The organism is Pseudomonas sp. BC42 (assembly GCF_021560055.1).
Taxonomy (GTDB): domain Bacteria; phylum Pseudomonadota; class Gammaproteobacteria; order Pseudomonadales; family Pseudomonadaceae; genus Aquipseudomonas.
Map to the genome: position 1 here is coordinate 1,016,665 of NZ_CP091067.1, position 112,757 is coordinate 1,129,421.

Annotated in this window: 102 protein-coding genes, 3 tRNA genes and 3 rRNA genes (2 of these 108 only partly in view); 51 read left to right on the plus strand and 57 right to left on the minus strand. The window is 63.3% G+C overall.

What is annotated here, in order from left to right; all coding sequences use genetic code 11:
* The 4 genes from L1O02_RS04755 to dksA all read right to left on the minus strand — a co-directional run.
* Positions 1-136, minus strand: the beginning of a protein-coding gene (locus L1O02_RS04755) for a sensor histidine kinase (protein ID WP_161799193.1). The gene continues 2,819 nt to the left of window position 1, outside the view; the window shows 136 of its 2,955 coding nt (coding positions 1-136); the start codon lies at positions 134-136; its stop codon lies off the left edge, out of view.
* On the minus strand, positions 120-296 hold the full coding sequence (locus L1O02_RS04760; RefSeq protein ID WP_003176118.1) for a hypothetical protein: 177 nt from the start codon (positions 294-296) through the stop codon (positions 120-122). Before L1O02_RS04760 ends, L1O02_RS04755 begins: the two co-directional genes overlap by 17 nt.
* A gap of 77 nt (positions 297-373) precedes the next feature.
* On the minus strand, positions 374-1,270 hold the full coding sequence (gene gluQRS / locus L1O02_RS04765; protein WP_108546545.1) for a tRNA glutamyl-Q(34) synthetase GluQRS: 897 nt from the start codon (positions 1,268-1,270) through the stop codon (positions 374-376).
* Between the two features lie 139 nt (positions 1,271-1,409).
* Positions 1,410-1,850 carry an RNA polymerase-binding protein DksA gene (dksA, locus tag L1O02_RS04770; protein ID WP_011063504.1) on the minus strand — a complete coding sequence of 147 codons (441 nt, stop codon included), beginning with the start codon at positions 1,848-1,850 and terminating at the stop codon, positions 1,410-1,412.
* 342 nt (positions 1,851-2,192) lie between these two features.
* Here dksA and L1O02_RS04775 point away from each other — a divergent pair, with 342 nt between their 5' ends.
* Together L1O02_RS04775 and sfsA are read left to right on the plus strand one after the other, a co-directional pair.
* The gene (locus L1O02_RS04775; protein WP_108546544.1) at positions 2,193-3,365 is read left to right on the plus strand and encodes a pyridoxal phosphate-dependent aminotransferase; all 1,173 of its coding nucleotides are present in this window, start codon (positions 2,193-2,195) and stop codon (positions 3,363-3,365) included.
* A complete protein-coding gene (sfsA, locus tag L1O02_RS04780; protein ID WP_108546543.1) occupies positions 3,365-4,078 on the plus strand; it encodes a DNA/RNA nuclease SfsA in 714 nt (237 codons plus the stop codon). The genes L1O02_RS04775 and sfsA overlap by 1 nt, the downstream gene beginning before the upstream one ends.
* On the opposite strand, the gene L1O02_RS04785 is transcribed toward sfsA, so the two are convergent.
* On the minus strand, positions 4,075-4,392 hold the full coding sequence (locus tag L1O02_RS04785) for a Rieske 2Fe-2S domain-containing protein (RefSeq protein WP_060841122.1): 318 nt from the start codon (positions 4,390-4,392) through the stop codon (positions 4,075-4,077). The genes sfsA and L1O02_RS04785 overlap by 4 nt on opposite strands.
* Before the next feature lie 219 nt (positions 4,393-4,611).
* Here L1O02_RS04785 and L1O02_RS04790 point away from each other — a divergent pair, with 219 nt between their 5' ends.
* Genes L1O02_RS04790 through L1O02_RS04805 form a run of 4 tightly spaced genes read left to right on the plus strand, consistent with a single transcriptional unit; the run spans position 4,612 to position 8,176 of the window.
* Positions 4,612-5,487, plus strand: coding sequence for an ABC transporter substrate-binding protein (locus L1O02_RS04790; protein WP_108546542.1), 876 nt, complete (start codon positions 4,612-4,614; stop codon positions 5,485-5,487).
* 50 nt (positions 5,488-5,537) lie between these two features.
* Positions 5,538-6,521, plus strand: coding sequence for an iron ABC transporter permease (locus L1O02_RS04795; RefSeq protein ID WP_181321660.1), 984 nt, complete (start codon positions 5,538-5,540; stop codon positions 6,519-6,521).
* Complete coding sequence (locus L1O02_RS04800) at positions 6,521-7,288, plus strand: heme ABC transporter ATP-binding protein (protein WP_060841119.1); 768 nt, start codon at positions 6,521-6,523, stop codon at positions 7,286-7,288. Before L1O02_RS04795 ends, L1O02_RS04800 begins: the two co-directional genes overlap by 1 nt.
* A 21-nt stretch (positions 7,289-7,309) precedes the next feature.
* A complete protein-coding gene (locus L1O02_RS04805) occupies positions 7,310-8,176 on the plus strand; it encodes a ChaN family lipoprotein (protein ID WP_108546540.1) in 867 nt (288 codons plus the stop codon).
* Positions 8,177-8,405: 229 nt separating this feature from the next.
* Here L1O02_RS04805 and L1O02_RS04810 read toward each other — a convergent pair whose 3' ends face one another.
* The 4 genes from L1O02_RS04810 to L1O02_RS04825 form a co-directional block, all read right to left on the minus strand.
* A complete protein-coding gene (locus L1O02_RS04810; RefSeq protein WP_060841117.1) occupies positions 8,406-9,212 on the minus strand; it encodes a cyclic nucleotide-binding domain-containing protein in 807 nt (268 codons plus the stop codon).
* Between the two features lie 13 nt (positions 9,213-9,225).
* Entirely contained in the window at positions 9,226-9,498 is a 273-nt protein-coding gene (locus tag L1O02_RS04815) for a TfoX/Sxy family protein (protein WP_016964849.1), read from the minus strand.
* Between the two features lie 230 nt (positions 9,499-9,728).
* A complete protein-coding gene (locus L1O02_RS04820) occupies positions 9,729-10,073 on the minus strand; it encodes a pentapeptide repeat-containing protein (protein WP_060841116.1) in 345 nt (114 codons plus the stop codon).
* 92 nt (positions 10,074-10,165) lie between these two features.
* Complete coding sequence (locus tag L1O02_RS04825) at positions 10,166-11,722, minus strand: bifunctional aminoglycoside phosphotransferase/ATP-binding protein (RefSeq protein WP_108546539.1); 1,557 nt, start codon at positions 11,720-11,722, stop codon at positions 10,166-10,168.
* A gap of 115 nt (positions 11,723-11,837) precedes the next feature.
* Here L1O02_RS04825 and mrcB point away from each other — a divergent pair, with 115 nt between their 5' ends.
* The 17 genes from mrcB (at position 11,838) to L1O02_RS04910 (ending at position 31,250) form a co-directional block, all read left to right on the plus strand.
* On the plus strand, positions 11,838-14,162 hold the full coding sequence (mrcB, locus tag L1O02_RS04830) for a penicillin-binding protein 1B (RefSeq protein WP_060841114.1): 2,325 nt from the start codon (positions 11,838-11,840) through the stop codon (positions 14,160-14,162).
* Positions 14,163-14,178: 16 nt separating this feature from the next.
* Positions 14,179-14,925, plus strand: a complete 747-nt coding sequence (locus L1O02_RS04835) for a tetratricopeptide repeat protein (protein WP_047289227.1) — start codon at positions 14,179-14,181, stop codon at positions 14,923-14,925.
* Positions 14,925-15,260, plus strand: a complete 336-nt coding sequence (locus L1O02_RS04840; RefSeq protein WP_060841113.1) for a YqcC family protein — start codon at positions 14,925-14,927, stop codon at positions 15,258-15,260. The genes L1O02_RS04835 and L1O02_RS04840 overlap by 1 nt, the downstream gene beginning before the upstream one ends.
* A 548-nt stretch (positions 15,261-15,808) precedes the next feature.
* Positions 15,809-17,533 carry an acetolactate synthase 3 large subunit gene (locus tag L1O02_RS04845; RefSeq protein ID WP_060842015.1) on the plus strand — a complete coding sequence of 575 codons (1,725 nt, stop codon included), beginning with the start codon at positions 15,809-15,811 and terminating at the stop codon, positions 17,531-17,533.
* A gap of 2 nt (positions 17,534-17,535) precedes the next feature.
* Complete coding sequence (gene ilvN, locus L1O02_RS04850; RefSeq protein WP_016964842.1) at positions 17,536-18,027, plus strand: acetolactate synthase small subunit; 492 nt, start codon at positions 17,536-17,538, stop codon at positions 18,025-18,027.
* A 45-nt stretch (positions 18,028-18,072) separates the two neighbouring features.
* Positions 18,073-19,089, plus strand: coding sequence for a ketol-acid reductoisomerase (gene ilvC / locus L1O02_RS04855; RefSeq protein ID WP_007959661.1), 1,017 nt, complete (start codon positions 18,073-18,075; stop codon positions 19,087-19,089).
* Positions 19,090-19,235: 146 nt separating this feature from the next.
* Complete coding sequence (gene pssA / locus L1O02_RS04860; RefSeq protein ID WP_047306129.1) at positions 19,236-20,093, plus strand: CDP-diacylglycerol--serine O-phosphatidyltransferase; 858 nt, start codon at positions 19,236-19,238, stop codon at positions 20,091-20,093.
* Between the two features lie 63 nt (positions 20,094-20,156).
* Complete coding sequence (msrP, locus tag L1O02_RS04865; protein ID WP_235759629.1) at positions 20,157-21,170, plus strand: protein-methionine-sulfoxide reductase catalytic subunit MsrP; 1,014 nt, start codon at positions 20,157-20,159, stop codon at positions 21,168-21,170.
* Complete coding sequence (gene msrQ / locus L1O02_RS04870) at positions 21,170-21,790, plus strand: protein-methionine-sulfoxide reductase heme-binding subunit MsrQ (protein WP_060841110.1); 621 nt, start codon at positions 21,170-21,172, stop codon at positions 21,788-21,790. The genes msrP and msrQ overlap by 1 nt, the downstream gene beginning before the upstream one ends.
* A gap of 544 nt (positions 21,791-22,334) precedes the next feature.
* Positions 22,335-23,873 (plus strand): 16S ribosomal RNA (locus L1O02_RS04875).
* 123 nt (positions 23,874-23,996) lie between these two features.
* Positions 23,997-24,073 (plus strand) — tRNA-Ile (locus L1O02_RS04880).
* Between the two features lie 10 nt (positions 24,074-24,083).
* Positions 24,084-24,159, plus strand: a tRNA-Ala gene (locus tag L1O02_RS04885).
* A 221-nt stretch (positions 24,160-24,380) separates the two neighbouring features.
* A 23S ribosomal RNA gene (locus L1O02_RS04890) occupies positions 24,381-27,272 on the plus strand.
* A gap of 148 nt (positions 27,273-27,420) precedes the next feature.
* Positions 27,421-27,536, plus strand: a 5S ribosomal RNA gene (rrf, locus tag L1O02_RS04895).
* The 16S, 23S and 5S rRNA genes sit together here with 2 tRNA genes alongside, the layout of an rRNA operon.
* Before the next feature lie 148 nt (positions 27,537-27,684).
* A complete protein-coding gene (locus tag L1O02_RS04900; protein ID WP_235759631.1) occupies positions 27,685-28,344 on the plus strand; it encodes a paraquat-inducible protein A in 660 nt (219 codons plus the stop codon).
* Complete coding sequence (locus L1O02_RS04905; protein WP_060841108.1) at positions 28,331-28,954, plus strand: paraquat-inducible protein A; 624 nt, start codon at positions 28,331-28,333, stop codon at positions 28,952-28,954. Before L1O02_RS04900 ends, L1O02_RS04905 begins: the two co-directional genes overlap by 14 nt.
* On the plus strand, positions 28,947-31,250 hold the full coding sequence (locus L1O02_RS04910) for an MlaD family protein (protein WP_060841107.1): 2,304 nt from the start codon (positions 28,947-28,949) through the stop codon (positions 31,248-31,250). The genes L1O02_RS04905 and L1O02_RS04910 overlap by 8 nt, the downstream gene beginning before the upstream one ends.
* Before the next feature lie 156 nt (positions 31,251-31,406).
* Here the strand turns inward: L1O02_RS04910 and mksF are convergent, their stop codons facing one another.
* The 3 genes from mksF to mksB are packed head-to-tail and all read right to left on the minus strand — an operon-like array spanning position 31,407 to position 36,227.
* Positions 31,407-34,256, minus strand: a complete 2,850-nt coding sequence (gene mksF / locus L1O02_RS04915; RefSeq protein ID WP_235759633.1) for an Mks condensin complex protein MksF — start codon at positions 34,254-34,256, stop codon at positions 31,407-31,409.
* Entirely contained in the window at positions 34,253-34,960 is a 708-nt protein-coding gene (mksE, locus tag L1O02_RS04920) for an Mks condensin complex protein MksE (RefSeq protein ID WP_047285462.1), read from the minus strand. Before mksE ends, mksF begins: the two co-directional genes overlap by 4 nt.
* Positions 34,950-36,227 (minus strand): Mks condensin complex protein MksB, encoded by a 1,278-nt coding sequence (gene mksB, locus L1O02_RS04925; RefSeq protein ID WP_060841105.1) that lies wholly within the window; start codon positions 36,225-36,227, stop codon positions 34,950-34,952. The genes mksE and mksB overlap by 11 nt, the downstream gene beginning before the upstream one ends.
* 179 nt (positions 36,228-36,406) lie before the next feature.
* On the opposite strand from mksB, the gene L1O02_RS04930 reads away from it, so the two are divergent.
* Entirely contained in the window at positions 36,407-37,204 is a 798-nt protein-coding gene (locus tag L1O02_RS04930) for an energy transducer TonB (RefSeq protein WP_235759635.1), read from the plus strand.
* A complete protein-coding gene (rimI, locus tag L1O02_RS04935; protein ID WP_235759637.1) occupies positions 37,201-37,653 on the plus strand; it encodes a ribosomal protein S18-alanine N-acetyltransferase in 453 nt (150 codons plus the stop codon). Before L1O02_RS04930 ends, rimI begins: the two co-directional genes overlap by 4 nt.
* A 139-nt stretch (positions 37,654-37,792) precedes the next feature.
* On the opposite strand, the gene L1O02_RS04940 is transcribed toward rimI, so the two are convergent.
* Entirely contained in the window at positions 37,793-38,125 is a 333-nt protein-coding gene (locus tag L1O02_RS04940; RefSeq protein ID WP_235759639.1) for a serine kinase/phosphatase, read from the minus strand.
* A gap of 152 nt (positions 38,126-38,277) precedes the next feature.
* Here L1O02_RS04940 and can point away from each other — a divergent pair, with 152 nt between their 5' ends.
* Positions 38,278-38,922, plus strand: a complete 645-nt coding sequence (can, locus tag L1O02_RS04945; protein WP_060841102.1) for a carbonate dehydratase — start codon at positions 38,278-38,280, stop codon at positions 38,920-38,922.
* 46 nt (positions 38,923-38,968) lie between these two features.
* Here can and L1O02_RS04950 read toward each other — a convergent pair whose 3' ends face one another.
* The 5 genes from L1O02_RS04950 to L1O02_RS04970 form a co-directional block, all read right to left on the minus strand.
* On the minus strand, positions 38,969-40,141 hold the full coding sequence (locus tag L1O02_RS04950) for a hypothetical protein (protein ID WP_235759640.1): 1,173 nt from the start codon (positions 40,139-40,141) through the stop codon (positions 38,969-38,971).
* Between the two features lie 109 nt (positions 40,142-40,250).
* Entirely contained in the window at positions 40,251-41,861 is a 1,611-nt protein-coding gene (locus tag L1O02_RS04955) for a J domain-containing protein (protein ID WP_060844645.1), read from the minus strand.
* 11 nt (positions 41,862-41,872) lie between these two features.
* The gene (locus L1O02_RS04960; protein WP_108545173.1) at positions 41,873-43,570 is read right to left on the minus strand and encodes a molecular chaperone HscC; all 1,698 of its coding nucleotides are present in this window, start codon (positions 43,568-43,570) and stop codon (positions 41,873-41,875) included.
* 192 nt (positions 43,571-43,762) lie between these two features.
* Positions 43,763-45,463: an acid phosphatase gene (locus tag L1O02_RS04965; protein WP_060844644.1), complete on the minus strand. Its 1,701-nt coding sequence runs from the start codon at positions 45,461-45,463 to the stop codon at positions 43,763-43,765.
* Between the two features lie 195 nt (positions 45,464-45,658).
* Positions 45,659-47,077 (minus strand): TIGR00366 family protein, encoded by a 1,419-nt coding sequence (locus L1O02_RS04970; RefSeq protein WP_060844643.1) that lies wholly within the window; start codon positions 47,075-47,077, stop codon positions 45,659-45,661.
* Positions 47,078-47,191: 114 nt separating this feature from the next.
* Between L1O02_RS04970 and L1O02_RS04975 the strand changes: the two genes are divergently transcribed.
* The 3 genes from L1O02_RS04975 to L1O02_RS04985 all read left to right on the plus strand — a co-directional run bounded on the left by L1O02_RS04975 (position 47,192) and on the right by L1O02_RS04985 (position 49,532).
* Positions 47,192-47,449 (plus strand): Pathogenicity locus, encoded by a 258-nt coding sequence (locus L1O02_RS04975; protein WP_060841096.1) that lies wholly within the window; start codon positions 47,192-47,194, stop codon positions 47,447-47,449.
* Positions 47,450-47,519: 70 nt separating this feature from the next.
* Positions 47,520-48,845 (plus strand): MFS transporter, encoded by a 1,326-nt coding sequence (locus L1O02_RS04980; RefSeq protein WP_235759641.1) that lies wholly within the window; start codon positions 47,520-47,522, stop codon positions 48,843-48,845.
* 168 nt (positions 48,846-49,013) lie between these two features.
* On the plus strand, positions 49,014-49,532 hold the full coding sequence (locus L1O02_RS04985) for a hypothetical protein (RefSeq protein WP_235759642.1): 519 nt from the start codon (positions 49,014-49,016) through the stop codon (positions 49,530-49,532).
* Between the two features lie 48 nt (positions 49,533-49,580).
* On the opposite strand, the gene L1O02_RS04990 is transcribed toward L1O02_RS04985, so the two are convergent.
* On the minus strand, positions 49,581-50,000 hold the full coding sequence (locus L1O02_RS04990) for a lysozyme inhibitor LprI family protein (RefSeq protein WP_060841093.1): 420 nt from the start codon (positions 49,998-50,000) through the stop codon (positions 49,581-49,583).
* A 253-nt stretch (positions 50,001-50,253) separates the two neighbouring features.
* On the opposite strand from L1O02_RS04990, the gene L1O02_RS04995 reads away from it, so the two are divergent.
* The gene (locus tag L1O02_RS04995; protein WP_060844640.1) at positions 50,254-51,150 is read left to right on the plus strand and encodes a cation diffusion facilitator family transporter; all 897 of its coding nucleotides are present in this window, start codon (positions 50,254-50,256) and stop codon (positions 51,148-51,150) included.
* Positions 51,151-51,202: 52 nt separating this feature from the next.
* Here L1O02_RS04995 and L1O02_RS05000 read toward each other — a convergent pair whose 3' ends face one another.
* Positions 51,203-51,877, minus strand: coding sequence for a heavy metal response regulator transcription factor (locus tag L1O02_RS05000; protein ID WP_060841091.1), 675 nt, complete (start codon positions 51,875-51,877; stop codon positions 51,203-51,205).
* A 436-nt stretch (positions 51,878-52,313) separates the two neighbouring features.
* On the opposite strand from L1O02_RS05000, the gene L1O02_RS05005 reads away from it, so the two are divergent.
* The 3 genes from L1O02_RS05005 to L1O02_RS05015 all read left to right on the plus strand — a co-directional run bounded on the left by L1O02_RS05005 (position 52,314) and on the right by L1O02_RS05015 (position 58,059).
* Complete coding sequence (locus tag L1O02_RS05005; RefSeq protein WP_231979063.1) at positions 52,314-53,513, plus strand: TolC family protein; 1,200 nt, start codon at positions 52,314-52,316, stop codon at positions 53,511-53,513.
* Between the two features lie 197 nt (positions 53,514-53,710).
* Entirely contained in the window at positions 53,711-54,895 is a 1,185-nt protein-coding gene (locus L1O02_RS05010; RefSeq protein WP_235759643.1) for an efflux RND transporter periplasmic adaptor subunit, read from the plus strand.
* Between the two features lie 26 nt (positions 54,896-54,921).
* A complete protein-coding gene (locus tag L1O02_RS05015) occupies positions 54,922-58,059 on the plus strand; it encodes a CusA/CzcA family heavy metal efflux RND transporter (RefSeq protein ID WP_235759644.1) in 3,138 nt (1,045 codons plus the stop codon).
* Positions 58,060-58,409: 350 nt separating this feature from the next.
* Here L1O02_RS05015 and L1O02_RS05020 read toward each other — a convergent pair whose 3' ends face one another.
* From L1O02_RS05020 to L1O02_RS05030, 3 genes are all read right to left on the minus strand, one after another.
* A complete protein-coding gene (locus L1O02_RS05020) occupies positions 58,410-58,868 on the minus strand; it encodes a transposase (RefSeq protein ID WP_235759645.1) in 459 nt (152 codons plus the stop codon).
* Positions 58,869-59,210: 342 nt separating this feature from the next.
* On the minus strand, positions 59,211-59,432 hold the full coding sequence (locus tag L1O02_RS05025; protein ID WP_235759646.1) for a hypothetical protein: 222 nt from the start codon (positions 59,430-59,432) through the stop codon (positions 59,211-59,213).
* Between the two features lie 176 nt (positions 59,433-59,608).
* Positions 59,609-60,937, minus strand: coding sequence for an OprD family porin (locus L1O02_RS05030; protein ID WP_235759647.1), 1,329 nt, complete (start codon positions 60,935-60,937; stop codon positions 59,609-59,611).
* A gap of 331 nt (positions 60,938-61,268) precedes the next feature.
* On the opposite strand from L1O02_RS05030, the gene L1O02_RS05035 reads away from it, so the two are divergent.
* The gene (locus L1O02_RS05035) at positions 61,269-61,601 is read left to right on the plus strand and encodes a DUF2790 domain-containing protein (protein WP_060841085.1); all 333 of its coding nucleotides are present in this window, start codon (positions 61,269-61,271) and stop codon (positions 61,599-61,601) included.
* Positions 61,602-61,625: 24 nt separating this feature from the next.
* Here the strand turns inward: L1O02_RS05035 and L1O02_RS05040 are convergent, their stop codons facing one another.
* Positions 61,626-62,120, minus strand: coding sequence for a RidA family protein (locus tag L1O02_RS05040; RefSeq protein ID WP_060841084.1), 495 nt, complete (start codon positions 62,118-62,120; stop codon positions 61,626-61,628).
* 214 nt (positions 62,121-62,334) lie between these two features.
* Here L1O02_RS05040 and L1O02_RS05045 point away from each other — a divergent pair, with 214 nt between their 5' ends.
* Together L1O02_RS05045 and L1O02_RS05050 are read left to right on the plus strand one after the other, a co-directional pair.
* Positions 62,335-63,651 (plus strand): PAS domain-containing methyl-accepting chemotaxis protein, encoded by a 1,317-nt coding sequence (locus L1O02_RS05045; RefSeq protein WP_060844635.1) that lies wholly within the window; start codon positions 62,335-62,337, stop codon positions 63,649-63,651.
* Positions 63,652-63,835: 184 nt separating this feature from the next.
* The gene (locus L1O02_RS05050; protein ID WP_108545180.1) at positions 63,836-65,152 is read left to right on the plus strand and encodes a PAS domain-containing methyl-accepting chemotaxis protein; all 1,317 of its coding nucleotides are present in this window, start codon (positions 63,836-63,838) and stop codon (positions 65,150-65,152) included.
* Positions 65,153-65,199: 47 nt separating this feature from the next.
* On the opposite strand, the gene L1O02_RS05055 is transcribed toward L1O02_RS05050, so the two are convergent.
* The 3 genes from L1O02_RS05055 to L1O02_RS05065 all read right to left on the minus strand — a co-directional run bounded on the left by L1O02_RS05055 (position 65,200) and on the right by L1O02_RS05065 (position 67,574).
* Positions 65,200-65,727: a GNAT family N-acetyltransferase gene (locus tag L1O02_RS05055; RefSeq protein ID WP_129406442.1), complete on the minus strand. Its 528-nt coding sequence runs from the start codon at positions 65,725-65,727 to the stop codon at positions 65,200-65,202.
* Positions 65,728-65,784: 57 nt separating this feature from the next.
* Complete coding sequence (locus L1O02_RS05060; RefSeq protein ID WP_047306094.1) at positions 65,785-66,690, minus strand: LysR family transcriptional regulator; 906 nt, start codon at positions 66,688-66,690, stop codon at positions 65,785-65,787.
* A 110-nt stretch (positions 66,691-66,800) separates the two neighbouring features.
* Complete coding sequence (locus tag L1O02_RS05065) at positions 66,801-67,574, minus strand: SDR family oxidoreductase (protein WP_060841080.1); 774 nt, start codon at positions 67,572-67,574, stop codon at positions 66,801-66,803.
* 163 nt (positions 67,575-67,737) lie between these two features.
* Here L1O02_RS05065 and L1O02_RS05070 point away from each other — a divergent pair, with 163 nt between their 5' ends.
* Complete coding sequence (locus tag L1O02_RS05070; protein ID WP_060841079.1) at positions 67,738-68,343, plus strand: flavin reductase family protein; 606 nt, start codon at positions 67,738-67,740, stop codon at positions 68,341-68,343.
* 33 nt (positions 68,344-68,376) lie between these two features.
* Positions 68,377-68,883, plus strand: a complete 507-nt coding sequence (locus L1O02_RS05075; protein ID WP_060841078.1) for a YbaK/prolyl-tRNA synthetase associated domain-containing protein — start codon at positions 68,377-68,379, stop codon at positions 68,881-68,883.
* On the opposite strand, the gene L1O02_RS05080 is transcribed toward L1O02_RS05075, so the two are convergent.
* The gene (locus L1O02_RS05080; RefSeq protein ID WP_060841077.1) at positions 68,873-69,757 is read right to left on the minus strand and encodes a LysR family transcriptional regulator; all 885 of its coding nucleotides are present in this window, start codon (positions 69,755-69,757) and stop codon (positions 68,873-68,875) included. The genes L1O02_RS05075 and L1O02_RS05080 overlap by 11 nt on opposite strands.
* Before the next feature lie 97 nt (positions 69,758-69,854).
* On the opposite strand from L1O02_RS05080, the gene L1O02_RS05085 reads away from it, so the two are divergent.
* Positions 69,855-71,258 (plus strand): MFS transporter, encoded by a 1,404-nt coding sequence (locus L1O02_RS05085; RefSeq protein ID WP_235759648.1) that lies wholly within the window; start codon positions 69,855-69,857, stop codon positions 71,256-71,258.
* Between the two features lie 7 nt (positions 71,259-71,265).
* Here the strand turns inward: L1O02_RS05085 and L1O02_RS05090 are convergent, their stop codons facing one another.
* Complete coding sequence (locus L1O02_RS05090; RefSeq protein ID WP_235759649.1) at positions 71,266-72,195, minus strand: DMT family transporter; 930 nt, start codon at positions 72,193-72,195, stop codon at positions 71,266-71,268.
* A 102-nt stretch (positions 72,196-72,297) separates the two neighbouring features.
* Here L1O02_RS05090 and L1O02_RS05095 point away from each other — a divergent pair, with 102 nt between their 5' ends.
* The gene (locus L1O02_RS05095) at positions 72,298-73,197 is read left to right on the plus strand and encodes a LysR substrate-binding domain-containing protein (RefSeq protein ID WP_235759650.1); all 900 of its coding nucleotides are present in this window, start codon (positions 72,298-72,300) and stop codon (positions 73,195-73,197) included.
* Between the two features lie 36 nt (positions 73,198-73,233).
* Here L1O02_RS05095 and L1O02_RS05100 read toward each other — a convergent pair whose 3' ends face one another.
* The 4 genes from L1O02_RS05100 to L1O02_RS05115 form a co-directional block, all read right to left on the minus strand.
* Positions 73,234-75,468 carry an ATP-binding protein gene (locus L1O02_RS05100; RefSeq protein WP_060844628.1) on the minus strand — a complete coding sequence of 745 codons (2,235 nt, stop codon included), beginning with the start codon at positions 75,466-75,468 and terminating at the stop codon, positions 73,234-73,236.
* Positions 75,465-76,079: a biliverdin-producing heme oxygenase gene (locus L1O02_RS05105; protein WP_235759651.1), complete on the minus strand. Its 615-nt coding sequence runs from the start codon at positions 76,077-76,079 to the stop codon at positions 75,465-75,467. The genes L1O02_RS05100 and L1O02_RS05105 overlap by 4 nt, the downstream gene beginning before the upstream one ends.
* Positions 76,080-76,336: 257 nt before the next feature.
* A complete protein-coding gene (locus L1O02_RS05110) occupies positions 76,337-76,723 on the minus strand; it encodes a cupin domain-containing protein (protein ID WP_060841071.1) in 387 nt (128 codons plus the stop codon).
* Between the two features lie 80 nt (positions 76,724-76,803).
* Positions 76,804-77,613 (minus strand): AraC family transcriptional regulator, encoded by an 810-nt coding sequence (locus L1O02_RS05115; protein ID WP_235759652.1) that lies wholly within the window; start codon positions 77,611-77,613, stop codon positions 76,804-76,806.
* A gap of 242 nt (positions 77,614-77,855) precedes the next feature.
* Here L1O02_RS05115 and L1O02_RS05120 point away from each other — a divergent pair, with 242 nt between their 5' ends.
* The 4 genes from L1O02_RS05120 to L1O02_RS05135 all read left to right on the plus strand — a co-directional run bounded on the left by L1O02_RS05120 (position 77,856) and on the right by L1O02_RS05135 (position 80,575).
* Positions 77,856-78,497, plus strand: coding sequence for a LysE family transporter (locus tag L1O02_RS05120; protein WP_235759653.1), 642 nt, complete (start codon positions 77,856-77,858; stop codon positions 78,495-78,497).
* Positions 78,498-78,571: 74 nt separating this feature from the next.
* Positions 78,572-79,051 carry a GNAT family N-acetyltransferase gene (locus tag L1O02_RS05125; RefSeq protein ID WP_060841067.1) on the plus strand — a complete coding sequence of 160 codons (480 nt, stop codon included), beginning with the start codon at positions 78,572-78,574 and terminating at the stop codon, positions 79,049-79,051.
* Between the two features lie 45 nt (positions 79,052-79,096).
* Complete coding sequence (gene ddlA / locus L1O02_RS05130) at positions 79,097-80,191, plus strand: D-alanine--D-alanine ligase (RefSeq protein ID WP_060844624.1); 1,095 nt, start codon at positions 79,097-79,099, stop codon at positions 80,189-80,191.
* A 30-nt stretch (positions 80,192-80,221) separates the two neighbouring features.
* Positions 80,222-80,575 (plus strand): gamma-glutamylcyclotransferase family protein, encoded by a 354-nt coding sequence (locus L1O02_RS05135; protein WP_060844623.1) that lies wholly within the window; start codon positions 80,222-80,224, stop codon positions 80,573-80,575.
* A 9-nt stretch (positions 80,576-80,584) separates the two neighbouring features.
* Here L1O02_RS05135 and L1O02_RS05140 read toward each other — a convergent pair whose 3' ends face one another.
* The 10 genes from L1O02_RS05140 to ggt form a co-directional block, all read right to left on the minus strand.
* Entirely contained in the window at positions 80,585-81,166 is a 582-nt protein-coding gene (locus L1O02_RS05140) for a DUF4234 domain-containing protein (protein WP_060841064.1), read from the minus strand.
* A gap of 96 nt (positions 81,167-81,262) precedes the next feature.
* Positions 81,263-81,718 carry a GNAT family N-acetyltransferase gene (locus tag L1O02_RS05145; RefSeq protein WP_207166547.1) on the minus strand — a complete coding sequence of 152 codons (456 nt, stop codon included), beginning with the start codon at positions 81,716-81,718 and terminating at the stop codon, positions 81,263-81,265.
* Positions 81,715-82,431 carry a polyphenol oxidase family protein gene (locus tag L1O02_RS05150; RefSeq protein WP_235759654.1) on the minus strand — a complete coding sequence of 239 codons (717 nt, stop codon included), beginning with the start codon at positions 82,429-82,431 and terminating at the stop codon, positions 81,715-81,717. The genes L1O02_RS05145 and L1O02_RS05150 overlap by 4 nt, the downstream gene beginning before the upstream one ends.
* Before the next feature lie 133 nt (positions 82,432-82,564).
* Positions 82,565-83,377, minus strand: a complete 813-nt coding sequence (locus L1O02_RS05155; protein ID WP_235759655.1) for a GyrI-like domain-containing protein — start codon at positions 83,375-83,377, stop codon at positions 82,565-82,567.
* A gap of 78 nt (positions 83,378-83,455) precedes the next feature.
* The gene (locus L1O02_RS05160; protein WP_235759656.1) at positions 83,456-83,827 is read right to left on the minus strand and encodes a helix-turn-helix domain-containing protein; all 372 of its coding nucleotides are present in this window, start codon (positions 83,825-83,827) and stop codon (positions 83,456-83,458) included.
* Positions 83,828-83,832: 5 nt separating this feature from the next.
* Positions 83,833-84,135, minus strand: coding sequence for a type II toxin-antitoxin system HigB family toxin (locus L1O02_RS05165; protein ID WP_060841059.1), 303 nt, complete (start codon positions 84,133-84,135; stop codon positions 83,833-83,835).
* A gap of 115 nt (positions 84,136-84,250) precedes the next feature.
* Complete coding sequence (locus L1O02_RS05170) at positions 84,251-84,517, minus strand: DUF3077 domain-containing protein (RefSeq protein ID WP_207166544.1); 267 nt, start codon at positions 84,515-84,517, stop codon at positions 84,251-84,253.
* 465 nt (positions 84,518-84,982) lie between these two features.
* A complete protein-coding gene (locus tag L1O02_RS05175; protein WP_053153790.1) occupies positions 84,983-85,300 on the minus strand; it encodes a helix-turn-helix domain-containing protein in 318 nt (105 codons plus the stop codon).
* Between the two features lie 534 nt (positions 85,301-85,834).
* On the minus strand, positions 85,835-86,329 hold the full coding sequence (locus tag L1O02_RS05180; protein ID WP_235759657.1) for a GNAT family N-acetyltransferase: 495 nt from the start codon (positions 86,327-86,329) through the stop codon (positions 85,835-85,837).
* A 154-nt stretch (positions 86,330-86,483) separates the two neighbouring features.
* Complete coding sequence (gene ggt / locus L1O02_RS05185; RefSeq protein WP_235759658.1) at positions 86,484-88,319, minus strand: gamma-glutamyltransferase; 1,836 nt, start codon at positions 88,317-88,319, stop codon at positions 86,484-86,486.
* A 247-nt stretch (positions 88,320-88,566) separates the two neighbouring features.
* Here ggt and L1O02_RS05190 point away from each other — a divergent pair, with 247 nt between their 5' ends.
* The 4 genes from L1O02_RS05190 to L1O02_RS05205 all read left to right on the plus strand — a co-directional run bounded on the left by L1O02_RS05190 (position 88,567) and on the right by L1O02_RS05205 (position 93,760).
* A complete protein-coding gene (locus L1O02_RS05190) occupies positions 88,567-89,559 on the plus strand; it encodes a cytochrome-c peroxidase (RefSeq protein ID WP_235759659.1) in 993 nt (330 codons plus the stop codon).
* Between the two features lie 144 nt (positions 89,560-89,703).
* On the plus strand, positions 89,704-90,216 hold the full coding sequence (locus L1O02_RS05195) for a sigma-70 family RNA polymerase sigma factor (RefSeq protein ID WP_060841054.1): 513 nt from the start codon (positions 89,704-89,706) through the stop codon (positions 90,214-90,216).
* Positions 90,217-90,218: 2 nt separating this feature from the next.
* Complete coding sequence (locus tag L1O02_RS05200) at positions 90,219-91,160, plus strand: FecR domain-containing protein (RefSeq protein WP_235759660.1); 942 nt, start codon at positions 90,219-90,221, stop codon at positions 91,158-91,160.
* Positions 91,161-91,279: 119 nt separating this feature from the next.
* Positions 91,280-93,760, plus strand: a complete 2,481-nt coding sequence (locus L1O02_RS05205) for a TonB-dependent receptor (RefSeq protein ID WP_235759661.1) — start codon at positions 91,280-91,282, stop codon at positions 93,758-93,760.
* Between the two features lie 60 nt (positions 93,761-93,820).
* Here the strand turns inward: L1O02_RS05205 and L1O02_RS05210 are convergent, their stop codons facing one another.
* From L1O02_RS05210 to L1O02_RS05240, 7 genes are all read right to left on the minus strand, one after another.
* Complete coding sequence (locus L1O02_RS05210; protein WP_235759662.1) at positions 93,821-94,660, minus strand: 5'-nucleotidase, lipoprotein e(P4) family; 840 nt, start codon at positions 94,658-94,660, stop codon at positions 93,821-93,823.
* A gap of 180 nt (positions 94,661-94,840) precedes the next feature.
* A tRNA-Met gene (locus L1O02_RS05215) sits at positions 94,841-94,917 on the minus strand.
* A 77-nt stretch (positions 94,918-94,994) separates the two neighbouring features.
* Positions 94,995-96,458, minus strand: a complete 1,464-nt coding sequence (locus L1O02_RS05220) for an amidase (protein WP_235759663.1) — start codon at positions 96,456-96,458, stop codon at positions 94,995-94,997.
* Positions 96,459-96,528: 70 nt separating this feature from the next.
* Positions 96,529-97,563 carry an extracellular solute-binding protein gene (locus L1O02_RS05225; RefSeq protein ID WP_129406459.1) on the minus strand — a complete coding sequence of 345 codons (1,035 nt, stop codon included), beginning with the start codon at positions 97,561-97,563 and terminating at the stop codon, positions 96,529-96,531.
* A gap of 27 nt (positions 97,564-97,590) precedes the next feature.
* Complete coding sequence (locus tag L1O02_RS05230; RefSeq protein WP_110596322.1) at positions 97,591-98,400, minus strand: ABC transporter permease; 810 nt, start codon at positions 98,398-98,400, stop codon at positions 97,591-97,593.
* A complete protein-coding gene (locus L1O02_RS05235) occupies positions 98,397-99,317 on the minus strand; it encodes an ABC transporter permease (RefSeq protein ID WP_235759664.1) in 921 nt (306 codons plus the stop codon). Before L1O02_RS05235 ends, L1O02_RS05230 begins: the two co-directional genes overlap by 4 nt.
* 15 nt (positions 99,318-99,332) lie before the next feature.
* Positions 99,333-100,451 (minus strand): ABC transporter ATP-binding protein, encoded by a 1,119-nt coding sequence (locus L1O02_RS05240; RefSeq protein ID WP_108545204.1) that lies wholly within the window; start codon positions 100,449-100,451, stop codon positions 99,333-99,335.
* A 227-nt stretch (positions 100,452-100,678) separates the two neighbouring features.
* Between L1O02_RS05240 and L1O02_RS05245 the strand changes: the two genes are divergently transcribed.
* Positions 100,679-101,584: a LysR substrate-binding domain-containing protein gene (locus L1O02_RS05245; protein WP_060844610.1), complete on the plus strand. Its 906-nt coding sequence runs from the start codon at positions 100,679-100,681 to the stop codon at positions 101,582-101,584.
* 12 nt (positions 101,585-101,596) lie between these two features.
* Here L1O02_RS05245 and L1O02_RS05250 read toward each other — a convergent pair whose 3' ends face one another.
* Positions 101,597-103,654: a methyl-accepting chemotaxis protein gene (locus L1O02_RS05250; protein ID WP_060841044.1), complete on the minus strand. Its 2,058-nt coding sequence runs from the start codon at positions 103,652-103,654 to the stop codon at positions 101,597-101,599.
* A 326-nt stretch (positions 103,655-103,980) separates the two neighbouring features.
* Between L1O02_RS05250 and L1O02_RS05255 the strand changes: the two genes are divergently transcribed.
* Positions 103,981-105,198, plus strand: a complete 1,218-nt coding sequence (locus tag L1O02_RS05255; RefSeq protein ID WP_235759665.1) for an MFS transporter — start codon at positions 103,981-103,983, stop codon at positions 105,196-105,198.
* 96 nt (positions 105,199-105,294) lie between these two features.
* Here L1O02_RS05255 and L1O02_RS05260 read toward each other — a convergent pair whose 3' ends face one another.
* From L1O02_RS05260 to L1O02_RS05280, 5 genes are read right to left on the minus strand one after another with little or no spacing between them, the layout of a single operon-like run.
* Complete coding sequence (locus L1O02_RS05260) at positions 105,295-105,666, minus strand: c-type cytochrome (protein WP_235759666.1); 372 nt, start codon at positions 105,664-105,666, stop codon at positions 105,295-105,297.
* 59 nt (positions 105,667-105,725) lie between these two features.
* On the minus strand, positions 105,726-107,294 hold the full coding sequence (locus tag L1O02_RS05265; RefSeq protein WP_108545208.1) for an FAD-binding oxidoreductase: 1,569 nt from the start codon (positions 107,292-107,294) through the stop codon (positions 105,726-105,728).
* Positions 107,295-107,307: 13 nt separating this feature from the next.
* Positions 107,308-107,997, minus strand: coding sequence for a hypothetical protein (locus tag L1O02_RS05270; protein ID WP_235759667.1), 690 nt, complete (start codon positions 107,995-107,997; stop codon positions 107,308-107,310).
* Positions 107,998-108,007: 10 nt separating this feature from the next.
* Positions 108,008-108,343: a cytochrome c gene (locus L1O02_RS05275; protein WP_060841039.1), complete on the minus strand. Its 336-nt coding sequence runs from the start codon at positions 108,341-108,343 to the stop codon at positions 108,008-108,010.
* A gap of 48 nt (positions 108,344-108,391) precedes the next feature.
* Entirely contained in the window at positions 108,392-109,867 is a 1,476-nt protein-coding gene (locus L1O02_RS05280) for an aldehyde dehydrogenase family protein (protein ID WP_235759668.1), read from the minus strand.
* 512 nt (positions 109,868-110,379) lie between these two features.
* On the opposite strand from L1O02_RS05280, the gene L1O02_RS05285 reads away from it, so the two are divergent.
* Complete coding sequence (locus tag L1O02_RS05285) at positions 110,380-112,215, plus strand: sigma-54-dependent Fis family transcriptional regulator (RefSeq protein WP_235759669.1); 1,836 nt, start codon at positions 110,380-110,382, stop codon at positions 112,213-112,215.
* 94 nt (positions 112,216-112,309) lie between these two features.
* Here L1O02_RS05285 and L1O02_RS05290 read toward each other — a convergent pair whose 3' ends face one another.
* On the minus strand, positions 112,310-112,757 hold the 3' end of the coding sequence (locus tag L1O02_RS05290; RefSeq protein ID WP_235759670.1) for a transporter. 488 nt of this gene lie beyond the right edge of the window; the window shows 448 of its 936 coding nt (coding positions 489-936); its start codon lies off the right edge, out of view; it ends in the stop codon at positions 112,310-112,312.

Sequence of the window (112,757 nt, forward strand, 5' to 3'; positions counted from 1 at the left end):
GGGTGTAGGTCAACGGGTGGCGAATGATCGAGCGCGGAATCATGCCGCGCTCACTGATCCAGGCCACCCCGAACAGCACCAGCAAGTAGGCGGCGCTGATCAGGATCATCTGGGTCAGGCTAAAGCTCATCGGCATCTTTTTGGCTCTGCAGGATGAAGGTCACGACGATCAGAATCAGCCAGAGCAGATACGGGCGATACCAGGCGCCAGTAGCATCGATCCACCAATCCATGATGGCGGGGGAAAACAGATAGATCCCCACTACCAGGAGCAGGACCAAGCGATAGATGTACATCTCGGCCTCTCTTTATTGTGTGCGTGCCCGAAAACGTGCGGCGATGGTAACGGATGGGCGCCAGGCTGCAAGGGGCGTCAGCTCAATTGCGCTTCCGGCAGGCTCGGCGTGCGGGGAATCAAGCTGGCATCCCAGTGCGCGATGCCCCAGCGCATGATCTCGGCCACGCTGGCATCGGCCAGTTCGCTTGGCGGTTTCTGCCCCAGGGCCCGCAGCGCCCGCAACAGTAAGGGCGGCGCCTGATCTTCGGTCAGTGGCGGCGAGCGGTAGGACTTGCCCAGTTTGTGGCCGTCCGGCTGAGTGATCAGTGGCACATGCAGGTAGCGCGGCTGGGACAGCCCCAGCAACTCCTGCAGGTACAACTGACGCGGTGTGGAGTCCAGCAGGTCCGAACCGCGGACGATGTCGGTGACGCCTTGCCACGCATCATCCAGCACCACGGCCAATTGATAAGCATAGAGGCCATCCCGGCGCTGGATCACGAAGTCCCCCACATCCCGGCCCAGGTGCTGGTGGTACTCGCCCTGGACCCGGTCGGTGAAGCGGTACTCCAGCTCCGGCACGCGCAGGCGGATCGCTGCATGCTCCCGGGCATGGCCGAGGTTGCGACACAGGCCCGGGTAGATGCCGTGGTAGGGCTCCAGCTGTTTGCGTGAGCAGGTGCAGGCATAGGCCAGCCCCTGGTTGAACAAGCGATTGAGAACCTCGGCATAGGCCGCGTGGCGCTCGCTCTGACGGACCATGTCGCCGTCCCATTCGAAGCCGTAGCTTTCCAGGGCCTTGAGGATCGCCGCCTGGGCGCCGGGTTCTTCCCGGGGCGGGTCGAGGTCTTCCATGCGCACCAGCCAGCGGCCGCCGACGGCGCGGGCATCCAGGTAGGACGCCAGGGCCGCCACCAGCGAACCGAAGTGCAGGTAGCCACTGGGGGTGGGGGCGAAGCGCCCGATGTACGAGGAGGATGTGCAGGCAGTCATGGAGCGGATGTTACTTCGTCTGGCCCCCGGGCGACGATGTCTTCGGGGGGAGCGCTTTCGCGAGCGGGCTCGCTCCTGCAGGGAGCGGCGGAAACGAAAACGGAGCGTGGGTACGCTCCGTTTCAGGTTCAGTCGGCGATTATTTGCCGACCTGTTTTTCCTTGATTTCCGCCAGGGTCTTGCAGTCGACGCACATGTCGGCGGTTGGGCGGGCTTCCAGACGGCGAATGCCAATCTCGACGCCGCAGGATTCGCACCAGCCGTATTCTTCGTCTTCGATCAGTTGCAGGGTCTTGTCGATCTTCTTGATCAACTTGCGCTCGCGATCACGGGCGCGCAGTTCAAGGCTGAACTCTTCTTCCTGGCTGGCACGGTCAGCCGGATCGGGGAAGTTGGCCGCTTCGTCTTTCATGTGATCAACAGTGCGGTCGACTTCCTGCATCAAGTCCTGTTTCCACTTGTTCAGGATCTTGGTGAAGTGTTCGCGCATGGGCTTGCCCATGTACTCTTCGCCCGCAGTTTCAACATAAGGTTCAAAACCGCTGATCGATTGAATCTGTTGCTTTGCTTGGGTGGGCATGAATGGACCGCCTCTACTCTTGTAATCCATTGCGCAGGATTGCTCCATCTCCGACACTTGCCGGCCCTGCGGCTGCAAGCGGGCGAACTTACCAGATCAAACCAGAGCGCGCTACTCCCGGTTGTCGAGCCTATGTCGTGTATCGCTCATGGATACGGGAAAAGTCTGACACGGCCTGTTGAACGGTTCGTTCAATCATTGATTTTAGTCAAATCTGCGGGTTCTGTTGGCGCCGGTTGGCTAAGGTAGCAGACCGCGTGAACGGCTCCGGGTTCTCCCTGGCTTCTCTGGATGGGTAGAATCGGACTTTTTGCTTCCCCACCTTGTAATGAAGGAAGGCTAATGGCTCTGCCCTACAGTGCGCGCAGTCGCGCTATCGAACCTTTCCATGTCATGGCCCTGCTGGCTCGCGCCAATGAGCTGCAAGCGGCGGGACACGATGTGATTCACCTGGAGATCGGCGAGCCGGACTTCACCACCGCCGAACCGATCATCAAGGCCGGGCAGGCCGCGCTGAGTGCTGGCAAGACCCGCTACACCGCGGCCCGGGGCATTCCCGAGCTACGCGGGGCCATCTCCGGGTTCTACCAGCAGCGTTATGGCCTGGATATCGATCCCGAGCGGATCATGATCACCCCCGGAGGCTCCGGCGCCCTGTTGCTGGCCAGCAGCCTGTTGGTCGACCCGGGCAAGCACTGGCTGCTGGCAGACCCGGGTTATCCGTGCAACCGGCATTTTTTGCGCCTGGTGGAAGGCGCCGCGCAACTGGTGCCGGTAGGTCCGGACGTGCGTTATCAACTGACGCCGGATCTGGTGGAGCGCTATTGGGACCACGACAGTGTCGGAGCCCTGGTGGCGTCTCCGGCGAACCCCACCGGGACCATTCTCAGTCGCGATGAGCTGGCGGGCCTGTCCGCGGCGATCAAGGCGCGCAATGGGCATCTGGTGGTGGATGAGATCTATCACGGCCTGACCTACGGCACGGACGCTGCCAGTGTTCTGGAAGTCGATGACAGTGCGTTTGTGCTGAACAGTTTTTCCAAGTATTTCGGCATGACCGGCTGGCGCCTGGGGTGGCTGGTGGCACCACCGGCGGCGGTGGGCGAGTTGGAGAAGCTGGCGCAGAACCTCTACATCAGTGCACCCAGCATGGCCCAGTACGCGGCCCTGGCCTGTTTCGAGCCGGAAACCATCAGCCTGCTGGAGGAGCGTCGCGCCGAGTTCGGGCGCCGTCGGGACTTTCTGCTCCCGGCCTTGCGCGAGCTGGGCTTCGGTATTGCCGTGGAGCCGGAAGGAGCGTTCTACCTGTACGCCGACATCAGCGCCTTTGGTGGGGATGCCTTTGCCTTCTGTCGGCACTTCCTGGAAACCGAGCACCTGGCCTTCACTCCGGGTCTGGATTTTGGACGTCATCAGGCCGGTCACCATGTGCGCTTTGCCTACACCCAGAACCTGGCGCGCCTGCAAGAAGCCGTGGCGCGCATCGCCCGTGGCCTGCAGAGCTGGCAAGGCTGATGCGCTTCGATCCGGCCCTGGAGGAAGGGCGTCTGTTGCGGCGCTACAAGCGTTTCCTGGCGGACATCGAAACCGCAACCGGCGAGTTGCTGACCATCCACTGTCCCAATACCGGCTCGATGTTCAATTGCATGGTCGAGGGCGGGCAGGTGTGGTTCAGCCGCTCCAATGATCCCAAGCGCAAGCTGCCGGGAACCTGGGAAATCAGTGAAACCCCGCAGGGGCGACTGGCCTGCGTCAATACCGGACGGGCCAATGGCCTGGTCGAGGAGGCGCTGCGCGCCGGGCTGATCAGCGAGTTGCAGGGCTTTACCGGCCTTAAGCGCGAGGTGCCCTATGGGCAGGAGAACAGCCGCATCGATTTTCGCCTGGATTACCCTCATGGCCCGGCCTATGTCGAGGTCAAGAGCGTCACCCTGGGATTCGACGGTTCGCCAGTGGCGGCGTTTCCCGATGCGGTGACCCAGCGCGGTGCCAAGCACTTGCGTGAGCTGGCGAGCCTGGCCCGGGAGGGGGTACGGGCGGTGTTGCTGTACTGCGTCAATCTGTCGGGCATCGAAGCCGTGCGTCCGGCCGAGGAGATTGATCCGGGTTATGCCGCCGCATTGCGTGAAGCGGTGGCGGCCGGTGTCGAGGTACTGGCGTACGGCGTGCGCCTGACCGCGCAGGAAGTCTGTATCGACCGGCGCCTGGACGTGCGGTTGCAGGGCTAGATATCGACCCAGATACCCTGGCTGTCTTCCCGGCAGCCGATGGCCTGCAGAAACTGGCCGGCGCAAGGGCCGGCCACGCACTCGCCGCTTTCAATCAGAAACAGTGCGCCATGGGTGGCGCACTGGATCAGGCTGGCGCTGGGGTCGAGAAACTGCTCGGGCTGCCACTCTAGGGGAACGCCGCGGTGCGGGCAGCGGTTGGCATAAACGTAAGCCTGGCCTGCTCGACGCACGGCAAACAACTTCAAGCCCTCTAACTGGAAACCGCGGCTGCCGGCCTCGGCCAGCTCAGTCCCGGCGCAAAGAAATTTCATGGCTATCCTCTTGGTCCTAAGGCTCTGGGCCCGGGCTGTCACAGTTCTTGGCCGACGCCAGGATGAAACATGTCGGCGCTTGACGGCTAAATGAAAACAATTATCAAATGGCCGCCTCGCCCGGCACGGCGTGCTTGCTCCTTTCGATGCCAGCTCTGTCTGGCATGTCACATGGACAGTCGCTTCGCGGGCCTCACTGCTATCAAAGGAAATCTACTTATGCGCCTGAGTGCCAGCGTCCTCGCGTTCTGGGTCGCACTGCTGGTGAGCCCGTGGGCCGCCGCCGAGGAGTTGCCGCAGCGTTGGGTCAGTGCCGGGGGCGCCTTGTCCGAGTGGGTGGCGGCCCTGGGGGCGGAGCCGAAGCTGGTCGGGGTCGATACCACCAGCCAGCACCCGGAGTCGCTCAAGGCCTTGCCGAGCATCGGCTATCAACGGCAGTTGTCGGCGGAAGGCATTCTCAGTCTGCGCCCGGATATTCTGGTGGGTACTGAAGAGATGGGCCCGCCGCCGGTGCTGGCGCAGATTCGCAGTGCCGGGGTCAAGGTCGAGCTGTTTTCTGCTCAGGCCGACCTGCCGACCCTGCAGCGCACCCTGCGTCAGTTGGGGCAACTCCTGGGGCGCGAGGATCAGGCCGGGCAATTGTTCAGCACCTATCAGCAGCGTCTTGAACAGCAGCGGGCCTGGATCGCACGAGTGCAGGAGCAGCAGGCGGCGCCTGGAGTGCTGTTGCTACTGGGGCACGCGGGAGGCAAACCGCTGATCGCCGGCAAGGACACGGCCGCGGACTGGCTGTTGCAACAGGCCGGCGCGCGCAACCTGGCGACCCATAGCGGTTACAAGCCGTTTTCGGCGGAATCCCTGGCGGGACTGAATCCTCAGGTGCTGGTGTTCTCCGACCGCAGCCTGAGTGGCGATGCGGCCCGCGTTGCGTTGTTCAAGGAAAGTCCGGTGTTGGCCTCCACTGCCGCGGCCAAGGCGGGGCGGGTGGTGGAGTTGGATCCGACCTTGCTGGTGGGCGGCCTGGGGCCGCGTCTGCCGGATAGTCTGAAACGCCTGGCAGCGGCCTTCTATCCTCAGGCCAAGCTGGCCCCATGAACCGCCTGGTCAAACCTAGAACGCTGTTTCTCGGGCTTGGCGCCCTGTGTGTGTTGGCTATCTGGCTGTCCCTGGCGCTGGGGCCGGTCAGCCTGCCCTTGATCGATACCTTGCGTGCTGCCTTGCGCCTGCTCGGGGTACCCATCGATGGGCAGGGGCTGGAGCAGGCAGAGTTGATCCTTGGACAGATCCGCTTGCCACGGACCCTGCTCGGTCTGGCGGTAGGCGGGGTGCTGGCGCTGTCCGGCGTGGCCATGCAGGGGCTGTTTCGCAACCCCTTGGCCGATCCCGGATTGGTGGGTGTATCCAGTGGGGCGGCGTTGGGGGCGGCGATCGCCATTGTCGGCGGCTCGATGTTCGGCGGCGTGCCGGAATCTGTTGCGCCCTACCTGCTCTCGCTCTGTGCCTTTCTCGGCGGGCTCGGGGTAACGGCACTGGTCTATCGCCTGGGCCGGCGCAATGGCCAGACTCACGTGGCGACCATGCTGCTGGCGGGGATCGCCCTGACTGCCCTGGCCAGTTCGGCGGTGGGCTTGTTCACCTACCTGGCCGATGACGCGACCTTGCGTACCTTGACCTTCTGGAACCTCGGCAGTCTCAACGGTGCCAGTTATCAGCGCCTGTGGCCGTTGCTGCTGGTGACGGTGCTGGTGGCCCTGTGGTTGCCCCGCAGGGCCAAGGCGTTGAATGCGCTGCTGCTGGGCGAATCGGAAGCCAGGCACCTGGGCATTGATGTCGAAGGGCTCAAGCGGGAGCTGGTGTTCTGCACCGCCTTGGGCGTGGGTGCCGCGGTGGCTGCGGCAGGCATGATCGGTTTCGTTGGCCTGGTGGTGCCCCATCTGGTGCGTCTGTTGTCGGGACCGGATCACCGAACCCTGCTTCCGGCATCGATCCTGGCGGGGGCCAGTCTGTTGCTGCTGGCCGATCTGGTGGCGCGCCTGGCGCTGGCGCCGGCCGAGTTGCCCATTGGCATCGTCACCGCCTTTATCGGCGCACCGTTCTTTCTCTACCTCTTGCTGCGAGGGCGTGCCTGATGTTGCGAGTCGAGAATCTGCATGTGCGGCGCGGGGGCAAAGAGGTGCTGGTGGGGATCGATCTGCAGCTGCTGCCCGGGCAAGTGCTGGGGGTGCTGGGCCCCAATGGTGCCGGTAAAAGCAGCCTGCTTGGGGCCTTGAGCGGCGAGCTGACGGCGCATCAGGGACGGGTGCTGCTGGATGAGCGGGAGATGGCGCAATGGCAGGGGGCGGCACGGGCGCAACGTCTGGCGGTATTGCCCCAGGCGTCGAGTCTGGATTTTGCCTTTCGGGTCGAGGAAGTGGTGGCGCTGGGGCGCCTGCCCCATCACAGCGGCCGTGCGCAGGATGCACAGATCGTCGACGCTGCCCTGGAGGCAGCCGATGTGGCTCATCTGCGAGGGCGCAGCTACCTGGCGTTGTCGGGGGGCGAACGCCAGCGGGTGCACCTGGCGCGGGTCCTGGCGCAATTGTGGCCAGGACAGGCCGGGCATCATTTGCTGCTGGACGAACCGACTTCGGCCCTCGACCCGTTGCACCAGCACGTCACCTTGCAGGCCATCCGGGCATTTGCCGATCGGGGCGTCGCGGTGCTGATCATTCTCCATGACCTGAATCTGGCGGCGCGTTACTGTGATCGGGTGTTGCTGCTGGAGGGCGGGCACCCCCATTCCCTGGGCGTGCCGGCCGAAGTGCTGCGCCCCGAGCCGCTGAAGGCGGTCTTTGGCCTGGAGGTTCTGGTACAGAAACACCCTGAGCGTGGGCACCCGCTGATCATTGCCCGTTGACCCGTCACCCGGAGAACCTTGATGCGTAGACTGCCGCTTGTGCTGTCAGCCCTGTTGCTCGCGGCCTGTCACGGTAGCCCGGAGCCAGTGCCGCCGCCCGTGGTGCCGGACCCGGGCAGCATCCTTGATCTGCGCACGGGGCAGGCGCTGAGTCCGGAGGAATTGGTCGAGCGCCTGGCGCGAGCGCCCCGGCTGATCGTCGGCGAGCAGCACGACAATGCCGATCATCACGTTTTGCAACTCTGGCTGTTGCGCTCGCTGGCCATGGAACGCCCTCAGGGCAGCCTGTTGCTGGAAATGCTCAATCCCGATCAGCAGCTCCGCGTCGATGAGGTCAAGCGTGAGGCGGCCGGGCAGCGCTTGCCTGATGACCTGATCAAGGCGTTGGCCTGGCAACCGGGTTGGGATTGGGGGCTCTATGGGCCGGTGGTGGGCTATGCCCTGAGACAGCCTTATCCCTTGTTGGCAGCCAATCTGGATCGTCAGGAAATACGCCGGGTCTATACCCAGGCGCCGGTTCTCGGTGGCATGCAGAGCAATGCCTTGTCCGTGACCCAGGCGTTATCGGAGCAGATTCGTCAGTCCCACTGTGGCTTGCTGCCGGAGACCCAGGTGCCGGCAATGTTGGCGGTGCAGCAGCAACGGGATCGGCGCATGGCCGAGCGATTGCTGGCGGCGCCGGTGCCGGCCATGTTGCTGGCGGGGGCCTTTCATGGGCGCCGTGACCTTGGGGTGCCCCTGCACATGGCTGATCTAGACCAGCGTCGGCCAGTCGTGGTGTTGCTCCTGGCGGAGCGGGGGAGCAGGGTGCCCGCTGCCGCGGCGGACTATGTCTGGTACACACCGCCTCAGCCAGCCAAGGATTATTGCGCGCAACTGAAGCCCTGATCGGCGGTACTGTTTCACGGGCAAAAAAAGACCCGGCAAGAGCCGGGTCAAATAACCGTGATTAGCCTGATGAGGAGATAATCTGAGAGTCCGAACCACTGGTCTTCCAGGTTATCGACTGATCTCGCGACCAGTTGTGATAATCATAACGATTCTCATTTCGAAGTCAACCAGGCTTTTTCAGTTCCTGCGCATTTTTGTCAAACGCTCGTTTGGATTCTCGGTGAGGCTATCCCTGGACCTGGCTGTTCAAGGCCATGAGGCGGGTCACTTCCTTGTTCAGCAGGTCAATGCGGCGGGCCATGCTTTCGATCAGGCTGTGGGCAATGCGCGGATTGCTCTGGGTCAGGCTGAGAAAGTGCTCCTTGGGGATCAGCATGATCGTGCTCGGTTCATTTGCAATGACGCTGGCACTGCGCTTTTCTCCGGTGAAGACCGCCATGGCGCCGAAGATTTCATCCTTGGGCACGTCGCCCACTTTGTGCCCGTCGACAAAGGCTTCGGCATGGCCTTCGAGAATCACGAACACGTGATCGGCGTCATCCCCTTGGGTAATCAGTACTTCTCCCGGCTCCACCCGCTTGAAGCCGTTGTTGCTGCGCAACTCCGGCGGCTTCAGGCGGGCTATGGCATCGCAGAGCAGGGCAGTCTGGCCGATCAGGTACTGCAGCAGCCATTCCGAGCGCTGTTCGTCAGCGTAGATATGACGGAACACCTCGGTCCGCAGATAGGGCGTCAGGCTCAGTGGCACATCGCAGCTCAGTTGGCACTGCGGGTGCTCGATGCCTCGACGTAGCCCTACCAGGTCACCTTCATGCAGGTAGAACAGCGGACGCTGTTCAACGCTGGCCTGGATCACGCCCCTGTCCAGCAGGAACAACTGATGTTCGGGCAAGAGTCCCGACAGATCCGCCGCAGGTTCAATTTCCAGCGTTGCGCCGCAGGGAGAAAGGCCCTCCAGCAACTGGGCCGGGATACTTTGCAGTCGGTTGATCAAGGCATCGGCGTAGGCCGGTTGTTCCCCCATCAGATACATAAGGTTCTGCCAGTCAGTTCTTGTGACGCGAGGATATGGCGTCCAATTGCTTGTTCAGCGCCTCCTTGCGTTCGGCCGGAAGCTCGTTCCAGTGCATGTCCATCAACGCGCCTTCGATGGCGTACAGCAGCACTTTCGAGGCCCGAAAACCCCGGGTGCGCACAGCCCTGTATGCGTCCACCGCGCCCAGGCGGCGCAGGTCCGATGCGCTGTGGATGCCCACTGCATGCAGCCACTGTGCCGATGTCTTGCCAAGGTTCTTCAGGTGTTGCAGTTCATCATTCATTAAGCCTCCTGGCGATGGCCGAATGGTGAGTGGGCAGCCTCACAGGAGTGTAGCGCTCAGCAGAAAATGCGCTGTTCGTTGGTCGGGTTTGGCGCAAATGCTTCTAAGGCAGGGCGGTCAAGGCGCGACGGGCAGGTGCATGCGGACCTTGCGCGGGGGGAGGGAAACAGAGGGGATGATCCACAGCCCGGCGCACAGCAGGGCGCCGGACAGAACGATCGCAGGAGACGTTAGCGGGTGTTGTAGCGCAGTCGGGTGCCGAAGTTGACCGACATGAGGATTTCATCGGCTGTCAGTTCGACCGGGAAGTAGGCGCCGGAGATCTGTGCGTGGGCCAGGCTGGCGCCTTCCATGGTGGCATTGCGCAGGTCCAGGCCGCGCAGATCGGCGGAACGGAAGTAGGCGTCAGTGAAGTCGATGCCCTGGGCGTTCAGCTGTCGCAGGTCGAGGCCGCGGAAGTCGCCGCCGCGCATGTCGATGGGGTGATCCTTTGGACGCTCGCGGTTGAAGCCGACGATGTCGTCTTTATGCAGCAGGGCGTAAAGCGGAGTATCCAGAAGTTTCGGTTGGCTCATGGCGACGTCACCAGTGTTGGATTTATGACGCCAGTATAGTGCCACTGTTTTTCAGCCGTGAAGTCTTTGCACTTCACGGCTGAAATTAGTGCTTACAGGCCAGGCAGACGCTGGCGGATGTTGGCAACCAGGGCATCCAGGCTGCCGCTTTCGTTGGTTTCAATGCGCTTGCTGCGCAGCAGTTCTTCGTCGGTCAGGGCCTCGCGAGTGGCTTGCTGGGTCGCAATCACCTCAAGGGTCGCATCGGACGGATCGTTCCGATCGGCCTGGCGTTGCGCCAGCCAGCTCGCAATCACGGCATCTGGCGCATTGCAGTCGATGATCAGGCAAGGCGTGCCGGTGGCTTCGGCGACCTTGGCCGCGGCGTCCCGCTGGGCGCGCTTGAGGTAGGTGGCATCGATCACCACCGGGAAGCCGGCGCGCAGGATGGTTTCGGCGATTTCATGCAGGCGCGCGTAGGTGGCGCTGCTGGCCTCAGCGCTGTAGATGCCGGCGTGGGGATCGTTGGGTACCTGCTGCTCGCCGAACAGACGCTTGCGCTCGACGTCGGAGCGCAGGCGGACGGCGCCCAGGGCTTCCACCAGACGCATGGCCACACGGCTTTTGCCCACCGCCGAGACGCCCGAGGTGATGGCCAGGAAACGCGATGGAATGGTGCTGTAGCTTTCCGCCAGATTGGCGTAGTTGCGGTATTGACGCAGGGTGGTGGCGCGCTGCACGGGAGTGGCCTCGGCAGGCAGGCTGAACAGGCTGACCTTGGCCCGCACCAGGGCGCGATAGGCTTTGTAGAAATTGAGCAGTTCCAGGCCTTGGTAGTCGCCGGTCAGTTCCAGGTACTGGCTGATGAAGCGCCGTGCCAGGCTTTTCAGGCCGCGGTCTTCCAGGTCCATGGCGAGGAAGCCGGTGTCGGCATAGACATCGGTGAAGCGGAAGGGCTCGTTGAATTCGATGCAGTCGAAGATCACCACCTTGCCATCGATCAGGGTGGCGTTGCCCAGGTGGATATCACCGTGGCACTCACGGATGAAGCCTTCGCTCTTGCGTTGCGCCAGCAGCGGCTTGAGGCGCTCGAAGCTGGTTTCCGCCCAGGCTTCCAGGGCTTCCAGTTGCAGCAGGTCGGCCTTGTCGCTGAGAAACGGACGGATCTGTTCGAAATTCTGGCGCACGGGGGCCATCACGCTTTCTGGTGTGCCGGCTTCGTGTGCTGCCGGGACTTTCGGGGCGCTGAGATGGAATTGGGCGATCTGTTGCGCCATTTCGTCAATGTGCGCTGTGGTCAGTTCGCTGTTGGCCTGCAAGGTGCTGAGCAGCTGGCTTTGTGGGAACTGGCGCATTTTCAGGGCGTATTCGATGACCGGACCGCTGCCGCCCAGCTCCGGGGCTTCGGCGCTGCCGGTGATCGGCAGGACTTCCAGGTACAGGTCCTGGGTCAGACGCTGGTTCAGGCGCAGCTCTTCGCCACAGAAGTGCTCGCGGGACTCGAGGCTGGTGAAGTCGAGGAAGCCGAAATTGACCGGCTTCTTCACTTTATAAGCAAAGGGGCCGGTGAGCAGTACCCAGGAGATGTGGGTTTCGATGACCTGAAACCCTTCAACGGGATGAGGATACAGAGCGGGGTTTTGCAGGGCGGCGATCAGTGACTGGCTCACAGGCGATCCTTCAGAGTCGGGAAAATCGAGGGCGTCATTATGGCGGTTGGCAGGGGTAACGCAAACCTCGGGTGGCGCATGTTGAGGATGAATAAAGTGCGTATAATCCGCCGCCATGACTCGTACCCGATCCCCCCGTTCCGCTAAAAAAACTCCCTCTGGTGGCCTGCGCCCCTGGCTGGGCTGGGCGCTCAAGCTCAGCCTGGTTGGTCTGGTGGTGCTCGCCGGCTTTGCGGTTTACCTCGATGCCGTGGTGCAGGAAAAGTTCTCCGGCAAGCGCTGGACCATTCCGGCCAAGGTGTATGCCCGGCCGCTTGAGCTGTTCGTCGGACAAAAGCTCAGCAAGGAAGACTTCCTGACGGAACTCGATGCCTTGGGCTACCGCCGCGAAAGTGTGGCCAACGGTCCCGGCGCGGCGGCGGTCAGTGGCAATACCGTCGACTTGAACACCCGTGGCTTCCAGTTCTACGAGGGGCTGGAGCAGGCGCAACCGGTCCGTGTGCGTTTCTCTGGCGACTATGTGGCGGAGCTTTCCGGCAGCAAGGGGGCCAAGCTGGCGGTGGTCCGGCTGGAGCCGTTGCTGATCGGTGGCCTGTACCCGAAAAACCTTGAAGATCGAATCCTGATCAAGATCGACCAGGTACCGCCCTATCTGCTGGAAACCCTGGTTGCGGTGGAAGACCGTGATTTCTACTCGCACTTTGGCGTGTCGCCGAAGTCGATTGCCCGCGCGATCTGGGTCAATACCTCGTCGGGTCAGATGCGTCAGGGCGGTAGTACCCTGACTCAGCAGTTGGTGAAAAATTTCTTCCTGACCAACGAACGCAGCCTGTCGCGCAAGCTCAACGAAGCGATGATGGCGCTGTTGCTGGAGCTGCATTACGACAAGCGGGAGATTCTCGAGGCCTATCTCAACGAGGTGTTTGTCGGTCAGGACGGTCAGCGTGCGGTGCACGGTTTCGGTCTGGCCAGTCAATTCTTCTTCAGCCAGCCGCTGTCCGAGCTCAAGTTGCATCAGGTGGCGCTGCTGGTGGGCATGGTCAAGGGGCCTTCCTACTACAACCCGCGTCGTTACCCGGAGCGTGCCCTGGAGCGGCGCAATCTGGTGCTCGATTTGCTGGCGCAGCAGGGCGTGGCGACACCCGAGCAGGTGGAAGCGGCGAAGAAGATGCCGCTTGGCGTGACCAAGCGCGGCAGCCTGGCGGACAGTTCGTTCCCCGGTTTCCTGGATCTGGTCAAGCGCCAGTTGCGTGAAGACTACCGCGACGAAGACTTGACCGAGGAAGGCCTGCGAATCTTCACCAGTTTCGATCCAATCCTGCAGATGAAGGCGGAAGCCTCGGTCAACGACACCTTCAAGCGCCTGGCCGGGCGCAAGGGCGCGGAAGACGTTGAGGCGGCGATGGTGGTGACCAATCCGGAAACCGGCGAGGTTCAGGCCATGATCGGCAGTCGACAAGCCAGTTTCGCCGGCTTCAACCGGGCATTGGACGCGGTGCGTCCGATCGGCTCCTTGATCAAGCCGGCGGTTTACCTGACGGCCCTGGAGAAACCCAGCCAGTACACCCTGACCAGTTGGCTCTCCGATGAGGCGTTTTCGGTGAAAGGCGCCGATGGCCAGGTATGGAAGCCGCAGAACTACGATCGACGTTCGCATGGCACGGTTTTCCTGTACCAGGGGCTGGCTCATTCCTACAACTTGTCCACTGCCCGGCTCGGTCTGGAAGTGGGGGTGCCCAACGTTCTGAAAACCCTTGGGCGCTTGGGCGTGACCCGCGAGTTCCCGGCGTTTCCGTCGATGCTGCTCGGTGCCGGTGGCCTGAGCCCGATGGAAGTGGCGACCATGTACCAGACCCTGGCCAACGGCGGCTTCAATACGCCGATGCGCGGGATCCGCAGTGTGTTGACGGCCGAGGGCGAGCCGCTCAAGCGTTATCCGTTCCAGATCCAGCAGCGCTTCGATGCCGGTTCGATCTACCTGATTCAGAGCGCGATGCAGCGCGTGATGCGCGAAGGCACGGGCAGCTCGGTGTACAACGTGTTGCCCAAGACCCTGGCGCTGGCGGGCAAGACCGGTACCAGTAATGACTCTCGCGACAGCTGGTTCGCCGGCTTCAGCCAGGATTTGTTGGCGGTCGTCTGGCTGGGGCGTGACGATAACGGCAAGACGCCGTTCACCGGTGCCACGGGCGCCCTGCAGGTCTGGACCAGTTTCATGCGCAAGGCCGATCCGCTGCCGCTGGATATGCCGCAGCCGGACAACGTGGTTCAGGCCTGGGTCGATTCACGTACCGGGCAGGGCTCCGATGCCAACTGTCCGGGGGCTGTGCAGATGCCGTATATTCGCGGCAGCGAACCGCCTCCCGGTGCTTCTTGCGGTGGTGAAACCCCGGCAGGTAGCGATTCGGTGATGGATTGGGTCAAGGGCTGGATGAACTAAGCGATGAGGGTTTGACGTGAACAAGTGGTGGGTTCCAGCTATTACAGCTCTGGCGTTGCTCAATGGTTGCGCCAGCGTGCAGCGCGGCTCCATTCCCGTCGTGGACTCCGGAACTGCCGTGTCCAACAGCGAGCGGATTTCCGCTTCCGGCGGCTTTCGCCAGACGACCATCAAGCGTCCGGCGCAAGCTCAGGCTCAGGCCATCCCGGAAGATTCCGGGGTGGTGGTGATGGTCCCAGGTGGTGGCGCGACCGCGTCGGCACCGATCAGCAGCTCGCCGATAACGCCGGGACCTGTGACGTCCGGGCCTATCACGCCGGGGCCGGTGGAGGGTGGCGCTTATCAGTCGGCACCGATCAATCAGGGCACCTACAACATGCCTTCGACGCCGAGCGGGATTCCGTCGGCTCGGGCCGGTGGTCTGTCGGCCGATGAACAGTTGGACGGGCCTGTGCTGGCGCTGTTGACCACGGCTCAGCAGCAGCAATCCAGTGGCGATTTGAATGGTGCTTCCTCCAGCCTGGAGCGTGCACAGCGTGTCGCGCCGCGCGAGCCCCAGGTGCTCTACCGGCTGGCGCAGGTGCGCATGGCTCAGGGCGATGCCCCGCAAGCCGAGCAGTTTGCCCGTCGCGGTCTGAGCTTTGCCAACGGTCGTCCCGACCTTCAGGCAAGTTTGTGGGAGTTGATCGCCCAGGCTCGGGAGAAGCAGGGTGATGCAGCGGGCGCCGCTCAGGCGCGGCAGAAAGCCCGGGTCTCGCTGTGATGGATGTGCGTTTTCCCAGAATCGCCGAGCAGTTGCTGCTGATCGAGCGTGAGTTGCGCGTGCAGGGATTGTGGGATGAGGTGGCACCCAGTGCCGAGGCTCTGGCCAGTACTCAGCCTTTTGCCGTGGATACGCTGGATTTCGAGCAGTGGCTGCAGTGGATCTTCCTGCCGCGCATGAAGGTGATCCTGGAGCAGGATCTGCCGCTGCCCAATGCCTCCGGTATCCAGGAGATGGCCGAAATGGTGTTCTCCACTCGCCCGATGCAGGGGCGCGATCTGCAGTTGCGAATGCTGCTCAAGGAATTCGATCAGCTCATCGCGGCCACCCGTTGAGTCCACGACTGCCAGGTACGCCTGGCAGTCGCCTCCCGCTGCCTGGCAGCGTCCTCCCTCCTTCTTCCTGGCGCCTTCTTGCCGTTCTGCCGGCAGCCTTGACCTGTGCCTGTCTATAGGTCGAACACCAAAGTCAAGGTTCGCATTTCTGAGTTGCTTGTCGAAGATTGCGCAATTGAAGTGCAGGCTGTGGTCGTTTTTGGGTTTTTTCTTGCGTTCTCATGCGCTTAGTTCGAATTAACTACATAGACGACTTGACTTGAAGAGGACGAAACAGAAGAATCCAAAGTCCGCTGTAGAGGGACTGCCAGAAGCAGACCCACTCAGCAGATCATGAGGCGCACATCCGCGCCGAAGTGCTACACCCGCAACGCGTTACCTCGCGCTGGGTGGGAAAACCCCGCAACACTTTGGGGCGCTCCCAATACTTGCTCAGTCAGTGCTGACGTAGTCGGCGACCACCGTCGCTCATGCTCTGCTGAGAAGTAAACCTATTAAGACCCGCTCCCTTTTGAGGGCGGTATTCTGGCGTTTTAGAGGTGAACAACGTGGAGCTTTTATCTGGCGGTGAGATGCTCGTCCGCTTTTTGCGTGACGAAGGCGTCAAATATATCTACGGGTACCCGGGTGGTGCTCTCCTTCATGTTTACGATGCCCTGTTCAAAGAACCGGAAGTGACCCACATCCTGGTTCGTCACGAACAAGCGGCAACCCATATGGCTGACGGTTATGCCCGTGCCACCGGTAAAGCCGGCGTGGTACTGGTGACTTCCGGCCCGGGCGCGACCAATGCCATTACCGGTATTGCCACCGCCTATATGGACTCGATTCCAATGGTGATCATTTCCGGTCAGGTGCCTAGCACCATGGTCGGCACCGACGCGTTCCAGGAAACCGACATGATCGGTATCTCCCGGCCGATCGTGAAGCACAGCTTCATGATCAAGCACGCTTCGGAAATCCCGGAAGTCATGAAGAAAGCCTTCTACCTGGCGCAATCCGGTCGTCCTGGTCCGGTGGTGGTCGATATCCCCAAGGACATGACCAACCCGGCTGAAAAGTTCGAATACGTTTTTCCCAAGAAAGCCAAGCTGCGCTCCTACAGCCCAGCTGTTCGCGGTCACTCCGGGCAAATCCGCAAGGCGGCAGAAATGCTCCTGGCGGCCAAGCGTCCTGTGCTCTATGCAGGCGGCGGCGTGATCCTGGGCGGCGGTTCCGCACCGCTGACCGAACTGGCCAAGATGCTCAATCTGCCAGTGACCAATACCCTGATGGGCCTGGGTGCATACCCTGGTACCGATCGGCAGTTCGTCGGCATGCTTGGCATGCACGGCAGCTACACCGCCAACCTGACCATGCACCACGCTGACGTGATCCTGGCCGTTGGTGCGCGCTTCGACGACCGGGTTATCAACGGTGCACCGAAGTTCTGTCCGAACGCCAAGATCATCCATGTGGACATCGACCCGGCTTCCATCTCCAAGACCATCAAGGCCGATGTGCCTATCGTGGGTCCAGTGGAGAGCGTGCTGACCGAAATGGTTGCGGCACTCAAGGAAATCGGCGACACCCCGAACAAGGACACGGTCGCCAGCTGGTGGAAGCAGATCGACGAGTGGCGTGGTGATCGCGGCCTGTTCCCTTACGACAAGGGCGACGGCAGCATCATCAAGCCGCAAACGGTGATCGAGACCCTGTGTGAAGTGACCAAGGGCGATGCCTTTGTCACCTCTGACGTGGGCCAGCACCAGATGTTCGCGGCGCAGTATTACAAGTTCAACAAGCCCAATCGCTGGATCAACTCCGGCGGCCTGGGCACCATGGGCTTCGGTTTCCCGGCGGCCATGGGGGTCAAGTTGAGCTTCCCTGATAATGATGTCGCCTGTGTCACCGGCGAAGGCAGTATCCAGATGAATATCCAGGAACTGTCCACCTGCCTGCAGTACGGTCTGCCGGTCAAGATCGTCAACCTGAACAATGGTGTGCTGGGTATGGTGCGCCAATGGCAGGACATGAGCTACGGCAGCCGCCACTCGCACTCCTACATGGAATCGCTGCCTGACTTCGTCAAGCTGGTCGAGGCCTACGGCCACGTGGGCATGCGTATCACGGACCTGAAGGATTTGAAGCCGAAGATGGAAGAAGCGTTCGCCATGAAGGATCGCCTGGTATTCCTCGATATCCAGGTCGATACCAGCGAGCACGTCTATCCGATGCAGATCAAAGACGGCTCTATGCGCGATATGTGGCTGAGCAAGACGGAGCGTACTTAATCATGCGGCACATCATTTCCTTGCTTCTGGAAAACGAACCGGGCGCTTTGTCTCGTGTAGTCGGTCTGTTCTCGCAGCGGAACTACAACATTGAAAGCTTGACCGTGGCACCGACCGAAGACCCGACCCTGTCGCGTCTGACCCTCACCACGGTTGGTCATGATGAGATCATCGAGCAGATCACCAAGAACCTGAACAAGTTGATCGAGGTGGTGAAGCTGGTGGACCTTTCGGAAAGTGCTCACATCGAGCGCGAACTGATGTTGGTCAAGATCAAGGCCACCGGCGCCCAGCGCGCCGAGGTCAAGCGCACTACCGATATTTACCGTGGGCAGATCGTTGATGTCAGCGCCAGCGTGTATACCGTTCAACTGACCGGTACCAGCGACAAGCTCGACAGCTTCATTCAATCGATCGGCACCGCGTCGATTCTGGAAACCGTACGCAGTGGTGTCACCGGGATTGCCCGTGGCGACAAAGTACTGAGCATCTAACTCAAATTAGCGAATGGCCGGAACGGCCTGATATAGGGGAAATTCATGAAAGTTTTCTACGATAAAGACTGCGACCTGTCGATCATCCAGGGCAAGAAGGTTGCCATCATCGGTTACGGTTCCCAGGGCCACGCTCAAGCTTGCAACCTGAAAGACTCCGGCGTTGACGTAACTGTCGGCCTGCGCAAAGGTTCCGCTACCGTTGCCAAGGCTGAGGCTCACGGCCTGAAAGTGACCGACGTTGCTGCAGCCGTTGCCGGCGCCGACCTGGTCATGATCCTGACCCCGGACGAGTTCCAGTCCCAGCTGTACAAGAACGAGATCGAGCCGAATATCAAGAAAGGCGCCACCCTGGCCTTCTCCCACGGCTTCGCGATCCACTACAACCAGGTTGTTCCACGTGCCGACCTCGACGTGATCATGATCGCGCCGAAGGCTCCGGGTCACACCGTACGTTCCGAGTTCGTCAAGGGCGGCGGTATTCCTGACCTGATCGCTATCTACCAGGACGCGTCCGGCAACGCCAAGAACGTAGCCCTGTCCTACGCGGCTGGCGTGGGTGGCGGTCGTACCGGCATCATCGAAACCACCTTCAAGGACGAGACTGAAACCGACCTGTTCGGCGAGCAGGCTGTTCTGTGCGGCGGTACCGTTGAACTGGTCAAGGCCGGTTTCGAAACTCTGGTTGAAGCTGGCTACGCGCCGGAAATGGCCTATTTCGAGTGCCTGCACGAACTGAAACTGATCGTTGACCTCATGTACGAAGGCGGTATCGCCAACATGAACTACTCGATCTCCAACAACGCCGAGTACGGCGAGTACGTGACCGGCCCTGAAGTCATCAACGCCGAATCCCGTCAGGCCATGCGCAATGCTCTGAAGCGCATCCAGGACGGCGAATACGCGAAGATGTTCATCAGCGAAGGTGCCACCGGCTACCCATCGATGACCGCCAAGCGTCGTAACAATGCCGCTCACGGTATCGAGATCATCGGTGAGCAACTGCGTTCGATGATGCCGTGGATCGGTGCCAACAAGATCGTCGACAAAGCCAAGAACTAAGTTCAAGTCTTGTCAGGAAAAACGCGGCCTAGGCCGCGTTTTTTCGTTTGGACGGGTAGGTTCTGGTATAAAGCTGGATCCTTTGTGGCCCAATCGCGGCCCAGGGTATCTGTCGAAACTTTTCACACCGTTGCAAGGTATTGTCCATGAGCGAACGTCCCGAAGAGCCAAACCAGGCCTCTGACGCCGAAAGCCTGCTACCGATCGATGAGCATGTCGAAGAAGGGCATGACGCTGAAGGCCGTAAAGTCCGGCATCGTGGTATCTATCTTCTGCCGAATCTGTTCACCACTGCGAACCTGTTCGCGGGGTTCTATTCCATCATCAGCTCCATGAGTGCCCAGAGCGCCTTGAGTGCCGGGGACACGGCGGGGGCGAGCAAGTACTTTGCCTTTGCCGCCATTGCGATCTTTGTCGCCATGGTCCTTGACGGCCTGGACGGGCGCGTAGCCCGTATGACCAATACCCAGAGTGCCTTTGGCGCCGAGTACGATTCGCTGTCGGATATGGTGGCGTTTGGCGTTGCCCCGGCATTGCTGGCCTTTGGCTGGGCCTTGGGCGACATGGGCAAGGTTGGCTGGATGGTCGCCTTCATCTATGTGGCGGGCGCGGCATTGCGTCTGGCGCGTTTCAACACTCAGGTGGGAACCGCCGACAAGCGATATTTCATCGGTCTGGCCAGTCCTGCGGCGGCGGGGGTGGTGGCGGGCATTGTCTGGGCTTTCAGCGATTACGGCATTCAGGGATCGAAGATGTCGTTCCTGGTGGCGTTGATGGTCGCGGCTGCGGGCATGCTGATGGTCAGCAACATCAAGTACAACAGCTTCAAGGACCTGGACCTGAAGGGCCGGGTGCCTTTTGTGGCGATTCTGGCCGTAGTGCTGGTGTTTGCCGTGGTGTTCAGCGATCCACCACGTATCCTGCTGTTGGTGTTCCTCGCCTATGCGGCTTCTGGCCCGATCCAGTACCTGTTGCACCTGCGGCGTCGCAAAAGCGTCGAGTGATGTAATTTCCTCCATACTCCGCAGTCTATTGGTACATCTGTCCTCCAATGCTGCGGAGTTGCCATGTTATTCAAATTCCCCAAAGCGTCTGACTGCCATGAGTCGGATGTCACGCCAGAATCTCTTTATCTCTCTCGACGCAGTTTGCTGGGCGGTGCGGTAGCAGGCCTGGCCTTCGCCGGTTTGCCCCGTTGGGCGGCTGCGCAGGATGCGACGCGTTATGCCGATGTGGAGCCGGGCCGTGCGCCAGCGTGGTTCTCCGACAAATTGGCGAGCGCTCATTGGCAAGCCGTAACCGTCAAGGATGAGGCGATCACACCGTTCAAGGACGCGACTCACTACAACAACTTCTATGAGTTCGGTACTGACAAGGGGGATCCGGCGGCGAACGCGGGGGCGCTCAAGACCGAGCCATGGAGTGTGGTCGTGGACGGTGAGGTCGCCAAGCCTGGGCGCTATGCCCTTGAAGACTTCATGAAGCCTTACTCGTTGGAGGAGCGTATTTATCGACTGCGCTGCGTCGAGGCGTGGTCGATGGTGATTCCCTGGATAGGCTTCCCTATCTCCGCGCTGCTCAAGCAAGTGGAGCCAACCAGCAAGGCCAAGTTCATTCGTTTTGAAACGCTGCAGGATCCTAAGAGCATGCCGGGACAGCGTTCCGGTTTTGCCTTGATCGACTGGCCCTATGTTGAAGGCTTGCGTCTTGATGAGGCGATGAATCCGTTGGCGATTCTGGCGGTAGGGATGTATGGGCGTGAGCTGCCCAATCAGAATGGTGCGCCATTGCGCCTGGTGGTTCCCTGGAAATATGGCTTCAAAAGTGTGAAGTCCATTGTGCGTATCAGCTTGGTGGACGAGCAGCCAAAGACTACCTGGCAGAGTATTGCTGCCAATGAATATGGTTTTTACGCAAATGTGAATCCGACAGTTGATCATCCTCGATGGACTCAAGCGCGAGAGCGGCGTTTACCCAGCAGCCTGTTCAGTCCAAATGTGCGGGAAACACAGATGTTCAATGGCTACTCGGAAGAGGTCGCTTCCTTATATAGCGGCATGGATCTGCGGAAGAACTACTGATGCGTTATTCGTTCTGGCGTATTGGAGTCTTTATTGCTGCGGCTATCTGGCCACTGTATTGGCTGTATGAGGCTTGGGGCTCGGTTCTCGGGCCTGATCCAGGCAAGGTGCTGGTTGATCGTCTGGGATTGGGCACGTTGGTGCTGCTGTTGATTACCTTGGCCATGACTCCCATGCAGAAGCTCACTGGCTGGCCGGGCTGGATAGCCGTGCGCCGACAACTGGGGTTGTGGTGCTTTGCTTATGTAGTGCTGCACTTGAGTGCCTATGGGGTATTCATTCTGGGGTTGGACTGGTCCCAGTTGGGAGTGGAGTTGCGCAAGCGGCCCTATATCTTTGTTGGAAGCCTGGGGTTTGTGCTTCTTTTGGTATTGGCGCTGACATCCAATCGCTACAGTCAGCGTCGCCTGGGAGCGCGTTGGAAAAAGCTGCATCGCCTGGTTTATCTCATCCTGGGGCTTGGGCTTCTGCATATGCTCTGGATCGTTCGGGCAGATCTGAAGGAATGGGCGGTTTACGCTTCTATAGGTGCGCTGCTGTTGGTGCTGCGAGTGCCGGCAGTGATGCGCCGTATTCCCCGCCTAATGGCTAAAAAACAACCGTCTGCAACAAAAACGTAATTAAAGGTTGACGGCAGATTCTACAGGTCTATAATTCGCCCCACTTCCGGCGCAGTCGAAACGGAAAACTCCTTGATATTCAACGAGTTACGCAGTTTTCGGCGGCGGCTACGCTTCAGTTCATCGAAGCCAGAAGCAGTTAGTAAGGCAGTGTGTTTTCGCCTTGTTAGCGATTCGATCGTCTCGGTCGAAAGCGGTTAAAAAGAGGTGTTGACAGCAGCGTGTAACGCTGTAGAATTCGCATCCCGCTAACGAGAGATCGAAAGCGCAAGTGGTTGAAGTTGTTGAGGAAATCTTCAAAAACTTCTTAAAAAATCGCTTGACAGCAAATGAGGCTGCTGTAGAATGCGCGCCTCGGTTGAGACGAAAGATCTTAACCAACCGCTCTTTAACAACTGAATCAAGCAATTCGTGTGGGTGCTTGTGGAGTCAGACTGATAGTCAAAAAGATTATCAGCATCACAAGTTACTCCGCGAGAAATCAAAGATGTAACCAACGATTGCTGAGCCAAGTTTAGGGTTTTCTCAAAACCCAAAGATGTTTGAACTGAAGAGTTTGATCATGGCTCAGATTGAACGCTGGCGGCAGGCCTAACACATGCAAGTCGAGCGGCAGCACGGGTACTTGTACCTGGTGGCGAGCGGCGGACGGGTGAGTAATGCCTAGGAATCTGCCTGGTAGTGGGGGATAACGTCCGGAAACGGGCGCTAATACCGCATACGTCCTACGGGAGAAAGTGGGGGATCTTCGGACCTCACGCTATCAGATGAGCCTAGGTCGGATTAGCTAGTTGGTGAGGTAATGGCTCACCAAGGCTACGATCCGTAACTGGTCTGAGAGGATGATCAGTCACACTGGAACTGAGACACGGTCCAGACTCCTACGGGAGGCAGCAGTGGGGAATATTGGACAATGGGCGAAAGCCTGATCCAGCCATGCCGCGTGTGTGAAGAAGGTCTTCGGATTGTAAAGCACTTTAAGTTGGGAGGAAGGGTACTTACCTAATACGTGAGTATTTTGACGTTACCGACAGAATAAGCACCGGCTAACTCTGTGCCAGCAGCCGCGGTAATACAGAGGGTGCAAGCGTTAATCGGAATTACTGGGCGTAAAGCGCGCGTAGGTGGTTTGTTAAGTTGGATGTGAAAGCCCCGGGCTCAACCTGGGAACTGCATCCAAAACTGGCAAGCTAGAGTATGGTAGAGGGTGGTGGAATTTCCTGTGTAGCGGTGAAATGCGTAGATATAGGAAGGAACACCAGTGGCGAAGGCGACCACCTGGACTGATACTGACACTGAGGTGCGAAAGCGTGGGGAGCAAACAGGATTAGATACCCTGGTAGTCCACGCCGTAAACGATGTCAACTAGCCGTTGGGAGCCTTGAGCTCTTAGTGGCGCAGCTAACGCATTAAGTTGACCGCCTGGGGAGTACGGCCGCAAGGTTAAAACTCAAATGAATTGACGGGGGCCCGCACAAGCGGTGGAGCATGTGGTTTAATTCGAAGCAACGCGAAGAACCTTACCAGGCCTTGACATCCAATGAACTTTCCAGAGATGGATTGGTGCCTTCGGGAACATTGAGACAGGTGCTGCATGGCTGTCGTCAGCTCGTGTCGTGAGATGTTGGGTTAAGTCCCGTAACGAGCGCAACCCTTGTCCTTAGTTACCAGCACGTTATGGTGGGCACTCTAAGGAGACTGCCGGTGACAAACCGGAGGAAGGTGGGGATGACGTCAAGTCATCATGGCCCTTACGGCCTGGGCTACACACGTGCTACAATGGTCGGTACAAAGGGTTGCCAAGCCGCGAGGTGGAGCTAATCCCATAAAACCGATCGTAGTCCGGATCGCAGTCTGCAACTCGACTGCGTGAAGTCGGAATCGCTAGTAATCGCGAATCAGAATGTCGCGGTGAATACGTTCCCGGGCCTTGTACACACCGCCCGTCACACCATGGGAGTGGGTTGCACCAGAAGTAGCTAGTCTAACCTTCGGGGGGACGGTTACCACGGTGTGATTCATGACTGGGGTGAAGTCGTAACAAGGTAGCCGTAGGGGAACCTGCGGCTGGATCACCTCCTTAATCGACGACATCAGCTGCTTCATAAGCTCCCACACGAATTGCTTGATTCATTGAAGAAGACGATAGAAGCAGCTTTAAGCTCCAAGCTGATAGCTCCAAGCTAACAGTTACAAGCTCGAAATTGGGTCTGTAGCTCAGTTGGTTAGAGCGCACCCCTGATAAGGGTGAGGTCGGCAGTTCGAATCTGCCCAGACCCACCAATTTTGTTATGGGGCCATAGCTCAGCTGGGAGAGCGCCTGCCTTGCACGCAGGAGGTCAGCGGTTCGATCCCGCTTGGCTCCACCATAAACTGCTTCTGAAAGCTTAGAAATGAGCATTCACATTGAATGTTGATTTCTAGTCTTTTGATTAGATCGTTCTTTAAAAATTTGGGTATGTGATAGAAAGATAGACTGAACGTTACTTTCACTGGTAACGGATCAGGCTAAGGTAAAATTTGTGAGTTAAATTGCAAATTTTCGGCGAATGTCGTCTTCATAGTATAACCAGATTGCTTGGGGTTATATGGTCAAGTGAAGAAGCGCATACGGTGGATGCCTTGGCAGTCAGAGGCGATGAAAGACGTGGTAGCCTGCGATAAGCTTCGGGGAGTCGGCAAACAGACTTTGATCCGGAGATCTCTGAATGGGGGAACCCAGCCATCATAAGATGGTTATCTTGTACTGAATACATAGGTGCAAGAGGCGAACCAGGGGAACTGAAACATCTAAGTACCCTGAGGAAAAGAAATCAACCGAGATTCCCTTAGTAGTGGCGAGCGAACGGGGACTAGCCCTTAAGTGGCTTTGAGATTAGCGGAACGCTCTGGAAAGTGCGGCCATAGTGGGTGATAGCCCTGTACGCGAAAATCTCTTAGTCATGAAATCGAGTAGGACGGGGCACGAGAAACCTTGTCTGAATATGGGGGGACCATCCTCCAAGGCTAAATACTACTGACTGACCGATAGTGAACTAGTACCGTGAGGGAAAGGCGAAAAGAACCCCGGAGAGGGGAGTGAAATAGATCCTGAAACCGTATGCGTACAAGCAGTGGGAGCAGACTTTGTTCTGTGACTGCGTACCTTTTGTATAATGGGTCAGCGACTTATTTTCAGTGGCGAGCTTAACCGAATAGGGGAGGCGTAGCGAAAGCGAGTCTTAATAGGGCGTCTAGTCGCTGGGAATAGACCCGAAACCGGGCGATCTATCCATGGGCAGGTTGAAGGTTAGGTAACACTGACTGGAGGACCGAACCGACTACCGTTGAAAAGTTAGCGGATGACCTGTGGATCGGAGTGAAAGGCTAATCAAGCTCGGAGATAGCTGGTTCTCCTCGAAAGCTATTTAGGTAGCGCCTCATGTATCACTGTAGGGGGTAGAGCACTGTTTCGGCTAGGGGGTCATCCCGACTTACCAAACCGATGCAAACTCCGAATACCTACAAGTGCCGAGCATGGGAGACACACGGCGGGTGCTAACGTCCGTCGTGAAAAGGGAAACAACCCAGACCGTCAGCTAAGGTCCCAAAGTTATGGTTAAGTGGGAAACGATGTGGGAAGGCTTAGACAGCTAGGAGGTTGGCTTAGAAGCAGCCACCCTTTAAAGAAAGCGTAATAGCTCACTAGTCGAGTCGGCCTGCGCGGAAGATGTAACGGGGCTCAAACCATACACCGAAGCTACGGGTATCACGTAAGTGATGCGGTAGAGGAGCGTTCTGTAAGCCTGTGAAGGTGAGTTGAGAAGCTTGCTGGAGGTATCAGAAGTGCGAATGCTGACATGAGTAACGACAATGGGTGTGAAAAACACCCACGCCGAAAGACCAAGGTTTCCTGCGCAACGTTAATCGACGCAGGGTTAGTCGGTCCCTAAGGCGAGGCTGAAAAGCGTAGTCGATGGAAAACAGGTTAATATTCCTGTACTTCTAGTTATTGCGATGGAGGGACGGAGAAGGCTAGGCCAGCTTGGCGTTGGTTGTCCAAGTTTAAGGTGGTAGGCTGGAATCTTAGGTAAATCCGGGGTTCTAAGGCCGAGAGCTGATGACGAGTTACCTTTTAGGTGACGAAGTGGCTGATGCCATGCTTCCAAGAAAAGCTTCTAAGCTTCAGATAACTAGGAACCGTACCCCAAACCGACACAGGTGGTTGGGTAGAGAATACCAAGGCGCTTGAGAGAACTCGGGTGAAGGAACTAGGCAAAATGGCACCGTAACTTCGGGAGAAGGTGCGCCGGTGAGGGTGAAGGACTTGCTCCGTAAGCTCATGCCGGTCGAAGATACCAGGCCGCTGCGACTGTTTATTAAAAACACAGCACTCTGCAAACACGAAAGTGGACGTATAGGGTGTGACGCCTGCCCGGTGCCGGAAGGTTAATTGATGGGGTTAGCTAACGCGAAGCTCTTGATCGAAGCCCCGGTAAACGGCGGCCGTAACTATAACGGTCCTAAGGTAGCGAAATTCCTTGTCGGGTAAGTTCCGACCTGCACGAATGGCGTAACGATGGCGGCGCTGTCTCCACCCGAGACTCAGTGAAATTGAAATCGCTGTGAAGATGCAGTGTATCCGCGGCTAGACGGAAAGACCCCGTGAACCTTTACTATAGCTTTGCACTGGACTTTGAATTTGCTTGTGTAGGATAGGTGGGAGGCTTTGAAGCGTGAACGCCAGTTTGCGTGGAGCCATCCTTGAAATACCACCCTGGCAACTTTGAGGTTCTAACTCAGGTCCGTTATCCGGATCGAGGACAGTGTATGGTGGGTAGTTTGACTGGGGCGGTCTCCTCCTAAAGAGTAACGGAGGAGTACGAAGGTGCGCTCAGACCGGTCGGAAATCGGTCGTAGAGTATAAAGGCAAAAGCGCGCTTGACTGCGAGACAGACACGTCGAGCAGGTACGAAAGTAGGTCTTAGTGATCCGGTGGTTCTGTATGGAAGGGCCATCGCTCAACGGATAAAAGGTACTCCGGGGATAACAGGCTGATACCGCCCAAGAGTTCATATCGACGGCGGTGTTTGGCACCTCGATGTCGGCTCATCACATCCTGGGGCTGAAGCCGGTCCCAAGGGTATGGCTGTTCGCCATTTAAAGTGGTACGCGAGCTGGGTTTAGAACGTCGTGAGACAGTTCGGTCCCTATCTGCCGTGGACGTTTGAGATTTGAGAGGGGCTGCTCCTAGTACGAGAGGACCGGAGTGGACGAACCTCTGGTGTTCCGGTTGTCACGCCAGTGGCATTGCCGGGTAGCTATGTTCGGAAAAGATAACCGCTGAAAGCATCTAAGCGGGAAACTTGCCTCAAGATGAGATCTCACTGGGATCTTGAATCCCCTAAAGGGCCGTCGAAGACTACGACGTTGATAGGTTGGGTGTGTAAGCGCTGTGAGGCGTTGAGCTAACCAATACTAATTGCCCGTGAGGCTTGACCATATAACACCCAAGCAATTTGCTTAAGAAGCGAGTTGCGGTGTGTGAAGACGAAACGAACCGAAAGTTTGCACCGCTCACAAAGCACACAAACCTATTACATACCCATTCGCTGGCACGTTGCACAAGCAACGGACTGGCTACCGAATTTCTTGACGACCATAGAGCGTTGGAACCACCTGATCCCATCCCGAACTCAGAAGTGAAACGATGCATCGCCGATGGTAGTGTGGGGTTTCCCCATGTGAGAGTAGGTCATCGTCAAGATTAAATTCCGAAACCCCAATTGCGAAAGCAGTTGGGGTTTTGTTTTTGCGCGTGGAAAAATTGCTCTTATTCGCAAACAAATTTGCACAGTTATTTTCGAATTGGAACACTAGAATAGCTGCTACTTTCTCCACTTCCAGAGCCTTCTATGCCAGATCCGGTTGACGCCCCCGGGTTGTCAGAATTACCACTGGACGACCTGGTTGCCTGTCATGAGTGCGATCTGCTGATGCGCAAGCCAACGCTTGCTCTCGGCGAGAAGGCTCAATGCCCGCGTTGTGGCTATGAGCTCTACGCACACCGGCACAATGTCGTTGAGCGTAGCCTGGCTCTGGTGATCGCCGCCTTGTTGCTCTATGTACCGGCGAACTTTCTTCCCATCATGCAGCTCAATCTATTGGGACAGTCTTCCGAAGATACCGTCTGGAGCGGCGTGCAAGGCCTGTTCGATACCGGTATGGAAGGCGTGGCACTGGTGGTGTTCCTGTGCAGCATGGGCATCCCCCTGATCAAGTTGATTTGCCAGCTCCTGGTCCTGTTGAGTATTCGCTGGGACTTCGGGCGCAGCTATGGCCTGCTGCTCTACCGCATCTATCACCACCTGCGTGATTGGGGAATGCTCGAGGTCTACCTGATGGGGGTGCTGGTGGCCATCGTCAAATTGGCTGACATGGCCTCCATCACCGTGGGCCTGGGCCTGGTGTGTTTCATCAGTCTGTTATTGGTGCAGGTCTGGCTGGAGGTGGTGATGTCGCCTCACCAGATCTGGCAAGCGTTATCGGGAGAGGATGTGCATGCGGGCGATTGATGCAGGCATTCTGATTTGTAGCGAATGTCACGAATTGAACCGGCAGGAAGCCGACAGCGACGAGCAGACCTGCACTCGTTGCGGAGCCCTGGTCCATCCCCGCCGTCCCAACAGCATCCTGCGTACCTGGGCGCTGCTGCTCACCGCCGCCATTCTCTATGTTCCGGCCAATCTGCTGCCGATCATGACGGTCAGCTCACTGGGCCAGGGCGACCCCAGCACCATCATGTCGGGGGTTATCCAACTGGTGCAGCACGGCATGTTTCCCATTGCCGCGGTAGTATTTGTCGCCAGTATCCTGGTGCCCACCTTCAAGCTGGTGGGCATTGCTCTGTTGTTGTTCTCGGTGCAGCGCCACCAGCCACTGTCGGCACGGCAACGGATCATCATGTACCGCTTTATCGAGTTCATCGGTCGCTGGTCGATGCTGGATATCTTTGTCATCGCCATCCTGGTGGCGGTGGTCAACTTTGGACGGCTGGCCAGCATCGAAGCCAATCTCGGAGCGGTCGCCTTTGCCAGTGTGGTGATTCTGACCATGCTGGCCGCAGTAACTTTCGATCCCCGACTGATCTGGGATAACACGGAGTCGGACGACGACCATGAGTGATTTGCCTACCGCCAAAACCCGCCCGGCCTCCAATTGGTCAGCCATCTGGGTACTGCCCCTGATCGCCCTGATCATCGGTGGCTGGCTGGGCTGGCGTGCCTACAGCCAGACCGGCATCGAGATCCAGTTGCGCTTTGAAAGCGGCGAGGGGATCCAGGCCAACAAGACCGAAGTGGTCTACAAAGGCATGCCCGTGGGCAAGGTCAAGACCCTGGCCCTGGACGATGAGGGTAACTCCAAGGGCGTGATCGCCACGGTCGAGATGAACAAGGACGTCGAACAGTACCTGAAGACCAACACCCGCTTCTGGCTGGTCAAGCCCAGTGTCAGCCTGGCCGGCATCACCGGATTGGAAACCCTGGTTTCCGGCAACTACATCGCGGTCAATCCCGGCGATGGCGAGCCTGCGCGCAAATTCAAGGCCCTGGCCGAAGAGCCGCCGTTATCGGACGCCAAGCCCGGCCTGCACCTGACCATCAAGGCCGAACGCCTGGGCTCGTTGAACCGCGGCAGCCCGGTGTTCTACAAACAGATCCAAGTCGGACAGATCAAAAGTTTCCTGCTTTCCGAAGACCAGAACACGGTCGAGCTCAAGGTCTATATCGAGCCCACCTACGCCAACCTGGTGCGCAAACACACGCGTTTCTGGAACGCCAGCGGCATCAGCATCGACGCCAACCTGTCCGGGGTCAAAGTGCGCAGCGAGTCCCTGTCCAGCATCGTCGCCGGCGGTATCGCCTTTGCCACGCCGGAAAACCGCAAGGACAGCCCGCCTACCGACCCAAGCCTGCCGTTCCGGCTCTATGAGGATTTCGACGCCGCCCAGGCCGGGATCCGGGTCAAGGTCAAGCTCACCGATTTCGAAGGGCTGCAAGCCGGACGTACCCCGGTGATGTACAAGGGCATCCAGGTGGGCAGCCTGAAAGCGCTGAAGGTCGACTCCGATCTCACCAGCGCCACTGCCGAGCTGACCCTCGATCCGCTGGCCGAGGACTACCTGGTCCAGGGCACCCAGTTCTGGACCGTCAAACCCTCCATCTCCCTGGCCGGCATCACCGGCCTGGAGGCGCTGGTCAAAGGCAACTACATCGCCATTCGCCCCGGCGACAAGGGCGCTGCGCCCCAGCGCGAGTTCGAGGCCCGGGCCAAGGCCCCGCCTCTGGACCTTCGAGCCCCGGGCCTGCACATGGTGCTGTTCACCGACAACCTTGGCTCCCTGGATGTGGGCAGCCCGATCCTCTACAAGCAGGTCAAGGTCGGCTCGGTGCAGAGCTATCAGTTCTCTCACACCCGCAAGCAAGTGGTGATCGGCGTCCATATCGAGAAAGAGTACGAGTCGCTGGTCAACGGTTCGACCCGTTTCTGGAACGTCAGCGGCATCACCCTCACGGGCGGCCTCACTGGCGGCATCCAGATCAAGAGCGAGTCGCTGCAAAGCCTGATGGCCGGTGGTATCGCCTTCGAGACGCCGCTGCCCAACGTGCCGCTGAAAAAGCGCATTCCGCGTTTCCGTCTGTTCGCCAACCAGGAAGAAGCGGCGCAGCGCGGCATCCTGGTCAACATCAAGGTCGATCGCGCCGATGGGCTGCGTGCCGGCACGCCGGTGCGCTTCAAGGGCCTGGATGTGGGCAAGCTGGAGGAAGTGACCCTCAGCGCCGACCTGCAATCAGTGATGCTCAAGGCGCGCATCACCGAAGTGCCCGAGCGTATCGCCCGGGTCGGCAGCCAGTTCTGGGTGGTCAAGCCGGAACTGGGGCTGATGAAGACCTCCAACCTGGAAACCCTGGTTACCGGTCAATACATCGAGGTCCAGCCCGCCGCAAAGAATCAGGGCGTGCAAACCAGTTTCGTCGCCTTGCCGCAGCCGCCGGAGGCCAGCGTTGCTGAAGCGGGTCTGAGCCTGGTACTGAGCGCGGCGCGCCGTGGTTCGCTGAAAGTGGGGGTGCCGGTGACCTACCGCGAAGTGACGGTGGGCAAGGTGACCGGCTACGAGCTGGGCCAGACGGCTGACCGGGTACTGATCCACATCCTCATCGAACCCAAGTACGCGCCGCTGATTCGCGGTGGTACGCGCTTCTGGAACAGCAGCGGATTTGGCGTGGACTTTGGCCTGTTCAAGGGCGCCACAGTGCGTACCGAGTCCCTGGAAACCCTGATCCAGGGCGGTATCGCCTTCGCCACCCCGGATGGCGAGCGCATGGGCAACCCGGCCCGCCCGCAACAGACCTTCCCGCTGTTCGACAAGTTCGAAGATGAATGGCTGACCTGGGCGCCCAAGATCCCCCTCGGCAAATAACCCTCTCGTAGGAGCCGGCTTGCCGGCGAAGAGGCCCTCAAGTCCGGCGTTCTTCCAGAGGACGCCTTCGCTGGCAAGCCAGCTCCTACAAAAGCTATCCAATAAAAAAGGCCGCGCTCCCAAGAGCGCGGCCTTTTACGTTGCAGCGTTACCCAGTCAGACTTCGTCCAGTTGCGCTTCTGCCTCGGCTTCGGGTTCCACGTTCAGAGTCGCCTTGACCTGATCGTGACGGCGGATGAACTTCCAGTCCGCCTCGTCGATGTAGATGCCGTTTGGCCCGCTGCCGCCTTCCAGGTCGATGGCCACCTGGGCCGACACCTGCGGCTTCACACTGGCCAGGATCGGTACGAAGCCCAGCTGCAGGCTGGTTTCCAGCAGCGCCGCCTGGTTGCGTTCGTCGATGTCCGCCGCTTCGTCGAGGTAGTAGGGCAGACGGATGCGCCCGGCCTGGTCGCGGTCCATCAAGTGCAGCAACAGGTACATGTTGGTCAGCGCCTTGATGGTCATGGTGGTGCCGTTGGACGCCGCGCCATCGATGTCGGTGTGGATCACCGGCTGGCCATTGACCTTGGTGATCTCGAACGCCAGCTCGAACAGGTCCTTCAGGCCCAACTGGTTGTGGTTGGCCGCTACCAGCCGCGCCAGGTACTCCTTGGCCTCTTCGTTCTTGTTGTCCTGCTCGGCGCTCTGGCTCAGGTCGAACACCGACAAGGTCTCGCCTTCCTCGTACTGGCCGGCGCTGTGGATGATCTGGTCGATGTGCTTGAGGGCTTCCTTGTTCGGCGCCAGGACGATGCGGAAGCTCTGCAGGTTGGACACCTGGCGCTTGTTGATCTCGCGGTTGAACAGCGCCAGCTGGTGTTCCAGGCTGTCGTAGTCACTGCGGATATTGCGCAGGGTCCGGGCGATATCGGTCACCGCCGCGCGGCGCGCCTTGCCCAGGGTCAGGGCTTCGTCGGTGCGGTGGGCATAGGCGTTGATCAGCAGTTGCAGGCGGCGCTCGACGTCATCCTCGCTGTCGAACTTGGCCACGCCCTTCAGGCGCACTTGGGCATACAGCGCCTCGATCTGCCCGTCGACCCGCTGCAAGCCCTGCCAGCTGTCCTGGTAGTCGTTGAGCAGTGGCAGCAGGTTGTCCATGGAGTCGTCCACCGGATCCATGAACGGTGTGCCGAACGGCAGGTCCGCCGGCAGCAGCTGACGGCGGCGCAGGGCGTCGTCGAGGGTGCGCTGCTTGGCTTCCATGTCGGCGATCTGCCGGCCCACCAGTTGCAGCTTGGCGGACAGTTGCTGGACGCGTTCGGTGAAGGCATCGCTGGAGCGCTTGAGTTCGTCCTGGGCGGCTTCCATCTGCGCCAGCTGTTCCAGCTTCTCGCCTTCCTCGGCGCTCAGGGTCTGGGCGCGGCGGAAGTCTTCCAGGGCCTTCTGCGCATCCAGTACCTGCTGGTACAGGGCTTCGGTCTGGGTCTTGCTCGCGGCGCGGTCGGCGGCCACGGCGGCCTGGGTCTTGAGCTGCTTGAGTTCTTTTTCCAGACGCTCTTTCTGATCCCGCAGGGCGGCGCGGTCGGCCAGGGCCTGCAAGGCTGGCGGCTCGATGTGGGAGATGTCGATGGTCAACCCCGGCACTTCGAAACGCTCGCCCTTGAAGCCGTCGAGGATCAGCTCCACCGACTTCACCCACTCGCCGTTGTCGTCCAGGGTGATGCCATGCTCGCCCAGGGGCAGGCTGAACAGCGCGCTGTTGAACAGGCGCATCAGGCGCTCCACGTCCTGCTGGGAGAACTCCTCGCGCAGACGGGCGTAGCTGTTGTTGTCGGCATGATCGAGCTGCTGCTTGACCGACTTCAGGCGTTTTTCCAGGTCCCGCAGGCGTTCTTCCAGGTCTTCGGCGGAGAACTGCCGGGACTGGGCCAGGGCGCCGGCCAGCTCATCGTGGGCATCCTTGGCCGCCAGCAGTTGCTGTTCCAGGACCTTGACGTCATCCACCAGGGCGAAGCGGTGCTTGAGCACCGACAACTCACCGAGCCAGCGCTGGGTGCCGGTGATTTCCCGTTCCAGGCGCATCATTTCCTGGGTGCTGCTGCGCTGGTCGTTCTGCAGCGCGTCCTGCTCATTACGGTAGTGCTCGGCCTGTATGGTCAGCTCTTCCTTGCGCGCGCCGGCGTAGTCCGACCAGGTGCCCAGCAGCGAATCCAGCAGCGGCGACAGGCGGTGCAGCTTGCCCCGCAGAATGTCCCGCTGCTTCACGCCGTTGGCCAGGGCTTCCACCAGAGGGCCGGCGGCCACCAGGGAGTTGTAGTCCTGCTCCATGCGCCGCACATCGCGGAAGGCTTCGTCGCAGGCGGCGATGTAGTCGACGCTGCCGGAGCGTAGGCTGTGCTCGAAGGCATCGAGGAACAGCTGCTTGAGCTTGGCCGCGGTGATTTCGCGCATGTGCAGCAGGTTGATGAACAGCGCGCGGAAGGTTTTCAGGCTCTGTTCGCTGGTGGAGCGCAGCGGGATCAGGGTCAGGTCCAGGGGGATCGAGGTGTGGCCGCCCACCAGCAGGCGCCGCAGTTCATCGGGCTTGAGCTCATAGGCCTTCAGGCCCTGGCGCTCCAGGTTGGTGAACAGCTCTTTCTGCCGCAGGCAGGTGTCGTCCTTCTGGTAATGCGCCAGGTCCAGCTGGCCGGCGTAGGCGAAGAACTGGTGGCCGAAGCCGCCGCCCGGGCCGCGTCCGACCACGCCGATCACATGGGGGCCGTGGGGCAGCGAGACTTCCACCAGGATGTAGCTGGTGTCGGAGGCGAAGTAGAAGCGCCGGGACTGTTCCAGGCTGTACTTGCCGAAGCTCATGTCCGACATGCGCGCCAGGATCGGGAATTGCAGGGCGTTGATCGATGCCGACTTGCCCAGGTTGTTGGCCCCGTAGACCGACAGCGGCTCTTCCAGGGGGAACAGGCCCAGGCTGTAGCCGGCGGTGTTCAGTAGGGCAAAGCGGCGGATGCCGTAGCGTTCCTTGCTCATGCGTCGAGCTCCTGTTCTTCGGCGATGGCCCGGGCCAGCGCGTCTTCTTCACTTTCTTCGGACTCGTCGAATTCGCTCAGGTCCAGCGGGTCATCGGTCTGCAGCAGTTTTTCGTCGCTGTCGTCGTCCACCAGCACCGGGGTCGGCAGCGGCAGCACGCTGTGCAGGCTGGCAGCCAGGTCGCGGTCCTGCTGCACCGACAGGCAGACATCGAGGAAACGGTGCATCGGCGGCAGGAAGCGGTAGATGCCCGGCTCCTCGGCGGCGAAACCCAGCTGGGTCATGCGGCGCATGATTTTCTCTTCCAGCTCTTCCTGGGTCTGCACTTCGGCCTGGATGAACAGGTCACGGTATTTCTCCAGCAGCGACGGCAGTTCGTCACGGCCGAGGCTGCCGCCATCGAGCACGGCGATCGGGTCGCGGCCCTGGTCGGCCAGGTGCTCCACCAGGATGAAGGTGAACAGCGCCAGGCGCTGGGCGGTCTTGTTCACCTGGGCGGCGGCGTTGTCCGGCACGAAGTAGTAGAAACCCCGGGTGTCGCACACCAGCTCGAAGCCCAGGGCCTTGAACAGGGTGCGGTACTGGTCCTGGAAGTTCGACAGCTGAGCGTACAGCTCCGGGTCGCGGCGGCTGACGTGGTAACCCTTGAACAGCTCGCGGAAGATCGGCGCCAGCTGGGACAGTTCGGAAAGATCAAGATGCATTGGCGTTGCTCGCAGAATGCTCGGCGGCGTCATCGCGGGCCGAGAGCAGGGCGAAGGAGCGCAGGCTGACCTGATGCTCCTGGGTGTGGTAGTCGCGGCGTTCGAGGCGCTCGCGCTTGAAGCGTTTTTCCCGCGACAGGCGCGAGAACCAGTACAGCAGTTCGTCGGTGGCGCCATCCGGCTCCTGGTCCAGCAGCCAGCTCATCAGGTCCGGCATCGGCAGGGCGTCTTCGCAGCGTTCGAGCATTTCCCGGACCGTGCGCGGTGCCTTGGGGGCAAGGCCTTTGTGGGTCTTGTGGGCCTTGGGGAAGCGCGCCGGCTTGGGCTCGAAGCGGGCCAGGGCGTAGACATAGGCTTCCACCTGGCCGGAGCTGCCGAGAAAGGTGCTCTGCGGGCGGGTAAACATCGGCATCGCCGCCTGGGGCACCGCGTCGATGCCCTTGCGCCGGATGGCCGCCAGGGCCAGGGCCGCGCCACGGGTCACGGCGTTGTGCCGGCGGGCTTCCTCACGCAGCGGCAGCAGCAGTTCCCGGGCATGGCGCAGGGTCAGCTGGGCGCTGGTCTGCATTTCCAGGATCCGCGCGTGGGTGCGCAGCAGCATGTCGTCGTCCACCAGGTGGCCCAGGCGCTGCTGCTCGGTGAGCAGGCGCAGCAGGACATTTTCCACCTTGCGCACGCCCTGCTCGAATGCGCCGTCGGCGTTCACCAGCTGGATCATCGGTTCGACGTATTCGTCCCAGGTGGCCAGCACCTCGGCGTAGCGCTGGCGCAGGGGAATCTGCCGGTCGCTGGTCTTGGCCCGCTCGGCCACGGCCACCAGGGCCTGTTCGTCGTTGGCGAGCTTCTTCAGGACATCGCGCACGCGCATGTCCAGCAGCCGCAGCTGGCGCGCCAGGTCGTTGCCGTCGCGCACGTCGAAGGCGTCCTGGATGTACCCGGCCAGACGCTCCAGGTGGCGCAGGTAGGCTTCGATCTCCAGGCACAGGCCCAGGCGGTGCTCACGGCGCAGGTAGGCGAGGAAGTCGTGGATCTGCGCATTGAGCTCGAAACGGTTCGGGCTTTTCGCCACCGGGACCAGGATGTCCAGGCGTATCCATACGTCCAGCAGGTGGGTGATGTCCTGGGGCGTGCTGTCCAGTTGTTGGGCAGCCAGCTGTGAACGCAGTTCGGCAAGACTCAGGGTGCCTTGGTCGAAGTGCTCGCACAGCGGCTCCAGAAGTGCCCAGTGTTCGGCGAGGGCGCGCAAGACGCGCTTGGGTTCGATCATCGGAATGGCCGGCTGGTTGGCAATGAAAAGCGGCGATTGTACTGCATCAGGGGGCCGACGATTCACCCCCGGGCCCAGGTATGAGACGGACTGTCGCTTTTGCGCGCAATCAACAGCAGGCGATCTTTGGCGAAGGACGGTAGAATCCCCCACCTCAGTTATCCACAAGTGGCCGACCTTTGCTTATCGAGTCCCGTCGTCGCGCTTATCTGTCCGCCATGCAGGTGGTCAGCTGGCTGCCGCGCAGCGAATTGCCCTTTGCCGCCCCTTCGCGTCCTGAGTTGCTGGCCTTGCCGGAACCCGAGGTGCAGGCCCCGCCTGCCCCTGTGGTCGAGGCCAAGGCCCCGGCGGCGGCTGCAAGGACCGTCGAACGGCCGAAAATCGAGGTGCCGCGTCCGTCCACCGCGCCTGCAAAGTCAGCCAGCAAGCCAGTGGCCGAGGGCGAAGAAGCCCCGGCTCCGGTGGTCAAGGCGCCGGTGGTACCGCCGCCGCGTTTTGCCTTGCAGTTGCTGCGGGCCGGCCGTTGCCTGCTGCTGGTGGAGTTACCCACAGGCGAAGCCTTCCAGAGCCGCGACCCGGCCTACTTGCTGCTCAAGGACATGCTGCGCGCCGCCGGCCTGCCGGACAGCCCGCAGATCCTCGCCGAGCCGGTGCGCTGGCCGATGCTGACCCGGGGCAACCTCGACCAGGGGCCGGAAGCCGCCCGGGATTTCGTCCAGGCCTTTGTCGGCGTGCGCATCGAAGAAGAGCCCTGCGTCTGCCTGTGGCTGATCGGTCTGCCGGCCGTACGTTTCGCCGGGGAAGCCAACGCCGAATCCTACAACCGTGAACTGCAGGTCGAAGGCCTGGGGTCGGCCTGGGCCTTGCCCGGCCTGGAACTATTAATGGAAGAGCCACAGCGTAAGGCTGATGTCTGGCAAGCCATGCGTCGGCTGATGGCGCGCTGGAAACACACTGATGAGCAGAATGACCGATGAGTGACGCGTTGACCTTCCGTCTGGCCACCGAGGCGGACCTGGATGCCATCCTGAAAATCGAATATGCCGCGTTCAGTCACCCCTGGACCCGGGGTATTTTCATGGATGCCTTCAAGTCCTACGAAGTCTGGCTGATGTTCGAGGGCAGCCAGCAAGTGGGCCACGGGGTCATCCAGGTGATCATCGACGAAGCCCATCTGCTGAACATCACCGTCAAGCCGGAAAGCCAGGGCCGCGGCCTGGGCCTGCGGCTGCTGGAAGAGCTGATGAAGCGCGCCTACCAGAAGAGTGCCCGGGAGTGCTTCCTCGAAGTGCGTTCCAGCAACCAGACCGCCTATCGGCTGTATGAGCGTTACGGCTTCAATGAAGTGGGCCGGCGCCGCGACTATTACCCGGCGGTGGGCGGTCGCGAAGACGCCCTGGTGATGGCCTGCACCCTGGTCGACTGAGCCTTCAACCAGCACGCAGGCCGCTGTAGGCGCTGGCTTGCCAGCGAAGACGCCATTCGCGGCGATGGATGGCTTGCGGGCCTCTTCGCCAGCAAGCCGGCTCCTGCGGGAGAGGGCGTCATTAAATGTGGCGCCGAGCTCAGGGTTTGCCGTCCAGCGGGTCGCGACGTGCCAGTTCGGCTTCATCCAGACCGCTGCCACCGCCAATGTCCGTGGCATCGACAATACTCAAGTCCCAGTCGGCGGGTTTATCGGCCCCGACTTCCCGGGCAGAACGGGCCCCATCCTCGCGGATCAGGGTTTCCGGGCTCAGGTCGTCGTCGCTGGAGCCGTCGCTGGTGAGGCCGGTGCTGCTTAGGGCGCCGGGTTCGTCGTCATCGAAATGCAACTCCTCCATGGACCCCATGCGATCCTGATCATCGTCGATCGGCTCGGGCTGGGGCGCGCTGAAGGGGCGTCGTGATTCGGTCATGGCGATTGCTCATACTTTTAGGGGCTTGCAGGGTGGACCCACAGCCCCGGCGAAGATTCCCCGGCAGGGATAACCGGTATCTGCAGTCATTGGCGTGACCCCGACGGGCACTCGTCTGTCAAAGCTGCGCATCATTCTTGAGGCTTCACAGCATGAACGAACTACAAGATCTGATTGATAACAACGCGCGTTGGGCCGAGGCGATCAAGCAGGAAGACCCGGAATTCTTCTCCAAGCTGGCCCGCCAGCAGACTCCGGAGTACCTGTGGATCGGCTGCTCGGACGCCCGGGTGCCAGCCAACGAGATCGTCGGCATGTTGCCGGGCGACCTGTTTGTGCACCGTAACGTGGCCAACGTCGTGCTGCACACCGACCTCAATTGCCTGTCGGTGATCCAGTACGCGGTGGATGTACTCAAGGTCAAACACATCCTGGTCACCGGCCACTATGGTTGCGGCGGCGTGCGCGCCTCGATGCAGGATCGCCAGTTTGGCCTGATCGATGGCTGGCTGCGTTCGATTCGTGACCTGTACTACGAGCACCGCGAGGCGCTGGCGCAACTGGCCACTGAAGAAGAACAGGTCGACCGCCTGTGCGAGCTGAACGTGATCCAGCAAGTGGCCAACGTCGGCCACACCAGCATCGTGCAGAACGCCTGGCATCGCGGGCAGAGCCTGTCGATCCACGGTTGCATCTACGGGATCAAGGACGGTCGCTGGAAGAGCCTGAACGCGACCATCAGTGGTTTCGAACAGCTGCCACCGCAATATCGCCTGCGTCCCCTCGGCGCGGTCTGAACGCGCCCTGGCCGCTGCGTGAAGGCGCAGCGGCCAGCGGCGGACTTCAGAGGTGCGGCACCTCGGTGCTTGGCGCCGGTGCCGGGGCCTTGAGCTGGTTGAGCTGGGTCTTGACCGGTGCACTGGTGCACTTGGCCGCGGCCTGCTGCTCGGTCAGCTTGCGTACCGAGGTGTAGAACAGTTCGCAGGTCTGCTCTTTCTGGGTCACCTGCCAGGTCTGGGTGCAACTGCTGAGCAGGGTGCTCGGATCCGTTCCCGGCTTGCTGCCCATGCCGGCCTGCCAGCAGGCCGCGCTCAAGTCCTGCCCCATGACTTTCAACCCGGCGGCGTCGGCCTTGGCCTCGTCGTTGTCATAGTTGGCCGGGTCCGCCGCGTACCAGATGTAGCTCGGGTGGTTGGCACCCAGGACCGGCACCTTCACCCCTTCGCTGGGGCTGATCTGCGCCAGGCCCAGCACATTCACCGTCACCCCGTATTGCTGCTTGAGCCAGTTACGCACCGGCGCCCCGAAAGCCACCATCGGCAGGGCTGCGCCGCTGGCGTTCTGGCTGACCTGCTTGACCATGCTGGTCTGGTAGCTGTTGAAGTAGCCGTAGACCCCTTCCAGGCTCTTGCCGGCGCTGGAGGGCGCGGCGATCGGCGCGATATCGACGATGGTCTGGTAGGCCGGAGTCTGCTCGGCGGCGATGCCGTTGACGGTGAGCAGCGAAGCCCAGCGGTCGGTGGTGGCCGACTCCAGGTAGTCCTGGTAGTGGGTCAGCGAATAATCCGGCGGGAAGTGCAGCAGCTCCACGCTCTTGCGGTTTTCCAGGGCCATGCCCAGGGGCAGGAACAGGTACCAGCTGAAATCCCAGTGACCGTCCTTATTGAGCTGGCTGGCGCCCTTGTAGGCCAGGTCGCCGGCATCCAGCAGGGCGCTAAGGGGCTTGGCGTAGCCCTGGGGCACGCCGCTGATGGAGGCGACAACCTTGTCGTTGGCGGTTTTCACGCTGACCTTGGCCGCGCTGTAGCCATCGCGCTGCACGCTTTGGGTCAGGTAGTGAGCCACCGTCTCCTCCAGGGTCCAGTTGCGATAGCAGATCACGTTGCAGTTGTTGGGGTAGGCGAAGAGTTGGGTGACGCGCTGGGGGCTGCCCAGGTCGACCTCGACATCGGCCATGACGCTGGTGCTCAACGCGGCGGCCGCCAGGGCCAGGGAGATTCCTGCGAATTTGAACATGCTCAGATCCTTTTCAGCGTGAACCCCTCCACGGGGGCTGTTCATACTGAAACACCGCCGTGGATAGAGAAAGACAGCGGATAAAAAATCTGCCCCCCTTGTGCAGGCCTCAGCCCGGTATCAGCCGGGTCAGCGGGAAGGCCGGGTAGAACACCTGGCAAGCCCGGATGACAGCCACCATCAGCACCAGGAAAACCGGTTGCCAGGGACTGAAATGCGACCAGTGCAAGACGCTCAGCCAGGGATGCTTGAGCCTGAATGCTTCGCTGACATGGCCGATGCGCTTGTGGTGCAGGACGCCGATCAGGGTAAAGCCCAGGTACGTCAGCATCCCCAGCAGGCCGAGCAGGCTGGCGAACAGCGCCAGCAAGGCCAGGAAAGGCACACCGTGGCGCAGCAGTCTTCGATAAGGAGGCCTGTGCAGCTGTTTCGGTAGCAGGCGTTCGCTCAGCCACAGGTCCAGATCCAAGAAGCGCAGCGCCACGGCGTTCCAGGCGCACAGTGCCGACAATCCGAGCACCGCCACCAGCCAGCCGCACAAGGCCGCCATGATGGCCGCCAGCACCGGCGGGTCGTGGCGTTCCTGAATGAAAAAGAGGGTGAACGCCAGCGCGATGCCGGCCCAGGCCCGCACCCATGTTTCCCCTGTGGTGGAGGGTTGGGGCATGAATTTCTGCCAATAGAACACGTCACTCTGGGGCAGGCGCTCGATCAGTTGCGGAAAGCGCCAGGTCAGGGTCTGCGCCAGCTGCTGGCAGGCTTGCCATTCATTCTGGGTAAAACCGCGGGTGAGATTGCGCTGCTGGCGCGGGGACAGCGGCTTGGCGAGCAGTTGCGCCGCCAGTACCTCAGGTGCCCAGCTGTGTTCCTGCTGCAGCTTGTTTTGCAGGTCCTGGTAGAAGGTTTCCTGCTGACAGCGCTGGACCAACTGGTGCCAGATCCAGGCCGGCTCCGGGATGGCGCCCCGTTGTTCATCCCAGCCGAACGCCTGGCACACCCGTTCGAACAGGGGCACGCTCCACTGTTGCTCGTTGAGCAGCATCAGCACCGTGCTTTGCCATTGCAGGCGGTGATCGAAAATCTGCAGCCACAGCTGTTCGCTGTAGTGGGTCAACTGCGCGAGGAACGCCCGTTCCTGGTTGGCTTGCAGCGGCTCTTCCAGGGTCTGGCGGTAATGGTCCAGCAGGGCATCGACCAGCGAGCACTGTTGCGCGTCGCTCATCGACAGGCTTTGCCAGGGCGTCAGCCATTCCAGATGTTGAACCGCCCACTCAACCAGGGGCGCGCGTTGTTGGGGGTGGCTGCAGCAGTGCTCCAGCAGCCGGTTCTGGAAGTCCTGGGCGCAGCGTTGAGCCTGAGCCTGCGTCCAGCGTTGCGGCAGGTTCTCCAGGGTCAGGCCCTTGAGCAGGGCCTGTGCCGGCGTTGGCGCGACAGCGGCTGTTGGCTGCGGCACCAGGGACGGGCTCATCTCAACCAGCCCCGACCAGGCCTGCAGGTTGTCCCCAGGCAGAGCCGCGGCGACGGGCTCGGGACAACCGTCGTCGGCTTCGTCCTCCCGCCAGCGGGCCAGTTGCAGCGCCCGCTCGTAGGCCTCGCGCAGACGCTGGAAGCCTTCGGCATCCTCATCGGGGCGGGTGCTTTTCAGGCGTTTGGCATAGCTGCGCTTGATGCTGCGCTCATCGGCATCGTCCGGCAGTTCCAGCAGGGCCCAACAATCCATGTCGCCGCTCCTCAGTGCCAGTGGCCGTTTTCCAGTCTCTGCAGCTGTTCACTGAGCTGGTTGCGCACTTCGCGGATCTTGCGCTCGTCCTGGGTGTCCAGCACTTGCTGGAACTGCCCGGCCCAGTAGCCGATCTGTTCGCGCAACTCCCCCAGGCTTTCCTGATACAGGCGTTCCAGGCGGGCACTGAGCAAGGTGTTGACCTGCTGGTCGCGGGGATGAACCTTGAGTTGCTCCAGGGCCTTGAGCCGCTCCTGGATTTCTTCCGGGGTCAGCACGCCGGGGTTGTTCTCGATCACCAGGGAACGGCTTTCACCGGTCAGGGGAATACTCACCTGGGCTTCCAGCAGGCCGTTGATGTCGTAGGTGAAACGCACGTCCAGCGAGACTTCGCCGGCTGGGCGCTTGGGCACCTGCATTTCCAGCTGGCCGAGGGCGACGTTGTCGCGCACCAGGCGGCTCTCGCCCTGGAAGATCTTCAGCAGCACCTGCTCCTGGTTGTCGTGCAAGGTTTGCACGGTCTTGACCCGGCTCACCGGCACCACGCTGTTGCGCTCGATGATCGGCAGGTAATGCCCGCCCTCGATCTGGTTGCCGTACTGCTGGGAGGTTTCGATGCCCAGGGTGTAGGAGCAGACGTCGGTCAGCACCACTTCCTCCAGGGCTGCGGAGCGTGCCTTGAGGGCGGCCTGGACCGCCGCGCCCTGGGCCACCACTTCGTCGGGGTCGAGGCTGATGGACGGAAAGCGCCCGAACAGCCCCGCCGCCAGCTTGCGCACCAGGGGCATGCGGGTGGCGCCGCCCACCAGGAGGATTTCATCCAGGTCGCTGACGCGGATTCGCGCATCGCGCAGGGCCCGCTCGATGGGAGCCCGCAGGCGTTCCAGCAGGGGCGTGTAGAGGGTCGCCAGCTGCGCCTGGGTGATGGTCTGGGTCCATTGCCGGCCATCGACGCGCAGGCTGAACTCGGCGCTGGGCTCCTGGCCCAGGGCACGGCGCACCCGTTCGGCTTCGCGGCGCAGGGCCTGGAGCACGCTCTGGCGCTCGGGAAAGTCCGCCGCCCGGCCTTGCTGTTCGATGAAGTGCTCCAGCAGCAGGCTGTCGAAATCCTCGCCGCCGAGGAAGTTGTCGCCGGCGCTGGCGCGGACTTCCATGACCCCGTCGAACAGCTCCAGGATCGACACGTCGAAGGTGCCGCCACCGAGGTCGAAGACCAGGAACGAGGTTTCCTTGTCGCGCTGGTGCAGGCCGTAGGCCAGGGCCGCGGCGGTGGGTTCGTTGATCAGCTTTTCCACCTTGAGCCCGGCCAGCTCGCCGGCGATCCGCGTGGCCTTGCGCTGGGCGTCGCTGAAATAGGCCGGCACGCTGATCACCGCTTCTTCTACCGGCTCGCCGTAGCTGCGTTCGACGTCCTCCTTGAGGCTCTTGAGCACCAGGGCCGAGAGTTCTTCCGGGCGAAACAGTCGATCCCCCAGACGCACTTCGGTGGCGCTGCCCATGTAGCGCTTGAACAGTGCGGTGGTCAGGTGCGGGTGGGTGTGCAGGCGCTCCTTGGCGGCTTGCCCCACCAGGACCCGGCCCTCATCGTCCAGACCCACCACGCTGGGGGTCAGGAGCTGGCCCAGGGCGTTGGGCACCAGCTCGCTGGCGGTGTCGCGCCAGACCGCCACCAGACTGTTGGTGGTCCCCAGGTCGATGCCTACGATCATGACGACGAACTCCCTTTCCAATCGGAAAACTGATGAAACAAATAAGTGGCGCGCAGGATATTACCCGCCGGGTGGATGGGTAAAGTGCGTGATGTCACATGGCTATTATTGGCGCCGTTGCCGCAGAGCCGAAGCCGGTCTTGAGCTTCGGTCCTGCGGGGGCTGGTGGGCCCGTTGCGGGCCCCGCCGGGGTCAGACGTTGAAGTGCAGGGCGTTGGTCAGGTCGCCCATGGGCTTCTGGCCGCGGGCGATCATGGCCTCGTCGCGTTCCTTGATGCCGTCCAGGGTCTCCAGCTGGAACACCCGGGTGATCAGCCGCAGGATCGAGGCGGTGTCATACACCGTGTGATCCACCGTGCCCTTGCGGGCGAACGGCGACACCACCAGTGCCGGAATCCGCGTGCCCGGGCCCCAGCGATCGCCCTGGGGCGGCGCCACGTGGTCCCACCAGCCGCCGTTCTCGTCGACGGTGACGATCACCACCATGTTTTTCCATTGCGGGCTCTCGCGCAGCACTTTCAACGCGCGGTCGATGTGCCGGTCGCCGGCGGCCACATCGGCATAGCCGGCGTGCAGGTTGAGGTTGCCCTGGGGCTTGTAGAAGGTCACCGCCGGCAGCTTGCCGGCCTCGGCATCGGCGAAGAACTTGTTGGTGCTCGACTCATCCCCCAGGCCGCCGTCACGCAGGCGCTTGGCGCGCTCAGCCGGATTCTCCGGGCCCTGGCGCACGAAGTAGTTGAACGGCTGGTGGTGGTACTGGAAGTTGGGGATCTTGGGAATCCCGCCGGAGTCCTTGAACTGCTCCAGGGTCGCCTGCCAGGCGCCGCCGTACCAGGCCCAGTCGACGTTCTTCTTCGACAGTTTGTCGCCGATGTGCTCGTGGGTCTGGGGCACCAGCACGCTGGGCAGGTCGGGCTTGGCGTAGTCCGGGCGCTCCGGGTCGCGGATCCAGGTCGGCCAGTAGGGCGGGGCCATGGTGTTGACCGCGTAGCCGTCCGGGGTCAGGGCGCTGGGGCCGAACTGCGGGGCGCCGTCCAGGGCGCTGGCCGGGGATTTGTCCAGGGGCTTGAGGCGGGTGCCCTTGGGGTCGTCGCCCTGCAAGGTGGCGATCTGCGACTTGGCCACCGAGTTGGCGGCGTCCGGGTAGAACGGCACCTTGGCGCTGATCAGGTACTGGTGATTGAGGAACGAGCCGCCGAAGGCACCCTGGAAGAAGTTGTCGCAGAGCACGAACTCCCGGGCCACATCCCACAGGCGCAGGGAATAGCGGGTCTGGGCGTAGTGGCCCATGGTCAGGGCGCCGGAGTCGGCCCAGGCCACGAAACCATCGTTCTTGCCGCCGTTGATCTGCATCTGGTTCTGGTAGAACAGGTGCCACAGGTCGCGGGTCACCAGGCCCAGGGGCAGGTCCTCGCCACTGGGGCCCTTGAGGGCGAACGGCGCGTTGGGCAGGTTTTCCTGGAACTGGGTTTCCACCGGGTAGGTGACGCCGTCCAGGGTTTGCGGGCCAACCTGGAGGATGCCGCCCCAGACCGGTGGCAGTTTCGACAGCAGGCTGCCGTCACGGTCGCGCTGCTGGAACGCCTCGGGCTTGAGCGCCGACAAGGGCTTCTCCACCCCGGGGAAATTGGCGAACAGGTTGTTGAAGCTGCGGTTCTCGGCGAACAGCACCACCACGTTCTTCACCTGCTCGCGCAGCGCCTTGTCCAGTTCCGCCGGAGACAGCGGCCGTTCCTGCGGTTTGCTCGTCGGCTCGTCGGACTTGGCGCAGGCGCTCAGGGTGGCGCCGACCCCAAGAACGGCAACGCCGCCGAGGAAGCGGCGGCGGCTGGTGTCGGTGGGCTGGTCGGCGGTGGTTTCGGGGAGGTCGCGCTGATCGGTATCGTCGCTCATGTCGGGTCCTTGCTCGTCGATCTGAGAATTCGTTACAAAGTATTTCGGTCGCACGGTAGCAATCGAATATGACGCAAAGGCTACAGGAAAGCTGCAGGAGCCTGCTGGCAAGAGCCTGGAAAAATCTGAGATCCAGGCTCGGGGAGAATGATCCTCAGGCCCGCTGCGGTAGTGCGCAGCGGGCCTGTGGACAGCTCAGGGCATGACCGGCGGCAGGTACGCCAGGGTGGTGCCCAGGGCCCAGAGCAGCACCAGCACCAGGGGCGCGTGCACCAGCAGCTGGACGAAGGAAAAACCGATCAGGTCGCGGGCCTTCAGGCCCAGCACCCCCAGCAACGGCAGCATGTAGAAGGGGTTGATCAGGTTCGGCAAGGCCTCGGCGGCGTTGTAGATCTGCACCGCCCAGCCCAGGTGGTACTGCAGGTCGTTGGCCACTTGCATCACATAGGGCGCCTCGATGATCCACTTGCCGCCGCCGGAGGGAATGAAGAAGCCCAGCACCGCCGAGTACAGGCCTATCAACAGGGCGTAGGTGTCGTGGGAGGCGATCTGCACGAAGAAGGTCGAGATGTGGTGGGCCAGGGTCTGGCCGTCCACGCCCTTGACCACCGTCATCAGCGCGGCGATCGAGCCGTACAGCGGGAACTGGATCAGCACCCCGGTGGTGGTGGGCACCGCCCGGGCCACGGCGTCGAGAAAGCTGCGTGGGCGCCAGTGCAACAGCGCGCCGGTCATCAGGAACAGGAAGTTGTAGGTGTTGAGCCCGGAGATCGCGGTGATCGCCGGCTTGGTGGCGAACTCGTGGTACAGCCAGCCGGCGGCCAGCAGCGCCAGGAGAATGGTCAGCAGCGGGCTGTACTCCAGCCACTCGCCGGGGCGGGTCCGCGGTTGTGGCTTGGGCATGCTGAAGCTCGGGTCGACCCCGCAGGCCTGGGCATCCCGGGCGCTATTGGGCCCCGGTGCGGTGGCGTAGGCGACGATCAGCGAGACGACGATCAGGGCCAGCAGCAACACTCCCGACTGCCAGAGAAAGAGGGTCTGGGTGAAAGGAATCACCCCGGTGATGGCCAGGATCGACGGCGGCAGGCTGCCCGGGTTGGCCTGCAACTGCGCGGCCGAAGACGACAGCCCCAGGGCCCACACCGCGCCCAGGCCCAGGTAGGCGGCAGCGCCGGCGGCGCGGTAGTCCATGCGCAGTTCGCTGCGTCGCGCCAGGGCCCGTACCAGAAGCCCGCCGAACACCAGGGACAGGCCCCAGTTGAGCAAGGAGGCGACCATGGAAATCAGCGCCACCCAGGCCACGGCCGAACGGCCGTTCCTGGGAAGGCGCGCCAGCTTGTCGATCAGCTTCACCGCCGGCGGCGAGCTGGCCACCACGTATCCGCCGATGACCACGAAGGCCATCTGCATGGTGAAGGGGATCAGGCTCCAGAAGCCGTCGCCGAAGGCCATGGCGGCGTCGGTGGGCTTGGCACCCATGGCCAGGGTGGCCAGGGCGACGATGATCACCGCCAGCGCGGCGAACACCCAGGAGTCGGGAAACCAGCGTTCGGCCCAGTTCGAACAGCGCAGGGCGAAGCGGGCGGAGCGGCTATCTTGAATATCAGCGGCCACGTGAGTACCTCGGGTTTCTTATGTTTATAAGGAGGTCGGCCGCCCCAGGCTGAGGCGGCCGAGAACTGTGCAAGAATGCGGCAATTGCCACGGACTGCAAAGGATTCAACCGACATGTCATTTTCCCCCGAAGAACGCGCCGCACTGCTCAAGGTCAAGGGTGTTGGCCCGACGGTGGTCGGTCGCCTGGAACAACTGGGCATCACCTCCCTGGCCCAGTTGGCCGCCGCCGATGCCCTGGACATCGTGACCCAGGCCTCGGCCCTGGTCGGTTCCAGTTGCTGGAAAAACAGCCCTCAGGCCCGCTCCGCGATCCAGGCGGCCATCGCCATGGCCAAGGGCGCACCTATGGCCCAGGTCGCCAACGACTGATGGTTGTCCCTCGGGACGATTGCATAGACCATGTGCAGCCTTGCTGATTGCCACCCTCCGAGTTGCTTTTATGACCCCTTCCACCGAGTCGTCGCCGGCGCGCTTTTCCCGCGCCGACTACAAGACCCTGGGCCTGGCCGCCCTGGGCGGAGCCCTGGAAATCTACGATTTCATCATCTTCGTATTTTTCGCCCTGACCCTGAGCCAGCTGTTCTTCCCCCCGGAAATGCCCGAGTGGCTGCGCCTGCTGCAAAGCTTCGGGATCTTCGTCACCGGCTACCTGGCCCGGCCCCTGGGCGGCATTCTCATGGCGCATTTCGCCGACCGCCTGGGGCGCAAGAAGGTCTTCAGCCTGAGCATCCTGATGATGGCGCTGCCCTGCCTGCTGATCGGCAGCATGCCGACCTATGCCCAGATCGGCTATTTCGCGCCCTTGCTGTTGCTGGCGCTGCGGGTGCTGCAGGGCGCGGCGGTGGGCGGTGAGGTGCCCAGCGCCTGGGTGTTCGTCGCCGAGCACGCGCCCCGGGCCCATCGCGGCTATGCCCTGGGGTTTCTCCAGGCCGGGCTGACCTTCGGCTACCTGTTGGGCGCACTGACCGCGACCCTGCTGGCGCGGGTCTTCAGCCCCGAGGAAATCCTCGACCACGCCTGGCGCTATCCCTTCCTGCTGGGCGGGGTGTTTGGCGTGATCGGCGTCTGGCTGCGCCGCTGGCTCAGCGAAACCCCGGTGTTCATGGCGTTGCAGGAGCAGCGCGAGAGCGCCGCCGAGCTGCCCCTGCGCACCGTGCTGCGCGAGCACCGGCTGGCGATCCTGCCGGCGCTGATCCTGACCTGCGTGCTGACCTCGGCGGTGGTGGTGTTCGTGGTCATCACCCCGACCATGATGCAGAAGAGCTTCGGCATGAGCGCCAGCCACACCTTTGCCCTGAGCAGCCTGGGCATTGTCTTCCTCAACATCGGCTGCGTGCTGGCGGGGCTGATCGTCGACCGCCTGGGCGCCTGGCGCACGGTGATGCTCTACAGCCTGCTGCTGCCTTTGGGTATCGCCGTGCTCTACGGTTGCCTGATCAGCGGTGGCACCTGGATCGGCCTGGCCTACGCCATTGCCGGCCTGGGTTGCGGCGTGGTGGGGGCGGTGCCGTCGGTGATGGTCAGCCTGTTTCCCCCGCGGATTCGCGTGTCGGGGATCTCCTTCACCTACAACATCGCCTACGCCCTCTGGGCCAGTACCACCCCGTTGCTGCTGATCGCCCTGATGCCTTGGAGCCCGTGGATCTGCGTGATCTATTGCGCGCTGATGGGCGCGGTGGGCGTGATCAGTGCCGGTTACTTCGGCGGACGCGTGGGCGAGGAGCGGCCGCTGGCGGGTGGCGCCTGCGCCGTGGATCAGCATTAGGACTTTTCTTCATCGGCCCGTGAACAGGCGAAACAGCGAGCTAGAGCCTTCGCCAAAAGGCCGGTGAATCCACCCTGAAAACGGGCTGAAAAATGGCTTTCAGCCCTCGGTTTTTTCCCGCTACTCTCTCGGAAAACGCGGCCCGCGCCAGGGTTTCCGGGAGCTGTCTTGATTCGTTCGACGCTGTGTTCCTTGCGAAATTTCTCTGCCCTCGACCCGCTGCTGCAAGCGGCGCTGGTGAACTTTGTGCTGGGGCTGGTGTTTGTCCTGATCGAGGCCTGGAGCAGTACCCTGGTGGACTATGGCCTGGAAGGCGCCAGCCCCGACAGCCTCAGTGCCCGGGTGGTCGCGGTGGAGGCGGGGGCGCTGCTGGTCGAAGACCTCGATAGCGGCGAACGCCAACGCTTGCGCTTGAGCCCCGAGCTGACCCGGCTCCAGGTGCCGCTCACACAACTGTCCGGACAGCCCCTGCTGCTGAGCCACCTGCGGGGTTACCTGCTGGGTTGTACCCGCGACGATCAGCCCTGGTGCGTCGCTCAGTGTGACAGCGCCGAGCTGTGCCAGCAGCGCCTGCGTGAGCGCGAATCCTGCCTGGGCATGCTGGGTTGTGCCTGGCTCGCCAGCCTGGTGTGCCTGCTTGCCCATGGCGTTGGCCGGCGCCCGTTCTACCGGCGTTCGCGGCCCTGATGGCGCTTTTGCCGGGCCTGGCAGCGTTGCGCATGCCCCGGCAGGCGGCTATTGGGGCAGCAATTGCTCCAGGTAGCGGGAGCGTTCGTTGCTCAGGCGGGTCACGCAACGGTTGATCAGGGTGACGTGGGCCGGTTTGCCCGGCGCCACTTCGAAGGCCTCCAGCACGCAGGTGCTGTCGCGGTACTTGATCCAGGCCCGTTGCGCGTTCTTCAACTTGCCAAGGTATTCCTGCTCTTGCAGCAGGCTCCTGGGATACAGGTTGTGAACCCGCTCCAAAAGCGCCTGATAGCTCTGATTGAGGGCGTTGTCGGCCCGTTCCTTGTCCTGCTGGGCGCAGCGGTCGACCTGTTCGCTGAGCTCGATGTGGCTGCAGTCCAGCGGGGCGGCCCGGGCTGCAGACGATCCGCCGCCCACCCCGAGCAGCAGGGTCACAGCGAGGCCGAAGATCCAGGGCTGATGATGCATGGCGGTCCCTTCGCGCTGAGAGTGAAGCGGGCATTCTACAGCGCCGCGGTCGATGCAGAAGAGCGCGGCCGCCGCGCCGAGGCTTGTGCTGCCGGCGCCGGGCTCGGGCTTCGGTGCCGGGCCTGCTGGGTACAGCCCGGCCGCAGATGTCCGGCGGATGAGCGCAAGATGACAATTCGCTTATCCAGCCGCGGCCCCGCAGACAATCGAACTATCATCAGGCCGACGCTTTTCAGCCACAGGAGCATGTTCCATGGGCGCAGGACACCAACACGGCCAGGCGCGGGCCGGGCATGAGCGCAAGTTGTGGATGGCCCTGGGGCTGACCGCCAGCTTCATGCTCGCTGAAGTCATCGGCGCCTTTGTCACCGGCAGCCTGGCGCTGTTGTCGGATGCCGCGCACATGCTCACCGACACCCTGGCCCTGGCCATCTCCCTGGTGGCGATCCAGGTCGCCAAGCGCCCGGCAGACCGCAAGCGCACGTTCGGCTACGCGCGTTTCGAAATCCTCGCGGCAGCCTTCAATGCCCTGCTGCTGTTCGTGGTGGCGTTCTACATCCTGTTCGAGGCCTGGCAACGCGTGCAGGCCCCGGCCGAGATCCAGTCCACGGGGATGCTGGTGATCGCCGTGCTGGGGCTGATCGTCAACTTGATCGCCATGGGCCTGCTGGCCTCGGCCAGCAGCCAGAGCCTCAACGTCAAGGGCGCGTACCTGGAGGTCTGGAGCGACATGCTCGGTTCGCTGGGGGTGATTGGCGCGGCCCTGGTGATCATGTTCACCGGCTGGGGCTGGGTCGACTCCCTGGTGGCGGCGGCCATTGGCTTCTGGGTGCTGCCGCGGACCTGGACCCTGCTCAGGGAGAGCATGAACGTGCTGCTGCAAGGCGTGCCGGACGGGGTCGACATCGAGCAGGTGGAGCAAGCCATTCGCGGCGTGCCGGGGATCGGCGATGTGCACGACCTGCATATCTGGGCCCTGACCAGCGGCAAGAACGTGCTCAGCGCCCATCTGGTGGCGCACCTGCCGGGACGGGACGAGCAGGCGATCCTGGCCGAGGTCACCGAGCTGCTGCAGGAGCGCTTCGACATTGCCCACGTCACCTTGCAGGTCGAGCAGGCGGGGTTTCACCAGCAGGTGCATGAACATTGAAGGAGCAGTGCATGCGCAGGAGCCGGCGCACCGGCGAACCCGGCCTCGCGCCTCAGTCGCGTTCTTCGAGGACGTAACCCACGCCGCGCAAGGTGTGGATCAGCTTGCGTTCGAACGGGTCGTCGATCTTCGCCCGCAGGCGGCGGATCGAAACTTCCACCACATTGGTGTCGCAGTCGAAGTTCATGTCCCAGACAAAGGAGATGATCTGGGTTCGCGACAGCACCACTCCGCTCTGGCGCATCAGCAGGTGCAGCAGGGCGAACTCCTTGGTGGTCAGGTCGATGCGCTGTTTGCCGCGAAAGGCCCGGTGGCGGCTCTGATCCAGCTCCAGGTCGGCGACGCGCAACACATCCGGCACCGGTTTCTGTTCGCTGCGGCGCATCAGGGTGCGGACCCGTGCCAGCAACTCGGGAAACTCGAACGGCTTGACCAGGTAATCATCGGCGCCCAGGTCCAGGCCGCGGATCTTGTCTGCCAGCCGGCCCTGGGCGGTCAGCATCATGACCCGGGTGTTGCTGTTCTGGCGGATCTGGGACAGCACTCCCCAGCCGTCGATCTGCGGCAGGTTGACGTCGAGAATCACCAGGTCGTAGGCGTGCTGACGGGTCAGGTGCAGGCCATCCGCGCCGGTATTGGCGCAATCGACCACATAGCCGCTTTCGGTCAGCCCCTGATGCAGGTACTCGGCAGTTTTGAGTTCGTCTTCGATAACCAGGATTCGCATGCGGGTGAGGTTCTCGGTGAATAACAGGCAGTAAGGAAAGTTGCTGGAAACGGCGCTGAACATGGGTAGCGAGTGTGCTCGGTCCCCTGCACCTGGAAGGATCTGAAAGTTGATTGGCGAATGTTTTAAAACGGGCAGTGCACTCGCTTTCAGTGCCCGGATATTAATACAGAACCTTGAGCCAGAGCCTTGGCTAACGGATTTGTAATCTTTGCGCCACCCTGCTGATAACCGGTGAAAGTTACCCTGAGTTGAACTTGAAACTCTTTCTGCCAATGGGCGCAGTGTTGCAGTTTCATATCGACCGGGGGGCTCTTTGTATATCCCGCGATATGTTCCGCGCCGCTTCGCAGAAACTTTGCCTCACCAGGGGCCGGAACCTGTTATGCCAACTTTCCCGAGAACACCCGCCCGGGCTGCGCCGACCTGCCGCTGGATGCTGTGGCTGGTCCTGGCGGCCGCGCCGCTGAGCGTTGCCCAGGCTGCCGTCCTGAGCCTGGACAGCGCCCTGGCCAAGGCCTTTGCCAACAACCCCGAACTGGCCGCCGCGCGCTGGGAGATCGACATCGCCCAGGGCGCCCGGCAGCAGGCGGGGCTGCTGCCCAACCCGGTGCTCTCGGTGGACGCCGAGGACACCCGCCGGGACTCGCGCACCACCTCGGTCAAGCTCAGCCAGGCGCTGGAGCTGGGGGGCAAGCGTGGTGCCCGGGTGGAGGTGGCCAGTCGTGGCCAGGAGCTGGCCGCCCTGGAGCTGGAGCGGCGCGGCAATCAGCTGCGGGCCGATGTTCTGCAGGCTTACTACGCCGCGCTGCGGGCCCAGGAGCGCACGCAACTGGCCGGGCGCTCGCTGGCCCTGGCCGAACGCGGGGTGAGCGTGGCCCAGGGGCGGGTCAATGCCGGCAAGGCCTCGCCGGTGGAAGCCACCCGGGCCCAGGTGCAACTGGCCGAGGTTCGTCTGGAGCTCAGCCGTGGGCAGATGGAGCAGGACACTGCCTATCAGCAGCTGGCCAGTATCACCGGCAGCGCCGCCACGGACTTCTCGGCGGTGCAGGAGCCTGAACGGGCGCCGAGCACGCTGCCGGCCTCGGCGCAGTTGTTGAGCCGCTTGCCGGAGACTGCGGAGTTGCGCCTGGCGGAGCAGGAAATCGTTCAGCGCGAAGCGTCCCTGGGGCTGGAGAGGGCCCAGCGCATTCCCGATCTGGACGTCAGCATCGGCAGCCAGTACGACGCCGGCGCCCGTGAGCGGGTCAACCTGGTGGGCCTGTCCATGCCGTTGCCACTGTTCAACCGCAACCAGGGCAACCTGCTCTCCGCCGCGCGCCGCGCCGATCAGGCCCGGGACCTGCGCAACGCCACGGAACTGCGCCTGCGCAGTGAAACCCGCCAGGCTCTGGAGCAATGGAACACCGCCAGGGGCGAAGTGCAGGCCTTCAACCAGACCATCCTGCCCGCCGCCCAGCGCGCGGTGGACAGCGCCACCCGGGGCTTCGAAATGGGCAAGTTCAGTTTCCTCGAAGTGCTGGACGCCCAGCGCACATTGATCGGCGCCCGCAGCCAGTACCTCGCCGCCGTGGCGCAAACCACCGATGCCCGGGTGCGGATCGAACGTATCTACGGCGACCTCAGCCGCTGGTGAAAGCCGGGCTGCGGGGCCTGGTCTGCCTGCTTGCCCTGCTGGTCAGCGACTGCAGCAGCGTGCCCGGGACGCCACCTGAGGAGCCGCCCCGGCACTGGTGTGTCCATGAATGGCATCGGGCCCTCGACGACTTTTTCTTTTCGCCTACCTCGTAAGGCGCTTCGTGCGCTGCCGAACCTCGATTCTCAGGAGTACCCATGGATAAGAAACGCAGCCTGATAATGGCCATTACCGCGGTGGTGGGGCTGGGAGCGGCGGCCCTGCTGTTGCCGGGCCTGTCCTCCCCCGCGGCGCCTGCCGACGCCAAGCCTGCGGATGCGGCCGAGCCGGCCGGACACGGCGCCGAGGAGCCCGAAGGTCACCTGGAACTCAGCGCCGAGCAGATCCAGGCCGCCGGGATCGAGCTGGCCGAAGCCGGTCCGCGGCAGCTCAAACGGGTGCTGAGCCTGCCGGGGGAAATCCGTTTCGACGAGGATCGCACCTCCCACATCGTGCCCCGGGCCGCCGGCGTCGTGGAGTCGGTGCAGGTCAATCTGGGGCAGTCGGTCAAGCGCGGCGAGCTGCTGGCGGTGATCGCCAGCCAGCAGGTGTCCGACCAGCGCAGCGAGCTGGCGGCCGCCGGGCGGCGGGTCGAACTGGCCCGTACCACCTTCGAGCGCGAGCGGCAGTTGTGGATCGACCAGATCTCAGCCGAACAGGATTACCTGCTGGCCCGGCAGAACCTGCAAGAAGCGCAAATCGCCCTCAACAACGCCCGACAGAAGATGAATGCCCTGAGTGGCAGCGCCCAGCTGGCGGGGGGCAACCGCTATGAAATGCGCGCGCCCTTTGATGGCGTGGTGGTGGAAAAGCACCTCAGCGTCGGCGAGGTGGTGAGCGAGAACAGTGCGGCCTTCACCCTCTCGGACCTGTCCCGGGTCTGGGCCACCTTCGGTGTGTTCCCCAAGGATCTGGGCAAGGTCCGGGTCGGCCAGCCGGTGAGTGTCAGCTCCAGCGAACTGGGGACCCAGGTCCAGGGCCAGGTGGCCTACGTCGGCAGCCTGCTGGGGGAGCAGACCCGGACCGCCACGGTGCGGGTGACCCTGGCCAACCCGAATGACGCCTGGCGTCCGGGGCTGTTCGTCGCGGTGCAGGTGGCCACCGAAGCCTTCGAGGCGCCGGTCAGCGTGCCGCAGAGCGCGATCCAGACCGTGGAAGACCGGCCGTCGGTGTTTGTCCGGGTGGCCGAGGGCTTCCAGGCCACGCCGGTGGTCACCGGCGCCGCCGATGAAGGTTTCGTCGAGGTCCGCGAAGGGCTGGCGGCCGGAGCCCGGGTGGCCACCCGCGGCAGTTTCACCCTCAAGTCCGAACTGGGCAAAGGCGCGGCCGACCACGGCCATTGATCGGTCACAGCAGAGAGTGCTTTCCCATGTTTGAACGCATCATTCAATTTGCCATCGAGCAACGCATCATCGTTCTTCTGGCGGTGCTGCTGATGGCCGGCGTCGGCATCGCCAGCTACCAGAAACTGCCGATCGACGCGGTGCCCGACATCACCAACGTCCAGGTGCAGATCAACTCGGCGGCGCCGGGTTTTTCGCCCCTGGAAACCGAACAGCGCATCACCTTTCCCATCGAAACCGCCATGGCCGGCCTGCCGGGCTTGCAGCAGACCCGTTCGCTGTCGCGTTCGGGCCTGTCCCAGGTCACGGTGATCTTCAAGGACGGCACCGATCTGTTCTTCGCCCGGCAACTGGTCAACGAGCGGCTGCAGGTGGCTCGCGAGCAATTGCCTCAAGGCGTGGAGGCGGTGATGGGGCCGATCTCCACCGGCCTCGGGGAAATCTTCCTGTGGACCGTGGAAGCCGAGGACGGCGCGCGCAAGGAGGACGGCACGCCCTACACCCCCACCGACCTGCGGGTGATCCAGGACTGGATCATCAAGCCGCAGTTGCGCAACGTGCAGGGCGTGGCCGAGATCAACACCATCGGCGGCTTCGCCAAGGAGTACCAGATCGCCCCCGATCCCAAGCGCCTGGCGGCTTACCGGCTGACCCTGAATGATCTGGTGACGGCCCTGGAGCGCAACAACGCCAACGTCGGCGCCGGTTACATCGAGCGCAGCGGCGAGCAGTTGCTGATTCGCGCGCCGGGACAACTGGCGTCCATCGAGGACATCGCCAACATCGTCATCAGCAGCAGCGACGGCACGCCGATCCGCGTGCGCAACGTCGCCGACGTGCAGATCGGCCGCGAACTGCGCACCGGTGCCGCCACCGAAAACGGCCGCGAAGTGGTGCTGGGCACGGTGTTCATGCTGATCGGCGAGAACAGCCGCAGCGTGTCCCAGGCGGTGGCGAAAAAGCTCGAAGAGATCAACCGTTCGCTGCCCGCAGGGGTGGTGGCGGTCACGGTCTACGACCGCACCAACCTGGTGGAAAAAGCCATCGCCACGGTGAAGAAGAATCTCTTCGAAGGCGCGTTGCTGGTGATCGTGATTCTGTTCCTGTTCCTGGGCAATATTCGCGCGGCGTTGATCACCGCCCTGGTGATTCCACTGTCGATGCTGTTCACCTTCACCGGCATGTTCAGCAACAAGGTCAGCGCCAACCTGATGAGCCTCGGCGCCCTGGACTTCGGCATCATCGTCGACGGCGCGGTGGTGATCGTGGAGAACGCCATCCGCCGCCTGGCCCACGCCCAGCAGCACCACGGGCGCATGCTGACCCGCTCCGAGCGCCTGCACGAAGTCTTTGCCGCAGCCAAGGAAGCGCGGCGGGCGCTGATCTTCGGCCAACTGATCATCATGGTGGTGTACCTGCCGATCTTTGCCCTGACCGGGGTGGCCGGGAAGATGTTCCATCCCATGGCCTTCACCGTGGTCATGGCGTTGCTGGGGGCGATGATTCTCTCGGTGACCTTCGTCCCGGCGGCCATCGCGCTGTTCGTCACCGGCAAGGTCAAGGAAGAGGAAAACCTGCTGGTGCGCAGCGCCAAGCGGGGCTACGCGCCGGTGCTGGACTGGGTCATGGGCCATCGTGCGGCGACCTTCGCCCTGGCTGCGGCGATCCTGCTGGGCAGCGCTGTGCTGGCCAGTCGCATGGGCAGCGAATTCATCCCCAGCCTCAGCGAAGGCGACTTCGCCCAGCAGGCCCTGCGGGTGCCCGGCACCAGCCTCACGCAATCGGTGGACATGCAGCAGCGCCTGGAGAAGACCCTGCTGGCGCAAGTGCCGGAGATCGAGCGGGTGTTTGCCCGCACCGGCACCGCGGAGATCGCCTCGGACCCGATGCCGCCGAATATTTCCGACAGCTACGTGATGCTCAAGCCCAAGGCCCAGTGGCCCGATCCGGGCAAGTCCCGCGAGGCCCTGATCGCCGATATCCAGCGCGCCAGCGCTCGGGTGCCGGGCAGTGCCTACGAGCTGTCGCAGCCGATCCAGTTGCGCTTCAACGAGCTGATTTCCGGGGTGCGCAGCGATGTTGCGGTCAAGGTGTTCGGCGACGACATGAACGTGCTGAACAAGACCGCCAATGACATCGCCGCGGCGTTGCAAGGCTTGTCCGGCGCCTCGGAAGTCAAGGTTGAACAGACCTCGGGGTTGCCGGTGCTGACCATCAATATCGACCGCGACAAGGCCGCACGTTTCGGCCTGAACGTGGGCGATGTGCAAGACACCATCGCGGTGGCGGTGGGCGGGCGTCAGGCCGGCACCCTGTACGAAGGCGACCGGCGTTTCGACATGGTGGTGCGTCTGTCCGATCAACTGCGTACCGACATCGATGGCCTGTCGCGGCTGCTGATCCCGATACCGGCGAGCGCGGGCACGGGCAACGGGCAGATCGGGTTCATTGCCCTGTCGGAAGTGGCCAGCCTCGATCTGGTCCTGGGGCCCAATCAGGTCAGCCGCGAGAACGGCAAGCGCCTGGTGATCGTCAGCGCCAACGTTCGCGGCCGCGACATCGGTTCATTCGTCGAGGAAGCCACGGCCTTGATTGCCGGCAAGGTCAAGGTGCCCGCGGGATACTGGACCACCTGGGGCGGCCAGTTCGAGCAGTTGCAGGAGGCTTCCCAGCGCCTGCAAGTGGTGGTGCCGGTGGCGCTGCTGCTGGTGTTCGGCCTGTTGTTCATGATGTTCAACAACCTCAAGGATGGCCTGCTGGTGTTCACCGGCATTCCCTTCGCCCTGACCGGCGGGATCATGGCCCTGTGGCTGCGGGACATTCCGCTGTCGATCTCGGCGGGAGTCGGATTCATCGCCCTGTCCGGTGTCGCGGTGCTCAACGGCCTGGTGATGATCGCTTTTATCCGCAACCTGCGGGAGGAAGGCCGTTCGTTGTCCGTGGCGATTCATGAAGGCGCGCTGACCCGCCTGCGCCCGGTGCTGATGACCGCGCTGGTGGCGTCCCTGGGGTTCATCCCCATGGCCCTGGCCACCGGCACCGGCGCCGAAGTGCAGCGACCCCTGGCCACCGTGGTGATTGGCGGCATCCTGTCGTCCACCATCCTCACCTTGCTGGTCTTGCCGGCGCTGTACCAATGGGCGCACCGCAGGGAAGAGGACTGATCGCGCGCTGCTTCTGGTAGCCGCTGCCGCAGGCTGCGAACGGACTGGGCGGCACTCCGTCGAAGGGCGCGGGGCTCTTGAGGCTGCTGTGGGTTTGGCGGGAGATTGTCAGGCAAGGTCCTGCGGACCTTTGCGCAGCTTCGCTGTGGCTCAGCAGCGGCTACAGGGGCGGTGGCGATCGGGGGGTTGTGTAGCCGCTGCCGCAGGCTACGAACGGGCTGGGCGGTACTCCGTCGAAGGGCGCGGGGCTCTTGAGGCTGCTGTGGGGTCGGCGGGAGATTGTCAGGCAAGGTCCGCAGGACCTTTGCGCAGCTTCGCCTTGGCTCAGCAGCGGCTACAGGGTGTGTGGGTTAGAGCCAGGCGGCATCCCAGAGGGGGTAGTCGCCTACGCGCTCGACCAACCCTGCGCGAACCGGGTTGTAGATGATGTAGCGGGCAAGCGCCTTGAGGTCTGCTTCGCGACGGATGGCCTGTTCGTAATACCCTTTTTGCCACAGCCGACCGCGTCGGTTCAGGCGTTGGTTGATGGTGCGTCCGCTACGGGATTTGAGCCGGCACAGGGCTTCTTCCAGCGAGCATTTCTGCAGTTGGAACAACCAGTGAATGTGATCAGGCATGACCACCCAGGCCAGTGAATGGGTAAGGCCCGCTTCGTGCTGTTCCCGCAGTTGGTCGACCACCAGCCGCCCCAGGCGAAAGTCGCTGAACACCCGGCACCGTTGTTCGGTCACGGCGGTCACGCTGTAGATCCTGCCGATCTGCGAGCGCCGCCCCTTGAACAGGCGATAACCATTGGATCGGAATTGCATTACCCGGCTCTCCCTGTGCTGGAATGATCCCTTCACGCTAGTCCCGGCTCGGCCTGTTAACAGATGTATCCCGTTAACACTTATGTCTCTCCTGCATCCCTGTAGCCGCTGCTGAGCCAAGGCGAAGCTGCGCCAAGGTCCGCAGGACCTTCAGCGATCCTCACAAGCAGCGCCTGCTTCGCGGTCGTTCGCCGCCTGCGGCAGCGGCTACAGGTGCCAGTCCTGCGGCAATTCCTGGGCAAAAAAAAGCGCCCCATGCGGGACGCTAAAAATTCATCTCTTTCCAAAGGAGCATCAGAAAAAACGCTTCAAGAGATGAATGTGCTCTGTGGGCAACGGCGCTCAGATGTCTTGTGCGGCCGCGTTGGACGATGACGCATCACCGGGGGCTTTGCCGGTGCCGTCGGTGCTGGCGGTTTCCTGGTTGGCATCGCCGTGAATCTGTTCCTGGCTGGCCAGGAAACCTTCACGAACCTGTTGCGGGCGTTCGCCGCCGTCGGCCGCCAGGGCGGTGAGGCTGGTGCTGGCCAGAAGGCCGATCAACAACAATTGGGTTGGGCGCATGGATGGACTCCTGACAAGCTCTCGAGCCGGGGAAAGTCCGGCGGATTTGAGTGTGTCCGGGAGTATAGGGAGGCCAACCTAACGAGAAGGTGAGGCCGATATTACAGTTCTGAAAGGCGCGAGTCTGTGAAGAAGTTTTAACACCGGGCAGGCCGCAACCTGCCCGGCCAGACGCTTTAGAGCAGGGCCAGCGGGTACTCGACGATCAGCCGGAATTCCTCCAGGTCGGATTCGAACTGGCTGGAGCGGATGGTCGCCTGGCGGATGCGCAGGGACAGGTCCTTGAGCGTGCCGTCCTGGAACACGTACTTGGCTTCGATGTCCCGTTCCCAGCGACGTTGATCGGTCAGCGGATCACCCGCCGCGTCGCGGCGCATGTACACCGCGTTGGCGTGGCTGTAGTCGGCGTCGCGGCCTCGGGCGTAGCGGGTCATGAAGGACAGCCCGGGAATGCCGAAGGTCTGCATGTCGAGGTCGTAGCGGACCATCCACGAGCGTTCCTTGGGCGAGTTGAAGTCGCTGTACTGGATCGAGTTGTCGAGAAAGATCGAGTCCGACTGGCGCAGGTAGTCGAAGTCGTCATTGCCGTTGTTGCGCTGGTGCGACAGGGCCAGGGTGTGGGCGCCGTAGGTGGCGCCGACCTTGGCGCTCCAGATGTTGTTGTCGAACTCGCCCAGCAGTTTCTTGCCCTCGTCCACGGCCTTGTAATAGTTGAAGCCGCTGAACAGGGTCAGGTCGTCGGACACCGGGTAGTTCAGCGCCGTGCCGAAGTAGTACTGATCCCAGGCGTCTTTCAAGCGGCTGCTGTAGAGGCTGATACTGAGGTTGGGATTGAGCTTGTAGTCGCCACCGAAGTAGCCGACCCAGGGCGAGTCGACCTTGCCGGCGTAGAAGGTGGCGAAGCCGTCGCGCATGCCGCTGCTGTCGGGCTGGCTCATGGCGTGCAGGCGCCCGCCCTGCAGGTTGAGGCCGTCGAGGCTGGTGTTTTCCAGGGTCATCCCGCGAAAGCTTTCCGGCAGCAGGCGCGAGTCGCCGTAGTGCACCACCGGGGTCTTGGGGAACACGTCGCCGACTTTCAGCACGGTGTCCAGGGCCCGCAGTTTCACCGCACCGCCGGCCTTGCCGTAGCCGTCGGCGGGCTCGTTGTCGTGGTTCACCGGCAGCATGCCGAAGGAGCCACGGCCGCCGCTGCGCCCGCTGCCGGAGTCGAGCTTGAGGCCATACATGGCGAAGGCGTCGATACCGAAGCCGACCGTGCCCTGGGTGAAACCGGATTCGAACTGGCCGATCAGGCCCTGGGCCCAGGCTTCGGAATAACCGTTGCCGGTGGGGCTGGACTGGCCTTTGCGATCGTCGCGGTTGAAGTAGTAATTGCGCAGCAGCAAGTCGAGGCGGCTGCCTTCGACAAAGCCTTCGGGGCGTTCCTCGGCGGCCACGGCGGCCACGGGACAAAGCCCCAGAACCGCGGCGAGCACGGACAGGGACAAGGGGGGATTGATACGCATGGGGTCGCTCCTGAGTGTTGGCAGCTATCAACTTTTATATCGCCAGAGGCGTTCTTATTGGGCTCGACCAACAGGCGTGGTTACGCCCTGAAAGTCGCCGTCGATAGTTGCAAACGGCAGATAACGGCGCGGTGACCCGCTGATTACAATTGTGCAAGAAAGGCTCGTGGACAGGCGTCGGCGGCGGCCCTGAAACCCCGATGAACCGGGGGTTCGATGGCGCACCGGGGCCGCGCGGGCAGGTGCATTACAGATAAGTAATGTGCCCGCGATCATCCTGAAAGGGTCGGTTGCTTATCCTCGTCGCTGTCAACTGGACGAGGAAACTGTCATGAAAGCTGTCAACCTGAGTATCGCCGCGCTGCTGTTGTCCCTCTCATCCCTGGCCCTGGCCGAAGGCGGTGGCGACCGCACCTTTGCCCGGGCCATGGTGGAGAACCAGAAGGCCATGGAGCGCTATGCGGCGAGTCAGGGCAAGCCGGCGCCGGTGGTGCAGAACTACCGCTACGGCATGGATCTGGATATCGCCAGGGTGGTCAGCGTCACCCCACCGATCAAGTCCTGCAACGTGGTGCCTTCGCGCATGACCTACGAAGACTCCGCCGGCCAGCTCAAGACCATCGAGTATCAGGTCATGGGTCAGTGCCGCAACAACGGCAGCTGATCCATGGGCGGGCTGGCGCGGCCTTCAGTCGTTGCCGGGTTCGGGGTGCAGGGCGACGATCATGTCGACTTCCACCGAGGCATTTTTCGGCAATTGATAGACCCCCACCGATGTGCGGGTGTGCACCCCGGCGTCGGCGAAGATTGAATAGAGCACCTCCGAGGCGCCGTCCGCCACCTCGCTCTGCTGGGTGAAGTCCGCCGCGCTCTGCACGTAGACGTTGATCCGCAGGATGCGCCGGATCCGTTGCAGGTCGCCGAGCATCTGCTTGAGGACCGCCAGGGCCCGCAGGGTACAGATCTGTGCCCCGTGGCGGGCCTGCTCCAGGCTGGTTTCGGCGCCCACCCGGCCGACCACCATCACCTGGTCGTCGATACGCGGGATCTGTCCGCTGACGTACACCTCATCGCCATTGCGCACCGCCGGCACATAGTTGCCGCCAATGCGCATCTCGCCCTCGAAACTGTGTCCGACTCGTGCAGCCTCTTGCTGAAAAAGCGCCTTGCGTGATGCGTCCATAGTCCAACTCCGTCGATCGCCTGGGATTTCCCGATGCCGACTATACGCGCTCCAGGGCGCCGGTAAATCCTCGCTCAAAGTCCCGCAGGCAGGGGCTTTGCCCGCGCTTGAATTATTTTTGTCGGACAAGCCCGGGCTGCTATTAAGAAAAGACTTTCAGGGCCGATGTTAGGCCCACAGCAGCCTATTTTTTATGTCCTCCCGGTGCCTCCCCATGTTCAATAAACGCTTGAAGCAAGAGCTGGCGGCTCTTCGTGAAGAACTCTCGAGCCTTCAGCAAGTGAAGGAAAGTCTTGAAAGCGAGATGCTCGTGATCAATTTGAGCGCCGATGGACGGATTCAATCGGTCAACCACAACTTCGCCCAGGAAATGCTCTACAAGAGCGGCGACCTGCTGGGGCGGTCCCTGGAAGACATCGTTCCGGCCCACGTCAAGCACGACGAATTTCACCAGCGCTTCAAGGCGACCCTGGCCCGGGGCGAGCACTTTGCCGGGGCGGTGCGCCTGCTGCGGGGCAACGGCGAGGAGGCCTGGCTGCGCTCGATCTCCCAGCCGGTCCACGACTCCGAGGGGCGGATCAAGTACTTCGCGATCTTCTCCAGCGACCTGACCCGCACCATCGAGGCTTCCCGGGAGCACGAGAACCTGATCGGCGCCCTGATGCGCTCCACCGCACTGATCGAGTTCGACCTCAATGGCCATGTGCTGACGGCCAATGAGCGCTTTCTCTCCGGCATGGGCTACAGCCTGGCGCAGATCAAGGGCAAGCATCACCGCATGTTCTGTGAGCCCGAGGAGTACAACAGCGCGGCCTACCAGGCGTTCTGGAAACGCCTGAATGCCGGGGAATTCATCGCCGACCGTTTCAAGCGCATCGATGCCCATGGCCGGACAGTCTGGCTGGAGGCGTCCTACAACCCGGTGCTGGACGCCAACAACAAGCTCTACAAGATTGTGAAGTTCGCCACCGTGATCACCGACCAGGTGAATCAGGAACTGGCGGTGGCCGAAGCGGCCAACATTGCCTACAGCACTTCGTTGCAGACCGACAACAGTGCCCAGCGCGGCACCACCGTGGTCACCGAGGCGGTGAACGTGATGCGCGATCTGGCCAAGCACATGCAGGACGCCGGCGAGGGCATCGGCGCCCTGAACGAGCAGTCCCTGGTGATCGGCAGCATCGTCAAGACCATCAGCGGGATTGCCGAGCAGACCAACCTGTTGGCCCTCAACGCGGCGATCGAGGCGGCCCGGGCCGGTGAGCAGGGGCGCGGTTTCGCCGTGGTCGCCGACGAGGTCCGGCAACTGGCTTCGCGTACCAGCAAGGCCACCGAGGAAATCGTCGGCGTGGTCCGGCAGAACCAGGACATGGCCCGTGACGCCGTGGAACTGATGGCCGAAGGCAAGCTGCAGGCCGAGCAGGGCCTGGCCCTGGCGGCGGAGGCCGGCACGGTGATCGTCGAGATCCAGGACGGCGCGCAGAAGGTGGTGAGCGCGGTGGGGCAGTTCGCCAATCAACTGTCCAGCTGAGCCTGGGGCCCCGGTGACGGGGCCCGCTCACCGGGACGGTATGGCTCGGCAGCAGGAATTCTGAGGAGCTTTCCTAGAGAGTCTTAGGAAAATTCTGAAAGGGCGGGCAGGGCGTGGAGAAAGGTCAGCCAGCGCCGATGGCAAGAGGGATCGTTGTATTCACTCTTAGTCTGTCGGTGTATCCATGTTCAATAAACGTCTGAAACAACAGCTTGCCTCACTGAGCGACGAGCTGAGCGCTCTGCAGCAATTCAAGGCCTGCCTGGAAACCCAGGTGCTCAGCATCGAACTGGACAGCGAGGGGGTGATCCGTCGGGTCAACCAGAACTTCACGCGGACCCTGGGCCTGGATGGCCAACAGCTCTGCGGGCAACCCCTGGAGCAGATAGTGTCGAGCCATGCGCAGGCGGTGCAGCTGTATCGCTCTCTCAGGGCAGCCCTGGGACGCAACGAAGGCTACATCGGCCAACTGCGCTTGCAACGTGGCGACGGCCGCGATGCCTGGTTGCATACCTGTGTCCAGCCGATCCACGACCAGGCCGGGCATCTCGACCACTTCTCGCTGATCTGCACCGACCAGAGCGCCGCGGTGCAAAGCGCCTGCGAGCATGAAAACCTGATGGCGGCGTTGCTGCGCTCCACCGCGGTGATCGAGTTCGACCTGCAAGGCCGGGTGTTGACTGCCAACCCGCGGTTTCTGGCGTGCATGGGTTACCGCCTCGATGAAGTTCAGGGGCAGAACCACCGTCTGTTCTGTGATCCCGAGGAGTATGAGGGGCCGTCGTATCAGGCGTTCTGGGCGCGCTTGAACGCCGGTGAATATGTCGCCGACCGCTTCAAGCGAATCGACAGCCAGGGCCGGGTGGTGTGGCTCGACGCCTCTTACAACCCGGTGCTGGATGCCAACGGCCAGCTGTACAAGGTGGTGAAGTTCGCCACCGTGATCACCGAGCAGGTGAACCAGGAACGCTCGGTGGCCGAGGCCGCCGACATCGCCTACAGCATCTCCCGGCAAACCGATACCAGTGCCCAGCGCGGCTCGGCGGTGGTCACCGAGACCCTGGACGTGATGCGTGACCTGGCCAAGTGCATGCAAGAGGCCGGTGACGGTATCGAAGCCCTGAACGAGCAGTCCCTGGTGATTGGCAGCATCGTCAAGACCATCAGCGGGATTGCCGAGCAGACCAACCTGCTGGCCCTCAACGCGGCGATCGAGGCGGCCCGGGCCGGTGAGCAGGGGCGCGGCTTCGCCGTGGTCGCCGACGAGGTCCGGCAACTGGCCTCGCGTACCAGCAACGCCACCGACGAGATCGTCGGCGTGGTCCGGCACAACCAGGACATGGCCCGCTCGGCGGTGGAGCTGATGGCCGAAGGTCGGCAGCAGGCCGAACAGGGCCTGACCCTGGCGGCGGAGGCCGGCACGGTGATCGTCGAGATCCAGGACGGTGCGCAGAAAGTGGTGGACGCGGTGGGGCAGTTCGCCAGTCAGCTGTCCACCTGAGTGGCGTGCCGCAGGTTCAGGCTCCGCGCCCGTGGGCGCGGACCGGCTCAGCGCGGCAAGGGGGCGTGGCACTCGTAGTGCAAGCGGTCGAACCACTGTCCGTGCAGCAGGAAGCTGCGGCGTGAATGGCCGTAGCAGGAGAATCCGGACGTCTCCAGGACCCTGACCGAGCCGAGGTTTTCCGGGCGGGCGTTGGCTTCGATGCGGCTCAACTGCAATTCGCCGAAGGCCCGTTGCAGCACCTGCGCCACCGCCGCCCGGGCGATACCCCGGCCGTTGAATTTGGCGCCCACGCGATAGCCCAGCTCGGCGCAATTGAAGTAGGGGCGCTGCACCCGGTGCAGGTTGATGCGCCCCACCAGTTGTGAATCCTGTCGAATCAGAAACTGATAGCCGCGATCCGCGGCAGCGTCCTGTTGGGCCTGGGCGATGGCCTCGGCGACCCCTTCGGCGCAGTAGAACGCTGCCGGGCGGGCGTTGATCGAGGCTTCGAAAAAGGCGCGGTTTTCTTGTTCAAACGCCAGCAGTTCCTGCCAGTCGTCCAGTTGTGGTGCACACAGGTGCAGGTGGCTCATGGTCCGGGGATCTCAATCCGTTGAAGGCGCCTTCATCTCACGATTGCCTTGTGCGCATCAAGCCTGCAGATGCGGATCGATCAATTCGGCGAACCATTCGATGAACACGTTCAGCCGGCGCGAACGGTGGCGACGGTCGGGGTACAGCGCGCAGATGTCCATCGGCGCCACCGGCAACTGCTGGAGCACCTGCACCAGCTCGCCGCGATCGAGCAGGTGCTGCACGTCGAAACGCGGCACCTGGATCAGCCCCAGGCCCTGGCGACAGCAGGCGATGTAGTTCTCGACGTTGTTGACGATCACCCGGCTGGGCAGCCCCAGAAGGTGCTCGCGACCTTGCAGCAGGTACTCCCAGGGCTGTTCGCGACCGGTGTCCGGGGAGGCGTAACCGATCATCCATTGGCCGTTCTGCAAGTCCTGGGGGGTGTGGGGCTCGCCGTGTTCGGCGAGGTAGGCGGGGCTGGCGCAATTGATCATGGCCAGTTGCCCCAGGGGGCGGGCGATCAGGCTGCTGTCCGCCAGGCTGCCGACGCGGATCGCGCAGTCGATGCCTTCCTGGACCAGATCGATGCTGCGATCGCTGGCGCCCAGGGCCAGTTGCAGGTCGGGGTACTGCGTCAGCCACTGGGGCAGGGCGGGCACGATCAGGCGCCGGGCGATGCGGCTGGGCACGTCGATATTCAAGCGCCCGCTGACATCCACCAGGCGATGGTGGAACAGCTGGTTGAGCTCCGAGGCATCCGCCAGCAGGCGTCGTGCCCGCTCCAGGAGGATGGTGCCATCGGCGGTCAACTGCACCTGGCGGGTGGTTCGGTGCAGCAGCCGGGTGCCGAGGCCGTTCTCCAGTTGCTGCACAGCGGAAGAGACAGTGGCCCGTGGCAGTTCCAGGGCATGGGCGGCCTTGATGAAACTGCCCATGTCGGCCACCTGGATGAACACGCGGTATTGCTCAAGCTTATCCATCGTATGAACGATCCTGGTTCGGGGGACGCCTGACGGCGGTGGAACGCTGCATCGTCCGAGGCGATCGATGCAGCGTCCCGGCAGGCCAATTTACCCCTTGGGCGCCAGGATTACTTGGTGGTGTAGCCGCCGTTGATCAGTAAGGTCTGGCCGGTGATCCACCAGCCCTCGGTCACCAGATGGCGAATGAACGGCACCACGTCCTCGATATCGGTGAGCCCGGTCTTGCTCGACGGCGACAGGGCCGCGGCGCTCTTGTGGTAGGCCACGGCGTCGGCGCCTTCGGCAGGGTAGAAGAACGGCGTGTCCATGGGGCCCGGTCCCACCGCGGTCACTGATATGCCCCGGGCGCCGAACTCCTTGGCCGCGGCCCGGGTGAAGTGTTCCACCGGTGCCTTGGAGCCGCCGTAGGCGGCATAGAACGGGGTGAAGGCCCCCAGCAGCGACGTCACCAGGGTCACCAGCTTGCCGTTGTCCTCCAGGTGCTTGCCGGCTTCCTTGATGAAGAAGAACGCGCTCTTGGCATTGACCGCGAACATCTGGTCGTACTCGTCTTCGCTGATTTCGATGATGGGTTTCTTCAGCACCTTGCCCACGGTGTTGATGGCGATGTCGATCTTGCCGAAGCGTGCCTTGACCTCGCTGAACAGACGCTCCACTGCACCGGCGCGGGTGAGGTCGGCCTGCCAGGCGTGGGCGTCGACCCCCAGGGCCCCGAGCGCCTCCAGGGTGCTCTGGGCATCGGCCTGACTGGCATCGCTGTTGTAGTGCACGGCCACGGCCCTGGCACCGTGGCTGGCCAGATCCCGGGCAAGCAGGCCACCGAGGTTTTTCACCCCGCCGGCGATCAGCACGACTTTGTTGTTCAGGGAATGATCGGCCATGGCATGGCTCCTTTGACGATTGCGGTGAAGGCTGAGTCTAGTGGCTGCCATGGGATTGATAAGCCGTCGACGCCTGGACGGACTGTCCAGAAAAACCACCCAATTCCTGTGGCTGCACAGGTGGCGGATAGGTCTACAATCGGACTTTTTTCAGGAGCCTGCCATGCCTGCATTTCGTCATCCGGTGCCATTGGAAAAAGCCTATCGCCTGCTCAATCACGGTCCGACCGTGCTGGTCAGCGCCGCCCACGGCGGGCAGCGCAATATCATGGCGGCGGCCTGGGCCATGCCCCTGGATTTCGAGCCGCCGAAAGTCGCCGTGGTGCTCGACAAGTCCACCTGGACCCGGCAACTGCTGGAAGCCTCGGGCACCTTTGTCCTCAACGTACCCTGCGCCGCCCAGGTGGACATTGTGCAGACCCTGGGCAACAGCTCCGGGCTGGAGCTGCAGCAGGCCGGCAGCGACAAGTTCGCCGCCTATGGCTTGTCCACCTTCACCGGTCAGGCCCTGGAGGCGCCCCTGCTGGAAGGCTGCGTGGCCTGGCTGGAATGCCGGCTTTTGCCCGAGCCGCACAATCACCAGCAGTACGACCTGTTCCTCGGGGAAGTGATCGCCGCTCAGGCCGATACCCGGGTGTTCAGCCAAGGGCGCTGGCACTTCGACGGCCAGGATCGGCTGCGCACCCTGCACCATGTGGCGGGCGGGCATTTCCTGACCATCGGCGGCGCGCTCGACGGTCGTCAACTGCCCCAGTCCGGCGACGCCTGAGGCGAGCCGCCGCCACTTTTTCAAGGATTGAACATGCACGAAGTTTTCCAGCGTCTGGTGAACCTGATGGACAGCCATCAGGCCCGTTATCGGGTGATCCTGCACCCGGCCGAAGGGCAGTCGGCGCGGGTCGCCGAGATCCGTGGCACCGAGCCGGGCCAGGGGGCCAAGGCCATGCTGTGCAGCCTCAAGGGCACGAGCGATGTGTATGGGCTGGTGATTCTCTCCGGCGACCAGAAGCTCGACATGAAGAAGGTCGGTGCGGCACTGGGGGGCAAGAAGGCCCAGCTGGTCCCGGCGGAGCTGGCCAGGGAACTGACCGGTTGCGTGATCGGCGCCATTCCTCCGCTGAGTTTCGATCCGCGCATTGCCCTGATCGTCGACCCGCCACTGATCGAGCGCTACGCCGAAATCGCCTTCAATGCCGGACGCCTGGATGCCTCCATGGTTCTTGATACCCAGGACTACCTGAGGATCGCCCGGCCGCTGCTGCTGAGCGTGACCCAGGAGACCGAGGGCGTGCAGGTTCCTACCAGCTGACCCGGCCCAGGGCGTCGGCAAAGGCGGTGAGCTTCGGCGAACACTGGCGCGAAGGGGGATACACCAGCGACAGCTGCCGACTGCGCCCGGCCTGCGCGTGCAGCACCGGCAACAGCAGGCCCGCATCCAGGGCATCGCGCACGGCGAACTCCATCAACTGGGCAATGCCGAACCCACCGAGCACCGCATCCACCAGGGCATCGCCGATGTCGAAGATCAGCCGCCCCTGCACCGCCAGGTCCAGGGGCTTGCCCTGGTCCATGAACTGCCAGTCCACCAGCCGGCCGCTGCGCAGATTGCGCACCGTCAGGCAGTTGTGCTGTTGCAGGTCCGCCAGCTGCCGCGGCGTGCCGTGGCGTTCCAGGTAGGCCGGTGCCGCCACGGTGACCCAGCGCAGGGGCGCCAGGGGCCGGGCGATCAGGCGCTGATCCTGGATCAGCCCGGTGCGCAGCACCGCGTCAAACCCTTCGTCGATGAGGTCCACCACCCGGTCGGTCATCACCGCCTCGATGCTCAGTTCGGGATGCTGGGCCGTCAGCTCGCCAATCACCGGCATCACCACCTTGCGCCCGAACAGCGACGGCGTGCTGATCTTCAACATCCCGCTGGGCGAGTCGCGGCGGTCCAGCAGCAGGTGCTCGGCATGGGCCAGCTCCGCCAGTAACGGCGCTGCCCGCTCTACCAGCATCTGCCCGTCCGGGGTCAGGCTGACACTGCGGGTGTTGCGTTGCAGCAGGCGCACGCCGAGCTGTTGCTCCAGGCGCGATATGGCACGGGACAGGCCGGACTGGGTCAGCCCCAGGTCACCGGCGGCGCGGGTAAAGCTGCGGGTTTCGGCGACCCGGACCAACAGCCGAAGGGCGTTCAGATCCATGATTAAAGTCATTACTGAAAGAGTGAGGGGTGTATTTATCATTTAATGCGCATCGATGACACTGGCCGCCGCTTATTTCCACACAAGGATTCTCGCGATGTCCGCGACCCCGTTAGCCAAGCCGTCGGGCTGGATGCTGTCACTGCTGGCCACCGCGCAGCTGATCATTGCCCTGGACGCCACCATCGTCTTCGTGGCGTTGCCGGAAATCGGCCTTCGCCTGGGCTTCTCCGCCCAGCAATTGCAATGGGTGGTCAGCGCCTACAGCGTGGCGTTTGGTGGATTCCTGCTGCTGGGCGGACGCGCGGCGGACCTGCTGGGCAAGCGGCGTTTCTACATCGTCGGGCAGTCGCTGTATGCCCTGGCATCCCTGGCCGGCGGTCTGGGTGGCAGCGCGCTGTTGCTGGTGCTGTCGCGGGCGGTACAGGGCGTCGGCGGGGCGATGCTGTTCCCCGCGACCCTGGCCCTGATCAATACCTGGTACGCCGAAGGGCCGGCGCGCAACCGGGCCTTCGCGGTGTGGAGCGCGGCCTCGGCGGCGGGTCTGGCCCTCGGTGCCTTGCTCGGTGGGGTGCTGACCCAGTACTGGGGCTGGGAGGCGGTGTTCCTGGTCAACGTACCCCTGGCCGGTGCCTGCGCCTTGCTGGCCCGGCGCTGGATTCCCGCCGACCCGCCACGCCAGCGCAGCCGCCAGTTCGACCTGCGCGGCGCGCTGACCGTGACCCTGGGCGGCACCCTGCTGGTGTTTTCCATCGTCCAGGGCCCGGAGTGGGGCTGGAGCGCACCGGGGACCCTGGGTTGCCTGGCGTTGTCCCTGGCCTTGCTCGGGCTGTTCGTGCGCCTGGAACAACGCTGCCGCGACCCGCTGATGCCGCTGCGCCTGCTGGGTTATCCACAGCTGCGCATGGCCATGCTGATTACCGCGCTGTTCATGAGCAGTTTCGGCGTGCAGTACTACTTTCTCAGCCTGTATTTCCAGCAGGTCTATCAGTTCAGCGTGCTGCAGAGCGGGTTGGCGTTCCTGCCCTCGACCCTGCTGTGCACGCTGGGCATCTGGGTCGCGGAACGGGCGCTGCTGCGCGTGGGCCTGCGGGCGACCCTGGTCAGCGGCCTGCTGGCGGGGGCCGTGGGCATCGCCATGATCTACCTGGCCTTGCCCGGCAGCCGCGGTTTTGTCGGGCTGCTGCCGGGCATCGTGTTGATGAGCATTGGCCAGGGCATGACCTGGACTTCAATGTGGGTTTCGGCCGGGCAGGGCATTGCCGCCGCCGAGCAGGGGGTGGCGGCGGGCGTGGCCTCCACCAGTCAGCAGATCGGCGGGGCCCTGGGGCTGGCGTTGCTGGTGTCGCTGGCCAACACCTTGAGCCCGACCGGCAATCAGGCCCATGGCATTGAACTCGCCACTGCCGCCAGTGCCTTGCTGGCCTTGCTCGGAGCCTTGCTGGCGCTGCGCTTGCCTCGGGTGGCGGCCTTGCCCGCCGGTTCGGTGGCCCAGGGCTGAGGCCGGTTCAGTGGGGCCGGGGCAGGTGGCGGCGCACTGCCCACAGCACCCCGGCCAGCAACAGCAGGGCCGCCGAGCTTTGCAGCAGGCTCGGCAGGTGCTGCAGGCTGATGAAGCCGTAGAGCAGGGCGAACAGGGTTTCGAAGACGATCAACTGGCCGCTCAGGGTCAGCGGCAGGCGCCGGGTCGAGGCATTCCACATGCGATTGCCGAACCAGGAGCCCAGCACCGCACTGGACAGGCTCAGGCCCCAGAACAGCAGCCAGCGCTGCTCCCCGGCCTCGACCTGAGTGCCGGGCAGGGCAAGGCCGTCCGCCAGCAGCCAGACCAGGGCGCTCATCAGCCCGGTGGTGATGCCCCACAGGGTCGACCACTGGCTGCTGTTGAAGCGGCTGCCTTTGAGGTAACGGGCGTTGTCGGTGGCGAACCAGGTCCAGCACAGCAGGGCGCCGAAGGCGCAGAGCAGGCCCAGGGCCCGTTGCCCCAGTTCCACGCTGCCGCTGTCGGCGGTGAGCAGGGTGTCCAGGTTGATGCAGCAGATGCCGGTGAACACCAGCAGCAGCGGCCAGTGCAGTCGGCGCAGGGGCAGGGCGTCGGCATCGCCGCGTCCGGCCAGGGTGATGGTCAGTGGCAACAGGCCGACGATCAGCGCAGTGCTGGCCACCCCGGCCCATTGGATGGCGCTGGCCAGCAGCATGAAGTAGACCAGGTTGCCGGTCAGGGCCAGCTTCACCAGCAACGCCACGTCACCCCAGGTCAGGCGCTGCACGAGCTCCCGGGCCTGAGGCACAGCCAGGAGCAGGGAGAATGCACCGTACAGGCTGAAGCGGGCACAGCTGAGCATCAGCGGACTGAACTCCGGCAACAGGCTGGGCGCCACAATGGCCAGGCCCCAGACCGCACCGGCCAAGGCTGCATAAGCAACTCCGCGTTTCATGCACACACTCGCAGCAATTCATCAAAGCGCGCAGCCTAGTCATTGCTGACCGAACGGACAAAGGATATATAGGCACCTACCTATTCTTCTGGGGAATGCCTGATGAGTCGTTTCGCGCGCCATTTGCCGCCGTTGGAAACCCTGGTGACCTTCGAGGCGGTGGGGCGCAACGCCAGCTTCACCCGCGCCGCCACCGAGCTGTGCCTGACCCAGAGCGCGGTGAGCAAGCAGATCCGTGCCCTGGAGCTGTCGCTGAAGACCGAGTTGTTCGAACGCCAGGCCCGGGGGGTGAAACTCACCGCCAGCGGCGCTTCGCTATTTGCCGAGGTCAGCACCCAACTGGAAGCCTTGCTGCGCAGCGTCAGTCGCCTGCGGGCCGGGCGCGACGCCAATACCATCACCGTGCAATGCACCCACGCGGTGGCGCAGTTCTGGCTGTTTCCGCGCTTGCTGGCGTTCAACAAGCAGCACCCGGACATCACCGTGAGCATCCACGCCAACAACGACATGGACGAATCCAGCGTGGCCGAGCACGACTTGGCCATTCTGTATGGCGCCGGGCACTGGTCCTCCCTGGTGGCCACGCCGCTGTTCGCCGAGATCGTCTATCCCATCGCCAGCCAACAGTTGGTGTTGCCGGCCATTGACGAGCTGGCGCAACTGGCCGAGCTGCCCTTGATCCAGCTGGACGCCTCGGCCTGGAACTGCATCGACTGGCGCGACTGGTTCCGCCATTTCGGCCTGGACTACAGCGCGCCGCCGGGCGCCATGGGCTTCAACCAACTGACCCTGATGTTCAGTGCGGTGCAGCAGGGCATGGGCGTGGGCCTGGGCTGGGATTTCATGGCCAGCGAGCGGGTGGCCCGGGGCGAGTTGCAGCGGGTTGGCCAGTGGGCGTTTCGCACCGGTCAGGCGGATTTTCTGGTGCACCCGCGGCACAAGCGCCTGTCTGTCAGCGGCCAGTTGTTTCGCGACTGGTTGGTGGCGCAGGCAAGTGAATGAAGGGCCGGGGCGGCGTGGCCGCCCCGGGGGCACGCTTTAGAGGGTGGCGCGGGGCACGCTGAAGCGGAACTCGCTGCCCTTGCCCGGTTCGCTGTGGGCCTCGATCTTGCCGCCGTGGGCCTGGATGATGCCCTGGGTGATGTACAGCCCAAGGCCGGTGCCATTGGGGTTGCCTTCCTTCATGGTCCAGTAGCGGTCGAAGATGAACGGCAACTGGTCGGCGGGAATGCCTTCCCCGCTGTCGCGGACGCTGAAGACGATCTGCTCGCCGTCGGACATCGCCACCACCCCGACCTTGCCCTGCATGGGGGTGAACTTGATGGCGTTGCCCACCAGGTTCGACAGCACCTGGAACAGCCGCTCGGGGTCGGCATGGATGGTCAGCTCCGGCTCGGCGTGAAAGCTGATGTCGATGGCCTTGTCCAGGGCCAGGGGCGCCAGCAGCGAATAGGCCTCTTCGAAGATCTGGCTGACCTCCAGCGGCTGTGGCGCGATGCTGTAGCGCCCGGCTTCGATCTTCGAGGTGTCCAGCAAGTCCTCCAGCAGGTTGTTCATGCGGCTGGCGGCCTGTTGCATGGTGTCGATGGCCGAGGAAATGCGCCGTGAAGTGTGCGGGCCGTCGGAGCTGAAGGCCTTCTGCATCATGCCGCAGAGCATGGAGATCACCGTCATCGGGTTGCGCAGGTCGTGGGACACCACCGCCACCAGTTCATCCCGGGCGCGCACCGCCTGTTGTTCCCGCAGCACCTGGCGCGCTAGGTCGTGTTCCAGGGCCGAGCGCCGCAGGTCGTTGGCGGCGAAGCGGTCGCCGTGGCTCCACTTGCTGGAGATCCCGGCCATTTCCACCTTCCAGATCTCGAACGAGGTGCGCGGCCGCAGGCGCAGGCCGGCGTCCGAGTTCTCCAGGTCCAGGGGCTTTTCCGGGTTGCCGCTCCAGTGGATGTTTTCCTTCACCTCCGGGCGGAACCACAGCACGCCGTTATCCACAGGCTTGGGCAGGCTCATGGCCAGGACACCGCTGGCCACCTGTTGATAACTCGCCGCCGGCGGATACAGGCTGGCCAGGTGATGACTGGCGAACACCGCTTGCCCGGTGCCTTTGAGCCAGCGGTACAGGGCACGGATGTCGTCCTGGGGCGGGCAGTTACCGAAGCAGTGCAGCTGTTTGTCCTCGATGATCGCCACGCCGCCGGCCTGGGTCAGGTCCAGCAGCCGTTGTGGCGCCTGGGCCAGGCCGTCGAAGACGCTGCCGGGGGCGTCGCGCATGGCCTGGTCGAGGCTGGCCAGGGCGGCGACTTTCTCTTCCCGCTGCCGGCTCAGGTCCAGGGCCTCCATGGCGCTGATCTGCAACGACAGCACCTGGCCAATGGTCTGGCAGGCCATGCGCAGTTCGTGGGGCACCAGCAGCGGCTGGCGGTTGCCGCAGCTGATCAGGCCCCAGAGCTGATCGTCCTTGAGCAGGGAAATGCTCATGGACGACAGCACGCCCATGTTCTTCATGTACTGGCAATGGATCGGCGACACGCTGCGCAGGGTGGCAAAGCTCAGGTCCAGGGGCTGCTGGGTGTCCGGGCGCAGGGGCGGCAGCAGCGGCACCGGTTGGTAGTCGGCGTTGGGAATGATCCGCAGCCAGTTGCTGCGGTACAGCTCGCGGGCCTGCTGGGGAATGTCCGAGGCGGGGAAGAACAGGCCGTTGAACACCTCCATGTCGGGGCGAGTGGCTTCGGCGATCACCTGGCCGTGGCCTTCCTCCTCGAAGCGGTAGATCAGCACCCGGTCGTAGCCGGTCATGGCCTGGATCTCGCTGACGCTGATGGCGTACAGCTCGTGCAGGGTCCTGGCCGCCTGCAGGCGCCGCAGCAGACGCCCGAGGTTGTCGTTCTGCGCCGTGAGTGGCCGGGGCTGATCGGGCTGGATCTCCAGCTCCAGCATCAGCACCCCCTGGTGGCGATGCAGCAGGCCTTCGAAGCGTCGGCCATTGAGCGACAGGTACAGCGCAGGGGCATCGGCCAGCCGCTCCAGTTGCAGCACCTCACGGATGCGTTGGCCGTCCGCGGCCCCCAGCAACTGCTCCAGGGGCTGCCCCGCCAGCGATTCGGCGGGCTGGCCCAGCAGCGCTTCGACGTTGGCACTGATCTGCCGGATGTGCAGTTGCGGTTCGTCCAGGGTCAGCAACACGCCGTGGGGCTGGATCGCCCCCGGAGAGCGGATCGGTTCGTTGGCGCAGTTGGCCAGCAACTGTTCGAAGGTTTGGGCGTCTTGGGGGGTCATAGCAGCACCTCGCGGCGGTCGAGCCAGCGTTCGAAACAGGCAAATGTGGATTGCGCGGCGCTGACCAGGTGTTGGCGTGTGCTCGCGTCTTCGGGCATGCGCCCCAGGTAGTCGAGAAAGTCCTTCCAGCGCCGCCCGGTGGCAGCGCCATAGACATCCAGAAAGGCGCCGCCGTTGTCGGCGCCCAGATCCAGGCGCCGGGCCATTTCCCGGCGCAGGATCTGTCCGCCCAGGGTCGCGCCTTCCAGTACGTAGAGCACGCCCAGGCAGGCCCCGGCGCTGGCCAGGGGCGGCAGCTGCTCACAGCGGGGCAGGGCCTGGATGCTGGCGGCGTCCAAGCCCAGGGCACGCAGATCAGCGAACAGGGTCGGGGTCTTCAGGCGCTGCATCGGGTCGTAGCCCGGCGGGATCAGGCCGCTGTCATGCAGGGCCGCCTCCAGGGGCTGATAGAAACCGTAATAGGCCTGGATCAGGCGTCGATACCAGGGCGCATCAAGCCGCTCACAGAAGAACGGCAGGCGTTGCTCCAGGGCAACGTGCAAGGTCGCGGTGCCGGTGCGCAGGTCTTGAAGCAGGGTGGGGGTGGTGCTGGCGTGATGCGGTGTCGGCATGCAGGGATCAGGGGTCGCAACAGGTAGTGGACGCGCCATGGGCGTCATCAAAGGCCGGGACCAGGCTGGCATCCCCGCGATAGAGCCATCGCACAGAAAAAATTGGAGCGTCACTTTACCCGTGCTGGTTCCCTCGACGTAGGGTTTTTGGTACGCCGTCGGTCGGTCAGCAGCGAAGATGGAGTGGCGTGTCAAAGCGTCTGACCTCGCCGGTGCGGTGGAAATTCCCTTTTCCACCTTGCAGATTCAGACCAGGGTCAGATCCAGACGTCGTTCTGTGCCGTGCGTTCGCCGCCTTGATCGCCGGTATTGAGCACGCCCTTGGGCTCGATCAGCAGCAGTTTGACTTCCTGCTCGGCCCAGGGCTTGTGCTCGACGCCCTTGGGCACCACGAACATCTCGCCGCTGCCGATGGACACCCGACCGTCACGAAAGTCGATGTACAGCTGGCCGTCGAGGACGATGAAGGTTTCGTCGGTGTCGGCGTGGCTGTGCCAGACGAACTCCCCTTGCAGCTTGGAGATCTTGAACTGGTAGTCATTCATCTCGGCGATCACCTTGGGGGTCCAGTGTTCGCTGAACAGGCCGAGCTTGTGCTGGAAATTGATGCTCTGGTAGGCGTTTTGCGTGGTTGGGTTTGGCATGTTGCGGTCCACATCAGTGATGAATGAGCACTGAGGGTAAACAGCCGGCGGGGTTGGTTTCTTGAACGATCGTGTGTGGCTCAGCGGCCGAGCATCTTCAGCCAGCGCGCCGGTGGCAGGCCGTAAGCCTGGCGGAACTGCCGGGTCATGTGGCTCTGGTCGGAAAACCCGGCGATCAGCGCCGCTTGGGTCAGGGACTGGCCCTGGACCAGCAGGGCGCGGACCAGGTCCAGGCGGCGCATGCTCAGGTAGCGATAGGGGCTGGTGCCGAACAGCAGGCGAAAGTCCCGGGACAGGCTCCAGCGGTCGCGCCCGCTGTGGGCCTCCAGTTCGTCCAGGGTCAGGGTCCGGTCCAGGGCACTGTGGATGTACTCTCGGGCCCGTTCCGCGGCGACATAGTCCAGGCGCTGGCGGGGGCGGGCGACGCCGGACACGCTGTTCAGGGCGTGGGCCAGGTCGAACAGGGCGTCTTCCTGCTCCAGCGGATCCAGGGGGTTGTCGAGTCCGCGCAGCAAGGCGTCGGTGGCGGCGGACAGCCGCGGATCGTTGGACAGGCCGCCGGCAATGAAGGGCAGGGGCCGGCCACCGAGGATCTGCTGGATCAGCGCGGGTTCGACATACAGCATGCGGTAGTGGAAGCCGTCGTGGGTGCCGGCTTCGCCGTCGTGGGCCTCATCGGGGTGCAGGACCATGGTCGCGCCGGGCAGGCTGTGGCGCCAGCCACCGCGGTACTGGAAGCTCTGCACCCCGCGCAGGGTCCGGCCGATGGCGTAGGTGTCGTGGCGGTGCATGTCATAGCCATGGCCGGCGAAATACGCCTCGATGCGCTCCAGACCCCGGGCGGGTGGCGCGCGGTGAACCCAGTCGGTGACAGCGGTGGGTCTGGCCATGGAACGGTCCTGATGGATGAAGCCGAGGGCGGTACGTTAACTCAGGGGCGCGCTGGCTGTCTTGCCCCTCGGCTCACGCCGTGGCAGTTCTACCGGAAGAAGGGGGGCCTTGCAGGATGGATCAGGCGCAGCGCGGCGGCCGACGGCTTGAGCAGGATTGCGAGGCCAATCGGCGGTTGCCTGGGCAGGCGCGAGTGGAGTAGCGTCTTTCACCCGGATCCCCTTCATGGCCACCTGCGCTCATGCACGTCTCATACCTGGTTTACCTCGCCCCGCTGTTGTCGCTGGTCCTGCTCTGGAGCGTGGCGGTGATCACCCCAGGACCGAACTTTTTCACCACAGCACAACTGGCGGCGAGCTGCTCGCGGCGCCATGGCCTGTTTGCCTCCCTGGGGGTGGCCAGCGGCACCGTGCTCTGGGGGCTGGCGGGAGGCTTGGGCATCAAGTCGCTGTTCAGCGCGGCGCCGGCGCTGTTCGTGTTGTTCAAGGTCGCCGGTGGCTGTTACCTGATCTACCTGGGACTCAAGCAGTTCAAGCGCAAACCGGCCCTGGATAATCCAACCGCCAATGGCGCGGTCCATGCTGAGCGCAGCCTGTTCTCGGCCTACCGGCTGGGCTTTCTCGGCAACATGACCAACCCCAAGTCGGCGCTGTTCGTGGCCACCATCTTTGCCACGTCGATGCCGGCCTCCCCGCCACCTCTGCTGCTGGGACTGGCGGTGCTGACCATGGCCGGCCTGTCGCTGTCCTGGTACTGCTGCGTGGCGCTGTTTTTCGCCAGCAGCCGGGTGGCCGGGTTCTACGCCCGGGCCCGTCGCTGGCTGGACCGTCTGGCTGGTGGTTGTTATGTGCTGTTTGGCGGGCATCTGCTGGCCAACCGTTGAGCGGCCGGCGCCTTGCGCTGGCCAGGATACGCCCCCCAACAAGGACGACCCGTCCCCGTATCAGGAGACTGAACATGGCTGTTGTTTTTCGCCCGGTAGCAGAGGCGGACATTGCGCGGATCTGCAGTTTCGTGGGCAATCCCCAGGAGTTGTATTTCTTCTTTCCTGCCGCCACCTGGCCGCTGACCCACGAACAGCTGCGCGACTCCATCGCCCAGCGCAGCGACTCGACGGTGATCGAGTTGGATGGGCAGGTGGTGGGTTTTGCCAACTTCTATCGCTGGGCCAGTGGCGGCACCTGCACCATCGGCAATGTCATCGTCGACCCAGAGGTGCGCGGCGCGGGCCTGGGAGCGCAACTGATCGGGCAGATGATCCATATCGCTCGCAGCAAGCACCAGGCCAGCGAGGTGACGCTGTCCTGCTTCAACAGCAATGTGGCGGGCTTGCTGTTCTATCCGAAGCTGGGTTTTGTGCCGTTCGCCATCGAAGAGCGCAAGAACAAGGAGCAGGAGCGAGTGGCGTTGATCCATTTGCGCTACAGCCCCAGCTGAAACCAAGAGAACCGTCAGCGATCATTTTTTTAACGGAAACCATTCATGAGCAAGTTGCGGGTCGGAATTATTTTTGGTGGCCGTTCGGCCGAACACGAAGTGTCGCTGCAGTCGGCGCGCAATATCGTCGATGCCCTGGATCGCACGCGCTTTGAGCCGGTGCTGATCGGCATCGACAAGCAGGGGCACTGGCACCTCAACGACACCTCGAACTTTTTGATCAACCAGGAAAACCCGGCGCTGATCGCCCTCAACCAGTCCAACCGCGAGCTGGCGGTGGTGCCGGGCAAGGCCAGCCAGCAATTGGTGGAAACCAGCAGCCAGGAGCTGTTGGGGCATGTGGATGTGATCTTCCCGATCGTCCACGGCACCCTGGGTGAAGACGGTTGCCTGCAGGGCCTGCTGCGCATGGCCGACCTGCCTTTTGTCGGCTCCGATGTGCTGGGTTCGGCGGTGTGCATGGACAAGGACATCAGCAAGCGCCTGCTGCGCGACGCCGGGCTGGCCGTGACCCCGTTCATCACCCTGACCCGGGCCAGCCGCAGCCGCTACGGTTTTGTCCAGGCCCGGGAGGCGCTCGGCCTGCCGCTGTTCGTCAAGCCGGCGAACCAGGGCTCCTCGGTGGGGGTGAGCAAGGTCGACAACGAGGCCGATTACGACGCCGCGGTGGAGCTGGCCCTGGGTTTCGATCACAAGGTGCTGGTGGAGTCCGCGGTGCGCGGGCGGGAAATCGAATGCGCGGTGCTGGGCAATGACCAGCCGATCGCCAGTGGCTGCGGCGAGATCGTGGTCGGCAACGGTTTCTATTCCTACGACAGCAAGTACATCGACGCAGACGCGGCCCAGGTGCTGGTGCCGGCGGACATCAGCGTCGAGCACAGCGAACGCATCCGCGCCCTGGCCATCGAGGCGTTCCAGGTACTGGGCTGCTCCGGGCTGGCCCGGGTCGATGTGTTTCTCACCGACGACGGTGAAGTGCTGATCAACGAAATCAACTCGCTGCCCGGGTTCACCCGCATCAGCATGTACCCCAAGCTATGGCAGGCCGCCGGCATGCGTTACAGCGAGCTGGTGAGCCGCCTGATCGAGCTGGCGCTGGAGCGCCATGCCGAGCGGCAAGGTCTGAAAATCAACCGCTGAAGCGGATCATCGTGTTTAAGGACGTGACGAATGAGTTCGGCAACAGAAGCCTCGGTCTACCTTTTTTCCTACGGCACCCTGCAAGACAAGGCGGTACAGCTGGCCAACTTCGGCCGTGAGTTGAGTGGCAGCACCGATGCCATGCTCGGCTATGAACAGAGCTGGGTGGAAATCACCGATCCCGAGGTATTGGCCGCCAGTGGCAAGACCCATCACCCGATCCTGCGCCCGGGGGCGGCGGACAGCGCGCCGATTGCCGGCACGGTGTTTCAGATTACCCCCGAGGAACTGGCAGCGGCCGACCGCTATGAAGTCGCCGACTACCAGCGGGTCAGCGTGACCCTGGCCTCGGGGATCCAGGCCTGGGTCTACGTCAGCGCCTGAATTCCTGACTCACTCCGGCGGCAGCATCACCCCGAGACAGGCCAACACCAGCACCACGGCCCCGAGCGCGCAGAGCACATAGTTGAGCGGGGTGAAACGGGCGTTGCTGCGGCCTTCGGGGTCGCCGGCGGCGGCATTCAGGCCGCGCTGGCCCAGCCAGGTGACCCACGCCAGCACCGGTAGCAGCGCCAGGCTGGCGATGTCGGTTACCGGGTAGCCGATGTTCTTGCGTGACAGCGCATCCACCACGTTGTTTACGATCAGCCCCACCACAAACAGGGTCGCCAGTTCACCGGGGCGCCAGTCATGGCTGCGGCCGTCGCGCTTGAGCTGTGCATCGGCTTCGCGGTACAGCGCATGGGTGAAGAAAATCGCGAAGAACGCCCGGGCCACCGGCCACAACTCCTGGCCGCTGGCGTGCCTGAACTGATGCCAGTTCTTATAGGCCCAGTACAGCTGGTAGATACCGAAGGTGAGGATGTACAGGGTCAGGAACTTGACCTTGGACACCACATAGAAGGGTTGTGGCGCCGTGTGCGCCGAAGGGGCGACCAGATCCGCCTGGGGCGGGGCATAGAGATTGTCAGACACGGGCACTCCTTGGGTTGGGTCTGAGGCGGGAGGCAACGTTAGCTCAGGTAGCTGGCCAAGCACCAGTACGGTCTCGATGGCCGACGAGGGCCGGGTTCAGGCCAGGGGGGGATCTGCGGGCCGAACGTAGTGAATATCCCATTCACTTTCGCCTACCTGAACAAAACCCAGGCGTCGATAAAATCGATTCGAGTCACTGCCGCGCAACGCATCCAGGTGGATGGGCAATTGTTCTCTGGTGGAACGCTGTAAAAGCGGCTCCAGGGCCTGGGCACCGATGCCCCGCCCCTGGAATTGCGGCATGACGTACAGGTGCTGCAGTCGCAGATGATCCTCGTGTGATTCGCTCTGGATAAAGCCCACGGGCTGTCCGTCACTGAGGATGAAGTGGCAGCGCTCGGCCGCGAAGCTTGCGGCAAAGCGCTCCCGGGCGCGCTGTGGGTCGAAGCGACCCAGGCGCTCAAGGCTCTCGCGCATGGCCGCGATGCGCATCTGGACCAGGGTTTCCAGGTCGGTCAGAGAGGTCGGTAGTAGCGCAAAGCCGAGGCTCATGTCCGGCCGATCCAGGAGTACTGGAAGGCCTTGGCTTCACCCCGATGCATGCGTCGGCGATAGCTGGCCAGGGTCGGGGTCGAGCAGTAGGTGCACAGCTCGCTGATTTCGATCTGCTCGTCCTCGATGCCGGCGGCCTGCAGCAGGTACACGGCATAGCGGCTCAGGTCGAACCACAGGGAGTCGGCCTGGGTCGGCTGTGGCGGGGGAATTTGCGGGGGCAGCCGCGGGGCCGGCTGCTGGCGACTCCAGGGCGCTTGCGCAGCGGGCCACAGCGGATCCTGAGTGGCGGACAGGGTGTCGATGAAGTCGGCACTGACTTCATAGCAGCAGGGCTTGATCGACGGGCCGATGGCCACTCGCAATTGCCGTGGGGCGATGCCCTTGCTGGCGAAGTGTTGCAGCACATTGGCGATGATCCCGCCGTGCAGGCCTTTCCAGCCACCATGCACCGCCGCCACCCAGGAGCCGTCATCGCTGCTGATCAGCAACGGCAGGCAGTCGGCGGTGACCACCGCGATGGGCCGGCTGGAATGGGTGAGGACCGCATCGCCGCGAATGATCCCGCTGGGCAGGGTGGTGCTGGCGTGCACCACCTCGCCACTGTGGACCTGCGAGCAGAAGAACAGGTTGGCCGGCAGGGCAGCGCCCAGGGTCGAAAACTCATGACGGATGCCGGGTATCTGGTTCAACACAGCTGCCTGGAAACTCATCGGGCCTTCGCTCGGTAACCTGGGAATGGCTGCAGAGCATAGCGGTATCCGAGGCACTTTTGCTGACAGACCGCGCTGCAAAGGCAGCGCCAGACCAGCGGTTGCCTGTGGGGCGGCCCGCCTTGCGGATGTTTCAGGCCTTGAGCGGGATGTACAGCTCCACCACGCTGTCCGGGTGCATGGGCCCCAGGAAACGCTCGCCGGTGTATTCGAATTCCACCGCTTCGATCGGCATCAGCCCGGCGGCGGGCAGCCATTCGCTGTAGGCGGCGCGGAAGGTTTCCGGCAGGGTGGCCACGGTGCCGTGATGCTCGACCCGGGCGTAGTGGCGGGCGGGGATGTCCAGCTCGACCATGCCCGGCACCAGGGGCGCATCGGCAGCCACCGGCAAGCCGGCGACATAGCGCCACTGGCCGTCTTCCAGGGGCTGGCAGATGCCGTAGGTGCCCACCGGCTCGGCCAGGCGCTGGATTTCCTGCTCCCGAGGTTCAAAGCGTTGCCAGAGCTCGGCGATGGAGCCCGGGTCGTCCTGCTGCCAGGCCATGCCGATGATCCGTTGCCGGGCCAGGAACACCTTTTGTGGTGTCTGCGGGGCAGGAATCTGGCGCTGTGGCTGGGCCAGGTAGCGTTGCAGGTGACCGAGCACCTTCTGGCTGCGGGCAATCTCGCTTTCCAGCTGCCGGGCATGCTCCTGCAACGACTGCTGCATGTGCAGCACGCTGTCCAGGCCGCCCTGGTCCGCCAGCGTGCGGATGTCTTCCAGGGACATGCCCAACTGCCGCAGCCAGACGATGCGGCCCAGGGGCACGATCTGTTCCGGGCTGTAGTAGCGGTAGCCGTTGTCGCGGCCGGTGAGGGCCGGGGTGAACAGGCCGATGCTGTCGTAATGGCGCAGGGTCTTGGTGGTGAGGCCTTGGCAGCGGGCCATTTGTCCGATGGTGAGCATGGAGCGTCCTTGGTGGTGTTGGGTTGCCAGGCAGGTTGGGCCTTTACCCAAGGGCAAGCTCAAGCCCGGCAGTGATGCTCAGGACGACTTGTTCGGCTTGATCAGGCTTTCGGCCGGGATGCCGAACAGTTGGTGCAGTTTCCAGATCATCGGCAGGGTCAGCGCGCGCTTGCCGTTGAGCACCTCGTAGACGCGGTTGGTGCGGCCGATGGCGGGTGCCAGGTCGGCGGCGGACAAGCCGGACTGTTCCATGCGGAACTTGATCGCCTCGATCGGGTTGGGCAGGTCCAGGGGAAACTGCTTGGCTTCGTACGCCTCGATCAAGGTGATCATCACGTCGAAGTAATCGCCTTTAGGTGTCCCGGGCTGCGGCTCGTTGTCGAACAGGGGCGAGACGCTTTGCAGCGCGGCGCGGTAGTCCTGGTCGGTGTGGATAGGGCGGATGTTCATCTGGGTTACTCCATGTCTACGCTGTCGGCATCAATGGCGTCGTACTGCCGGTGGGTGCCTACGAACTTGATGTACAGCGCGCCGAAACGATAGGCCACGGCAACGACCAGTCGATACTCGTTGCCCTTGATGTTGAAGACCACCCTGCGGCTTTTGAGAATGCTTGCGTTGCGATACTGGTCCTTGATTTGCGCAGGGTTGGACCACTCGGCATTCCTTGCTTCATCGACCCAAGCCAGTAAAGGCTGCTCTGCATCCGGGTACTTCTCCCAGAAGGCCTTCAACTGACTGACTGCAATAATTCTCATGGCGCGATCCTAGTCCCGTGCTGGGACTTAAACAAGTCACTGAGTGCGTCAGGCGACGTACGGGCAGATCGCTGGATCTGCCCGCGCAGGCGACGTCGGCTCAGGGACGATCAGGTCATGCAGAGAGCGTGGCGTGCACGTCGTCCATCAGTGCCTTGCCCATCTCTGCCAGGTGGTGTGCCGCCCAAGCATAGCGGTCGCAGCCCGGCTCCATGGCCGCCTCCAGGGTGAATTGCTTTGCCAGATGCAACAGCGCCGAGGCGTGCTCCAGGGCATCGCTGATCGGCACATCGGCATTCACGCGAAACAGCGGATGCAGGTGTTCGCCGCACCGGGAAAAGCGGACTTCACCGAGGGTGGTCAGGGGCGATTGAGTGGTCATCGGGCACCTCCGGTTTTGTGTGACGGGAGGTGTTGGGTAAACAGATTGCAGAAGCAGTTCATGGTCACGACTCCTTGATTCGAAGGACCGTCACCGTCTGCCGCCAAGCAGATCAGGGTGGCGGATTGCGCAGGATTGGCGGACCGGGAATCAAGGAACCGGCGAACCCGAAGGTTCTCCCACGCAACCCGCCATAACGCAGGTATGCGGGCGCAAAAAAAGCGCCTGCATGATTGGTGGGGGCGCTGTTGCGCCTCGATTCTATCAGGCCGCCAAGCCTGATCGCTGATTTTGCAGCGACGGTCGAACCATAGGTTGGAGTAGGGGGAGTCGCAACGGCATTACTGCGACATTTTGTGAACCGCCCCTGTAGCCGCTGCCGCAGGCTGCGAACGACCGGAACGGTCGCAGCGATCTCCCTGGCGCCGAAGGCCCTTCGGTCCTTGTCGCAGCCTGCGGCAGCGGCTACAGAGGTTGTGCCAGCACCTCACGAAATACATCGGGCCTGAGCATCGCGATATGCAGCAATGAACGGGCCGCTCCGGAAGGCGAGCGCCGACCTTGCTCCCACTCTTGAAGGGTCCTTACCGACACGCCAAGCAGTTGGGCAAACTTGGGTTGTGACAACCCGGTTTTACCGCGGGCTTCGGCGGCCTTGGTGAGCGGAATGCTGTGGGTATTGCCGTGACGGCCGGCTTTGACATCGATGATCGCGTCCAGAAGCTCCTGGCCGATATTGCGCTTGGCATCACGTGCCAATAGTTCTTCTTCAGTAAGGGGCATGATTCATCTCCTTCGCGATTCTGCGCAGAACAGGCGCTGGAATGTTTTCGGTAGCGCCTTTGCCATAGATCACCAACGCAACCAGGGCTCCGCATGCGAGCTGGGTGGTATAGATGACCCGCACCGAGCCACTTTTCCACGTCCATCAATGCTCCATCTGATTTTCCTGCAACCGCCAGAACCCGGAATGACAACGCCGGACTCCGGGTCGTTGGCAAGAAACGTCATGAACGCTCCACGCTCTTCTTCGGACCAGTAATCGGGCCAGAGTCTGGAAAACAGCGGAGATTCTATGATCGTCAGCATGCGGGAGGATTCTACGTCTTTGACGTACCTTGCGGCAATGGTGGGTGCTAGGAGATGACTCCTGAAAGATTAAGAACGTGGAGTTGCAACGCCAATGAGCGGAGTCCTGATTTCCAGTCAGCCCATTCGCTTTCTTGTGTGTGATCCATGCCTTCGATGTCACCTTTTGCATGACCTGAAACTCGGGCAACTCTGCTCAGTGCGGCTCTATGATCCAGAGCAGCTAACTCAAGCTTCCAACACCTTCGCCATCTCACTGGTCGCGGCCCAACCCAGCCCCTGATACAGCGGCTTGCCGGCCTCGGTCGCATGCAGTACGGCAAAGCCCAGCCCGCGCTGGCGGAACTCGGCCTGTGCCAGTTTCATCAGCGCCGACGCCAGGCCGCGGCGCCGGTAGGCCGGTTCGACGTAGACGTTGAGTACATAGCCGCGTTGATCCTGGGTTGGATGGGAAGGGTGGGGCGGCCAGTCGATGCTCATCAGGCCGATGCTGGCCACGCTCTGCTCGGCGTCCATCAGGGCGAAGCCGTAGTAGCGGCCGTCCTCCAGGCGTTCACGCAACCAGGGGCGAAAGTGCTCAGTCATCACCTGCAAGGTGCAGAGGTCCTTGCCGGCATCGAGAAACATCGCCTGGCGATGGCGGCAGATCAGTTCAAGGTCCTGGGGTATCAGGGGTCGTGGGCTCAGGCCCGGGAGATCAAGGTTGGCGGCAATTTCGTTCATCGTCGGTTCCTCGGTGGACAGGGACGATGCTAGGGCAGATCCTCGGGCCGGGTCAGACACAGACCGCGGCGAAATTTTGCATACAGTGCCCTGGGCCTCTGCCCACAAAAAAGGGCCAGCCTCACGGCCGGCCCTCGGGTTCAGCGCAGGGCCTTCAATCCCCCAGCGCTTCCCCTTCGCGCCGAGGATCGGCGCCGCCGGCCCAGGACGCCTTGCCCTGGGCATCACGCACGCGAACGATGGCCTGGGTGCCGCTGGTCATGTCGATCTCGTTGACCTCATGTCCCCGAGCTTGCAGTGCCTGCTTCAGGGCCGGGCTGAACTGGCCCTTCTCCAGTTCGGTCGGGCCGTTGCGGCTGCCGAAGTTGGGCAGGCCGACGGCGGCTTGCGGGTCGAGGTTCCAGTCGAGCATGCCCACCAGCGACTTGGCCACGTACTCGATGATCTGCGAGCCGCCCGGGGAGCCGACGCTGGCCAGCAGTTCGCCGCTGGCGCGGTCGAAGACCAGGGTCGGGGCCATGGACGAGCGCGGGCGCTTGCCCGGTTCGACGCGGTTGGCCACCTTCTGGCCGTTTTCCTCGGGGATGAAGGAGAAGTCGGTCAGCTGGTTGTTGAGCATGAAGCCCTGGACCATCAGGTGCGAACCAAAGGCCGCTTCCACCGTGGTGGTCATGGACACCGCGCCCCCTAAGTCATCCACCGCCACCACTTGTGAGGTGGAAATGCGCATGGGCGAACGGTCCGGGGCGTAGGCCACCTGGATGCCCCGGGGCTGGCCCGGCTCGGCCTTGCCCAGGCTGCGTTCGCCGATCAGGGCGGCGCGCCGGGCCAGGTAGTCCGGGGCGATCAGGCCGGCCACCGGCACGGGCACAAAGTCGCTGTCGGCCACGTACAGGCCGCGGTCGGCGTAGGCCAGGCGCTCGGCTTCGGCGATCAGGTGCACCGCTTGCGGCGCAGGCTCAAGGCCGGCCGGCAGGTTGGTTTGCTGCGGCTTGAGGTTGGCCAGGGCATAGCGCGGGTCGCGTTGTTCCAGGGCTTGCAGGGTGCCGAGGATCTGCGCCACCGCCACGCCGCCGGAAGAGGGCGGCGGCATGCCGCACACCTGCCAGCGTTTGTAGTCGCTGCACAGCGGCGCGCGTTCCTTGGCGCGGTAGCCTTGCAGGTCGTTGAGCGACAGGCTGCCGGGGTTGGCGTGGCCCTGGACCTTGGCGACGATTTCTGCGGCCACCGGGCCTGTGTACAGGGCGTCCGGGCCTTCCTGGGCGATGCGCTTGAGCACGGCGGCCAGCTGTGGATTCTTCAGCAAGGTGCCCACGGCTTTCGGCGTGCCGTCGGCATTGAGGAAGTACGCGGCCATGTCCGGCGAGCGCGCCAGGAACGGGTCGGCGCTGATCATGGTGTGCAGCCGTGGCGAGATGGCGAAGCCTTGCTCGGCCAGGCGGATCGCCGGCTCGAACAGCTGCGCCCAGGGCAGGCGCCCGTGTTTCTGGTGGGCCATTTCCAGGGCCCGCAGCACGCCCGGGGTGCCGACCGAGCGTCCACCGATCTGCGCCTGAGGGAAGGGCATCGGCTTGCCGTCCGCCTGCAGGAAGAGCTTCTCGGTGGCGCCCGCCGGCGCGGTTTCCCGACCGTCATAAGTGCGCACGGCCTTGCCGTCCCAGAGCACGATCATCGCGCCGCCGCCAATCCCCGAGGACTGCGGCTCCACCAGGGTCAGCACCGCTTGCATGGCAATCGCCGCATCAATGGCCGAGCCACCTTTGCGCAGCATCTCGCGCCCGGCCTCGGCGGCCAGCGGGTTGGCGGCGGCCGCCATGTGTTTGTCGGCGTGCCGGGTCTGCATGTCGGTGCGGTACCCCGAAGCGATTTCCGGAGCGGCAGGCAGGGCAGTGGAAGAGGGCGGGTTGTTACAGGCGCTGAGGCTGAGGGCGGCGGCCAGCAGGCCGATGCTGAGGAGTCGGGGGTGACGGGTAGGGAAGATCGAGAACACGCGTTGAGCTCCGTTCACTGGGAAATGAGGTGTCGTCCGTGGAGGGGAATGTACAGCAGTGGCGCCGACAGCAGGGCCGGCAGGTGGCCATGACCGTGCGCTGGGCCAGTGGCAAGGCGCTGCTCAGCGGCCCTGTACATAGGGTCGCAGGCAGGCGTGCACCCGGCCACCGATTGATCTGAGTCAGGGCGGCTGGGGGAGGTTGGGCACATGGTGCAGCAAACCATAAGCCTGATGAGAGGACGCCATGCACGGTTGTAAGTGGTTACTTGTGTTCGGATTGCTGTTGGGGGGCGAGGTACGGGGGGAGACGCCGAGCGAGCCGATCCTGCCGGTACAATCGGCGAAGATCACCGATGTGGCCAAGGTGGAGTTGGGCAAGCAGTTGTTCTTCGACCCGCGCCTGTCCAAATCCGGTTTCATCTCCTGCAACTCCTGCCACAACCTGAGCATGGGCGGCAGCGACAACCTGCCCACCTCCATCGGTCACAACTGGCACCAGGGGCCGATCAACTCGCCCACGGTGCTCAACTCCGGCCTGAGCTTTGCGCAGTACTGGGATGGCCGCGCGGCCACGCTGCAGGAGCAGGCCAGCGGTCCGATCACCAACCCGGGGGAGATGGGCTTTACCCATGAACTGGCGGTGGAGGTGCTGCGCTCCATTCCCCAGTACCGAGCATCGTTCAAGCGCGTGTATGGCAACGATGAGATCAGCTTCGACGACGCCACCAACGCCATTGCCGCCTTCGAAGCCACCCTGGTGACGCCCAATGCGCCGTTCGACCGCTGGCTCAAGGGCGACAAGGCGGCCATCAGCCCCACCGCGCTCAAGGGCTACCAACTGTTCAAGTCCATCGGCTGCGTGGCCTGCCACAACGGCGAAGCGGTGGGCGGTGGCTCGTTCCAGAAAATGGGCATGATCGAGCCCTACGTCACCCAGAACCCGGCCCAGGGCGTGGCCGGGCTGACCGGCAAAGACGCCGACCGCATGCTGTTCAAGGTGCCGACCTTGCGCAACGTGGCACTGACCTATCCCTACTTCCACGACGGCGCCTACTGGACGCTGGAAGAGGCGGTGGACGTGATGGCCCGGCTGCAACTGGGGCGCAAGCTGGGCACCGAGGAGGTCGGCCAGATCGTGGCCTTCCTTGAAACCCTGACCGGCGATCAACCGGACTTCAAGCTGCCGATCCTGCCGCCGTCCTCGGCGCAGACACCGCGCCCACAACCCTTCAACTGACCTGGGTGGAAAAACCGCAGCGTGCTGCGGTTTTTCCGGAAAGGCCAGGCATGCGGCATTCAGGTCTGCCGGGAAGGGCGCTCTGTTGTCATGAAAAAACGGCTGGATAATAATGAGAGATATTATCATTAGCGACGGTCAATCATGGACGCAGGGGTCAAGGCTTCAATATCGCTGGAGATCGAAGATCTGTATGGCGCCCACCACGGCTGGTTGAAGGGCTGGTTGCGCAGCCGCACCGGCAACTGTGCCGATGCCGCAGACCTGGCCCAGGACACCTTCGTGCGGATGCTGTCGCTGCGCCAGTTGCCGGCACTGCGAGAGCCCCGTCATTACCTGGCGACCATCGCCCGCGGCCTGCTGATCGACAAGGCGCGCCGCAGAGTTCTGGAACAGGCCTATCTGGAGGCTTTGGCGGCACGTCCGGAGCCCCAGGATATTTCACCTGAAACCCATCATTTGATCATCGAGTCATTGCTGGCCATCGATGCCTTGCTCGATGGACTGGGCACGCGCACCCGACAGATTTTCCTCATGGTGCAGCTGGACGGCCTGAGCTATGTGCAGGTCGGGCGGCAGTTGGGGGTGTCGGTGACCACCGTCAAGAATCATCTGGGCAAGGCACTGCTGCAATGCATACAACTGATGGACGATTGAACGTGCCGTCGCCTCCTCCCCTGGACAAGACCCACCTGCAGGCAGCGGTGGACTGGTACCTGGTCCTCAACGATCAACAGGTCAGCGCGGCGCAGCAACAGGCCTGGCAGCAGTGGCTTCGCGCCGATGCGCAACATGCGCGAGCCTGGGCCCGGGTGCAAAGGCTGCAACAGCAGTTGCGTGGGGTCCCGCAGGATATTGCCTTGCCGGTCTTGTCGGAAATGGGCATCCAGCGCCGCCAGGGCCTCAAGGTACTGCTGCTGATGGCTGGCGGCTCGGCGTTGCTGGGCGGCTATCGGCTGTCTCCCTACAGCGCCGACTTCGCCACGCGCACCGGCCAGCGCCGGGAAGAGCTGCTGGCCGACGGCACGCGGCTGCACCTCAATACCGATACCCGGGTCGACGTTGCCTACAGCCATGAAGAACGGCTGATCTTCCTGCGTCAGGGCGAGATCCAGGTCACCACGGCCGCAGACCGGGCCCCGGCGCGTCCTTTGCTGGTGTTAACTGCCCATGGCCGCATCCGGGCCCTGGGCACCCGTTTCGATGTGCGCCTGGAGCCGACCTTCAGCCAAGTATCGGTTCAGCAACATGCGGTGGAGGTGCGCCTGAACGATGATCCGCAACATGCCCGGAGGGTCGCCGAAGGCCAGGCGCTGACCTTCGGCTCCGGGCAGATGGGTGCCCTGCGGGTGGCGGACAATGCCGAGAGTGCCTGGGTCCGGGGCCAGTTGGTGGCGCTTGACTGGCGACTGGCGGATTTCATCCGTGAGCTGGGTCGTTACCGCCCTGGCTACCTGGGGTGTGCGGATGAAGTTGCGCAACTGCGCATCAGCGGGGCCTTCCGCCTGGATGATATCGATGGGGTGCTGGCCAACCTGCCATTGTCGTTGCCGGTGAGGGTGCGCCGGTTTTCCAGGTACTGGGTGCGTGTGCAAGCGTGACGGGCGAATGGTCGCTTGAAGAAAAATCGTCAATGCGCCTTGCCGATTCCGCCTGGCGTTCGGCTCATCAGTAGAGCGGTCAATCAGCCGCCTTTACTGCTATGGCATAGGACGCGTAAATGAGCCACCGGAGTCGTTTCACCCAGGCCGCCCTGCGGCGCAGTTTCAATCGCAAGGCGTTGAGCATCACCCTTGGCACGCTGCTGGCGGCCACCAGTGTTGCGCCGTTGGCCCTGGCCCAGGAGGCGGTGGGCGAAGCGCAGGAATTCAACATTGCGCCAGGGGCACTGGGTACTGCACTCAGTGAGTTTGCCGCGGCCAGCGGGGTTACCCTGTCCTTTGGCTCCAGTCAGACCCAGGGGCTCGTTACCCAGGGGCTCAAGGGCCATTATTCCTTCAGTCAGGGCGTGGCGCAGCTGCTGGCCGGCAGTGGCTTGCAGCTGCGCCAGGAAGGCCCGGCACGCTATACCCTGGTCAAGTTGCCGACGGGGGCGGCGCTGCATCTGGGGCCGACCCAGATCACCGGCGCGTCTCTGGGCACCACCACCGAAGACACCGGTTCCTACACCACCGGTGCCATGCAGACGGCCACCAAGCTGGCCCTGTCGATTCGCGAGACTCCACAGTCGGTGACCGTGGTCACCCGCCAGCGCATGGACGATCAGAACATGCAAAGCCTGGAGGATGTGCTCAAGAGCACCCCGGGCATTTCCATCACCAAGGACGGACCCCAGCGGCCGATTTTCTATTCGCGGGGTTTTGAAGTACAGAACCTCATGGTCGATGGCCTGGCCAACGACATGTCGCATTACCTGAGCCGGGACATGAGCACTGCGGCCGACACTGCGATCTTCGATCGGGTCGAAGTCATGCGTGGCGCCGCTGGCCTGATGCAGGGGACGGGCAGCCCCTCGGCGGCGATCAACATGGTGCGCAAGCGGCCCACTGCCGCACCGCGTCTGAGCATCACTGCCAGTGCCGGCAGTTGGGACAATTACCGCAGCGAAATCGATGCCTCCAGTGCCCTCAATGACAGTGGCACGTTGCGCGGGCGCCTGGTGACTGCCTACCAGAGCAAGAACAGTTTCCAGGACGTGGCCGATGCCGAGCGTTCGGTGTTCTACGGCATTGTCGAGGCCGACTTGAATGACAACACCACGCTGACCGTGGGCGCTACCAATCAGGCGTCGCACACCACCACGACCTGGGGCGGGCTGCCTGCGGCGATTGACGGCCGGCACCTGCCCCTGTCGCGCTCGGCCTACCTGGGCAGTGACTGGGAGTACTGGGACCAGAACAACGTCACGGCCTTTGGTCGCCTGGAGTACCGCTTCGACAACGCCTGGAAATTGTTGCTGTCGGCCAGCAAGTCCTGGTCCGACTTGCAGATGCTCGGTTCGATGACCGAGCGTTTCGGCGCCGATTTCGACGAGTTCGGCCAGTACGTCGGTCAGTACCACTACAAGGATCAGCAAGGCAGCTACGACCTCTTCGCTTCCGGGCCGTTTGCCCTGTTCGGGCGTGAGCATGAGCTGGTGGTGGGGGCCAGTCAGCGTGAGCTGGCCTTTCGCGGCAAGGGCAATTTCCAGGACAACGAGACGCGGACCAACATCTACCGTCCCGATCCCCATAGCGTGCCCAAGCCGCAGATGGACCTGGATTACTGGCGCCAGGAGCGCAACTCCGAGCTGAAAAGCTTCTACCTCACCTCACGTTTCAGCCTCGCCGAGCCCCTGACCCTGATTCTGGGCGGTCGCCTGGACTGGTACGACTACGATGTGGATACGCGCTTTGCCGGGGTGCGCACCGCCTCCAGCACCGACTACAAGGTCACCCGCAACCTCACCCGCTATGCCGGCATGGTCTACGACCTTGACGCCCATCACTCGGTGTATGTCAGCTACACCGATGTCTTTAGCCCACAAGCGGAAGTGGACAGCTCCGGTGGCTTGATCAAGCCCGTAGTCGGCAAGAACTACGAGACGGGCATCAAGGGCGAATACTTCGAGGGGGCCCTGACCGCCAGCGCTGCGGTGTTCAGGATCGACCAGGTCAATCGCGCCAAGCAGGTGGTCAGCGCTCAGTGCTCCAGCCTGCAGTGCTACGAAGCCAGCGGCGAGGTGCGCAGCGAAGGTATCGAGCTTGAGGTCAACGGTAAGCTGGCGCCGGGTTGGGAGTTGGGGGCGGGCTACACCTATGCCCAGGCCAAGTATCGCAAGGACAGCAACGAGGACAATGTCGGCCGCCTGTTCGACACCGATATTCCACGTCACGTGTTCAAGGCCTTTACCACTTACCAACTGCCGGGAGACTTGCATCGTTGGACTGTGGGCGGGGGGCTCTATAGCCAGAACCGGATCTACAACAAGGATGTGAATTTCTACGACTCGGGCACGCCGATGTACGTCGAACAGAAAGGCTATGCCCTGGTGGACCTGATGACTCGCTATCAGGCGTCCGAACACCTTGAGTTTCGGCTTAACCTGAACAACGTCTTCGACAAGAAGTACTACCAGAGCATCAGCACCAATACCTACTACGGCAATGACATCTATGGTGAACCGCGCAATGCCATGGTGACGGTGCGATGGTCGCTGTAGCGGGTCATGGCTCGAAGGGAGCCATGACCACCCCTGTGCGGGGGCTGTGGTGTTGCGTGGTTAGTCTTTCACCTGCCAGGCGTTAGCTCCGGCCGCCGCCTTGAACTTGGCGCGGTTTTCCGGCGTGGCCGGCGGTTCGGAATCACCGAAGATTGCTTTCAACCAATGGCCGTCGGTGGGGTTGGGGAAGAGGATGAACTTGCGCCCGAACTGCTGCTTGTCCTCGGTCATCAGGCTGCTGCGCTGTTTGACGTCGGCTACGTAGTACTTGCGTTTGAAGTCGTTGAGGTTGTCGCCCAGCATCAGCACCACGTTGTGGTCCTTGGCGATTTCCTGCTGCCGTGGCTCCTTGTTGGAGCTGTCGCGGTACACCGTCAGGTGCTGTTCATCGGCGTAGGGCAACTGGTTCTTGCGCAGGTTGGCCAGAGCGTAGTCGTAGGTCTTTTCGCCCTGGTCGCGGCTGGTGACGTAGAACACCTCGACGCCTTTGGACTGGGCGTACTTGAGGAATTCCACGGCGCCCGGAGTGGCCACCGGGCCATTGTCCGCGACCCACTTGTCCCAGGCCTCGTCGTCGAAGAACTCTTTCCCCGAATTGATCATGTAGCCCCAGTAGCTGTTGCTACTGAGCACGGTGTCGTCGACGTCGCTGATGATCGCCAGCGGCCGGTCGCCGGCCTTGTGCTCCTGCAGGGCACGGTCCAGTTGCAGGCGGGCGATGTTGAAGCCCTGGTAGTACAGCGCCTCGAATTCGGCGGCGGTCTGCTTCCAGGCCACGGCGGCGGTCAACAGGTTGGAAGGCGGGGTAGGTGCCTGTTCGGCAAAGGTTGGGGTACAGGCGATTGCCAGAAGCGAGAACAGCCAGGGGGCGACTGAAGTTGCGTGGTTTTTTATTGTCATTATCGAGCCCTTGAAGTGAGGATGGCGCAGCTCTCACACACACTGCCGGAGTGTTCTATCCCAGCCAGTGGCGGTGCTCAATGCGGGTGTCGCGTTTGTGGATCAATGCGGCGTAATCCCCGGTACTTTTTCGCGGGCATAAAAAAACGGCTTACCTTGCGGTAAGCCGTTTTTAGTACTTGGTGGCTACACAGGGACTTGAACCCCGGACCCCAGCATTATGAATGCTATGCTCTAACCAACTGAGCTATGTAGCCAAGTGGCGCGCATTATTCGCTCGGAACGACGATGCGTCAAGCGTTTTTATAAAAAAATTATCTACGCTATCAACCGTTTATCCCTTCCCCCCCGAAATCAGTGGCGATGGGCAGCGCTGGAACCAGCGGCTGGCCTGTTCGTAGGCGTGTGCCAGTTGCAGGACGGCGAAGTCGGCCTGGTGCTTGCCGATGATCTGCAGGCCCATGGGCAGGCCGTCGGCGTTGAAGCCGGCCTGCACGCTGGCCACCGGGCAGCCGGACAAGGTGCCGGGAATCACCACCTCCATCCAGCGGTGATAGGTGTCCATGGCCGCGCCTTCGATGCTGCACGGCCAAGGGGTGTTCTTGTCGAAGGGGAAGACCTGGGCGCTGGGCAGCAGCAGGTAGTCGAAGCGTTCGAACAGCTTTGAAATGGCGCGGTACCAGTCGCTGCGAATCACTGAGGCGTCGAAGACCTTGCTGGCGGACAGCTTGAGGCCGTTCTCCACTTCCCAGATGGCTTCTGCCTTGAGCTGCGCGCGCTTGTGTGGGTCGGCATAGGTGCTGCCCAGGGACCCGGCGACCATCCAGTGGCGCAAGGTGCGCCAGCTGCTCCACAGGCGCTCGGGGGTGAAGTCCGGGCTGGCCGGTTCGACGCTGCAGCCCAGGCTGCGGAAATCGCCCAAGGCCTTTTCACAGAGTTCCAGCACACCTTTTTCCATCGGCAGGTAACCGTTGAAGTCCCCCAGCCAACCCAGGCGCGTGCCCTTGAAGTCGCGCTCCAGTGGCGCGGCGAAGCCCTGGCCCGATTCGGCGATGGACAGCGGCGCCCGCGCATCGCCGCCGGCCTGCACCGACAGCAGCAGCGCTGCGTCGCGCACGCTGCGGGCCATGGGGCCTTCGTAGCCGAGCTGGTCGATGAACAGGTCGCTGCTGTCGTCGAAGGGCACCCGGCCCTGGGACGGGCGGAAACCGAAGATGTTGTTGAAGGCCGCCGGGTTGCGCAGCGAGCCCATCATGTCGCTGCCGTCGGCCACCGGCACCAGGTGCAGGGCCAGCGCCGCGGCGGCACCACCACTGCTGCCGCCGGCGGTCTTGCTTGGGTCATAGGCACAGCCGGTGGCGCCGAACAGCGGGTTGTAGGTCTGCGAGCCGAGGCCGAATTCCGGGGTGTTGCTCTTGCCGATAAGGATCGCCCCGGCGGCCTTGATCCGTTCCACCATGATGCCGTCGCGCTCGGGGATGAAATCCCGGTACAGCGGCGAGCCCAGGGTGGTGCGGATGCCCTGGGTCAGGGACAGGTCCTTGATCGCGTGAGGCAGGCCGTGCATCCAGCCACGGTACTGGCCACGGGCCAGTTCGGCGTCGCGCTGGTCGGCCTGGGCCAGCAGGCTGTCGGCCGGTTGCAGGCTGACCAGGGCATTGACCAGGGGGTTGTAGCGCTCGATGTGGGCAAGGTAGGTCTGCATCACTTCCCGGCAGGAAACCTGACGCAGGCGGATACGCTCGGCGAGTTCATGGGCCTGGAGCAGGACCAGCTCGCTGGGGGGATTGGCGATCATGGCAGGGGCCTTTCAAACGGCTTTAGAAACGCCCCGGCATCCAGGCCGGGGCGGCAGAAGTCAACGCAGGTCAGCGCATCAGGTTGGTCCACAGGCGGTCGGCGAGGCGGATCGCGCCTTCGCCGCAGGTCTGGCTGAAAACCACTTTGGTGCCCTCGGGGATGTGCAGCTCGGGGGCATCCTTCAGGCCTGCGTCGAGGAAGGGTTCGACGCCCTTGATCGGGCTCTGGTGCTTGAGGAAGTTCTGGGTCATGGCGGCGTTCTCGGGCTGGCTGAGGAAGGCGATGAAGGCCTTGGCGTTCGCCGGGTGCTTGCTGCCCTTGGGGATGACCATGTTGTCCACCCAGGCCAGCACGCCTTCTTTCGGGTAGAGGTATTTCAGGCTGGGCTTCATCTCCCGGGCACGCATCGACGAGCCGCCCCAGAACATCGACATGTCGATTTCCCCGGCCGCGAGGTTCTCGCGGATCGCCCCGGCCTTGGAGCTGTAGGTCTTGACGTAGGGCTTCTGCGCCTTGAGCAGGCCCAGGATCTGCTGCATCTGCTTGGGGTCTTCGCTGCACAGCGGAATGTTCAGGTACAGGCTGGCCATGTCGATCACTTCGCTCACCGAGTCGAACATGTTGATCCGGCCCTGCAGCTCTGCCGGCGGCTCGTAGAGCACCTTGTAGCTGTCGCTCGGGCCCTTGTAGCGTTCGCCGTCGAGCACCACGCTGGTGGTGCCCCAGATGAAGGGCACCGAGTAGGCGCCTTGAGGGTCCCAGGTCGGCTGCTTCAGGTTGTCGACCACGCTGGCGTAGTAGGGCTCTTTGGCCGGATCGAAGCGTTCCAGCAACTGCTCCTGGATCAGGATCGGAATGAACTGGTGGGACGGGATCGCCACGTCATAACCGGTGCCGCCCTGCTTCAGCTTGGCCAGCAGGGTTTCGTTGGAGTCGTAGGAGTCCACCGTGACCTCGATGCCGGTCTGCTTCTGGAACTTGGCGAGAATCTCCGGCGAAAAGTAGCCGCTCCAGCTCACGACGTTGAGTTTCTCGGCGGCCTGTACCGCCAGTGGCAGGCTCAGCAGCAGCGAGGTTCCCAGACTTGCGATCAACTTGCTCATGGCATTTCCCCAAGGTCAGTGGACGGTTCAAGGGTGTTTCTTGCTCAACAGGTAAGAGAGGCTGACGAACAGCACCGAGACGCCGAGGATCAGCGTCGACACGGCGTTGACGTCGGGTGTCACGCCCATGCGCAACAGGCCGAAGATGAAGATCGGCAGGGTGGTGGTGCCCGCCTGGGACACCATCATCGAGATCACGAAGTTATCCAGGGAGACGATGAAGGCCAGCATCAGCCCGGAGACGATCCCCGGCATCAGCAGCGGCAGGGTCACCTTGCGAAAGGTGCGCCAGGGGCCGGCGTACAGATCCGCCGCCGCGTGCTCCAGGGACAGGTCCATGTCGTTGAGGCGGGCGCGGATCGGCAAGTAGGCGAAGGGGATGCAGAACACCGTGTGGGCGATGATCAGGTTGCCGTAGCCCAGGGACAGCCCCAGCGTCGAGAACAGTGCGAGGGTGGCCACGCCGACGACGATTTCCGGCAGCACCAGGGGCAGCATGATGGCGCCCATGGACAGTTGCAGGCCCTTGAACTTTGCTCCGCGTGAGGTGCCCAGGGCCGCCAGGGTGGCAATCGCCGTGGCCGCCATGCTGGCGCACACGGCGATCAGCAGGCTGTTGCCCGCCGCCTGGCGCAGGGCCTGGTTGGCAAACGCTGCGCGGTACCAGTCGAGGCTGAAGCCGCTCCAAACCGTGGCCGACTGGTTGGCGTTGAAGGAGAACACCACCAGCACCAGGATCGGCGCGTAGAGGTACAGGTAGAACAGGAAACTGAAGCCGCCGAAGCCGGGAAAGTCCTGAACACCGAGGCCGTTGCGTTTGAACAGGCGGATCATCATGCGCCCTCCTGAAGGGTTCGCTGGCGTTGGGCGCGCAGGGCGTAGACGGTCAGTACCAGCATCACCGCGGCCATCAGCACCAGCGACAGGGCGGCGCCGAAGGGCCAGTTACGGGCGTCGCTGAACTGGCGGAAGATCAGGTTGCCGAGCATCATCCGGGTGCCGCCCCCCAGCAGTTCCGGGGCGATCATCGCCCCCAGGCAGGGCACGAAGGTCAGGATCGCCCCGGCGAAGATCCCCGGCTTGGCGATTGGCAGCACCACCTTGCGCAAGGTGCGCCAGCGTCCGGCGTAGAGGTCCTGGGCGGCTTCCAGCAGGCGGATGTCCATCTTTTCCAGGGTGGCGTAGATCGGCAGCACCACGAAGGGCGCGTAGGTGTAGACCAGCCCCAGCAGCACCGCGCCGTCGGTGTACAGCAGTTGCAGCGGTTCGTGGATCAGCCCCAGGTCCATCAGGCTGTTGTTGATCACCCCGGTATTGCGCAGCAGCAGGATCCAGGCGTAGGTGCGGATCAGCAGGTTGGCCCAGAACGGCACGGTGATCAGGAAGATCAGCAGGCCCCGGCGCTGCACCGGTTGCATGGCCAGCCACACCGCCACCGGAAAACCGATCAGCAGGGTGATCAGGGTGGTCAGCCCGGCGATGCCGATGGAGCGCAGGGCGATCAGCAGGTAGGAGTCGGTGAAGGCCAGGCTGTCATCCAGTTGCTGTTCGAACAGCAGGGCGGTGTAGGCGTCGCTGCTAAAAACCTTGTTCACACCGCCGTAGGGGTTGGCTTCCATCAGCGAATAGCCGATGACAATGAGGATCGGCACGATCAGGAACAGGCCGATGGCGATCAGCGCCGGGCTGACTCCGAGAACGCTGCGCAAGGCCTTGCGCCGTTCCAGGTGCTGGGAAATCGATGAGGCGTGCATGGCGAATCCTCGTGGTCAATCCAGCAGGACGCTGGCGCTGCCGCGTTCGAACAGCAGCCCGGCATGGCTGCCCACGCTCAGGCGCGGATGCTGTTCGAGGCTGTTGGGCGTGCGCACGGTCAGGCGCGTGCCGTCGCCGAGGCTGACCTGGTATTGCAGGTCGGTGCCCAGGTAGATCTGCGCCTCGATGCGGCACGCCAGGGCCCCCTCCACGGCTTCGCTGCGCAGGTGCAGGCGCTCCGGGCGCAGCGACAGGGTGACCTGCTGGCCGACCTTGACCCCGCTGCACGGTTGCGCCGGCAGGGCCTCTCCGGCGGGCCCGCTGAACCAGGCCAGGCCGGCCTCGATACGCTTGACCTGGGCCTGGATGAAGTTGGTTTCACCGATGAAGTCGGCGACGAAGCGATTGCGCGGCTGCTCGTAGATCTCTTCCGGGCGGCCCACTTGCTGCACCTCGCCTTCGGACAGGACGGCGATGCGGTCGGACAGGGTCAGGGCTTCTTCCTGGTCATGGGTGACGAAGATGAAGGTGATGCCGGTCTTGGCCTGGATCGCCTTGAGTTCTTCGCGCATGGCCTGGCGCAGCTTGAGGTCCAGGGCCGACAGCGGTTCGTCCAGCAACAGCACCTTGGGATGGGGCGCCAGGGCCCGGGCCAGGGCGATGCGTTGCTGCTGGCCGCCGGAGAGCTGGTTGGGCTTGCGCCCGGCGAAGCGCTCCATCTGCACCAGGGCCAGCATCTCGCGCACCCGTTCGGCGATCTGCGCCTTGCTCAGCACCTGGCCCATGGGCCGCGACTCCAGGCCGAAGGCCAGGTTCTCGGCCAGGGTCATGTGGGGGAACAGCGCGTAATGCTGGAACACGGTGTTCACCGGACGCTCGAAGGGCGGCCGCTCGGCGATGTTCTCGCCGTAGAGGAGGATCTCGCCCTGGGTCGGGAATTCGAAGCCGGCGATCATCCGCAAGAGCGTGGTCTTGCCGCAGCCGGAGGGCCCCAGGAGGGTGAAGAATTCGTTGTCGCGGATGTCCAGGTCGATGTGCTTCAGGGCCACCGGGCCGCTGTGTGGATCGCCGTAGACCTTGCGCACCGAGCGGATGGACACCGCCAGTGTTTGCAGCGAATGCAGGGCATTCATGCCTTACCTCCGATTCCCCCATGGGCTGTCGTGCAGGCCATGGATATTGTTTTTCTTAGGGCAGGATCGAGATGTGTTCGGATGCGTGGGAAGCCTGTTTTTAGCGGCTTTTCGCGGGTTCTTATGGTTCTGCTGGGGCTGATTATCAGTGAGGGGTTGCGGGGGCGAAACATCAATTTTAACATACCAGCTGTTAAATAATTTAATAGCAAGGGGCGGGCTAAACCATGGCCGAACAGCGTTTGCCACCGTTGAATGCGGTGCGGGCTTTTGATGCCGCGGCCCGCCTGGGCAGCTATGTCGAAGCCTCCAGGTCGCTGCATGTCACCCAGCCGGCCATCGGCCGTCATGTGAAGCTGCTGGAGGACTGGCTCGGCGTGCAGTTGTTCGAACGCACCTCGCGCGGGGTGGTCCTGACCCCGGCGGGGGAGAAGTACCACCGCAAGATTGCCGCGGCCCTGCAGTTGATCATCGAGGCCGGGCGCGAAGCCCAGCCCAGGACCGCCGAGCGCTGGCTGCGGATCATGGTGGTGCCGGGGTTTGCCAAGCGCTGGCTGACCCCGCGCCTGGAGGCGCTGCGCCATGTGCGCCCGGGCCTGAAGTTCGCCATCGAACCGAATTCGACCTTCACCGAAGTCGACGCCAAGAGTGCCGACCTGGGGATCGCCTACGGCCTGGACGGGCAGTACCCCGAATCGCGGGTCAGCCTGATCTGCCCCCGGGTGTTCCCCATCTGCACCCCGGCCTACCTGGCCAGCATCGAGGCGATCCGCGAGCCGGCGGACCTGGCCCGCCACGCGCTGATCCACTTCGATGACGGCGAGTGGTGGAACCTGTGGTTCGCCGCCAATGGCCTGGATATCCACCTCACGTCCGACCTGATCTACGTGAACAACGACCACGCCCTGTCGGTGGCCGAAAGCGGCGGCGGCATTGCCCTGGCCAATGAAGTGCTGGTGCGCGAGGAGCTCAAGGCCGGCACCCTGGTGCGGGTGCTGGACGATCAGGTGAAGCTGGAAAGCTACCGCGTACTGACCCCGGACGCTGAATGGTCCGAGGACGTGGAATGGTTTATCCAATGGCTCAAGGCCGAGCTCGAGGCGGACTTCCCCGAGGCTCGGCTGAAGGCTTGAGGACCTTCGGCGTCAGGCCAGTTGGAAGCGCCCGGTGTTGACGCTCAGGGCCCGACTGCCCTGGTTCAAGCTGTCCGCGGCCAGGTTCACTGCCCGGGCCCCCTCCAGCAGGCGCACCGCCGCCTGATCCACGTGCTGGATGTTGCTGCTGACTTCATCGGCGGTGCAGGCCTGTTCTTCCACGGCGGTGGCGATCTGCGCCAGGGTGTCGCTGACCCCTTGCACTGCATCGGCGATCTCCACCAGGCGCAGGCCCAGGCCGGTCACCGACTGGGCGTCGCTCTGGGCCTGGCCGCAAGCGGCCTCCATCAGGCTCACCGCTTCATTCACCGTGCTGCGCAGGCTGTCCACGGTGGCGGCGATCTGCGCCGTGGACGACTGGGTGCGTTGCGACAGGCTGCGCACTTCGTCGGCGACCACGGCAAAGCCCCGGCCCTGCTCCCCGGCGCGCGCCGCTTCGATGGCGGCGTTCAGCGCCAGCAGGTTGGTCTGCTCGGCCACGCCGCGAATGGTGTCCACCACCAGCTGGATCTGCTGCCCTTGCTCGCTGACCCGGCCCAGGGCGGCCGCGGTGTCGTTCAGGCGCTGGTTGAGTTGCTGGATGCTGGCGGTGGTGCGCTGGCTGTCTTGGCTGCTGTCGCTGGCGATGCGTCGGGTCTGCTGGGCACTGTCGGAGGCCTGTTCGCAGCTCTGTGCGACCCCCTGGGACGTGGCGGCCAGTTGCGTGGCGGCGGCGGCAATCTGGCTGATCTGCTGTTGCTGGGCCTCGACTTCGCTCAGGGCGCCACTGGCGTGCTGGTTGAGGCTGCGCACTGCATCCCCCAGTTGCAGGGTTTCGTGATCCACCCCTTGCAGGCTGCCACGCAGTTGCACCACGGCCACGTTCAGCGCGGTGCTGATCAGCGCCAGCTCATCGCGGCCCTGTACCGGCACTTGCAGGCACAGATTGCCATCGCGCAGGGCTTCGGCCAGCAGGGTGATGCCGCTGGCGCTGCGGCGGATCGAGGCTTGCAGGCAGACGAACAGGTACAGCGCGGCGAGCACCAGGCAGCCCAGCACCGTGGCCACCAGGATCAGCTGGCGCAGGGCCGAACCCTGGTAGTGCTCCAGGCGACTGTCGAGGGCGCCGAGGGAGTCCTGGCGCAAGCTCGCCAGCTGGCCCAGCAGGGCATCGAGGCCTTGTTCGAAGGGTTCCGGCTTGAGGTTGATGTTGCCGGCGAACAGGCCGTCGTCCAGCACTTTCAACTGTTCATCCAGCTGCTTCAGGCTGTCGTGATAGCGCCCGGCCCAGGCTTGCAGTTCGCTGGGCAGGCGGGCTTCCAGCAGGCTGCCGGTCTTGCTCAGTTGTTCTCGGGCATCGCCGATGCGGCTGCGCAAGTCCCGCAGTTGCAGACGGCTTTGCAGGGTGAACTGGCCCGATACCACCGAGGCTTGGCCAACCGCCGCCAGGCGCCCGACCCGCTCGATCAGGTCCGGGGCATGCTGGGTGGCAATCTGCGTCAACAGGTAGGTCTCCAGCCAGGGGGCCAGGGTCAGGCGGCTGTCCATGGCGATCTGCTCACGCAGCGCCTGCAGGGCGCCGAGGGCTGAAGTGAAGCGTTCGTAGCCGTCCGGCCACCAGCCGACACTGGCCAGGCTTTTCGAGTCCAGCCCTTGCAGGCTGCCTTGCAGCGCCCGGTAGCGAGCGAGGGTGTCGTCCTCGGCGCCGGCCTGGTGCAGGGCATTGCCCAATTCTTCGCTGGCCTGGAGCAGGCCGGGCTGGACCGCATCGAACGCCGCCACCGCGGCGAGGGTCGCCGGCGTCGGCTGGCGGTTGGTCTCGGTGGCGCGCCAGCGGGCGGCCCGATCACGCTGCGCGGTCAGCAGGTTGTCCAGGGTATCCAGGGCTTGCAGTTGGCGGATCCCGGAACGTTCGGTGGCCATCAGGCCAAGCCTGTCGCGGTAGTCCTGGCCGATCATCCACAGACTGCCCAGCAGCGGCAGGATGAACAGCAGAAACAACAGCTGGAATTTGCGAGCGAAGCCAAAACGCCCCAACAACGCCATGCCCGGTGCCAGAAATAGATGCATGCACTACTGCTCCTTTGGGCACCACGCACCATTGGCGTGCGGTCGAGGCGGCTGGCCCGGACCCTGTGCCCTCGTAAAATCGCCTCGGAAAGTGTGCAACCGGCGCCAGGATCCTGCCGGCGCTGTAGCGTTACTTCCCATTTTCGCCACCCTGGGTAAGGGCGTCGGGTTGGTGTGGCGGCAGGAGCAAGATTCAGACCATGGCGATGGGCTATCAGTCGGCTGGGCAAAGTCGTTAGCAAGCTAATGGGATGGCGCGAGCGCACTGAAAAATGGCACATTGGCGCACCTGCCCCTGTGCACCCACCCGTTGTACGGAAAATCCTATGGCTAGCAGCAACCCTCAGACCGTCGCAACGACGGCTTCTTCTGCTTCGCAAAGCAGCCCCCTGGTCCTGCGCATCATCGGTGCGGTGGCCCTGGCCCATTTGATCAACGACCTGATCCAGGCGGTGTTGCCGGCGATCTACCCGATGCTCAAGAGCAACTATGGCCTGAGCTTCACCCAGGTCGGCCTGATCACCCTGACCTTCCAGCTCACGGCCTCGCTGTTGCAGCCCTGGGTCGGCTTTTACACCGATCGGCGGCCGCTGCCGTTCCTGTTGCCGGCGGGCATGATCTGCACCCTGATCGGCATCCTGATGATGTCCCAGGTCGGCAGCTTTGCCCTGATCCTGCTGGCGGCCGCGTTGATCGGCATCGGCTCCTCGACCTTCCACCCGGAAGCCTCGCGGGTCGCCCGGCTGGCGTCCGGCGGGCGCTACGGCCTGGCGCAGTCGAGCTTTCAGGTCGGCGGCAATGCCGGCACCGCGTTCGGCCCCTTGCTGGCCGCGGCCATCATCATTCCCTACGGCCAGGGCAATGTGGCCTGGTTCGGCCTGTTCGCGCTGTTTGCCCTGGTGTTGCTCTACGCCATCAGCCGCTGGTACGCCAACCACCTGCGCCTGCACAAGCTCAAGCAGGGGCAGGCAGCCACGCACGGCCTGTCGAGGAAGCGGGTGATCGGCGCCCTGGTGGTCCTTGGGCTGCTGGTGTTCTCCAAGTATTTCTACATGGCCAGTTTCACCAGCTACTTCACCTTCTACCTGATCGAGAAGTTCGACCTGTCGGTGGCCAGCTCGCAACTGCACCTGTTCCTGTTCCTTGGCGCGGTGGCGGCGGGGACCTTCTTCGGCGGGCCGATCGGCGACAAGATCGGGCGCAAGGCGGTGATCTGGTTCTCGATCCTCGGGGTGGCACCGTTCACCCTGTTGCTGCCCCATGTCGACCTGTTCTGGACCAGCGTCCTCAGCGTGGTGATCGGCTTCATCCTGGCCTCGGCGTTCTCCGCCATCGTGGTCTACGCCCAGGAACTGGTGCCGGGCAACGTCGGCATGATCGCCGGGGTGTTCTTCGGCCTGATGTTCGGTTTTGGCGGGATCGGCGCGGCGCTGCTGGGGCACCTGGCGGACATCCATGGCATCGAGTACGTGTACTACCTGTGCTCGTTCCTGCCGCTGTTCGGGGTGTTGGCGATCCTCTTGCCGCGTACCCGCAAAGCCTGACGCGCGGTTGTTCGACGCGTAAAAAAACGCCCGGGGCCATGCTCCGGGCGTTTTCGTTTCAGCGCAGTGCTAGTTGAGGCGTCGCTGCCTGCGGCCTCAGTGCAGGCTTTTCAGGTAGGCAATCAGGTGCTGCCGGCTCTGTGGATCGGGCTGGCCGGGAAACAACATGTTGTTGCCCGGCACCAGGGTCGCCGGGTTGCTCAGCCAGCGCTCCAGGCTGGCGTCGTTCCATTGCAGGCCGGCGCCTTGCAGGGCGCTGGAATAGCTGAAGCCCGGGGCCTGGCCGCTGGCCCGGCCAAAGACTTGGTGCAGGCTGGGGCCCATCAGGTGTTTGCCGTTCTCGGTGCTGTGGCAAAAGCCGCATTGGGCACTGAACAGGGCCTTGCCGAGGACCGCGTCGCCGTCGGCCAGGGCCAGTGGCGCGACCAGCAGCAGCGCCTGGGCTGCGAGCAGTGGGGTGTACTTCATGGGTTTTCCTGTGGTTCAAGGGGCCCCGTGGCGTGCTGCCGACGGGGCGTGTCAGCGACTTAGAAGGGGTTGGCCAGGTCGATCCCGGACTTGCCCGGGGCAAGGATGTTGTTCGGGTCCAGGGCGCGCTTGATGGCGTGCTCGACCTTGCGCTTGACCGGGCCGTAGCTCTGCGCCACCCGCTCCTGGAAGGCGGTGTTGACCCGGTACACGGCATAGCCTTGCTGTTCGAACGCATCCAGCAGTTCGGCGAAGCAGGCGTTGGCGCGGCGGGTTTCCTCCGGGTTGCTGCGGTCGTACAGCACGTCGATCACGTGGTGCATGTCGCGCCAGCCGACGATGAATTCGCCCACGTAGTCCAGGCCGTGCTTGTTGAGGATCCGCTTGGCCAGGGCCTGCTGCTTGTTGCACTCGCTGCCGCGGGCCTGGCTCACCGGCGCGAACCACATCGAGCCACCGCCGCCGCGCCAGTTGTACAGGCCGAATTCCTGCAGGTTGGGCACCCCGGACATCAGTTGCGAGCGGTACAGGAAGGGTTGGGTCGTGCCGGCTTCCTCCTGGGTGACGAGGCGTCCCTTGCCCAGGGCCTTGAGGGCCTGATTGACGATCTTCCAATTGACGTCCACCTGCTCCTGGGTGCCGTACAGGGCGGCGTAGACGTTCCAGGCGCCGAGGTTCTTGTCCTTCTGGATCTGCTTGAGGATTGCCTCGGAGGTGGCGCCCGGCTCTTGGGTGTAGTCGGCGCGGCGGGTGTTGCAGGTGGCGGCCTCCCACAGCACGCCGGCGATCACCACCGAGTTGGGAATCACCTGGGCGATGCGCAGCGGGCGGATGAATTCGACGATCTCGGCGATGTCCGACTCGTTCTCGAACTTGATCTCGAACGGCTTGAACACCGGCGGCTTGGGCATCAGCCAGAAGCCCATCTTGGTGCAGATGCCGTAGTTGGCCTGGGTGAACATGCCGTCCAGGGTCGGGCCGTAGCCCCACTTGAACACCTGCCAGGCGTTGTCGCCTTTGACCCCGCCCATGCCGGTGCGATAGACGTCGCCGTTGGCCAGCACCACCTCCATGCCGCACTGCATCAGGAAGTGTTCGCCGTAGGGGGTGTAGCCGACGCCGCGGTCCATGGTGTTGCCCAGGGGACCGGCGATGGCCGAGGGCGCCGAGAAGGACAGCATCAGCGGCAGGTTGTGTTCCTGGATGTAGTCGTAGAGCTGCTGGTAGGTGACTCCGGGCTCCACCAGCGCGGTGCACAATTGCGGGTCGACGTGGAGGATCTTGTTCATTTTCTTCAGGTCGAGAATCACCTGGCCGCGCTGGCCGGGCGCTGCCGAGCCGTAGCCGAAGTTGCGGCCGGTGGAGATGGTCCAGACCGGAATCTTGTGCTCGTTGCAGATCTTCACCACCCCTTGCACCTGCTCGACGCTGGTGGCGGTGACGGCGGCCGAGGGCATGTGCTCGGCGGTGTCCACCGCCATCATGATCTTGGTGTAGGGCACCAGCTGGTCGTCCTTGACCAGCACGTTCTCGTCCCCCAGCAGGGCACGGAACTGGGCGATGGCTTGGTTGAAGTGGGCTGCATTCACGCCCCGGGGCAACAGTGGCTTCTGGGTTTGCTCAGTCATTGGATCAGCTCCTTCAAGCCTCAATCGAGAACGAAACGAAATGGCCGCTCAATGGCACGGCCCGGGGGCTGGCCAACGGCGCCTGGCCGAGACGGCCGCTGGCCAGTTCGGCCAGGCTGTAGCCCAGGGTGGCGGCCCATTGTTCGGCGCTGCGTGGGTCGCGAGCGCGGGCGCCGGCCTGGAACGCCGGCTGTGCCAGCAGGCGCTGCTCGCTGAGGCTGAAACCGGCGCCACAGGCGTTCAGTTGCAGGCCCAGTTGCAAGGCGCAGCCATGGGCGGCCGTGGTGCCCAGCAGTTGGTGGCGCGAGGTCCGCGCATCGCTGTGGTGCTGGCCGAGCCATTGCACTCGGGCTCCGGCGCTGCGGGCCTGGTCGAGCACCAGCGCGGCGCTGGCATCGTCCAGCAGGCCGATGATGCGTTGCCGCTGGCCACTGCCCAGGCGTTGTTGCAGCGCCTGGATCGACGCCAGGCTGGCCTCCCAGCGTTGCACGCTGACCTGGCGCGCCACCGAGCTGGCGTTGACTCCCTGGACGAAAGCCGAGTCGGCGACGGCGGCGCTGACCAGGGCCAGGGTGGGCAGGCGCCTGCCCGCGGACGGGCCCAGTACGCCGTTGGCCAGGCTCAGGCCCGGGCCGGTCACTGCGACGCTGGCCAGACCGCCCAGGGCCATGCCCTTGAGCAACGCGCGACGTTCAATGTTCATGGGCGTCTCCTCAGGGTTGGGCGGCCGTGGCCGGGGCTTTGGAGATGTAGTCGGCGACCTGCTGCAAGGCGTTGTCGTCGATGAACGACGCCGGGAAGGCCGGCATCGCGCGAAAGCCGTTGCGCACCACCGCGGTGATGTAGGGCGTTGGCAGTTGGCGTCCCTTGATCTGCGGGCCGACGTTCTTTTCGTGGCAGTGGCCGCAGACCTTGGCGTAGACGTTTTCACCGCTTTTCCAGACGCCGTCGCCATCGGCGGCGGCCGTTGTCGCCAGCACCGCCAGGGGCAGGCTCAGGCACAGGGCAAGGCTTCGTTTCACAGTTGGGCTGTCAAGGAGCGAGGACATTGCGTACTCCGTATTGTTATGGGGTGATTCGGTGGACAGGCGCCCTGTTCAGAACGGATAGGGGCGCGGTGTGTGTTGCAGGGTGATCCAGTGGTCGGTGGTGAATTCATCGATTGCCCAGTCGCCGTTGAAACGGCCCAGGCCCGAGTTCTTCTCGCCGCCAAAGGGCGCGTTGGGCTCATCGTTGACCGGCATGTCGTTGACGTGGCTCATCCCCGCATGAAGGCGCTGGGCGAACTGCACGCCACGCTCCGGGTTGGCGCTGAACACCGCGCTGGACAGGCCGTACTCGCTGGCATTGGCCAGCTCCAGGGCGTGCTCGGCATCCCGTGCGCTCTGGATGCCCACCAGGGGGCCGAAGATTTCTTCGCGGGCGATTTCCATGTCGGCGCGGACGTCGCCGAACACATGAGGTGGCAGCACGTTGCCCGTGGCCGGGCCGCCCACTAGCAAGGTCGCGCCCTCGCTCAGGGCCAGGCGGATCTTGTCTTGCAGGCCGGCCAGCTGTTTGTGGTTGATCACCGGGCCGACCACCGTGGCCGGCAGATTCGGGTCGCCATGGGGCAGGGCCTTGACCCGTTCGACAAAGCGTTGGGTAAAGGCTTGCAGCACTGGCTGTTCGACGATGATGCGGTTGATCGCCATGCAGATCTGCCCCTGGTGCAGGAACTTGCCCACCACCGCGGCGTTCACCGCCTGTTCCAGGTCGGCATCGGCCAGGACCACGAACGGGCTGTTGCCCCCCAGTTCCAGGGCCACATGCTTGAGGTGCGCGCCGCCACTGGCGATGCGCCCGATGTTGCGGCCGACCTGGGTCGAGCCGGTGAAGGAAATGAACGCCGGCACCGGGTGCTCGACAAAGGCATCGCCGATTTCCGCCCCGGTGCCGACCACCACGCTGAGCACCCCGGCGGGCAGGCCGGCTTCCTCGAAGATCCGCGCCAGCAGCAGGCCGCCGGTCACCGGGGTGTCGCTGGCGGGCTTGATCACCACCGCGTTGCCCAGGGCCAGGGCCGGCGCCAGGGAGCGGGCGCTCAGGTGCAGGGGGAAGTTCCAGGGGCTGATCACCCCGATCACCCCCAGGGGCTTGCGGTAGACGCGGCTTTCCTTGCCGGGGACGTTGGAGGCGACGATCCGCCCGTGGACCCGGCTGGGCAGGCTGGCCGCTTCGACGATGATGGCGCGGGCCGCGCCCCATTCGATCTGCGCCTTGATCCGGGTACTGCCGGACTCGCGGACCAGCCAGCCGATGATTTCCTCGCGGCGCTCATCGAAGATCCGCGCGGCGTTGAGCAGCACTTGGCTGCGTTGGGCAGGCGCGCTGGCGGCCCATGGGGCCTGGGTCTGGCGGGCCTTGGCGTAGGCCTGGTCGAGGTCCTGGCGGTTGGCCAGGCTGATCTGCAGCAGGCATTGCTCGGTGAACGGGTCGAGGACGGCCAGCGCTTGGCCGCTGCTGCCGGCGCGCCATTGTCCGGCGATGGGCTGCAGTTCCAGGTGTTGATAGGCAGGTCGAGTCGCAGTCATGGGGTGCTCTCTTGTTCGTGGCCATGGCTCGGCTGTCAGCAATCAAGCCGATGGCGTTTGAGGGTAGGGATGGGTGCCCGCCAGGGCGGCGTTTCAGCCGAGACGGGCTGCGTTGCGCAATGGGCCGTGGCGCAGGTGTGAGGGGCAGGGCGGGGGAGGCGCGAGGAAGGCAGAAAGCATGGCAAGGTCACCTGTTGTCTTGTTATGGATGAGCGTCTGCCTGTGCATAACAACTATCGTGCCACGGTCGTTTTTCGTGAAAATATTGTTTTAAAACAATTAGTTAGATGATTGTCCAGGTTGCCGGGAGGGCCGTCGTGCGGGGCGCACTGCGGAAATTTATGCAGAGAAGTCGCAAGGGCGTCGAAAGCTCGGCACTCCCGGGGCGCCTGCGGAAACTGTGCGGTTACCGGCCAGAATCTGCGCATCGCCTGCGGCCAGGAGGGACGGCGATTGACCCGGCAAAGCGCCGGGGCATACTGCAAGGCCCCTGAGCTGCCTGTTGATTGCCCATGACTCGTTCTCCTTCCAGCCAGCCCGGCCGTCCTGCGGATGAAGACTTCCTCAAGCAGATGCTGGGGCGGCAAAAGCGCCTGATCGTCGATCGCACCAGTCAATTCGAGGCCAGCGGCCTGCCTTCGGCCGAGCAACTGGCCGAGACCGTGGCCTTCGCCCCCCAGGACGGCAGCATCTGGCTGTGTGGGCAGCGGATGATGCTGATGCAGGGGTCGGCGTTCGGCTCGATCCGTCGTGAATTGATCGAGGCTCTGGGCTTCGACAAGGCCCGTGGCCTGATCACGCGCATCGGCTGGCAGGCCGGGGCCCGGGACGCGGCCCAGGTCAGCGAGCAGTGGCCGGACGGCGATCACGCCAGCCTCTACAGCGCCGGGCCGCGCCTGCACATGCTCGAAGGCATGGTCAATGTCGAGGTGGTGCGCTTCGAGATCGACTCCAGCATCGGCCATTTCTATTCGGAGTTTCTCTGGCACAACTCCTTGGAAGACGACGAGCACATCGCCGCCTATGGCCTGGGCGGCGAGCCGGCGTGCTGGATGGAGATCGGCTATGCCAGTGGCTACGCCTCGTCGCTGCTGGGGCGGCTGGTGGTGTTTCGCGAGTTGGAATGCCGCTCGATGGGGCAGCCGGCCTGTCGGATTGTCGGCAAGCCGGCGCAGCTGTGGGAGGACATCGACGTCGACCTGATGTACCTCGATCCGGGGGATTTTCTCAGTCGCAGCGCCTATGCCTCGGGGGTACAGACCCAGGTCGCCGAGCTACCGGTATCGCCCGGCGAACAGCAATTGGTCGGCATCTCGGCGGCCTTTGTGGCCGCCAGCCAGTTGTTGCAGCGGGTGGCGCCGACCCAGGCCACGGTGCTGCTGACCGGAGAGTCGGGGGTGGGCAAGGAGTTGTTCGCGCGCAATCTGCATCAGGCCAGCAGCCGTCGGCAGCAGCCCCTGGTGGCGCTGAACTGCGCGACCCTGCCGGAAAACCTGGTGGAGGCCGAGCTGTTCGGCGTCGAGCGGGGGGCCTTTACCGGCGCCGACCGTTCGCGGCCGGGGCGCTTCGAGCGGGCGCATGGCGGCACCCTGTTTCTCGATGAGATCGCCACCCTCAGCCTTTCGGCCCAGAGCAAGATCCTGCGGGCCTTGCAGGAAGGCGAGATCGAGCGGGTGGGGGGCAGCGAGCCGCTGCGGGTGGATGTGCGAGTGATCGCGGCCACCAACCTCGACCTGCGGCGCGAAGTGGAGGCCGGGCGCTTTCGTGAGGACCTGTTCTATCGCTTGAATGTGTTTCCCATTCATCTGCCGCCTCTGCGCGAGCGCCGCGAAGACATTCCCCTGCTGCTGAGTTACTTTCTGCACCGCTTCAGCCAGCGCCACGGGCGTCAGCCGGCGGGTTGCAGCACGCGCTTGGTGAATGCGCTGCTGACCTACCGCTTCCCCGGCAATATCCGCGAGTTGCAGAACCTCATCGAGCGCGGCGTGATTGCCGCCGGCGACGGCGAAATCATCGATGTGGTGCACCTGAGCGAAGCGGGAACGCCCCTGGCGGGGGTTGCCATTGGCTTGAACGCCGATGGGCGCCTGTCACCACCGACGCTGCGTGAGCCAGCGCCCTCTTCAGCGGCGGCCAGCTCGGCTGAGGCGCCGCTCGAGGAGCCGGAGCTGGCCAGCTTGCAGGCCTTTCTCTCCGGCCGGGCGCCGGCCTTGAGCACCTCGTTGGAAGAGATCGAATTGCGCCTGGTGCATCTGGCCCTGGAGCGTTCCGGGGGCAACATCACCGCGGCGGCGCAGATGCTCGGTATGAGCCGGGCTCAGGTCAGCTATCGCCTCAAGGGCCGTTGAACCGGCCCGCTGCTGCGTTTCGGCAGCAGCGGGCGCGGCGTTCGGCGGTTCAGGGGGCGTTGATTCAACGGGTGTTGATTCAGCGTCTGTCGATTCAGAGCGCGGTGGTGAATTTCAGCCAGTAGGTCTGGCCCTCGGCGCGGTTGCGCACCGCCGACTCGTCCTGCCATTTGGCGCTCAACGACCAGCCGCTCTTGCTGCGAAATTGCACCGCCGGGCCGATGGAGAACGAGCGTCCGCGATTGCCATCACTGGCTTGCACCTGGGCCGCGGCGGCGCAATCGGTGACGCTGCACTTGTCGTCGCTGATCTGCTGATAGGCGTGCCCGCCGACGCCGATCACCCAGCCATTGCCCAGCCCCCAGCCGAGGCTGTAGTCGGCGTGCAGCTCGCGTCCGGACTGATAGTGGGTGGCGCGGTTTTCGAAGTTGTAGTCGTGCATCAGGCGCACATCGGCGTTGAAACCCTGCGGATCGGTGTAGGTCATGGCATACACCGCTTGCACGGTGTAGTAGTGGTTGCCCAGGTTGATCAGGTCGTCC

Coding starts and splice junctions, on each gene's coding strand:
- L1O02_RS04975 (WP_060841096.1), top strand. CDS start 47,192: ATGTCATTTTCCCCCGAAGAACGCGCCGCACTGCTCAAGGTCAAGGGT.
- rimI (WP_235759637.1), top strand. CDS start 37,201: ATGAGTGACGCGTTGACCTTCCGTCTGGCCACCGAGGCGGACCTGGAT.
- L1O02_RS05210 (WP_235759662.1), bottom strand. CDS start 94,660: ATGACAATAAAAAACCACGCAACTTCAGTCGCCCCCTGGCTGTTCTCG.
- L1O02_RS05240 (WP_108545204.1), bottom strand. CDS start 100,451: ATGAATGCCCTGCATTCGCTGCAAACACTGGCGGTGTCCATCCGCTCG.
- L1O02_RS05085 (WP_235759648.1), top strand. CDS start 69,855: ATGTCCGCGACCCCGTTAGCCAAGCCGTCGGGCTGGATGCTGTCACTG.
- gluQRS (WP_108546545.1), bottom strand. CDS start 1,270: ATGACTGCCTGCACATCCTCCTCGTACATCGGGCGCTTCGCCCCCACC.
- L1O02_RS05050 (WP_108545180.1), top strand. CDS start 63,836: ATGTTCAATAAACGTCTGAAACAACAGCTTGCCTCACTGAGCGACGAG.
- L1O02_RS05170 (WP_207166544.1), bottom strand. CDS start 84,517: ATGACCACTCAATCGCCCCTGACCACCCTCGGTGAAGTCCGCTTTTCC.
- L1O02_RS05280 (WP_235759668.1), bottom strand. CDS start 109,867: ATGACTGCGACTCGACCTGCCTATCAACACCTGGAACTGCAGCCCATC.
- L1O02_RS05270 (WP_235759667.1), bottom strand. CDS start 107,997: ATGAACATTGAACGTCGCGCGTTGCTCAAGGGCATGGCCCTGGGCGGT.
- L1O02_RS05015 (WP_235759644.1), top strand. CDS start 54,922: ATGTTTGAACGCATCATTCAATTTGCCATCGAGCAACGCATCATCGTT.
- pssA (WP_047306129.1), top strand. CDS start 19,236: ATGAGCGAACGTCCCGAAGAGCCAAACCAGGCCTCTGACGCCGAAAGC.
- msrQ (WP_060841110.1), top strand. CDS start 21,170: ATGCGTTATTCGTTCTGGCGTATTGGAGTCTTTATTGCTGCGGCTATC.
- L1O02_RS05025 (WP_235759646.1), bottom strand. CDS start 59,432: ATGCGCCCAACCCAATTGTTGTTGATCGGCCTTCTGGCCAGCACCAGC.
- L1O02_RS05245 (WP_060844610.1), top strand. CDS start 100,679: ATGGCCGAACAGCGTTTGCCACCGTTGAATGCGGTGCGGGCTTTTGAT.
- L1O02_RS05100 (WP_060844628.1), bottom strand. CDS start 75,468: ATGACCCCCCAAGACGCCCAAACCTTCGAACAGTTGCTGGCCAACTGC.
- L1O02_RS05180 (WP_235759657.1), bottom strand. CDS start 86,329: ATGAACGAAATTGCCGCCAACCTTGATCTCCCGGGCCTGAGCCCACGA.
- L1O02_RS05275 (WP_060841039.1), bottom strand. CDS start 108,343: ATGTCCTCGCTCCTTGACAGCCCAACTGTGAAACGAAGCCTTGCCCTG.
- L1O02_RS05260 (WP_235759666.1), bottom strand. CDS start 105,666: ATGAAGTACACCCCACTGCTCGCAGCCCAGGCGCTGCTGCTGGTCGCG.
- L1O02_RS04995 (WP_060844640.1), top strand. CDS start 50,254: ATGGGCGCAGGACACCAACACGGCCAGGCGCGGGCCGGGCATGAGCGC.
- L1O02_RS05165 (WP_060841059.1), bottom strand. CDS start 84,135: ATGAGAATTATTGCAGTCAGTCAGTTGAAGGCCTTCTGGGAGAAGTAC.
- L1O02_RS05090 (WP_235759649.1), bottom strand. CDS start 72,195: ATGAAACGCGGAGTTGCTTATGCAGCCTTGGCCGGTGCGGTCTGGGGC.
- L1O02_RS05255 (WP_235759665.1), top strand. CDS start 103,981: ATGGCTAGCAGCAACCCTCAGACCGTCGCAACGACGGCTTCTTCTGCT.
- ilvN (WP_016964842.1), top strand. CDS start 17,536: ATGCGGCACATCATTTCCTTGCTTCTGGAAAACGAACCGGGCGCTTTG.
- L1O02_RS05110 (WP_060841071.1), bottom strand. CDS start 76,723: ATGCCAAACCCAACCACGCAAAACGCCTACCAGAGCATCAATTTCCAG.
- L1O02_RS04905 (WP_060841108.1), top strand. CDS start 28,331: ATGCGGGCGATTGATGCAGGCATTCTGATTTGTAGCGAATGTCACGAA.
- L1O02_RS04815 (WP_016964849.1), bottom strand. CDS start 9,498: ATGAATGATGAACTGCAACACCTGAAGAACCTTGGCAAGACATCGGCA.
- L1O02_RS05195 (WP_060841054.1), top strand. CDS start 89,704: ATGGACGCAGGGGTCAAGGCTTCAATATCGCTGGAGATCGAAGATCTG.
- L1O02_RS05230 (WP_110596322.1), bottom strand. CDS start 98,400: ATGATGATCCGCCTGTTCAAACGCAACGGCCTCGGTGTTCAGGACTTT.
- L1O02_RS05105 (WP_235759651.1), bottom strand. CDS start 76,079: ATGCCGACACCGCATCACGCCAGCACCACCCCCACCCTGCTTCAAGAC.
- L1O02_RS05225 (WP_129406459.1), bottom strand. CDS start 97,563: ATGAGCAAGTTGATCGCAAGTCTGGGAACCTCGCTGCTGCTGAGCCTG.
- sfsA (WP_108546543.1), top strand. CDS start 3,365: ATGCGCTTCGATCCGGCCCTGGAGGAAGGGCGTCTGTTGCGGCGCTAC.
- L1O02_RS04950 (WP_235759640.1), bottom strand. CDS start 40,141: ATGTTCAAATTCGCAGGAATCTCCCTGGCCCTGGCGGCCGCCGCGTTG.
- L1O02_RS05055 (WP_129406442.1), bottom strand. CDS start 65,727: ATGAGCCACCTGCACCTGTGTGCACCACAACTGGACGACTGGCAGGAA.
- L1O02_RS05040 (WP_060841084.1), bottom strand. CDS start 62,120: ATGGACGCATCACGCAAGGCGCTTTTTCAGCAAGAGGCTGCACGAGTC.
- L1O02_RS05030 (WP_235759647.1), bottom strand. CDS start 60,937: ATGCGTATCAATCCCCCCTTGTCCCTGTCCGTGCTCGCCGCGGTTCTG.
- L1O02_RS04785 (WP_060841122.1), bottom strand. CDS start 4,392: ATGAAATTTCTTTGCGCCGGGACTGAGCTGGCCGAGGCCGGCAGCCGC.
- L1O02_RS05150 (WP_235759654.1), bottom strand. CDS start 82,431: ATGAGTTTCCAGGCAGCTGTGTTGAACCAGATACCCGGCATCCGTCAT.
- L1O02_RS05285 (WP_235759669.1), top strand. CDS start 110,380: ATGACTCGTTCTCCTTCCAGCCAGCCCGGCCGTCCTGCGGATGAAGAC.
- L1O02_RS04960 (WP_108545173.1), bottom strand. CDS start 43,570: ATGATCGTAGGCATCGACCTGGGGACCACCAACAGTCTGGTGGCGGTC.
- L1O02_RS05060 (WP_047306094.1), bottom strand. CDS start 66,690: ATGGATAAGCTTGAGCAATACCGCGTGTTCATCCAGGTGGCCGACATG.
- L1O02_RS04800 (WP_060841119.1), top strand. CDS start 6,521: ATGTTGCGAGTCGAGAATCTGCATGTGCGGCGCGGGGGCAAAGAGGTG.
- L1O02_RS04840 (WP_060841113.1), top strand. CDS start 14,925: ATGGATGTGCGTTTTCCCAGAATCGCCGAGCAGTTGCTGCTGATCGAG.
- L1O02_RS04805 (WP_108546540.1), top strand. CDS start 7,310: ATGCGTAGACTGCCGCTTGTGCTGTCAGCCCTGTTGCTCGCGGCCTGT.
- L1O02_RS05065 (WP_060841080.1), bottom strand. CDS start 67,574: ATGGCCGATCATTCCCTGAACAACAAAGTCGTGCTGATCGCCGGCGGG.
- L1O02_RS04775 (WP_108546544.1), top strand. CDS start 2,193: ATGGCTCTGCCCTACAGTGCGCGCAGTCGCGCTATCGAACCTTTCCAT.
- L1O02_RS05115 (WP_235759652.1), bottom strand. CDS start 77,613: ATGGCCAGACCCACCGCTGTCACCGACTGGGTTCACCGCGCGCCACCC.
- L1O02_RS05175 (WP_053153790.1), bottom strand. CDS start 85,300: ATGCCCCTTACTGAAGAAGAACTATTGGCACGTGATGCCAAGCGCAAT.
- L1O02_RS05000 (WP_060841091.1), bottom strand. CDS start 51,877: ATGCGAATCCTGGTTATCGAAGACGAACTCAAAACTGCCGAGTACCTG.
- L1O02_RS04980 (WP_235759641.1), top strand. CDS start 47,520: ATGACCCCTTCCACCGAGTCGTCGCCGGCGCGCTTTTCCCGCGCCGAC.
- L1O02_RS04990 (WP_060841093.1), bottom strand. CDS start 50,000: ATGCATCATCAGCCCTGGATCTTCGGCCTCGCTGTGACCCTGCTGCTC.
- L1O02_RS05120 (WP_235759653.1), top strand. CDS start 77,856: ATGCACGTCTCATACCTGGTTTACCTCGCCCCGCTGTTGTCGCTGGTC.
- mrcB (WP_060841114.1), top strand. CDS start 11,838: ATGACTCGTACCCGATCCCCCCGTTCCGCTAAAAAAACTCCCTCTGGT.
- L1O02_RS05125 (WP_060841067.1), top strand. CDS start 78,572: ATGGCTGTTGTTTTTCGCCCGGTAGCAGAGGCGGACATTGCGCGGATC.
- L1O02_RS05145 (WP_207166547.1), bottom strand. CDS start 81,718: ATGAGCCTCGGCTTTGCGCTACTACCGACCTCTCTGACCGACCTGGAA.
- L1O02_RS05250 (WP_060841044.1), bottom strand. CDS start 103,654: ATGCATCTATTTCTGGCACCGGGCATGGCGTTGTTGGGGCGTTTTGGC.
- L1O02_RS04940 (WP_235759639.1), bottom strand. CDS start 38,125: ATGACCGAATCACGACGCCCCTTCAGCGCGCCCCAGCCCGAGCCGATC.
- L1O02_RS04955 (WP_060844645.1), bottom strand. CDS start 41,861: ATGGATTGTTGGGCCCTGCTGGAACTGCCGGACGATGCCGATGAGCGC.
- mksB (WP_060841105.1), bottom strand. CDS start 36,227: ATGATCGAACCCAAGCGCGTCTTGCGCGCCCTCGCCGAACACTGGGCA.
- L1O02_RS05205 (WP_235759661.1), top strand. CDS start 91,280: ATGAGCCACCGGAGTCGTTTCACCCAGGCCGCCCTGCGGCGCAGTTTC.
- L1O02_RS05155 (WP_235759655.1), bottom strand. CDS start 83,377: ATGCTCACCATCGGACAAATGGCCCGCTGCCAAGGCCTCACCACCAAG.
- L1O02_RS05020 (WP_235759645.1), bottom strand. CDS start 58,868: ATGCAATTCCGATCCAATGGTTATCGCCTGTTCAAGGGGCGGCGCTCG.
- L1O02_RS05070 (WP_060841079.1), top strand. CDS start 67,738: ATGCCTGCATTTCGTCATCCGGTGCCATTGGAAAAAGCCTATCGCCTG.
- L1O02_RS05160 (WP_235759656.1), bottom strand. CDS start 83,827: ATGAACATCCGCCCTATCCACACCGACCAGGACTACCGCGCCGCGCTG.
- L1O02_RS04965 (WP_060844644.1), bottom strand. CDS start 45,463: ATGAGCGACGATACCGATCAGCGCGACCTCCCCGAAACCACCGCCGAC.
- L1O02_RS05035 (WP_060841085.1), top strand. CDS start 61,269: ATGAAAGCTGTCAACCTGAGTATCGCCGCGCTGCTGTTGTCCCTCTCA.
- L1O02_RS05135 (WP_060844623.1), top strand. CDS start 80,222: ATGAGTTCGGCAACAGAAGCCTCGGTCTACCTTTTTTCCTACGGCACC.
- L1O02_RS04790 (WP_108546542.1), top strand. CDS start 4,612: ATGCGCCTGAGTGCCAGCGTCCTCGCGTTCTGGGTCGCACTGCTGGTG.
- L1O02_RS05235 (WP_235759664.1), bottom strand. CDS start 99,317: ATGCACGCCTCATCGATTTCCCAGCACCTGGAACGGCGCAAGGCCTTG.
- L1O02_RS05005 (WP_231979063.1), top strand. CDS start 52,314: ATGCTGTGGCTGGTCCTGGCGGCCGCGCCGCTGAGCGTTGCCCAGGCT.
- msrP (WP_235759629.1), top strand. CDS start 20,157: ATGTTATTCAAATTCCCCAAAGCGTCTGACTGCCATGAGTCGGATGTC.
- L1O02_RS04910 (WP_060841107.1), top strand. CDS start 28,947: ATGAGTGATTTGCCTACCGCCAAAACCCGCCCGGCCTCCAATTGGTCA.
- L1O02_RS05075 (WP_060841078.1), top strand. CDS start 68,377: ATGCACGAAGTTTTCCAGCGTCTGGTGAACCTGATGGACAGCCATCAG.
- L1O02_RS05045 (WP_060844635.1), top strand. CDS start 62,335: ATGTTCAATAAACGCTTGAAGCAAGAGCTGGCGGCTCTTCGTGAAGAA.
- mksE (WP_047285462.1), bottom strand. CDS start 34,960: ATGCATCTTGATCTTTCCGAACTGTCCCAGCTGGCGCCGATCTTCCGC.
- L1O02_RS04810 (WP_060841117.1), bottom strand. CDS start 9,212: ATGTATCTGATGGGGGAACAACCGGCCTACGCCGATGCCTTGATCAAC.
- L1O02_RS05265 (WP_108545208.1), bottom strand. CDS start 107,294: ATGACTGAGCAAACCCAGAAGCCACTGTTGCCCCGGGGCGTGAATGCA.
- can (WP_060841102.1), top strand. CDS start 38,278: ATGAACGAACTACAAGATCTGATTGATAACAACGCGCGTTGGGCCGAG.
- L1O02_RS05010 (WP_235759643.1), top strand. CDS start 53,711: ATGGATAAGAAACGCAGCCTGATAATGGCCATTACCGCGGTGGTGGGG.
- ilvC (WP_007959661.1), top strand. CDS start 18,073: ATGAAAGTTTTCTACGATAAAGACTGCGACCTGTCGATCATCCAGGGC.
- L1O02_RS05095 (WP_235759650.1), top strand. CDS start 72,298: ATGAGTCGTTTCGCGCGCCATTTGCCGCCGTTGGAAACCCTGGTGACC.
- L1O02_RS05080 (WP_060841077.1), bottom strand. CDS start 69,757: ATGGATCTGAACGCCCTTCGGCTGTTGGTCCGGGTCGCCGAAACCCGC.
- L1O02_RS04820 (WP_060841116.1), bottom strand. CDS start 10,073: ATGAGCCAACCGAAACTTCTGGATACTCCGCTTTACGCCCTGCTGCAT.
- L1O02_RS05190 (WP_235759659.1), top strand. CDS start 88,567: ATGCACGGTTGTAAGTGGTTACTTGTGTTCGGATTGCTGTTGGGGGGC.
- ddlA (WP_060844624.1), top strand. CDS start 79,097: ATGAGCAAGTTGCGGGTCGGAATTATTTTTGGTGGCCGTTCGGCCGAA.
- L1O02_RS04900 (WP_235759631.1), top strand. CDS start 27,685: ATGCCAGATCCGGTTGACGCCCCCGGGTTGTCAGAATTACCACTGGAC.
- mksF (WP_235759633.1), bottom strand. CDS start 34,256: ATGAGCAAGGAACGCTACGGCATCCGCCGCTTTGCCCTACTGAACACC.
- L1O02_RS04760 (WP_003176118.1), bottom strand. CDS start 296: ATGTACATCTATCGCTTGGTCCTGCTCCTGGTAGTGGGGATCTATCTG.
- dksA (WP_011063504.1), bottom strand. CDS start 1,850: ATGCCCACCCAAGCAAAGCAACAGATTCAATCGATCAGCGGTTTTGAA.
- L1O02_RS05220 (WP_235759663.1), bottom strand. CDS start 96,458: ATGATCGCCAATCCCCCCAGCGAGCTGGTCCTGCTCCAGGCCCATGAA.